We start from the raw sequence: 82,412 nt of genomic DNA on the forward strand, positions 1-82,412 counted from the left end.
CCGCGCCGGGCCCGGCGCCGGCGGGGACCGGTTGCTCCAGCACGGAGGCGACCAGGGACGGGGAGAGGTGGGCGGCGATCACGCGGCCGGAGGCGCCGACGCGCAGGGACTGGCCGACCTCCACGAGGTCGGCGACGCCGAGCCCGAGCGACTCGAAGTCGTAGCGGCCCGGAGCGCTGGCGGCGTAGGCCTTGCGCGGGCCGCCGTACGGCGAGAGGACCCACAGGAGGGCGAAGCCGTCCACGACGCGGCTCAGGCGGTCCAGCACGGGCCGGGCGGCGCTCGCGTCGGGGATGGTGGCCATCGCCTGCATGCCGATCCGGGCGGCACCGGGCCCCAGTCGGTAGCGGCCGGGCGGCACCTTCAGGAAGATCGAGGTGGCGATCCCGGATTGGAGTATCCGGTAGACGACGGCGATGTTCAGGCCCGTGGCGGCAGCGAGTTCGCTGGGGCCGTGATCGGTGCCCGGCAATGCCGTGAATGCCTGGACGACGAGCATGACCCGGTGCGCGTGCACTGTTCCGCCCGTGCGGGCGGCGGGTTCGTTGTCCGGCTGAGTTTGGGCAGGGTGAATTTCCTTCGGCGTGGTGCGGCTGAGCATGCTGTCCCTTGTCGCGCATGCCGCCCTTCCCCCGGCGGTGCGGTGGCGGGCGGTCGTCCCCATAGGCCTGCTGTCCGCGCGGCGTTGCCGGTCGAACGCGGCCCCCGACCCTCTAGACCCTCGTCACCCCCCGTCGGTCACGAATCGAACCAGTGATCGCAACCCTACATGCGCTACGCGGAACGGCCTCATGGTTTTACATCCCCCCATTTCAGGCGATGCCGCCCGGCATTGCGCGACGCGAAATGACGGCTACTCGTCACACGAAAAGGGCCGTGCGGGCAATGCGATATTCAGGGGTATTGCGCGGTGCGAAAAGCCTAAGAGATGACGGATATTGCGCCGCGCGAAAAGATTTGACAGGCATATCCCGCGCCCCATTGAATCCATTTCGGTTTCATCAGCAAAGCATTCGCGAGGATGCCGAGTTCACGGGGGAGTTCATGCTGCACATCCGCAGAGCCGCCACCGCCCTGACCCTGACCGCCGCCCTGGCGGGCTCCGGTCTGGTCGTCGCCGCCGGTACGGCCGAGGCCGCCGCGAAGGGCTGCTACGTCACGGCGAAGTCGGCCAACATCCGCTCGAAGGCGTCCACCAGCTCCACCTCCGTAGGCATGGCCTACAAGGGCAACAAGTGCAGCGAGAAGGACGTCGTCATCAAGGGCTCGTACTTCTGGTTCAAGGTCAAGATGACCAGCGGCAACGCCAAGGGCAAGACCGGCTGGATCAGGGACGACCTCCTTCACACCAGCGGCGACGACGTCCACACCTGCATCCCGGAGGACACCGCATGCCACGGCTGATCAGCCCGCGCGCCGGCGCAGTCGTCGCGGCCGCGACCGTCGCCCTCGCCGGAGGCCTCGCCGCCTCGCCCGCCTCCGCGGCCAGCTCCGGCCACGTGTACTCCAGCGGCAGCGGCGCCGAGGGCTGGTACTACTACGGCTCCGAGCGCGTCTACGCCTGCGACATCAAGACCGACGGGTACAAGGCCGTCACCCAGGTGTTCTCCAACGACGACCGACTTCTCGTCACCGTCACCGACACCTACAACAACGGCTCGTGCTCCTGGAAGAAGCCCACCCTGTTCGAGGGCACGCACAAGATCCGGGCCTGTGTGCAGAAGGGCAGCGCCAAGCCGACGAAGTGCGGCCCGAAGCGGTCCTGGTACGTCGACTGACGTCCTCCCGCCACTCCCAGAACACACCGCTGCCGGGCGGGTCCGCCAAGGGCCCGCCCGGCGCCGTTCACGCCCGAGGAGGAACGACGTGTCAGCACAACTCGCCGCGACCTGGGTCCGGATAGGCGACCAGTGGGTGCGGGCCGACCGCATCGTCGGCGTCCGGCTGGAGCCGGGCCCCGAGACCGCGCTCGGCGGCCGGTGGGCCCAGCCCCCGAGCCAACGACTCCTGGTGTGCACGACGCTGCCCACCGAGGAGGACAGCACCAAGGGCGCCTGGCAGGAAGCCGCCGTGTGCGCGCGAGAGCGCGGCGAGGTGGTCGCCGGGACGCTGCTGGACGCGATGAACACCGCCAAGGCGGCGGGGAGCCCGCGGTACGTGTACCCGGCCCGTACGACGGAGGGACTGGTCACGCACTGGCAGGCCACCACCACCTTGCCGCAGGGGCCCGCCCTCAGCGGCGAGCCCACCGCCGTGCCCGCCATCAGCGGCGGCGCACCCCTCCCGGCCGCCAGGTCCCTGCGCGGCGCCTGATCGAGGCTCACCGGCCCGGGCAACAGCAGTTCCTCACGCTGCCGTTGCTCGGGCCTCCGATGTTCCGCACCGTGACGACGGCCCCCGCCATCAGGGCCTTTGAGGGAACCGCAAGGCCCGCGGGTTATCTGGCCAGATAGACCACCAGACGAGGCCCGGCCGGAGTCCGGGGGTGAACCCGGGCTCCGGCCGGCGGGGTCAGCGCTGGGTGGGCTTGCGCGCCTGCGGCTGCTCGGCACCGCCGCGGCGAAGGTGCCCGGCCTGCTCGGCGCCGTTGCCGGAAGCGGACTTCTTCCCGCCGCTCCCCCGCTTCGTGGTGGTCGATCGGCCCCGGGCGGCGGCTGCGGACACGCCGCGCTTGGTCCCGGGCATCGGCCGGTTCAGGGCCTCCCCCATCCTGCGCATGGCGGGGATGTCCACCGGGTCCGCCACGCCGTTCGAGGACGGCGGAGTGCCGCCGCCCGGGCGTCGCGGACCCCGGTAGTCGCTGGCCGCGTCTCCCAGCCGCAGCAACGCCTCTGCGCTCGGCAGCTCCCCGCGCTTGTCCGTACCGCGGTCGTCGGCGGCGCGCAGCTTCTCGGCGCCCTTCTGTGCCCACTCGGCGACCTTCTCGCAGGCCTTGAGCGAGGCGCGGCGCAGGAAGTCGGCAACCCGGCTGTCGGCCATGAGCTTGCCGAAGTGCTCGCCCGCCCGCTCCTTCATGACGTGCATCAGGTGCCCGAAGGCGCCCTTCACGCTCTGGATGCGCTGCCACTCCGGCAGGTCCTGGAGCGCGGGCGCGTGCGCGTCCGCCGCCCTCAGCGCCGTGTTCACCGCGGCGGCCGACTGCTGCGGGTCGCGCTGCGCCTCCGGCTTCTCCGGCTCGGCGGGCGCAGGAACAGCCGCGGGCTCGGAGCCCTGCACCGCGGCGGCCGGCGCCGGGGCGGGTGCCGCCTCGGGCGCGGGCTGCGGCTCGCCGACGGCGTCGGCGAACAGCTCCTGCAACCGCGCGAGTTCGCCCTCCAGCGTGGCGAGCAGGTCCGCGCCCGTGCCCTGCTCTGCGGGCACGTGCTCGTCCCACGCCTCCTGGACGGCTGCGAAGTCGGCGACGACGTCGAGCGGGCGGTCCTCCTCGGGCCCGGAGTCCTCCGCCGGGCCGGTCCACAGGGGCAGCTCCGGCTCGGCGGCGGCGTCCGGGGCGGGCGCCTCCGGACTCTCGGGTGCTGCGGGACTGGCGGGGGTGGCCATCTCGGTGTCCTCCGGGGCGTCGGGAAGCGGGGCGGGCTGTTCGGCGGCCGTCACCTCGGCGGGCCGCTCCGGGCCGGGTGCGTCAGCGGGTGCGGGCAGGGCGAGCAGCTTCTCGTACGCGCGAGGGACGGCCAGGGCCAGCACCTGCTCCCGGCGGTCGCCCTCCCTGCCGAGGTAGGTCCACTGCCGGTGTGCCGAGCCCTCCCGCGTCACCATGTCGTCGGCGAGCGCCGCGAACACCGTCCTGAACTCCGCCAGGTCGTCGGCGGCGTGCGCCGTACGGATCAGATCCTCGTCCTGCTCGGTGACGGCGTCCACGAGCCAGGTGGCGACCCCTTCCACGGTGGGCGCCATGTCGTCGCGCAGGGTGTCGCGGACCGCGATGACGAGCACCGCGCGTACTTCGTCGGCGGCCCAGGCCGTCGCCAGCAGGCCGCCGGGCAGGTGCTCGGCGAGCCATGCCTCCGTCTCGCCGTCCGCGACCAGGTGCTCGGCACGCTCGGTCGGGCGGACCAGCATCGGCACGTCGATGGCGGCGGGCAGGTACTGCCCCGGCATGTCGGCGACGTGGGCGCCGGGCAGGACGAGGGTCTGCAAGACGTTGTCGGTCTCGACCCGGGCGATCACCTGTCCGTCGTCGCCGCCCCACATGGAGATGGAGACGAGCGGGCCGGTCACCGGCGCCGGGGCGGGCGCCGGTTCCGGGGTCTGCTGCGCGGTGTCCTCGCGGGCGGGTTCGGCCGGCGCGGGCGCGGCTTCTGCGGCCGCGGCCTCCTGCGCTTGGGCGGCGGCGCGGTCGGCCGTCATCGCGTCCAGGGTGGCCTGGAGGCGCCCCTGCATGCGCGTGGTCTCGCGCACCAGGTTCAGGAGCGGGAAGGCCAGGTGCTGACGCTCATCGAGGGCGGGGTCCGTCGGCAGCACGGCGCCCCAGGCGTTGACCGCGTCCTGGACGGCCGCGAGGTTCGCCGCCATCTGCCGCGAGCCGTGGTCGTCCACGTCGGCGGCACCGAGCCGTTCGAGCTGGGTGCTCAGGGCCTGGAAGTACGGGTTCTGCCCGTAGTTCTCGTTCGCCCGCGCGGCCGCCACGGTGACGGTGCGCAGGTGCTGCTCGGCGGCGGTGCGCAGTTCGACGCGCAGCACGTCCGCCCGCGACTGCGCCCCGCGGACGTTGACGGCGGACGGCGGCTCGCCGTACGGCTCCCCGGTGACGACCGCGAACATGACCGCGCCCTGGTGCGCGGCCTCCATCGGTGAACCGTTGAGTTCGCTGACGTCGGCGGGCATGCCGTCGACCGCCAGCCGAGCGAACCAGCGCCCGGAGGCGGACAGGCGTACGGCGGCGACCGTGGCCTCGCCGTACAGCAGCTCGCCCTCGCGGGCCCCGTCGCCCTCCACCGTGGTCAGCCGGAGCCGGTAGCGGGCGTCGGCGGCGAGCGGGATCGTCTCGGTGAAGCTCCGGGGGGCGGGCGGGTCTTCGACGTCCACGGCCGGACCGGCATCCTCGGCGGGTGTCTCCGCAGGAGGGTCTTCCGCGGGCGGGGCGAGGTCGGCGTCTGGTACGGCGTCCGTCGCGACGGCGGTGGGTTCCGGCTCGCCTGCCACTGCTTCCTCCTGCTCGGGCTGCTCGGGCTGCTCTGGTTCCTCGGGCGTCGCGCCGTCCGGCACGACCGTCCCGGCGGCGGTCTCCGCGGCCGGGGCTTCCTGCGGCTCGGGGTCGGGCGCGGGCGGCGCGGGCTCCTGCTGCACCGCCGGCGGCGTCACGGTCGTCGTGTCCGCCTGCGTTTCGCGCACCCGCTCGCGGGCCCACTCCAGCACGCCTTGCCACTGCTCGTGCCGCGTGGTCGTGTCCCCGGGGCCCGTCACGGCCAGGCGGTGGCCGTCGTAGCCGGGGAGGCCCTGCTGGTAGACCATCTCCACCGTGAAGTCGGTGTCGCCGATGCTCAAGTCCCACATGGGACCGTGCTCCAGCGGAGCCCGGTTGCGGCGGGCGCCGGTGGAGCGGGCGGTGATGGACTCGCCCTCGGGAACGCCGAGTTCCTTCAGGTCCTGGCCGTACGAGAAGTACACCCAGTCGTCGCTGTCGGTGGGGTGGGTCTCGGCGGTGCGGCCCAGCGCGGCCCGCTCGGTGAGTTCCTGGATGGAGCCGACGGAGACGCCGGTGCCCACGGACAGGCCGGACAGGTCCCGCGTCACGAAGCCGCGGTACCCGCTCTCGGTCTCCTTCGCGGTGCGGTAGCGCTGGCCGGTCGGCCGGTGGACGCTGGTCCACTCGTTCTCGGCGGTGCGCCGGTAGACGACGACGTCGTCCTCCGGGTGGGGGCGCGGCTGGATGCGCTCGCCGCCGCGCCGGGCCTCGGCGGTGTCGGCGAGGCTCCGGTACTGCTGGTAGGACAGGCCCAGGGTCAGCTCCACGCAGGGGCCGCACTCGGCGGCCATCTCCGCGTGGTCCGGGCCGAACCAGTGCTGCACCACGGTGTAGCGGTCGGTGTCGGTGGTGCCGCAGCGCTCGCACTCGCCGTGGTCGGCGTGCCCGTACACCCCGAGCCGCCCGTCGGCGCCCATCGCTCCCGGGGAGACGGCGGGCTCCGGCTCGCGGCGCCCGCGCCGACGGCCGGGCCGCTGTACGGGAGCGGGCTCGGGGGCCGCCTCGCCGAAGAGGTCGAGCTGTCCTTCCTCCTCCGCGTCGCCCGCCGTCTCCGTCTCCGCCTCCGGGACGTCGGCGGCCGGCGCGGGATCGGGCGCCGGGGTCTCGGGGGCGGCATCGCGCAGCCAGGCCTGCGCCGCCGCCTGCTGCACGCCGTCCGTGTCCCCGGGGTCCAGCGTTTCGGCGGCCGACCGTACGGCGGCCTCCGAGTCGATGTACGCCAGGCACTCGTCACGGGTGCCGTTGAAGATGGACTCGCTGAACGAGTACGAGCGGGTCTGGCGGTTGAGGTGGAAGCGGATCGTCTCCGGCTCGCCGGGTCGCATGCTCCCGTGCATCCAGTACCGGATGTCCGCCGCTCCGGTCAGCTCGACCCTGGCGAGTTGGGAGAGGTCGTCAGCCGCAGGCGCCGCGCCGTCCGTGTCCGTGTCGGGCGGTGTCTCCTGCGGGGCGGGCGCGTCGTCCCCGCCGAACAGGCCGAGTTGCTGCTCCGGGGCGGCGGGGTCGGGTGTCGGCTCCGGGTCCGTGGCGCCGGGCTGCGGGTCGGTGCCGGTGAAGAGGCCGTCGACCGCTTCCTGGAACAGCTCCTCTCGGGACTTCTCCTCGTCAGCGTCGGGCGCGGGGGCGGGGGCCGGTTCCTGCTCCGTCGCGCGAAGCTGCTCGTAGAGGGGGCCTGCCAGTTCGGCGTACAGGCCGTTGCGGTCGCCGACGGCTTCGTCGCCTCCGCGGAAGTAGACGCGGACCCAGTCGGGCATGTCGCCCGGCGGGACGTCCACCCACTCCTCGGTTGCCCAGTCGTCCACCCAGTCGGTCAGCCAGGAGGTGAAGTTGTCCAGGTCGTTGGCGCGGGCAGCCTGCGCGACCCGCGGGTCGGCCACCGCCGCGGCGGTGATGGCCTCCAGCGCGGCCCCGCGCAGGGCCGGGTCGGTCAGGGTGAGTCGGTCGCTGTCGGCGTCCGGCGCGGGCGCCGGCGGCGTCGCGGGCGGTTCCGGGGCGACCGGAGCGGGGTCGGCCGGACCCTGCTCCTCGGCGGCGGCCGCGGGGGCGGTCTCGGTCGAGGTGGACGCGGGTTCGTCCGCCTGCCCCTCGGCGCCCGGCTCCTGCTGAGCTGCGGCGGGCTCGGTCTCCTGCGCGACGGGGGCGGGGGCGTCCTCGGCGGCCGCGGCCTGTTCCGCGGTCAGGGCCGCGATGGTGGCCTGCGAGCGGGCGGCGAGGAGGTGGGCCGCCTCGTACACGCCCTGGAGGGGGTCGAGAAGGTCGTCGTCAACGACGACTTCCAGTTCCTGGCACCAGGCGGCCACGCCGTAGACCCGGCGGACGATCTCCTGCGGGCCGCCGGGGACGGGCTCGCGCAGCGCCAACCGGGCCCGGTGGTAGGCGATGTGCAGTTCGGCGATGGGGTTGTCCGGGGTGCCGAAGCCGTCGGGCCGGGCGTCGTTGTCCTGCTGGAGGTAGGCCCGGACGGTGGGGTGCTGACCCCACCGGGCGTAGGCGGCTTCCAGCGCCTGGACGTCCGCGAGGTCGTCCTGATCGGTGAAGGGTTCGGCGTTGAAGAACTGCGGCACGTCGTCCAGGTTCGGCGCCGTCACGGCCAGCTCCGGCAGCCGCGCGGGCTGCTGGGGAGGCTCCTGACGCTCCGCCCGGCTGGTGTGCACCGTGACGGTGCGCCCGGCGGCCGCGAGGACGCGCACCGCGTCGTCCACGCGCTGCCTGCGGGTGGGCTCCTTCCAGGTGCGGGGCAGGTACCAGCCGCCGACCTTGCGGGACTCCTTGAAGCCGCCGCCGGTCCACAGCGCCGCCTTCGCGGTGTCGTCCTCCGGGGTGATACCGAAGACGAGGGTGTCGGAGCGGTTGTGCAGAATCCAGACCGGGTCACGGCCCTGGTCATCGAGCGTCGGCCGGTGCACGCGGTCGCCGTAGACGACCGCGTGGTGGTTGGCCATGCGCTTGGCCACGGTGGCGCCGTCCTCGGTGCCCCGGACCACGTCGCCCTGGACGTCGCCGAGGTAGCGGTACTTGCTGTAGCTCCACTCCGCTCTGCCGACCTCCTCGCCCACCTCGGTGTAGAGGCGGACGATGCGGCCTTCCTCGGTGTAGTGGTAGCCCTCGGCGCCCGGGACCGGCGCGGCGTCCTCGGGGAGCTGCACGGACTCCTGCGGTGCGCTCTCCTCGGCGGGCGCGTCCTCGGCGGGCGCGGGGTCCGCGGTCGCGGCGGGCGCGGCCGGCGGGGCGTACCGGTCGCGTGCCTCGGCGAGCTGTTCGTCGGTCGGGGGCACGGTCTCGCGCAGCGCGTCGGCCAGGGCGTCCATCGCGGTGCCGATGGCCTGGTTGCGTTCGTCGCGCCGGAAGTGGATCTCGGCGGAGAGGTTCCCGTACCGCCACGCAGGCTTGTACGGGTCGCGGTTGGCGGTGTTGTGCGCCACCGCGGCGTCGATCCAGGCCGGGAGTTCCTCCCACCGGATCGTGGTGGTGACGTCGCCCTGCTCGATGGTGAGCCCGTCGGCGCGGGTGGACAGGTGGACGTCGCCGTCGCCGCGCAGGGCGGGCGGCAGCTCGCTGCTGGTGGAGGCGTAGAACGCGGTCGTCGGCGCCTGCTGCTGCTCGGCGATCCACTCGCGTACGCGGTCGGTGGGCATGACGCCGGGCACCGTGCTGACCGGCTGGCCGTCGACCGCGACGGCGCTGACGAGCCCGCGCACCTGGTCGTCGCTGAGGACCGCCATGATGGCCCACCCGGCGGACTGGTGGGTACGGGCGGGCTGCGGGCCGCCGATGTGGCCGACCATGACGCGGTCGCCGAAGGCGTCGACCAGGTCCTGCAAGGGCGCCTGCCCGGCGGCGGTGCCGGGCGGCGTCTCCGCCGGGGCCGGGTTCGCCGTGTCCCCGGCGGGTTCCTGCGGTGCTTCCGGGGCCGCCGGCGCGGGTTCCTGCGGCGCGGGTTCCTGCGGCCCGGGCTGCGGGGGCGCGGGCGGCGCGGCGGACTCCTCGGGCGCCGGAACCGGCTCCGGCTCGGGGGCCGGGGTGTCCTGCGGGGCGGGCGGCGCCTGGTCGGGTTCGGTGGCCCGGGCCTGCTGCCAGACGATCCAGGCGGCCTCACCGATGAGCATCTGCCGGGTGTCGGCCGATTCGGGCTCCAGCCAGTCCCGCAGCCACGCCGGTCGGTCCTCGGGGAGGTTGGCGCGCTCCAGGGCCCAGTCCTGCGCCCACTCGGCGACGGCCGCGCGGAAGCCGCTCGCACCGTAGTCGGCGCCGCCGTCCCGCGCCCGGGCGGTCAGGCCCTCGTCGGCGGCCGCAGCTTCGATCAGGGCACGTAGCGCCTCCTGGTACTGCCCCAGGTCGGCGAGGTCGGGGGTGCGCAGGTCGACGTCGGTGCGGTCGATGACGCGGGCGCCGCCGATGATCTGGCCCTCGCTGACGACGACGGCGGTGCCGCCGAGCATCCCGGCCATAGCGGTGGCGTCGTGCATCGCCATCTCCGCCTCGGTCATCTCGCGGCCGCCGTCGGCGGCCGCGGCACCGGGGTCGAACTGGGGGCCCGACCCGCTCTCGCGGCCGGAGGCGATGGCAGCGCCCGAGATCCGCTCCTCCAGGGCGGTCTTGCGCTCGCGCACGGCTTCCAGCTCGGCGTGCTTCTCGAAGGGGCGGCCGATGTGGGCGCGGGTGTCCTCCAGCGCCGCGCGCTGCTTGGCCGCCTTCTGCTCGATCGCGACCGGGGCGGTCACCGCCTCGTCGGCGGCCTCCCCGAGCGCCTTGACGATGCGCCAGGACTGGCCCTTGCCGAACCACGACAGGTTCAGGCGGACGTCGACCTGGTGGCCTCCGCCGACCAGGTGCGCCCACCCCTCGTAGGCCATCCCGCCGAACTGTTGGCGCCGGTGCCAGGTGAAGCCGACTTGCAGGCCGCGCCAGCGGTAGCCCGCGTCCAGGTCGAGGGTGGGCTTGGAGCCCTGCGCGGTCTGCGCGAGGACGCCGGCGACGTCGTCGGGGTCGATCAGGCGCCCGTCGGCGGTGCGCCATGTCTCGTCGTCCCCGGCGGCGGCCACCGCGTCGGCCATCGCGCGGATGCCGGGCAGGGTGCGCTCCGCGTCGCGGATCTGGTCGGCGAGGACTTCGACCTTGCGCTTCATGCGGGCCTGCGCCTGCCGGTGGCCGTCGGCCTCGTTGAGGAGCATGGTCAGCTCGCCGTTGACGTCGGCCAGCTCCAGCAGCATCGGGTTGCCGGTGGCGACGGCCTTGGCCTGCCCGAAGCCCGCCCCGATCGGGTCGATCTCCTGGATGACACGGCCGACCTTGCGGCCGGACATGATCTGCACGATCGGCCGCTGCTTGCGCTCCAGTTGCTGGAACATGTAGCTGTCGAAGCTGTTCAGCGCGATGTAGCGCAGGAACTCGACTTCCATGTCGAGGTCGATGAGCAGGTTGCCGGGGCGGTCGAGTCGGCCCTCGCGCTGCTCCCACTCGGCGGGCTTGTGCGGCGGGTCGGCGTGGTGCAGGGCGACGCCACGGCTCTGGACGTTGACGCCCGTGCCGCCCTTCTCCGAGGACATGAACAGGACGGACACCTTGCCCGCGCGGGCGTCGGTGAACAACTGCTCCTTGGCGAGGTCGCTGTTGTAGTCGTGGATGAAGCGGATGCGCTCGCGCGGGATGCCCGGCAGGCCGTCCTCCGGCAGGCCGTCGATCAGGCCCTTGCGGATCTTGCCGTAGACCTGGCTGCCGCGGTCCTTGCTCGGGGTGCCGAGGTCGCAGAAGACGAGCTGGAGGCCGCCGGAGACGTCATCCGGGTCGCCGGGGAGCTTGAGGTCCTTGGTGCGCTCGTGGATCTCCAGGACGTTCCTGATGATGGCCCCGGCCTTGCCCGGGCCGTCCGGCTCCATCCCGACCAGCTCAAGGTCCAGGGCGGCCTTCCGGCCGTCCGTGATGACGTTGAGCATGTTGTCCTCGAACGGCTTGACCTTGCCCTGCTGGATCAGGTCGATCCGGTCGGAGATCGAGCCGACGTACTGGACCAGGTTCGGGGTGGCGTCGATCTCCACGAACCGGTCGACGCGCTTGGGCCGCTTGATCTTGAACTCTTCGCGCGGCCGCAGCTCCGCGACCTCCGCGAACAGGGCCAGCGCCTCGTCGGCGTTGGTGTACTCCACCGGGCGCCGCTTGAGGCGGAAGCTGACGCCGTCGACCCCGACCTCCGGCCGGGACTCGAACTGGATGAAGTTCGCCGCCCAGGCGTCGGGGCTGCCGAGCCCCAGCTTCTCCAGCCGCTTGGGCATCGTGTAGTGCTTGAAGACGTACATCTCGCGCACCGAGTTCGAGATGAACGTGCCGCTGTAGAGGGCGGTGACGTTGTCCCGGCCGGTGCGCTCGCGGGTGACGATGAGCTTCAGGTCGAGGTCGGTGGCCCGCTTGGACGGCTTGCCCAGCGACATGCCCTCGGTCGTGGCCGGCAGGGCGAGGTTCTTGAACAGGTGCGCTTCATCGACCTGGAGGAAGTCGACGCCGAGGTTCTCGTACGTGACACCGGCGTCGGTGGCCTTCGAGCGCAGGTCGGATGCGCGGGCGTCGAACCGGTCGACCATCTTGGCGATCTCTTTGATCCGCCGCCGGTTGTTCTCGTCGTCTTCGATCGCGCTCAGCGCGACGCGGTACTCGTTGGCCAGCTCCTCCAGGTAGGTGGCCTCGGTGACCGGGTGGACCCCGAGGCGCCCGAAGGAGTTGTGCGTCATCACGATGGCGTCCCAGTCGCCGGTGGCGCACCGGGCCGCGAACAGCATGCGCGAGCGGGCGTCGGCGAGGTCCTTCTTGCCCGCCATGAGGATCTTGGCGTTCGGGAACAGCTTCTTGCCGTCCCGGGAGATCTGCTCCAGCAGGTGGTTCGGGACGACGATCATCGGCTTGTTGACCAGGCCGAGTTGCTTCAGCTTGGTCGCCGTCATGAACATCGTGGCCGTCTTGCCGGCGCCGACCGGGTACGGGCACAGCGAGCCCTCTTCCGCGCTGAGCACGCGCTGGACGAAGTCCCACTGGTGGTCGTACGGCGTGAACTCCGGGTCCATGCCGTCGACCGTCAGGTGCGATCCGTCGTGCTTGGGCAGGACCGTGCTGTTGAAGATGCGGTTGTAGTCGTCGGCCAGGCGGTCCGCCCGGTCGGGGTCCTCCCACACCCAGCTCGCGAAGCGGCGCATCAGCGCCGTCATCTTCGACTCCGCGAGCATCGTCTCCTTGTCGTTGCGCACCCGCCGCGATCCGCCGTCGGGCGTGCGGAAGGTGTCGTAGACCTTCGGGGCCTGCCCGTTCAGCGCGAGGTCGAGCAGCTCGAAGGCGTTGACGCGGGAGGTGCCCCACTCGCTGGTCGCGGCCTCCGGGATCGTCATCGGCATGTCGACGTTCCACGTCGCCGTCTTGGCCACGTGGAGGATGTCGACCTGGACGCCCAGCATCGCCTCGGCGAACGCGGTGACGTCCTCCACCGGAATCCACGGGGCGCCGAGCTTGGCCTTGATGTCCTCCGGCGGCAGCGGCTCGGGCTGCACCTCGCGCAGGGCGTCGACGTGCCGCTGGAGGTCGTCGCGGCCCTGGGAGAGCAGGAACTCGGCGCGCTCCAGCTTGTCCACGACCGGCCCGGACAGGTACGAGCCGCGGGTCAGCAGCTCGCCGTTGTCCGGGTCGGGGAAGACCAGCTCCCCGAGCGCGCCGGGCACCTGGTCCTCTTCGATCCCCAGGAGTCCCGCGATGGTGGGGACGTCGATCTTGTTCTTGAAGTTCAGGCAGAGCGACAGCGCCTCTTCCGGCGTCTCCGCCGACGTGGGCCGCTCGATGCGGCGGTTGACCCGCCGCAGCAGCAGCGGGGCCTTGTCCGCCTTCTGTGTCTCGTCGTCAAAGTCCTCCAGGGCCAGGACGGACACGAAGTCCGGGTCACGGCGGAACCCGCCGAGCCGCGGGTAGCGGCGGCTGACCGCCTTCTCCCCCGTCTCCTCGTCGACCTGCCCCTCGGCGAGGGTGAAGCGGTTGATCGGGCCGTGCACCCGGGCGTAGGCGTCGTAGAGCCGGTTCACCTCGGCGCGCAGCGGGTCGAGCTGCGCGTCGGGGGTGTCGTGGTCGGTCTCCGCCTCGATCAGCTTCAGCGTGGCGTCGCGCAGCGCGATGAGCTTGGGCAGTTCCTTGCCCGCGCGCTCGACCGCGACCAGCTCGCCGTCGACCACCTCGTGCGCCTTGCCGTCCACGAGGTGGAAGGAGCCCTCCTTGCGTCCGTCCTCGCGGACGGGGAAGGGCAGCGTGTCCTCGGTGAACGGCTGCGCGCCGACCGCGACCCGCCAGTCGCGGCCCTCGTTGCGGGCCGCCGCGGTGATGCCGTCGAAGGCGGTGCCGAGCGCGGCCGCGAGGTCCTGGTCCTCGGGCGCCTTCACGGCCAGGGTGTGCCCGTACTGCGCGGCGCGGCCCTGCTCGAACTCGCCGAGGACGTTCTCGGGGTGCTGGAGGAAGTAGTCGTTGGCGTACTGGCCGGGGACCGTCGGGATCTCGCTGACGTCCATCCAACTGTCGTCCACGGGGCCGTCGGTGTCGCGCCGGCGGACGATGAGGATGTCGGCGAGGACGCCGGTGCCGCCCTCGGCGAGGGCGCCGTTGGGCAGGCGGACGGCGCCCAGCAGGTCGGCGTGCTTGGCGATGGCGCGGCGGGCGGTGTCGTCCGCGGCGTCCATCGTGTAGCGGGAGGTCAGCAGGATCGCGACGCCGCCGGGCCGCAGGGCCTGCACCGAGCGCCAGATGAAGTAGTTGTGGATCGAGTCGGTGACCGCCTTCGGCGCGGTCTTGTCGTGGACCTGGAAGTTGCCGTACGGCACGTTGCCCAGGACGGCGTCCACGCTGTTCGACTGGAGCCCGGCGTCCTGGAGCCGGGCGTTGATGATGTCCGCGTCCGGGTGCAGCAGGGCGGCGATGCCCGCGGTCGTCGGGTCGCGCTCGACACCGAACCATTTCACCGGCATCCGGTCGGGGGTGTGGTTGATGAAGGTGCCCGCGCCGCAGCCGGGTTCGAGGATGCGGCCGCCCTGGAAGTTGAGATCGCGCAGGGCCGTCCAGCAGGCCTCGGCGATCCGGTCGGGGGTGTAGTAGGCGGTCGGCGTGCCCTGTTCGGCCTGCCGGTACTCGCGTGGCGAGAGCAGGCGTTGCAGCTCCTCGCCGATCTCCGCCCAGGTTCCCTCGCGGTTCTCCGCCAGGGCGGGGGCGAGCGGCCCCCAGCCGGGCCAGTGCCGCAGGGCGGCGAGGTCTTCCGGGGTGGGCGCGCTCTCGTCCTCGCGCAGCCGGAGCAGGGTCTCGATTGCCGTCAGGCTCGCGCGGGCCCGCCCGATCGGTCCGAGGCGGCCGCCGGGACCGGGCTCGGGGGCAGGGGCGACCGGGGTTTCGACGGGGTTGGACATGTCGTTCTCCAAGCTGCGGGCCCCGGCGCAGCCTCAGCGCCGACGGCCCGCGGGCGGTCGGGAGGGCAGCGAGCGCGTCAGGCCGACGCGGCGAAGGCCGACAGGCGCGTCTCGAACGCGTCGTCGTCGCTCTCGGGCAGCCGCTGCGGCCCGTCCTCCCGGCTCGGGGTCAGCCCGGGGTTCGTCAGCACCATGTCGACCCAGCGGGCGACCCGGGCGGGCGCGGGCACCAGGTCCTCGCCCATGAACCAGTCGCTCGTACCGGCCTCGGCGGGCAGGTGGAGCACCCAGCCGTACGCCTCGTCCCAGACGAGTTCGAGGTCGTCGTCCTCGTCCGCGTACGGGCCGGAGTCCGGCACCTCCAGCGTGACGACGGCCGTGCGGACCGCCGGCGGGCGGCCGGTCACCGCGTGTCCCGCGACGTTCAGGCCGACCTCTTCGATCTCGGCGACCACGGCCTGCACGTACGGCTGGTGATCGGTGCGGTTCGTCATGCGCGCTACTCCCCCGTTGTTCCAGCGGGCGGACGCTGGCCCGTCCCGCGCCGCCTGCACCGGGCACCACCCGGCCGGCGGCAGACGTACATGATCCCTACCTGACGACCATAACGACTCAGAAGCAACCGATTTAAGTTCCCACCCCGACACAAACCTCCCGTCCCACGGTCCACGGTTGGCCTCCGGGGTTATCTGGCTACATTTCCTTCATGGCGAGGGTGAGCATGAAGTTCCACGTGGCGTTGACCGAGGGCGCCCTGAAGGCGCTGAACGCACGGAGCAAGGACGAGCGGGACCGCGAGGAGGAGTGGGTCACCGCGCGCCGGAAGGAGCTGATCGTGCCCGGCATGTCGCGGCGCGCGGCCGCCGCCGTCCGCAGCGACATCCGGGCCCGGGTCGCGAGGATGCGACGCACCGGCGAGTTCGGCGGCACCCGGGACGACATCGTGACCCGCGCGGTCCGCGAGGAGCTGCGCGCCCGCGGCCTGGACCGCAAGTGGCCCAAGCCCCCCGACGGCCAGACCGAGTCACCGGGCCGCCCGTGGGGCACGCCGCCGAGCGCACCGATGGGCGACGGCGGCTACACCCACCGCATGTCCCTGAACCTGCCGTACGCCCTCGGCGACACCGTCCGCCGCGCCGCGTACTGGACCAGCAAGGAGGCCGTCGAGGCGCTCCAGGACTGGGCAGACCGGTGGGGCGACGGGATCGACGTGGCCCTACAGGAGGCGGAGCGGGACGGCATCCCCGCCGAACTCGCCCTCATGTCCGCCGCCGGGCGACCCTCCGCACCGCAGGCCGCACTGGAAATCCGCGACCAGCTCCGCGCCAAAGTCCTCACGACGGGCGATCTCCTCCGCGCGGCAATCGACCGAGCTGCGGGCAACGGCCAGCAGGAAATCCCCTGAGCGTTCCAATTGGAACGACTTCGTTCGACTTGAAATCGAACAATCCGTAAGGCGTTTACGGGCGTCACCCACCCCCGGACGACCGATGCTCGGCGAACGGTCCCGCCTCTGGCAATATGACCGCGTCCGAGTACCCACCAGGGGAAGCCCACGGAGGTCCAATGCCCCCCGCCCAAAATCCTGACGAGACAGAACACCGCGCCAAGGTCATCACCTTCTTCCAGCAGAAGGGTGGCGCGGGAAAGTCAACAGACGCCATCAACGTCGCCGCCGTGCTCGGGGAGAACAACCCCCCTGCCGACCCCGACGACCCTGACTGCCCATGCCCGGTCGTCGCCGCCGGCATCGACCTCCAAGGCTCACTGGAGAAGTGGGCTCGGAAGGTCCCGGAGAAGCGGCTGCCGTTCGACTACGTCGTCACCCGCGGCAAGTTGGGCGAGATCCCCAACCTGGTCAAAGACCCCTCAGTGCGCCGGATCGTGGTCGACACCCCCGGCTTCGCAGACATTGACCCAGAGGCCGACCTTGACGCCCTCGACCCGCTGGGCAAGGGGCCGGCGGCTGAGGCCATGCGCGAGATCCTTGATCTCACGGACCTTGCCCTCGTGCCCATCGTCCCGGTCGAGACGCTGACCCACGACCCCGCCGAATACACCGTCGAGCGCCTACTTCGCCCTCGCGGCATCAGGTTCCGCATGGTGATCAACAACTGGGACTCCGGCACGGACCGTACGAAAGCTGATCTCAAGGACATGCAGGAGTGGTGCAACAAGCGCGGCTACCCGTACATGTCCCAGGCCGTACGTCGGTACAAGCTGCACGCGAAGGCTCCCGAGCAGGGCCTTACAGTCATCCAGTACCCCGAGAGCGGTACAGCCCTCCGCGCCCGGGAGGACTTCTACAAGCTGGCCCTGGCCGTGGAAGGACTGATCTGATGGGACGCCAGCGCGGCGGATCGGCCACCGAACGCTTCGAGTTCAAGAGCGCCATCGACATGGCGCGGGCCCTACCAAACCTCTTCCGCCCCATCTCAGGGCAACCCACGACTCTCACCTCGGACGAACGGCAGTCGCTCGCGCAGTGCGAGGCGGCCGTCGACACACTGAAGTGGGCCTTCTGGCTGGCTGGCAAGGCGTTGCAGATCATCCGGGACAGTCGGCTGTACCGGGCGGAGCACGCCACCTTCGAGGACTACTGCTGGACTCGCTGGGGGATGAAGGCCAACTACGCAGGGAAGCTGATCCGCACGTGGCAGGTCGCGGAGGCCCTGTTCGATTTGGCGTCGAACGATTCCGTTCCAATTGGAACTCCTCGCCTGTCCCTGGAGCAGGCCAAGAAGGCCAACCAGGCCCAGGTCTGGGAGCTAGTCTCCGTTCGCGAGACGTGGGACGTGGAGCAGGCGGTCTTCGTGTACGCGACGGTGGCGGCTTCCGACGTCCCGGTCACCGCCGAGGTACTTCGGGGAGCGGTCGACGCCCTTCCGGAGGGCGAAGAGTTCGACAAGGAGGCCGCCAAGGCGGCCATCCAGTCCTTCCTGGACAACTGGGGTGACGAGAAGGACGAGGGAGAGGTTGACATCACCGCCCGCGCGGAGAAGGCGGTCTCCTTCCCCTGGGTGCGACGCCTGGCCCGGAGGGACAAGGTGGCCGCTGAGCGCTATCTCGATGCGCTCGAAGCAGAGATCCTGAAGTGCCGAGAGCAGCTCAGCGAATCCGCAAAGCCCAAGCGGGGATCAAGGAAGGCCCCCGAGGCGCAGGAGCAGCCCGCCGAGGAGAACCCAGAGTCCCCGGCGGGTGCCGAGAGCCCCGAACCTGCGGCTGCATAGCACCTCAAACGCAAAGAAGCGGGCCCCGTCCGAGGACGGGGCCCGCTTCGTGTTGTCAGCTCAGGTGCCGTGCGCAGGCCGCGGTGAACAGCTTGGTGAACGGGTCGTCGCTCGGGTCCTGGAGGAGTTCCCACCAGGCGAGGGCGACCAGGTCGGCGAGTTCGCTCGCGCGGGCGGCGCCGTCGACCGAGATCGGTGGGGCACCGGTGCCGCAGCGGGGGCCGCCGGCGGTGAGCCAGCCGGGCAGTCCCCCGTGTGGGAAGCAGGCGTTCAGCGCGGCGTACAGGTCTGCGGGCACCGCGCGGCCGGTCACCGGTCAGGCCGCCCGGGGGTGCCGGACGCGGGCGGTGGGCTGGACGAGGCGCCCCAGGAGGGGGAACCGCCGGGCCCGGGAGCGCCAGCGGGGCGGGTGGACGTGGCGCCAGGCGCTTCCGAAGATGCCGTCTTCGGCGGGGAGGCGCTGGCCGATCCCGCAGGAGCACTCCCACCCGTACGGGAGCGGGGCGGAGTCGTCACGGGTGGAGATGGCGACGACCTTGGTGTCGTCGTGGTTCCCGTGGAAAGTGCCGATCACCCAGCGCCCGGCGCGGCGGGCGGCGGTGACGGGGTCGAGGTCGGTCGTCATGCGGTTCTTCTCCTTGGGTGGTCAGGCGATGAGGGCGGCGAGCAGTGCGGCACCGAGGGCGACGAGCGATACGCCGGTGATGATCCCGGCGAGGCGCAGGCCCGCGTACTTGCGGCGGGCGATCTGCGAGAGGTGGATGACGTGGGCGACGCGGTCGTCCGGCGCCTGGAGATCCTTCACCAGGTCGTCGGGCGTGCACAGCGACCAGTAGAGGAAGCTGCCGCGGGCTGCGCCCGACAGGCGCGGGTGGACGACGACGAGCACGACGAGCATGGCGGCGATGAGGCCGACGGCGCCGGCGCCGACGAGGATGCCGACGGCGGGCGGTAAGTCGTGGCCCGGGACCACCGCGACGAGGGCGGCGAGGGGCAGGGAGAAGCTGGTCAGGAGGACGCCGGATTTGGCGTCCGTACGGGAGATCTCGGCGAGGACGGTGGCGTTGGCCGCGTCCAGGCGGGCGTCGAGGGTGCTGTCGGGCGTGGTCATCGAGTCCCTTACGTGGTTGCTGGTCCGGTCGGGCATGGAAGCGGCCGTGCCCCGGGTCGGGTGCACGGCCGCTTCCGTGTCGGTGGGCGTCGCTACGCCGCGGTGTCGGCGCCGATGTCGAACAGGCCGATCTGCGCCTCCATGAGTTCCTGGCCCCGCTGCTCGTTGGCGCGGGCTCGCTCGGCGGCGAGCGCGTCGCGCCAGCAGGGCCAGCACCAGGGCCGCAGCTCCGCCAGCGGCGTGGCGGCGTTCTGCACGTCGGTGGCGTGCGGGGTGTGCGGTGCGGCGAGGAGGGGCTTGTTCTTGCCGCTGCTGGTGGCGTTGCACTGCTCGCCGTCGCCGGTGTGGGTCTTGCCGCAGGCGCCGCGGCAGCCGCAGCGGCCGCCGTGCTGGTCGAGGACGGTGGTCAGGACGTTCCCGGGCTGCTTCACGATCGTTCCCCTCAGCGGTCGAAGCGGTTGGCCGTGCGGGCGATGACGCCGCGGGTGTGGGTGGTGACCTCGGTGTTGTCCTGGATCACCGTGCCCTCGTAGTGCTGGTGGATGGTGGGCGGGGCGGCCGCGACGACCGCCTTGGCGCTCTTGAAGACGCGGGAGAGGGCGCCGAGGAAGGCGACGGGGGCCACGCAGACGATGCCGACGACGACGGGGTTGACCTGTCCGACGGTCCACATCACGAGGGAGATGCCGCCGGAGATGGGCACGGAGGCGATCCCGGTGGCGAGCATGATGCCGCTGATGTCGGTCGCGCGCTGGCTCATGGGGGCCCGGCCGTCCTGCTGGACGGGCGGGGCGTAGCCGATGGCGGGCGGGGGCGTCGTGTCCTTGTAGCGGGTGGCGACCGGGGCGTTGTTGCTGTAGCCCTCGGCGATGAGGCGGATGGCTTCGGCCTCCGCTTCGGCTTCGGTGAGTGCGCGGCCGGCGGGGCGGTCGGGGTGGTTCACTGGGGTGGCTCCTTCGATGCGTTGGGGGAGCGGGCAGGGGACCGGCCGTTTCTGACGGAGTAGCCGGTCCCCTGCCGTTTCGAGGGTCAGGGCAGGCGGTAGACGCCCTTGCCGAGCGGGACGAGCAGGTTCTCGTTGGCGAGGGTGCTGACCTCGTTGTTCACGCTGCGGGTGGCGGGGCCGCCCTCGGAGCCGCAGCCGACGGCGGTGCGGATCTCCCGGAGCGCCAGGCCCTCGGGGTGGTCCTTGAGCGCGGCGAGAATCCGCTCGCGGATCGTCGGGGCCTTCGCCTTGGCGGCCGCCATCGGCGACGGCGCTTCGGGGAGTTCCTCGGCGTCCGGCTCCTTGCCCTTGCTGTCGCCCTCCAGGGGCCCCGTCGCGGGCTGCGAGCCGGGGTTGGGGGCGTCGCCGCCGAGCGGCCCCCGTGAGGGCCGTGACGGGCCGTCTGCGGCCTTCACGGTCTCCTTGGCGGCCGCGGTGCCCCGGTGGGCGTACGCGGCGCCGGCGGCGCGGGCTTCGCCCGGGGTGAGCGTCGGCATCGGGCGGCCGTCCATGAGTTCTTCGAGCTGGGGGTACAGGCCGTTGACCTTCTTCAGGACGAAGGTCCGGAAGAGGATTGCCTTGCCCTCCGTGATGAGCCACCCCATGCCGGGCGTCGGCACGCCCTCGGTGGCGGCGGTGCCCTCGAACAGCTCCTTCGCCCCGGCGCCCTCGTAGATCCGCTCCGGGATGGGGGAGACGTGCGCGCCGATCGGCGCGATGCCGTCCAGGCCCATGCCCTGGGTGGACGAGGAGGCGGTGCGCAGCAGGAAGACGTGGCCCTCCTTGCCCTTCTCGCGGATCTCGTGGTTGTCGCCGAGTTCCTTGAGGTGGAGGGACTGGACCGCGAGGTCGACGCCGATGCCGACCTTCTGGCCGGTCTTCTGGAGGTCGCCGATCATCCAGGCGGCTTCCTTGCGCACTTCCTGGTCCAGGCTGCTCAGGAGGCGGTTGATCTCGTCGCCGGTCCACTGGATCAGGCACCACTCGCCGTGGAAGTCGAAGTCACCGCGACCCCGGCTGTGGGCCTCGCGGTACTCCTTGACCGCGTGCAGCGCACGGAGCTGCTGCATCGTCTCGACCGGCCCCTTGGCCATCCAGTCGATGCGGCCCTCCATCTCCGGCATCGACATGCCGCCCTGGACGTCGGCCATCCAGGAGATGACGCCCGAGATGCGCTGTGCGGCACCGAGGATGCGCATCAGGCCCGACTTGCCCGCGCCGGTGGTCCCGGCGGTGATGCCGTGCTGCGCGCGGCCGGTGTCGAAGTTGAACAACTGGATGCGGGCGACCGTGCCGTCGTGGGCGACGCCGATCGAGATGCGTCCGCGGTCGTCCATCGTCAGGTCCTCGACCGTGGGGGACCGGACGTGAAGGAGCGGGTTGGCGCGGTAGATGTAGACGACCGCTTCGCGGGGGCCCGCGCCTTCCATGACGAGGCGGGAGATGTCGTCAATCCCGAGCGCGGAGCACAGGGCCTCGTGGTTGACCCGCAGCGTCTTGCCGCGCGGGGCGGCGATCCGCAGGCGGATCTGGTCCTCGCCGATGCTGTACGCGACGAGGTCGACGCCGGGTGCGGCGCCGTTGGTGCAGTTGACGTGTTCGGCCCAGATGCGTTCCAGGGAGGCGCCGGGGTCTTCGGCCTCCACCTCCAGGGCCTCGCGTGCGCGCCGGGCCTCGGCGAGGCGGGGCGCGACCTGGATGGCGAGGCGGCCCGGGCCGTATCCGTCGACCGCCGCGGTGCGGACCGCGTCGACAGGAACGTCGAAGACTCCAGCGATGGCCCGCTCGTCCAGGGTGCGCGGCACGGTGTGGCCGGCGGGGGCGAGGACGATCGCCTCGAAGTCCGGTCCGGCGGGGTCGTACTGGTTGATGTGCTCCAGGGTGGTGTCCCCGGTTGCCTGCGACTGGTTCCACAGGGCCCGCATGTGGTCGGCGAAGGTGACCGGCTCCGCGTCCACGACCTCCGGCTCCCCGGCGAGGACCGGCAGGTTGTCGACGGCCCGCGCGAGGCCCTTGGAGCGGGTCCACGGCGTCATGGGGATCATCACGGCCGTCCAGGCGGCGGCGCCCAGCATCGGCCACCCGTTGGGGTAGTCGAAGACGGGGGCCAGCAGGCCGCCGGTGTAGGCGGCGGTCCAGCCGAGTACGGGCAGGGACCGCAGCGAGGAGACGAGCCGTCGCGTCCAGTCGTCGGTGTCGCTGCGCTTCCACAGGACGACGCCGGTGAGGGCGCCGGTCGCCAGGGAGGCGCCGTGCGCCCACCACGGCACGTCCATCTGCGGGCCGACGGCGGCCCAGGTGCCGGCGGCGCCGTACACGGTGCGCTCCGCCCAGGCGAGGCGGCGGGCGGTCTTGCGGGTCAGCCCCCGCTCACCGGCGGCGGCATCGGCTTTCACGACGTCGGTCGTCGTCATCGTCATTTCCCCTCCGGGAGGAAAAGGGGGAGGGGCCCCGGGCGAATTCGCCCGGGGCCCCTCCCGTGGGGGCTTTCCGCCCCGGCACTTTCGCGGCCGGGCGGCTATTCGGTTACTTGACTTCGTTGAATCCGGGCTTGGGCTGCTGCACGCCCATCGACTGCACGGTCTCGTAGATCCCGCCGTATTCGCCCTGGTGGGCGTCCTTGAAGCCCTGCGCGTCCGTCTGCATCGCGTCGGCGGCGTTCACCAAGTCGCCCGACGCTTCGGCGACTTCGCGCAGCGAGGTGGCGCCTTCCATGATGAGGGCGGTGAATCGCGGCTCGACTTCCGCCGCGTCACACATCTCCGACATGTTGCTCGCCTTATCGGCGTTACGGCGAAAGAGCGCCTGGAGAGCCCAGATCTTCTCTTTCAGCAGCAGCGCCCGCGCGGCGAGCATGGTGACGGCCATTCCGAGGCTGAGGAAGCCCAGGTTGCTGTCGGGGATCGCCGGGAGGTTGTCGTCGCTGTCGGGGACCGCGGGGACGTAGCTCTCGCGGGGGACGATCTCCCCGGACACGACCTTCCCGGGTACGAGTTCTCCGGACAAGGTGACCTCCTAGTTCTCGTTGTGCACGCGGGCGGACGGGGTGCGAAGGCCCGCGTCCGCGGTCGCCTGGGTGAGCGGCCGGTACGCGTCGTCCATCTCGGTCTTCGCGGTCTCGCAGGTCTCGGCCGCGTGGAGCGACTTGACCGACATCTCCTCGGCCTTGCGGGAGAGGACCTCCATCGACTCGGAGAGCTTGCGCATCGCCCAGGCCGTGATGGTGCCGATGATGTTGTGCTTGGCGGCCAGCCGTTCGGCCACCTCGTCCAGCGCGTACATCAGCTCCTTGGCCTTGGCGGCGAGGAGGAGGCATTCGTCGTGGGCGGCGAAGGCCTCCGAGACCACCTCGTCCAGGAACTCGGTGACGTCATCGAGCGTCACCTCCGTCGCGTGCTCCGGGTTGATGCCGTTGTCCATCGCGGTCGTGACGGCCCCGGTCTTCACAGCGGGCGAGTTGCCCACGGGCGCCTCCTTCGTGGTGTTCGTGGTGGTGCTGCCGGTTCCGGCGGGGAGGCCGCGGGCCCCGGTGGTCAGGGGCTCGCGCGAGGAGGCCTGGTAGCCGGGCGGGTAGACCTGCTCGACCGTCCACTCCTCTTGCTGCTGCGGGTCGGTGTCCCGCATGGAGTCGTAGGCGCTGCGCCGTTCCCCGCGCGGCGGCGGGGTGTAGAAGTCCCAGCCGCTCCCGGCGGAGGGGCCGGTGTCCTCCGCCTTGGCCCGGGCCCGTTCGCCCGCGCGGCGGGCCCGCTCCTTGCGACTGGCCTTGCGCCGGTCGGCGGGGCCGGTGCCCGAGGCGGAGCCGCCGCGCTTCTTCTTCGACTTCGGCTTCACCCGGACCTTCTTCTTCCTGCCGGGCCCGGGGGCCTTCGTGCCGCCGCCGGGCTTGGGCTTCTTGGTCAGGTCGACCTTCGGCCCGGCGCCGGTCGCGGACCCGCCGGCGGGCTTCGGCTTCTTCGTGAGATCGACCTTGGGCGCGGCCCCCGGCTTCGGCTTCTTGGTCAGGTCGACCTTCGGCCCGGCCGGTGTGGTCCCGCCGCCCTTGCCTCCCTTCTTCGACTTCTTGCGCTTGACCGTGGTCAGCACGGGCGGGGAGAGGTTCTTCCGGCGCTTCTTCAACCGGCGCCGAGCCGTCTTCGCGACGGCCTGACCGAGCGTCGTACGGTCCGCGTCGGCGGCGGCCGCCGTCTCCTTCTTCTTCCGGCGGGCCTTGGCCCGGTCCTTGCGCGCCTTCTGCTTGGCCTCGAACCGGTCCTGCCGGACCTGCTCCCGGCGGGCCTGCTTGGCGTCGGCGCGGGCGTTGCGGACCCGGTCCTTGGTGTCCTGCCGAGCGTCCGCCGCGCGGGTCTTGCGGTCGCGGGCGGCGTCCCGGTCCTTCGCCCGGTTCTCCGTCCGGGCCGCCTGCCGGTCCGCGCGACGCTGGATCGCGGCACCCTGCCGGGTGGCGGCCCGCTCCTGGCGGCCGCGGGCCCGCTCCAGCGCCGGGCTGGACTTCTTCGAGCTGGGGGACTTGGCGCCGTTGAGCGACTTGGCCCCCGTCCCCGAGCTGCCGCCGTTCTTCCCGGACGAGCCGTTCTTGCCGGAGCCCGGGGTCTTCGAGCCGCCCTTGCCCTTGCCGCCGACCGAGCCGAGGCCGGTGGACGTCTTCGGCGAGGTCTTCTTGCCGCCCGGCGTCAGCCCGCTGCCGGAGCCGCCCTTGCCTCCGCGGCCGGGCCCGGTCCCGCCGGCGCCCTTGCCGCCGCCGGTCCCTCCGCCCTTGCCGCCGCCCCCCATGAGGGAGCCGCGGCCGCCGCCGAGCGACTTGCGGCCGAAGTCCTGGCTGGAGGGGATCGACTTGCCGCGCTTCTGCGCGGCCTTGTCGCCGATGCCCTGCATGGCGACCGAGTGCTTGGCGGCGGCCTCCTCGTTCGCGAGCCGGTGCTTGAGGCGGGCTTCGCGCAGCGGGGCCAGCTCCTCGGCACGCTCCTGGCGCCGCTGACGCCAGTCCGTCACCGCGGTCGCGGTGCCCCGGAGCGCGGCCAGCGCGATGGCCAGGGTCGCCGCGAGGCCGAGGGCGGCGACGCCCGGACCGTCCGCCTCGCCGTCGCCGTCGTCCCGGCGGGCGGGCGCCGTCCCCTCCGAGCGGAGAACGACGGTGCCCGCCGCGCCGGTCGCGGCGGGGGTCGGCGGGAGTGCCGGGGTGAGGTCGGCCAGGGAGTCGGCCACCGACCGGCGCCGCCGGGTGGGGACCATCCCGTCGCCGCCGCCCGCCGCATCCGGCTCGGGAGCCGGGGGCGGCGGGTCGGCGGGCGGGGCCGGGGGCACCGGGGGAGGGGCGCCCGGGATCGGGGGGAGCCCCGGCGGGGCCCCTCCCCGTGATCGGAATCGGACGACGTTGCCGCTCCGGTTGTCGTCCCGAGGGTCATCAGCCACGTGCTCTCCAGGGTTGACAGAGGGTGACCGGATGGGAGATCCTCGCGCGCCCGCGCGCCCATGCGCCCGCGCGCCCGCCTTGACCCCCCGAATCCGGTCCGCCCCCGGGTGATGATGATGGTGATGACGCTTACGCGTCGTGACTGCCGTCGTGGCGGCTGGTCCAGTTCTCCAGCGTCCGCGCGAGGTCGTTCCACAATTCCGGATCGTCCTTGCAGAGCGCGCGGGCCCGGTCCCACCAGGCGTCGGCCAGACCCGCCGGGCCTCGCTCGGCGACCTGCCGGGCCTGCCGCGCCTCCCAGTGGGCGGAGCGGCGGGCCCGGCGGACCTCGGAGATCGAGGGCACCTGCTGCACTGATCAGGCTCCCTTGCGGTCGAACAGGTCGTTCACGCCCCGGACGGTCCGGGTTCCGGACCCCTTGGCGGTGCTCTGACCTGCGGCTTCCTCGCTCGACTCCTCGTCGCTGTCGGGCCGGGTCGTCATCGCGGCGACCGTCTTGTTCAGCGACTTCGTGGCGAACGTGTTCACCTGTCCGCGCCGGTCGGCCTTGGCCTTCGCCTTGGCCGCCCGCTGGCCGGGCAGGGCCGCCACGGTGCGGACGTGGTCGGCGTACGCGGTGCGCAGGCCCTCCGAGGCCTGCGCCGCGTCCCGCGAGGACTTGACCAGGCGGTTCAGGTGCTTCTCGACCTTCCGGGCCCGGCGCCGGGCCGACCACCGGCCGTCGCCCTCCACGTGCTGGGAGAGCAGGACGGTCTGGAACAGGGCCCGGACCGCCTCGTAGTCGCCGTGGTCGGCGTTGTGCTCACGCTGCCGGTCCAGCGTCCAGGTGGTCAGGTGGTCCAGGTTGAGCAGCGGCCGGAACTCCGCCGGCACCCGGTTCAGGACCTCGTTGTTCATGTGCTCGATCTCGGGCACGGGGATTCTCCTCTCGGGGGGAAGGGGCCCGCCGACTCTCGGGGGCAGTGGCGGGCCCGGCCCGCGACGTACGCGCCGCGCGGGTCAGCGAGCGGCGAGGTGCTTCTCTCGGTCCGCGGGGCTCAGGAGCCCTGCTTCGTCCAGCAGCCGTACGGCCCGGTCGCGGCGGCAGTCGACGGCCGTACGGGCGGCGTTGACGGTGACGTAGCCGCCGCCGTCCGTGGGAAGGCCGCGCAGGATCTGAATCGCCTCTGCGTCCGTACGGCCGCCGCCCGTACGGGGGGCGGGCGTACGGGCCGTACGGGTCTTCTCCGTACGGGCCGCCGTACGGTCCGTACGGGGTGCGCCCGTACGGCCACCCGTACGGTCCGTACGGGGTGCGCCCGTACGGTCTGCCGTACGGTCCGTACGGCCGGGGTCCGTACGGCCCGGGTTCGGGTCGGCCGTACGGTCCGGGTCGGGGGTGGCCGTACGGTCCGGCTCGCTCCGTCCGGCGGACGGGTCGACCGCGGGCGCGGCGGGCGCCGTCCCCTTCTCCTCGTGGTCGTCCTCCAGGAGCCGGTGGACGCGCCAGACGATGGCGACGACGACGAGCACCGCGACGACGATGAGGCCGATGCTCGGGTGCTGCTTGCCGTCGACCACCGTCACGCCCGTGCCCGTCATGTCGGCCACGTGGTACGTGATGTTGGTGGCGGCCATCAGCCCGAGCGCGTACGGCACGTCCTTCCGCATGCGGAACGCGGTGACCGCGTAGACGTCCAGGCCCACCGGCATCGCCCACCCCAGGTCTCCGAACGGGGTGCTGCCAAGCCCGACCATCCGGGCGAAGGCCCACTCGCCGGAGGCGGTCAGGGCGATCACGGCCGCGAGGGCGATCCAGATGCTGCCCTGCTTGACGACCTCGCCCCGGTCCCGGGTCCTCTTGAGGCTGGCCGCGCGCTTCTCGGCGACGCGGCGGGCCTCACGGGCGGCGTCCAGCTCGCGGGCGGCTTCCGCGAGCTTGGCGTCCGCCTCCTTGCGCACCGCGCCGGCGGCGGCCCGGGCTTCCTTCTCCGCCTCCCTGCGCAGCTCCACGAACTCGGCGTCAAGCCGGGCCCGCTGAGCCTGCCGCTCCCGCTCGTGCTGCTCGCCGAGCTGCCGGAACTGGCTCTCGATGTCCGCACGGGCCGCGTCGATCTCCTCGCGGTATGCGGCGAGTTCGGCGTCGATCTCCGCGCGGCGTGCGCGCAGCTCCTCGTCCAGGTCGAGCCGGGCCGACCGGCGGGTCAGGTCCAGCTCCGAGTCGAGGGCGGCCCGTGCCGTGCGGATCTCCACCGCCTGGTCCTGCGCCTCACCGACGATGCGGGCGGCGTCGTCCAGGGCCGTGCGGTAGGCGGCCTCCGCCGAGGTGCGGCGCAGGTCCACCAGGGCGTTCGCCCTGTCCTCCGCCTCGGCGAGCACGACGCCCACCTGCTTCTCGGCGTCGGCGAGCAGGGCCTTGGCCTGTCCCTCGGCGGCCGCCATGACCTCCTCGGTCTCGGCGGCCGCGTCGGTGCGGGCCTGGTCGAGGATCGACTCCGCGTCGCTCCGGGCACCGGCGCGGATCGTGTCCGCGTCGACCTCGGCTCGGCGCAGCCGGGCCCCGACCTCCTCGGCGGCCTCCACCAGGACGCGCTTGGCGTCGGCGGCCGCCGTCCGGCGGATCTGCTCCACCTTGTCCTTGGCGGCCTGGACCAGCGCCGCCGCTTCCTGGGCCCCGGTCCACCGTGCGCCGTCGATCACGTCGGCGGCACGGTCACGGAGATCCGCGACCAGGGCCTCGCCGTCTTCCCGCGCCTCCGGCTTCGGCGGCGGGGCCGCCGCCTTGGCCGGGCGGCGCGGCGTCGTCGTCTTCCGGGTGTTGCGGGTGGCGGTTGGCTTACGGGCCCCCACACCGACCTCCTCTCATGCAGGTGGCCGCCTCCCGGCGGCCACCTCGGCGTTCGGTCCGTCAGCCCCGCACGAGGCGGGCGGCGCGGCGGCCAACCGAGTTGGCCGCGGTCGAGATCCACTCGAAGACACCGCTGACGCGCTCGACCAGCGCGTAGTCACCGGCCTGCCTGCACGCGGACTCGCTGTCCGAGCACCGGTCGTCCAGTCGGTCCATGACCAGGGTCAGCCGGTCGGAGACCTGGTTCTTCGCGGCCCACAGCAGCTCGCCGAGGGCGTAGACCGGCATCGCCGCGCCGGTCCACATCAGCAGCGCCAGCCGCAGGCGGAGCCGGGCCAGCGGGCCCGGGGCGTTCGCGGCGACGAGCAGGTCCAGCAGGTGCTCGAAGTCGTCGGAGGACCAGCCGTCCATCGGGCCGTGCTGGTCGCGGAAGTTCTTCACGGCCGTCTTCTTCGGCCGCGTGAGCAGGTTGATCGTCACCGTCGTCCTCCGCTCTTGGCCACGGCCTTGGCCTGGCCGTGTCGCTGCAAGTCGGCCTGTGCCTTCCGGCGGGCTTCCTCCGCCTTACGGACCGCCTCGGCGGTCTCGGCGGCGCTCACAGCAGGTCGGAGGGGTCGGCGATGGCCGTGCCGGTCAGCACGGCCAGCTCCTCGGGGGTCACCCACTCCTGCGGGATCAGGACCCGCAGGGTGACCGTCCCCTGGCACATCGAGCCGGTGACGACGAGCTGACCGTCGGGCAGCGAGCCCGGGCGGGTGTCGTCGATCTCCTCCAGCAGCGCCGGCAGGACGGTCACCGCCTCCTTGGTGACGGTGATCGTGGCGACGATGCGCGAGGGCGCCACCTGGAAGGCGACGCTCACGCCGAGGCGGGCCAGCTTCTGGACCGACTCGAAGAGGGGGAAGGCCTCCTGCACGGCCTCCTGCACGTCCTCGGCGATCCCGGTGGACGACAGGGGCAGGTCAGCGGGCATGATGGTCATGCGGATCAGCTCCTAGCTGGTAGATCCGTGGACCCCCGACACATCAGGCGCTGCAATCGCCGTGTCGGGGGTCGCGCCGTACGGGGGACGACGCGGTAGGCGAGCGGGGACTCGAACCCCTGTCTCCGGAGAGCCCGAACCAGTCGGGCACGCCCCTCATGACCTGTGCCTTTGGATGCCGCCGGGCGCCCTCCGTAAAGAGGAAGCCCGGCGGAATCCGGCCCAATTACTCATCTTTGGCACGCTGTTGAGTTCTCAAGGAACGGACGCTCCCGCACCGGCCTTTCGTCATTCGACGCTGGTTCCGAACCGCCATGCGGCATAGCAGTGCGCATCATTCACGCAACACAGATCATTTGGCCGTTCTGCATTGACCAGACAATGCGTTGCGAGGACGACTCTGACACTCACCGGACGCCACGTCAAGCACATCAACCAGTCCGCACGCATTGACTGGACAATGCCTAGGACAGGGCTGTACACATGACGGCATGAAGCCCACGCCCGTCTACCAGCAGATCGCTGATGATCTCCGCCGCCAGATTTCTGACGGCACGTTCCCGCCCGGCTCCCAGATGCCCACTGAGGCTGAACTGCTTGAGAAGTACGGTGAGCTGCACGGAGTCCGCTCCCGGCAGACCATCCGTCAGGGCTTGGGCGTGCTCGTGCACGAGGGCCTGATCGAGGCTCGTCGCCCGAAGGGCTACTTCGTCATCCAGCGCAAGCGGCTCGTCTACCGTCCGCAGGCGGAGCTGAGGCAGAAGCCGCCCGAGGTCGACATCTTCACGAACCTGATCCAGGAGGAGGACGGCCGGACGCCGTCCCAGGACATCGAGGTCTCGATCGTGGACCCCACTCCCGCGATCCGTGAGCGGCTGGGCCTTGAGCCGGGCGAGCTGGCGGCCGCCCGCCGGCGAGTGCGCAAGCTCGATGACGTCCCGTACAACCTCAACGACTCGTACGTGCGCCTCTCACTCGTCCAGGGGACCGACTTCATGCACCCCGGCGACGTTGCGCGGGGTACGAACGCGGTGTTGGACGAGCTGGGCCACGAGTTGGTCTACGGCCTCCATGAGATGTACCTCCGGATGCCCATGCCGGACGAGGTGCAGCGACTTCAGCTTGGCGCGGGCGTCCCCGTCGCCGAGCACCTGTCGACCACCTTCGACAGCGACGGGAACCCGGTTCAGGTCACGGTGAACCTCATCCCCGGCGACCGTCACGTGATCGTCTTCGAGACCCACCGCGAGGCTGAGGCGAACTCGCCGCGCATCCCCTGGGGGAAGCCGTGATCATCGCCCCTGCCGAGGAAGCCGACCTCCCCCGGCTGATCAAGTTCCGCACGGACGCCTCGGCGTGGTTGCGGACTCGGGGCACCGACCAGTGGGCCAAACCCTTCCCGGCCGACCACATCCTTGGCTCGATCCGTCGTGGCGAGGTCTTCATGATCCGCGAGGAGCCACACTCGGACGCCGCAGCCACCATCACGCTGGACCGGGACGCCGATGCTCGCTTGTGGACCCCGAACGAGATCGCGGAACCCGCCCTGTACGTGCACAAGCTGGCCGTTGACCGCGCCTATGCCGGTACCGGACTCGGCAGCGCGCTCCTGGACTGGGCGGGCGAGCAGGCAGTCCGACAGGGAGTCAAGTGGCTCCGTCTGGACGCTTGGACCACGAACCTGCGGCTCCAGGCCTACTACCTCGAACACGGCTTCACGCATGTGCGGACCGCTGACGATCCGGAGGTGGTTTCGGGCTGGGCAGCACAGCGGCCCGCCGGGTTCCGCTCCCACCTCGGGACGACACACCGGCTGACGTCCCCTTCGGCATCATCGCCGAGCGGAAGAGGGCATGATGGCACCGCATCCGAGTAACCGCGTCCGCGCGGCGAAGCCCACGGAATCGAGGCTCCAGAACATGACGCGCACCACGGCCGCACCTACCGCCCCGCAGACGGGCGGAGCAGCGGCCCGTCCGCTGCCGCCCCGCTCCGACACGCCGAAAACGCGTTCACTGGAGGTCAGGGCGCGAGGCAAGATCGTTGGATGCCGCGTACACCTTTGCCGTCGCGTCGCCGGTTCATCCGCCGGCGCGGCCGCCCGCCCCTCCGGGCCCGCGCCCTGATACGCCGATGGCCGCCCTGCCTGCCAGCAGAACGGCCATCTAGATCGACTCCCGCCTCCACAGCTTGAGTCGTACGGTCGGCGATGACGCCGGGGCCTGAGCCCTGCCAGGGGCCCGAGGTCACCAATCCCAGGATAGAACGCCCAGCGGTGTGCACGCAGCAGCGTGCCCCAGGTCACCGTCTCTTTTCCGTCACTTGCCGGTCTGCGACTCCCCAAACCCCCAGGGGAGACCCAAGACGATGTTCGAGATCCATCCAGCGACACGCAGCGTCGCGGCGCCGACCCTCTCGGTCGCGCCCGCTGCGGTCTTCGCCACCGAGGCGGTGGCACCGTGAAGCGACCGAAGAAGGCTCTGGCCGCCGCTGCCGCCGTCCCGGACGGCGACGAGCTGTTCGAGTTCTCCGGCACGATCACCGACTACTGGTCGTACACGCAGGTCCGTGACTACCTGATGTTGATGCCGGGGATGACGCACACCGCGTACCGGCTCTACAGCTTGCTGCGGTCGATGATCGCCGAGGCGTCCCGTAGGCGGGACGAGTCGTGGAACGGCGGCATGCGGCGTATGACGATCGACCAGCTCTGCTGGCTGCTGCCCGGCCCGAAGGACAAGCCCACCAGCGTCTCGACCATGTACGAGGTCCTGGGGACGCTGGAGGAACTCAACCTCGTTGTGCCGAAGGACACGCTGGAGCTGGAGGGCATCAGCCAGCTCAAGGGCAAGGCGCGGGCCGCCAAGGGCATCTCCCGCGGCTTCATCGTCAACGACTTGCCCCCCGACGCCGAACACACCGGGTGGCGCAACGCGTGGGACAAGCTCGACGCCTACCGGCCGGACTGGCGGGAGAACCCGCCGGCGCCGCCCACCCACCTCACCGAGAGCACCACCCTGCCGAACGGCCAGACCCTGGCCCGGGTGCGGCTGGTCGACGCCGACGGTGAGCCGTTCCAGAAAACTGGAACGCCGCAGGTCGGAGCCCCTGAGACCCCTTCATTCCAGAAAACTGGATCGCCCTTCCAGAAAACTGGAACACCAGCCCAGTTTTCTGGAACGGATCTTCCCCTGACCAGCGAAAACGATCACCCTCTAAGAAGCTCTCTCGAAGAAGCCTCTCTCTCTGGTGACCCGGGTGCCCCATCGGACCCCGCCGTCACGGTCGAGGCCTGGACGGAACGAGGAGAGGAGACTTCGGCTTCGCCGGAGAACGACACCGCCCCCTCGGCTGCTGCCGAGGAGCCGGATGCCCACGACGACGTGCGGGTGGCGGAGGCCTGGATCGAGTCTCGGCAGAAGCACGGGCACGGTGTCCCGGCCCGCGGCCGGGTCGCGATGGTCCGCGACGCTGCGGCCCTCCTGGCTGACGGCATCGACGTCGAGCACCTGGTCGCCGCGGCCGCCGACATGGGCAGCCGGGAGAACTGGTACTCGCTGCCGCGTCACCTGGAGAAGTTCGTTCCGCCGAAGACCGGGGTGCCCGGCCAGCGCCCGGCCCTGCCCGACTGGTGCGGCAAGTGCAACGACGGCATCCCGCCCGCCCAGCCCGGACAGCGGATGCGCGAGGCGGACGACGGCAGCCTGATCCGGTGCGAGTGCCACCCCAGCCACCCCAGCCACGCCAAGAAGCCGGTGCTGGCCTAGACCCTCCGCAGCGCGGCGGCGGCAGGGGAGCCCGTGGAAAGGCCCCTGCCGCCGCTGGAATCACCCAGTTCAAGAAGGGATTCACCCATGAGCGTACCCACCCAGCACGGCGGCACCGAGGACGGCGGCTCGCTGTTCGATGAGGCGCCGGACACCACTTCCTTCGAGCGCGTTCCGCCGAACGACCTGGAGGCGGAGCAGTGCGTCCTCGGCGGCATGCAGTTGTCGAAGGACGCGATCGGCGACGCGCACGCGACCGGGATCAGCAACCCGGCGTTCTACCGCCCGGCGCACGGCACGATCTACGACGCGATCATGGAGATGTACGGCAAGGGCCAGCCGGTCGACCCGATCACGCTCGCCGCGCACCTGGCGAAGTCCGGCGACCTGGAGCGGATCGGCGGCGCGGCCTACCTGCACACCCTGGTGCAGACGGTGCCGACGGCGGCGAACGCCGAGTATTACGCGGAGATCGTGGTCGAGCGGTACAAGCTCCGTCGGCTGATCGAGGCGGGCACCCGCATCGTGCAGATGGGCTACGCCGGTGAGGGCGACGTCGCCGACATCGTGAACGCGGCCCAGGGCGAGATGCAGGAGGCCGCGCAGCTCGGCGCCGGCGGCGGGCTGGAGCGAGTCGCCGAGATTGACGACATGCTGGAGGAGTACCTCGTCAGCATGGACGCGCCGCCGCCCGCGCGCCTGCCCCTGCCGTACCGGGACCTCCAGGCGATGCTCCCGATGGAGCCCGGCGACCTGGTCGTCATCGCGGCCCGCCCGGCGATCGGCAAGAGTGTGGTGCTGCTCGACATCGCTCGGCACGTCGCGATCGAGCACGGCAGCCAGGTGCTGATGTCGTCTATGGAGATGAGCCACTCCCAGTTGATGGAGCGGATCATCGCGGCCGAGGCGCGCGTCCCGCTGAACCGGGTCAAGGACCGCGAGTACCAGGGCGACGACCGGAAGCGCATCCACGATGCTGCGCTGCGGATCAACGGATCGCCGCTGGTCGTGGACGACGGCCCCGCGGCGACCATCATCCGGCTCCGCTCCCGGCTGCGTTGGCTCCAGGCGCAGAACAGGCTCCCGCGCGTCCTGGTGGTGGACTACCTCCAGATCATGAAGGCCTCCGGGAAGAACGGCCAGAACCGTACCGGCGAGGTGGACGAGATCAGCCGCGGCCTCAAGGAGCTGGCCGGCGAGTTCCGGATCATCGTGATCACGGCGGCCCAGCTCAACAGGGAGGTCGAGAAGCGCGAGGACAAGAAGCCGATGATGGCCGACCTGCGCGAGTCCGGCGCGATCGAGGCGGAGGCCAACGCGGTGATCCTGCTGCACCGGCCCGACGCGTACGACAAGGAGCACGAGCGGGCGGGGGAGATGGACTTGATCGTCGGCAAGAACCGGCAGGGGCCGACGGGCACCGTCACCGTGGCCTTCCAGGGGCACTACGCCCGCGCCCGTGACCTCGGTACAGGCTTCTGACCTGCGGAAAGGAGAATCCGTCATGATCGTCACCGACGTACGGAACAGGTTCGTCACCGCGTCTTGGACCCAGCGTATCGCTGATCGCTGGAACTCGGCATACCCCGCGATGCGGACCATCCTGGACACCGTGATCACGGCCCAGCGCGCCGCCGAGCGGCCCACGGTCGACGTGGCCCGGCTGGAGCGGGTCCGGCGCGAGATGGGGCAGCAGGACCGGGGCACCTTCAAGGCCTGCACTCGCAGCCCGGGCGGGTTCAGCATCTTCGACGCGTTCAGCCAGGTGCGCGAGGTCGTGAACGTGACGTCGATCGGTCACGCGGACGCCGGCGCGATCCTGCGTCTGTGCGCCGAGCTGGCCGACGCCGTCGCCGAGTCGGCGGTCGCCCGCGGGGCGGAGCGGGCGCCGGTTCCCAGGCAGCCGGTCGACGGCGGCCGCCCGGAGCGGGCACACTCGGAGCAGACCGAAGGGGGCACGCGATGACCGCACAGCCGATCCACCCGCACGAACCGGAGCGGGTGCCGCGCAACGCTGAGGGCATCGCGGCCGCGCTGGACGGCGGCCGCCGCATGGAGTTCTACCGCGAGCTGCTGGCCGCCGCACCCGAGGAGGCGGAGGGCGTCCTGCGCCGCTGGTGGTGCGAGGCCATGCTCGACACCGACCCCGAAGGCGACCGGCTGGTCGCCGCCGCGATCGACGGCACGCTGCCGATCACCACGGTGGCCGACGCCGTTCGCCGCCGCCGTGAGGCGGGCCTGCCCGTTGAGTGAGCCGTACGGCGAGGAGCCGGAGGGCCTGCCCTGCGTGCTGTCCGAGGAGGTCACCGAACTCCTCATGGACAAGAACCTGTCCGGCGCGGTGTTCGGCGCGATCGTGGCCGCCACCGTCGTGATCAACGAGACGCGGGGCGAGGTGCCGGGCAGCACCGCGTCGGCGAAGTGGCCGCAGCAGCGGCGCATGCCCCTCGGCGCGGACGGCTCGCTCGGCATCGCCGAGTACGTCATCGTCGCCGACGCCGACCCGCCGCACATCGTCCTCACCCGCGTGCAGCTCTACTGACCCGACCGCCCGACCCGGGGCCCGGCGAGACACCCGTCCGCCGGGCCCTTCGGCGTTCACGGCGGCGCCGGCGGGGGCGGTGCTCGAGGAACGCCGCTCCGCGCCGTGCCTCGTGCACCCGGCGGTCGCCCGGCTACCGGGCCGCATCACCTCTTAAGAGGTGAGTTCGTGGCGGAGGTGGCGGCGCGGGTGCGGGCACAAGCACGCGGGGGCTCCGCCCCCACACCCCTGGGCCCTCCACAGAGGGGAGGGGGCGCCGTTTTGATCTTGCGGCGCGTGGGTGGTGCTGGGTGGGTGGGGTCGGGGGGTTCCCTCCGCGACGGGGCACCCGGAGGGGACCACAGCCCGCACCGAGCTGCAAGGGCCAAGCCGCCTGCGGCGGTCGCGCGAGCGCGAGCCCTTGCACCCCGGCACGGCCCGCGGTCAGCGGAGCTTGCCCCGCCGCGGAGGGAACCCCCCGACCGGCTCGTCGTACGGCGTCCGCCGGGGGGAATTCCGGGTCCGATCCGGCGCCGGAAAACCCGCCGAAAAAGCCTTCTGACCTGCGCTTTTATGCGTGTCGAGAGTTGACCTACACCCCAAAACTTGAGAGTATTAGTTACGTCGAAAGGGGGCGGGAATCCCCTTCCGGCACCGGCCTCCGGGCCACACCGAAAACGCTCAACGAACCGAAGGAATCGCCGTGTTCGACTTCTCCACGCTCGACCGCCTCGCCCTGGACGGCACCAACGTCGTGCTCCGTCCCGTCTTCGACCCCCGGCTCTACACCTTTTCCGTCCAGCTCTGGGAGGACGGCCAGCCCGGCGGCATCCACGGCCTGGTCGAGCACTTCCGCTACGCCGACCAGCCGGTCGAGACGATCGACGCCTTCCTCGCCGAGAACGGCGTGCGCGCCACCACGGGCGAGGAGGCCGCGCTCCTGTACGCCGGACTCGTCCAGGCCAAGGGCGGCCCCGACTGGGCCCTCCTGCTGCTGTCCATCGGCGCCGACGAGGACGACGCGCAGGAGTGCGACGAGTGCAGTGCGGTGATCGCCAGCGACGCCCCCAGCGCCGTTCACGAGTCGCACGAGCCCTCCTGCTCGCTCCACCCCGACAACGCTCACCAGTCCTGAGTCACCCCGCGTGCGGGCGGGGGCGGGAATCCCCGCCCGCACGCGGGTCGGACACCGAACCACCTCAACCAGGGAGCACGACCATGAGCACCACCTTGCAGACCCGCATCGGAGAGCCGGACATCGAGTGCCGCTACCCGGTGATCATCGGGCAGGACCGCGTCATCGGGCAGGCGTACCGCTGGCACCGTGACTGGCTGGTCATCACCAGCGAGGGCGAGCACAACCTCCGCCGCCCGCCCACCGGCCCCGACGCCAAGCGCGCGAGCGGCATCGACATGGCCGCCGCCTACCTCGCCGAGGAGTACGCCGCCGGTCGCATCACCGCCGTCGCGCTGGAGCAGCTCCGCGCCGAGGCCCCGAAGCCGCTGCACGGCCCGGTGCCTCTGCTGCACCCCCGGATGCCCGCCAGCGCACGCAACATCGCGGGCGCCACCATCGCGTTCGCCGGGCTCACCGAGCACCACTGGCGGGCCGTCCTTCACGGGTTCCCGGGGTCGGACAACCCCTGGTACCTGCACTGCGAGCTGTGCGGCTGGTCCGGCGTCCGCTACTGGAGCCACCACCGCGGGCGCAACGGCCAGCCGCCGAGCATCTACCGCCACGACGGCGGGTGCATCGGCGCCGAGAAGGTCCGCGCCCTGATCCCCGCCTACCAGAAGTAGGCCCGCCGACCGCCGGGCCCGGATCTCCCCGGGCCCGGCGCCACCGGCCACACCAGACCACCCGGGCGCCGGCGGGGCGGGAATCCCGCCGCCGCCCGGGTCGCACCGAAGAACCTCAACCCCCCTGGAGGGAACTCGACATGACCACCTTCGAGCCGACCGAGCAGGCCCGCGCCGCCGCCGCCCGCGCCACCGCCCTCGCGGGCATCGCCCGCCGCCGCACCCTGTTCTCCTCCGCCTGGAACGGCCGCGCGCTGCACGTGCTCGCCGACCTGCTCGACACCGCCGCCCTCTCCTTCTACGAGGACACCCCGGCCGCCGACGGCATCCCGACCGACGCCGTCCTCATCCTGGCCGCCGCCGAGGTCGTGGCCTTCGAGACCCCGGGCACCGGCTTCCCGGTCGGGCTCGCGCAGTACGTCACCCACGCCGTGACCCGCCACCCGCTCGTGATCCCCGACCCCGACGGCGGCGACCGCACCGCCGACGACACCCGGCTCGCGGCCGCGCTGGAGGCCCTGCACGGCCACCTCGCCGCGGCCGCCACCGAGGAAGTCGCCCTGGCCCTGCTGGAGGCGGTGTTCGCACTGCACGACAAGCGCGCCGACCTCGCCCAGCTCGCCCGCGGCTGACCCCGACCGGCATCACGCCCCCGCCCGGGCCCACCTCCCCACGGTGGGCCCGGGCGGGGCCCCTGAACTGCGGTTTCACCAGGGGGCCGGAGTTGACTCCCACCCCAAAACTTGAGAGTATTAGTTACGTCGGACGGGGCGGGAATCCCGACCGGCACCGGCCCCCGGGCCACACCGAGAACACTCAACGAACCGAAGGGCACGACCCCATGACGACCAGCACGCCGCGACTCGACAGCCTCACGGCCGGCGGGACGGACCACCACTTCGACGGCATCCGCCTCGCCGACGGGAACATGCTCACCCTCAACGTCCGCCCCGGCGCCGAGACGGCGGAGGTCTTCCTCCTGCCGGGCCTGACCGCCCCCGACACGGAGGCGTGGGAGAACGAGGACGACTGGGAGGTCTGGCTGACCGGCGGCGAGTTCGGCGACGGCTCGCTGTACGGGGACGTGCCGGTCGAGGCCGTGCGCGACCTGATCGCGGAGCACGGCGGCGAGCACGAGAACCAGGAGCCCCCGCAGGAGAGCCCCGCCGGGACGGACGAGGACGACACGGCCGAGGCCATCGCCACCCGCGCCCTTGACGAGTGGGGCATCACCGCCCACCGCGACGACGACGCCGGGAACACGTGGCTGGCCATCGGGCACGACCAGACCCGCGCAGGCTTCCCGCGCATGCTCGCCGAGCCGTACGTCGTGCTCTACCTCTACACCGACTCCGACGGCGAGGACGAGGAGATCACCGTCACCCGGGCCCCCGCCGACGGCGACGTCTGGGACGTAGTCCGGGGCGACGGGACCGGCGCCGAGTGCGCGGTGATGACCCGCCCGGCCGACCAGCTCGCCGCGTGCGTCGAGGCCATCGCCGACTGGCTCACCATGCCCCAGATCACGCCGGACCCGGTGATCCGGCTCGCAGAGCTGAACGGCACCTTCGCGTTCGGCTACGGCGCCGACGACGTCCGGTCGGTCTTCGGGCGCATCGCGGACGAGGGCGGCCCGCGCCTGGTCTGCGTGTGGGAGTACGCCGACGACTTCGGATACGGCGGCAACTCCGTGTTCTACGTCGAGGACCAGGACGGCGGCCTCTTCGAGGTCAGCCCCGACGTCCGCCGGTGGCTGACCGGCCAGCAGCAGGAGCCCGGCCCGCTGAACACCTGGACGGGGCCGCGCGCCTACGAGCCCTGGGAGTTCCCCATCAGCGACGACTTCCACAACTACGCCCGGGCCGACCGGCCCGAGTGACCGGCACCAGTCCGGCGGGGGAGCGGGGCGGGAATCCCGCTCCCCCGCCGGGGCCCGGCACCACCACACCGAAACCCCTCAGCGAGGAGACCACCGTGACGAAGAAGCCGTTCACCCCGCCGTGCGCCGCCAGGTGCGCCGCCGCCCAGATGGAGCTGTTCGCCGCGCCGGCCGCCGCGCCGGCCGCGCCCGCGCAGTCCGCCGAGTTCGACTTCGACGCCCACGACGTCGTGATCGTCGGAGACAGCGGCGGCAAGGACAGCGGCGCCACGGTGCACGAGGTCTGCACCCGCGCCGACAAGGCGGGCCAGCTCCACAAGGTCCGCGTCCTGCACTGCGACCTCGGCACCACCGAGCGCGGCCACCTGGTCGAGTGGCCCGGCGCGCTCGAAGTCGCCCGCGCGCACGCCGAGCAGTACGGCGTCCCCTTCGCCGTCCGCCGCAGCAGGCTGTGGGGCTCGCTGTGGCAGCGGATTCGCTCCCACGGCAACTGGCCTGGCCACTTCGCGCGCTACTGCACGAGCGACACCAAGACCGCGGTCGGCCGCGACTACGTGGACGAGGTCGGCGCCGAGCTGCGGCTCGGGCGCCCGGTCCGCGCCGGGTACGCGATGGGCATGCGCGCCGAGGAGTCCCGGGCCCGCGCCAAGAAGCCGGTCCTGGAGCGCAACCGCATGAGCGGCAAGGGCACGCTGCGCGTCGTGACGACGTGGCTCCCGGTCCACCAGCTCAGCACCGAACAGGTCTGGGAGGTCCACCGGGAGAACGGCATCGAGCGCCACGAAGCCTACGAGCAGGGCATGCGGCGCCTGAGCTGCCGGGCCTGCCCGCTCGCGCACACCGACGACCTGGTCCGCAGCGCGCAGCTCAACCCGGAGCTGTTCGAGGAGTACGCCGAGGCCGAGGCCGACATGGGGCACCAGTTCAAGAAGTCGATCAGCCTGCGCGAGATCATCGAGCGCGCCCGGAGCTGACCGACCTGGAGCCGGACAGCGAGCGGCCCGGCGGGGCGCAAAAGCGTGGGAATCCCGCCGGGCCGTGCGGTCCGGCCACCGAGGGCCCTCAACAGGCCCAAAACCGAACGTCACCATCGTATCTACGACCGACACCACCAGGAGCACACCCGTGAAGACGATCGAGGGCCGCACGTGGGCGAGCCGCGAGGACCTGATCGAGCACAGCGGCTACAGCCGGGACACGCTGTCGAAGCTGTGGCGCGACCGAGGGGCGAATGGCCACCCGGAGGCCCGGGACGTCGGCGGCGTCATGCACTGGGACGTCCAGGTGTGGGACGCGTGGTTCGCCCAGCACTGCGAGCGCCCCCGCGACCTGTCCGGCGTCGACCGCAGCGGCGACCCGGACGAGCCGCTCCCGCCGGCGGGGCAGGCGCGCGTCCTCGGCGTCGACCCGGCCCGGATCACCCAGTACGGCAAGACGCCGCCGCCGGAGTGGCCGGACCCGGTCCACACCGAGCAACTGGCCACCCGCACCCGGGAGTACCGCACCCGGGCCCAGCTCTGGAAGTGGGTGGACGACCCGGTCAGCGGGTTCGGCACCAAGGGCGGGCGCCCCTCCGGCCCCGGCACCAAGACCGGCCAGGAGAAGGCGGCCGCCCGCGTCCGCCTCGCCGCCGAGGCGCTGGCCGCGATGCCCGACCGAAAGGCCGGCGAGGTGGCCGCCGCCCTCGCCGAGCGCCACGGCCAGTCCGTCGACACCTGGAAGCGCGTCATCACCCAGGCCCGCAAGCAGGCCCAGCAGTAGGCACCGCCGCCTGACACCGGCCAGTGCGTCCCGCGACCCGCGGGGCGCGCTGGCCGTCGTCGTACCCCGCCGCCGATCCGCCCGAAGCGTGATCCCACCTCTTAAGAGGTGAGTTTGTGGTGCGGCCGGTCGGCGCCCGCCGGTCCGGACAGCGGGGGCTCCGCCCCCACACCCCCAGGCCCTCTCTCGGAGGGGGAGGGGGAGCGCGGTGAACTGCGGGCCCGTGGGTGGTGATCGGTGGTGGGGTCGGGGGACTCCCTCCTCGGACGGGCACCCCGAGGGGGCCACAGCCCGCGCCGGGCCGCCAGGCCAAGCCGCCTTCGGCGGTCGCGCGAGCGCGAGCCCGGCACCCCGACACGGCCCGCGGCGGCTTGCGCCTGCCCGACCGAGGAGGGAGCCCCCCGACCGGCCCGTCGTACGGCGTCCGCCGGGGGAGGGGTCGGCGCCGCCTGAAACACCTTCAAAAACGCCTCTGACCTGCGGGTTTGTAGTGCGTCGGGGGTTGACTCCCACCTCAAAACTTGAGAGTATTAGTTACGTCGGAAGGGGGCGGGAATCCCCTCCCGGCACCGGCCCCCGGGCCACACCGAGAACCCTCAACGACACCAAGGACGTGGCCACATGGGGACCACCCACGCCTCCGCCGGCGGGATGCTGCACCTCCTCCGCCCCGCGACCACCAGCACGGACTTCACCGCCGACGCCGCCGCGCAGGAAGCCGACGACGCCGCCGCCCTCGCCGCAGCCGCCGGACACCCCGCACTGATCGAGTGCCAGACGACCGCCGCCCTGCTCACCGAGTACGCCGCCCTGAACCCCACCGAGCAGGCCGAGGAGTGGGCGTTCAACGCGGTCGAGCGCATCGCCGAGTGCGCGTACGCCGTGACCGAGCAGTACGAGGAGCGCGTCGAGGAACTCGCCCGCGAGGCCCGCGGCGAGCGCGCCGCCGTCACGCTGGGACGGATCGAGTCCCAGGGCCCGGTCACCGCCGACCGGCTCGCCGCCCTGGACGACGAGACCCGCCGACTCCTGGAGTGGTACGCGGCGCCGTTCCCGATCGAGTGGCTGTTCGCGCCGGAGCGCGACACCTTCGGCCGCATCCTCCGCAAGCGCGTGGTCGTCCTCTTCCACGGACCCGGTGGCCTCTCGCTCGGTCTGCGCGACATCCTCGGCGCGGACGTCGACATCATCGGGATTGACCTGGACGGCGGCGCCGTCGCCACCGCCGTCGCCGCCGGACTGCGCGTCATCCACGCGGACGTCACCGCGCTGGACCCGGAGAACCCGGCGCTCCAGTTCGTCAGCATCATCGCCCTCACCCCGCCCTGCCAAGCCTTCACCCCGAGCGGACTCGGCAAGGGCCGCTACACCGCCGCCATCGACATCATCTGCCGCGTCATCTGGGAGGCGGGCGCGGCCGCCGGGTTCCTCCCCTGGGAGCACTCGGAGACCGGCTACGCGCCCCGCTCCGGCGACACCTGGGACGAGGTCCGCGCCCCGCTCGCCGAGCTGGAGGACCCGCGCGCCGGACTGATGGCGGAGGTCATCATCTGGCCGCTCGGGATGCTCGCCCGCACCGGCGACAACCTCCTGGAGTGCGTCATGGTCGAGCAGTCCAGCGCACTGCCCCGCCAGATCGAGGAGGCCCTGTTCGGCGAGCTGACGCAGGCCGGTTGGCACACCACGGAGGCATGGACGCTGGACGCCGTCGACTACGGCGCCTCCCACCGTAAGCGCCGGTTCATGACCGCCCACCGCGGCGCCGAGACCCCGTTCGTGGACGTCGTCCCGGCCGCCCCGATCCCGGCCCCGACCTTCGCCGAGGTCGTCGGATGGCCCACCGGCCGGACCTACCTGACGCGCGGCCACCGCCCCGTCGACCCCGCCACCGGACGGGCCAAGGGCGGCGGCTCGCGCAGCGCCGACCTCCCGTCGACCTGCGTCACCGCGACCGCGTACGGGTGGGCCGACTCCGAGACCGGCGAGACCATCAGCCAGTCCGACATCGGCCGCCTGGTCGGCTTCCCCGCCAACTACCCCTGGACCCACGTCGGGCGCGGCCGCGGCGTGCGCAACGTCGCCCAGCAGGCGGCAGACGCGGTCTGCCCGATGGTGTCCGCCGCGATCTTCGGCCGCATCCTCGGAGACACCGACTGGGAGACCAAGGTCCGCGCCTACGTGCACGAGCTGTACGGCATCGACACCGGCACGACGGCCGCCGAGCCCGAGCAGTTGAACCTCTTCGGCGAGGACCCCGCGCCGACTGCGAAGGCCGCGTAGGGGAGCGCGCCTCCACCCACACCAAAGCCCCGGTGGGCCGCTGAACATCAGCGGCCCACCGGGGCTTTCTGGTCCCCTTCGGGTACCTGAACCGGAGACCGGTGTTCCCAGGTGCTCACGCACCGGTACCGTCCTGAGTGCGACGTCAGAACGGAGTCCATCATGACGCACGAAGCTGAAAATGGCCCGCCCCTCACCTTCGGCCAACGGGTCCGACGCGAACGCGAGCGCAAGGGCCAGACCCGACCGGTGCTCGCCGGTCTGGTCGGCCGCAGCACGGAATGGGTCAAGGCCATCGAGAGCAACCGACTCGGCATGCCACGCCTGCCGCTACTCCTGCGCCTCGCGGAGGCGCTCGGCGTGGACGACCTCGCCGCCCTCACCGGCGACGAACGACTCGCGGCCGCCACCTACACCAAGGCCGCCCACCCTTCACTGCTACGCGTGAAGGAGTCCCTGACGACGTACCACCTGCTCGCCCGGGACGAGGAACCCACGCCGGCGGCGGCGCTCGCCACCCGCGTACAGAACGTGTGGCAGGCGTGGCACGGATTCGGCGACCACCGCAGCCGCGTCGCCAACGTCCTGCCCGCCCTCCTGGCCGACCTCCAGCACGCGGCCCGCACCCACGAGGGCGCCGACCGGCGCCGGTCCCAGGTGCTGCTCGCACAGGGCTACCACCTCGCCCAGCTCTACCTGAGCTTCCAGCCCGCCCCCGAGCTGGTGATGCTCACCGGCGACCGGTCGATGACGATGGCTCAGGACGCCGACAGCCCCCGCGCCATCGCGGCCTCCGCCTGGTACCTCAACCACGTCTTCCGAGACGCCGGAGAGCGCCACGAGGCACGCGTCGACCTCGCGATGAAGTCGATCCGGCTGCTCGACCCGGAACGCGGGGCGGAAGACATCGCGCTCGGCGGACTGCTGCACCTCGCCGCAGCCCTGTCCTTCGCCAAGGTCGGCCAGAAAGGCAACGCCGAACGCCACTGGGACCGCGCCGACGCCGCCGCCAAGCGACTCGGCGACGAGTACGTGCACCCGTGGCTGATGTTCGGCCGGGGCATGGTCGACGCGTACGCGATCACCATGAACAACGACCTCGTACGGTCCGGCGCCGCGGTCGACGCGGCCACGCACATCGACCTCGGCTCGATGCAGAGCGCCACCCGCCGCAGCTTCCACATCATCGAGACCGCCCGCGCGTACAGCCTCGCGGGCGAGTCGGTGGCGGTCGTGCACCTGCTGAAGAAGGCGTACGAGACGAGCCCGGAGACGGCGTGCTTCAACCTGTTCGCGCGGGGCACCGCGGCGGAGCTGGCGGAGAGCGGCAGCGCGATCATCCGTGACGACGCTCGCGGACTCGCGCGTCAACTCGGCGTGGCCGCCTAGGGGTACAACCTGTACCCCTCCACGAGGGGGTAGCGACTGTACCTGTCGCTACCCCCTCCGGCTTTTACGGTCGTATCTCGACCATCCGCTACCCCCCGAGGTCTGGCGATGCCTCATATGTCCAGCACACCGCGCGGGTCGGGATATCCCGGCTACAGCGAGACGATGAACCGCACCCCGGAGACCGCCGCGAAGGCGCGCGGCTTAGCCCGGATCGCTCTGCGCGTGTGGCAGATGGACGACGCCGGGGACAGCGCCGCCCTGCTGCTGACCGAGCTGTTCGCGAACGCCGTCCGGCATGCCCGCGGCACGTCCGTGCGCGTCATCATCGACCGGCCCGAACAGGACCGGGTCTACCTCGCCGTGGTCGACCTCGCACCGCACCGACTCCCCGAGATGCGCGAAGCCGGACCGGACGACGACAACGGCCGCGGCCTCGCCCTGGTCGAGGAGCTGTCGGACCGTTGGGGGTGCGACCTGATGGGCCGTGAACAGCGTCCGTGGGGCAAACGAGTCTGGGCAGAAATGAAGGTGACCCGATGACAGAGACCGAGACCATGCCGTCGGTCGGCGACGAGGTGAAGGAAGGCCAGAAGCGGGCCATCGTGACCGACATCCGCGGCGGAGTCGTCTGGCTCCGCGCACCGAGTGGCGGCGGACCGGAGTGGCCGGCGGAGGAGCCGCACAAGCTCACCGTGCTCCGCACCCGCAAGGAGATGATCCAGGCGGGCGACCTGTGACCGGCCGCCGATCCGGCGGGTTCTGACCCGCCCCCCGAACCCCGCTGTCCGCGCCACCCCCGTCGCGGACAGCGGCCGGAAGCAGTGCCCCGGAACTCCACCCGTGAGGAGTCCGGGGCACTGCTGTGTGTTCCAGATTCCTGGAACGCTCCACCCTCCCGGCAGCACCCGCGCGACGGCCCGCGCCCACCGCCGGAGCCGAGGGCGCCGACCCTTTTTCCTCCCCTCCCCGTCAAGGCCTTCCCCAGGTCGGGGGACGGAGTGTCAAGGTGGAGCGCCCGCACCGCAGGCGCGTCGGGAGGAACGAGCGACGCGGCGAGGAGCGGACGTACGACCTTGATGCGGAGGAGCCCGGCCGGACACTGGAAAGGCCGGGGAGGGAAGCGTGCACAACGAGAAGGGGCCCCGCTGCGCGGGGCCCCTTCTCTGCCTTCGTCGGTGGTCAGCCGGAGGTGTTTCCGGCACCGGCGGCCGCGGACTCAGCGGCGCCTTCCTGACCGGGGATCGCAGCCGCTGGCGGTGCCGCCGAAGGCTCCGGTGCGGACGCCCCGGACGTTCCACTCGGGGCGTCCTTCTTCGGCGCCCGCCGGGTGCGCGTGCGGCCCTTCGGTCGCTTCTCCGGTTCTTCGGCGCCGATCGCCTTCAGCTCCTCCGTGGTCCAGCCCGCCGCCTCGGCGGCGACGAAGGCCTCGGCGTACGGCGTGTCCGTCTCCTTCAACTGACGCTGGAGTTCCTCGCGCTGCCCCAGGATCTCCGCCAGCGGCTTGAAGGCCTCCTCGCGGGCCGCCTGGACTTCCTTCATTCGCTGCATGATGTCGTGTGCGCTCGCCATGCCGTGATCGTACTGGTACCGCCCGGACGGCGGCCGCGGGGGCGGGCCCATCACCGCAGGCCGTAGGGGCTTTTGACGGATGGCCATGTGCACCGTGTGCGCTTCCGGATGGCCTCAGCCACCGGAAGCGAGTTAGTGCAAACTGGGCCCAGTTTGCGTGATCCCCGGCTTTCGGCCCACTACTGTGGGCGGCCGGTGATCTTTGGTCCGAGGACGGACCGGGGGGGTTGGGAAGGGGGCTGGTGTGGCAGAGCCACCAGCAGCGGACGGCCGGCGCCGTACCGCCGATCGCAGCGCGCGCTACCGCGACCGCGAGCCCGACGAACGTCGCGACAACCGCCTCAAGGTCTCCTACACCGACAGCGAACTGACGATCGTCCGCGAGGCGGCCGCGCGTGACAACCAAGCCCTCGCCGCATGGGTCGGCGACGCCGCCCTGAAGGTGGCCAAGGAGAAGGTCGTGCCGGTCTCGGTCGACGCCCGCGACCTAGTCGCCGAACTCATCCAGTCCCGCAACCAGGCGTCCCGCATCGGCAATAACGTGAACCAGATCGCGAAGGCCTTGAACGCCGACGGCACGGTGACCAATGCCCAGCTCGCCGCCACCCTGGACGCGATCGTCAAGGTGGTGCAGCGCATGGACGAGGCGACGCTCCAGGTGATGCGCGAACGGCGGCCGCGGTCGTGATGCCGAAGAAGGCCCGGGACGGCACAGACACGAAGGGTCTGCTGGACTACCTGTACGGCCCGGGCAAGCGCGACGAGCACACCAACCCTCACATGGTCGCCTCCTGGGACGACCCCTTTGTCGAGGACCCGGCGCGCTCGCCGGACATGACGATCTCCGACTTGGCGCTCATCCTGGACGCCCCGGTGTACGCCCTGCTCGGCAAGCGGCCGGACAAGCACGTGTACCACGTCGCGGTGCGCAACGCGCCCGAGGATCGGCTCCTGTCGGACGAGGAATGGGCGCGGGTCGCCCGCGAGATGATGCACGCCTCCGGCATCGCCAAGCACGGCGACGACCAGGCCTGTCGGTGGGTCGCGATCCGTCACGCCGACGACCACATCCACATCGTCGCGACGAAGGCGAGGCAGGACGGTCGGCAGCCGAGGCTGCGCCAGGACATCCCGCACATGCACGCGGCCGCGAGGGAGTTCGAGGTCGAGTTCGGGCTACGTCGGTTGAAGCACGGCGACAAGACCGCGCGGAAGTGGGCGAAGACCGGCGAGCAGGAGAAGGCGGTCCGGCGCGGACTGTCGGAGCCGGTCCGGGAGACGCTCCAGCGGACGGTCCGCCAGGCCGCGGCCGCCGCCACGAGCGAGGACGACTTCTTCGCCCGGCTCACCGCGGCCGGGGTCCGGGTGAACAAGCGGGTGGCACCGGACGGGAACATCACCGGGTACTCCGTCGCGATGCCGGGCGACCGCGATGGTGGACAGCGCGCAGTCTTCTTTCCGGGTGCCCGGCTCGCCTCGGACTTGTCCCTGCCGCGCGTCCGGGAACGCTGGACGACACCGGTCTCCGTGCCGACAGTCGCGCCGGCGGAGATGTGGCAGGAGGCAGAGCGCCGCGTGCGCGCGGCCGCCGACCAGCTCGGCGCGGGCGGGCTGCGCGAGGGCGCCGGGGACGTGGCCGCACTCGGCGACCTCATCGTCATCGCGGCGGTCATCTCGCCGCGCATGGTGCGCGACCGGTTGAAGGACGCGGCGTACGAGTTCGAGCGCGCGTCGCGCGTCCCGGGTGACCGTGCGCTGGAGGGTCAGGCGCGCAGCCTGTACCGGGAGTCGACACAGTTGCTGTCGCAGTCGGCGGCGGCCGCCGGGCGCAGTGACACGGTCGCCGCGCTCGGGTTCCTGCTCGCCCTGGTGATGGCGATCGAGGCCTCCCGCAAGTGGCACCAGGCGCAGGAGCACCGGGCCCAGGCGGAAGCCTCCGGCCGGGCCGGTCGACTGCTGCGGGAGGCGGTCGAGGTGACCGCCGGCGCGAGCGCGGCGCGCGAGTACCGACCCCGCCCGAAGCGCGCGACCACCCGGACCCCGGGGGCCCGCCGGACACCGGCGGTCTCGGGCGAGAGGCCGATGGCGGGCGTGCTCCAGGAGGCGGTGCCCGTACACGCGCGTGCGATCCTCGCGGACCCGGCGTGGCCCGCGCTGCGCACGCGGCTGGCCGCGGTCGAGAAGGCGGGCGAGGACCCGGTCGACGTCCTCGCCACGGTCGCCGCCAAGCGGGAGTTGACCTCAGCGGACTCGGTCGCCGAAGTGCTTACATGGCGTCTGGACGGGTGGAGTCGTCAGCGCGGTGCGACGACGACGGCCACCGGCAAGAGCCCGTCGCCGACGTCCACGGGCGGCACCGGCCGCACCAGTGGGCCGCGCAAGACGGGGGCGCCCGGACCGACACGTCGGCCGCCGGGTGACGAGCAGCGCAAGGGCCCGCGACGGGCCCGGTAACGAGGGGAGCGAACATGTCGATGCCGACACCGGAGGAACGCCCCGGGGAGGCGTTCACGGAGGCCGCCGCCGAGGCGGTGCAGACCTCCGTGATGGCGTTCCGTCTGGTGATGGCCATCGCGGACGCGGTGCGCCGTCAGCAGCAGAAGAAGGCCGGGAAGGAGGACGAACTCCCGGATGCCGAGAAGGCGGCGGCGGAGGCCTCGGAGGAGGTCAAGAAGTTCCTGCCGGACGACATCGCCACGGCGTTGTTGGAGGGCGCGGACTGGCCCCAGCTCGCCCAGCAGCTCATGGCACTCAAGGCCGCCGGGGTCGACCTGGAGACGATGCTCCCGCGCGTCGGCGAGATCACCGTGGACGTACGGGACCAGGTCGCGGCGAACGCAGAGAAGGTCAAGCGCGAGGGCACCGAGGAGTGGGCGAAGGCGCTGCGCGAGACGCTGCCGGCGGGACCGGTGCGCGAGGCGATCCTGTCCTCCCCGGCGTGGCCGGAGATGGCGCGGACGATGGCGACGATGAACGAGCGCGGAGTCGACGTGCGGGCTCTGCTCGCGGCCGCGCACGAGGAGGGCGTCGGCGTCGACCAGGCGGTCGCCAAGGTGCTCGCGGCGGCGGAGGCGCCGACCACGAGCCGGGACGCGAAGCTGTCGTACGGGCCGCTGACGACCGGGCTCGACATCCCCAAGGATCTCGACCTGGGGGACCGGGAGCGGGCCCTTCGGCAACTCTCGATCGCGCCGTCGGAGAACGCGAAGTTCACGCGCATGGTGCGCGAGGCCCTGCCCGGGGCGGAGCGGGAGGCGGACCTCCTGGTGACCTCGCGTCAGTGGCCGCTGGTCGCCGCGCGAATGGCGGACATGGAGAGCAAGGGGCAGCCGGTCGCGGAGCACCTGGCCCGCCTGTCGAAGGACCCCTCGTGGCAGGAGGGTCCGCAGACGCAGATGGGGCGGCGCCTGGTCCAGGCCGCCAACGATGCGCTGCGCAAGCCGGTCGGCGCGGCGGGGCCGAAGGTGAGCACGGCGGCCGCGCGGTCGACGTCGCCGAGCGTGGGCCCTACTAAGCCGGCCGCGAAGGGCACGGCCGCGGCGACGGCCACGCCCGGCGTGGCCGCGCACCGGGAGGCCGGGCCCGCGCCGAAGAGTGGCAAGACCCGGTAGAGCACGGCCGGACGCACGTGTGCCGCAGACCGATCGTCGGTCTGCGGCACACGTCGTTTCGGGGTCAGGGGCGGGTGGCGCCGTAGTAGTCCCGCTCGGGCATCGCGGACGTCAGGGGAGCGAGTTCGACGTCACGGCCGGTGCGCGGCGCCTGCACCACGTTGCCGTCGCCCGCGTAGATCGCGACGTGATAGATCGAGCCGCTTCCGCCGTGCGACCAGAACAGCAGATCGCCCTCCTTGAGGTCAGACCTGGAGACGGGCCGGTCGGACGTGGCGCCGTACTGCGCGGACGCCGTCCGCGGCAGTTTCAGCTTGGGCGCGAAGGCGTACTGCGTCAGGCCGGAGCAGTCGAAGCCGGTGGTGCTGGAGGCCACGCAGTCGCCGTTCAAGTAGCCGTTGGTGCCGTCGCAGAAGCCCTTCGACGGGCCGGAGGGTCCGCCGCCGCCCCAGGCGTACGGGGTGCCGATCCGGCCGACCGCCTTGCGCAGTGCGTCGGCTCCCGAGCCGTGCCCGGAGACCTGGATGAGGCTCGGTCCCTGGAAGCGCGGCATGGTGGACAAGATGATCTGGACGTAGTTGAAGGTCTCGCCCTTGGCGAACCTCTTCGGTGGCACTCCCTTGTACTGCTGGACGCGGTACCACCCGGCGTTGTACCCGGCCAGTGCGAGGGCGCGGACGTCGCCCGGGTAGCCGGAGGACTTCGCCTGCTTCAGCAGGGAGCACATCATCCGGCCCTGCGCCATGACGGCGTCGCCGACGTCCCAGAGACTGGCCTCCCCGTTGCCGTCGTCGTCGCGCGCCCACGTCGCGTACGTCGAGGGGAGGAACTGCGCCGGGCCCTGTGCGCCGGCCTCGCTGGTGGCCTCCTCCTTGGAGGTCTTGAACTTCGACTCCTGCCAGAGCTGCGCGGCCAGGAGAGCCGGGGTCATCTCCTGCTGCTTGCAGGCTTCGTCCGCCTTGAGAATCCACTTGCTGAACTCGGCGGGGACGCCCTTCAGGCCGCCGCTGGCACTGGTCGACTCGGCGGCCGATGCGTCGTCGTCGCCGATGACCACACCCACCACCGCGAGGAGCGCCAGGACGACCAGTCCTATGACCGCGGCGACGGCCCCCATGAGCACCTTCACGTGCTATCCCCCCGTGCGTGTTCTCGCTTCGCTGTCGTGCCGGTTGTGTGACTTTCTGCCGTACTAGATCACGAGTTGTTTGGCATGTGCGCCTCCATTCGCCGGGGCCGGACCGGCTACGGAAGCACGGCTCACGTAGGGTCGGGGATCAGGTTTCAGGTAGGGCGAGTTCGCACAGCGAAATGACGCCCTCTTCATTTCGCACGGCGAAATGAAGGCGTCCGCGCGGAACCGTTGGCGACTCGGGGGTGTGGCTGTGGGTGTGTGTGTTGACGCTGTGACTCCGGCCGGAGTGACCAGCCGGAACGTGTTCCCCGTCTCGAAACAGCCGCCGCTTTGCAGGCAAATCCCCGGCCGCCGCGCGCTGTTGTAGAGCGACACCTCTGCCTGACCTCCGGCTCTCGCGAAAACACCACCCAGGTTTGTCGGGGGTTCACGCTAGCCTCAGTGATCCCAAGAACCCAATATCGTGACTTAAACGAAGGCATACAGGGGGGAGTTGCGGCATGACCACCCAATCGGTGACATCAACCCCGGGCACTGGTGCGCCGGTTGCCCTCCGGTACGCGCTGATGCCGATCGACATGGGTGTCGGCATTGCAGTGGCGACGGTGGCGAAGATGCTCGACAACGACGCCGGCGGCGCCCGGGCCCGAGTCCTGGCGTACGGGGAGCACATCCCGTACGGCGCCTCCCCGGTGCTCGTGGCGGACACGACGCTGTACGGCACGCACATGGTCGAGCAGACCCTCCAGCGCTGGGGCTCGCTGCCCCGGCCGTGGCTGGTGTGGGTGGCCGACAGCCCGGCCCGCCCCGTGCAGGACGCCCGCTTCCTGGTCCGCGCCCTGGAGGGGCGGCTGGCCGGGGTGGCGAGGTTGCCGTACCTGCCCGTTCTCCGGGCCGTTAAGGGTCCTGACGAGGCCCTGGAGTACAAGGACGTTCGGTCCGCAGCCGAGAAGCTGCGGCGCTCGATCGAAGGGAAGTGAGCAGATGGCTATGGAGCGGGTCGCCGCGTTCATCCTGGCGGCGGACGACGACAAGAAGAAGGGCGGCGGCAGCCTCATCCCCGGGGCCAAGCCGACGAAGATCCCGGGCATGGAAGGGCCGGTCTCCGAGATCTTCGGCTACGGCCTGTGGCTGCTGGTCTTGGCCGGGGTCGGCGGTGTGGCCTTCGGCGTCTACAAGCTGGCCGTGTCGGACAAGAGCCGCAACGGCGGCGGGTCCGAGCCCTTCAAGTGGATGGGCGGGGGGCTGGCCGCGGTCATCTTGTCCGGATCGCTGATCGCCATCCTCAACGGCATCGCAGGCTGAGGCGGGGGACATGGGACGCACCAGGGGGACGTGGAACACCAAGGGCACCTGGCTGGCCGGCGCCGCGCTCGCGGCCGTGCTCGCCCTGACGGGCTACGCGGTGTTCAGCGGCGGCGACGACGGCGGCGACACCCCGGCCAAGGGCCCGAGCGCGAGCGCGAGCGGGTCCGCCTCGCCCGGCCCGACGTACGCGCCGCCGGAGGACTGGACGGAGCCGGACCAGTGGTCGGCACTTCCGCGGGGGAAGCGCACCGACGACCGGGGCAGTCAGGTCGGCTTCCCGAAGACGACCGAGGGCGCGGTGTCGATGATGGTCGCCGCCAACGCGACCGACATCGAGGGCGAGAAGACCAACACCGACGAGCAGCTCCGCATCTACCACTCGTACATCGGCCAGGCCGACCAGTCGTCGGAGAACGCCGAGCAGATCGAGCTGCAAGCCCAGCAGAGCGACAAGGCTCTGGCCAAGCAGATGGGCGTGAGCCCCGGCCAGTCGCTGCCCGCGGGCGCGTACGTCCGCAACACCGTGGTCGGATACAAGATCATCCAGAAGTCCGACACCGAGGTCAGCGCGTGGTTGCTGACCAGGGTGGTGCAGAAGAACGGCGAGATGGAGAAGGAGAAGGGCTCCTACACCCGGACGCTGGCTGGCGCGCAGTGGGAGGGCGGCGACTGGAAGCTCACCGGGGACGCCACCGCCCGCGCGCAGAAGGACGTCCAGGGCCAGACGCAGCCGCGGATCGTCGCGCCGGGCGACGCCGACTTCAACAGCGCCGGATGGACGGCCATCCGGGAGGCGTCGTGATGCGCCGAGGCGTCATGGGGCGCCGGTTCGCCGCGGTGCTGCTAGCCCTCGCCGCGGTGTTCGGGGTGTCCGTCGTCTCGGCGCCGCAGCCCGCGCGGGCCGACGGCATCATCAGCAACACGATCGAGGGGGCATGCCGGGTCACCACCGGCCCGGTGCTCGGGACGATCCTGCACACCGGCGGCAAGCTCACCGGTATCGGCGGGCTGACCGGCTCGGACATGTGCGACGCGGTCGGTGAAGCGGGCGAGAAGGCCATCAAGGATGCCTGGAAGAACGTCTGGGACTCGGTCCTCGGCGACATCATCAAGTCCGCCCAGGACGTCACCAAGTGGATCATCAAGAAGACGCTGACCCTGGCGCTGCTCGGCCCGTCGGTCGACCTGAAGGGCACGGGCCTGTGGGACGGCAAAGCCACCTTGGCGGGCATGCTCGTGTGGCTCGGGCTGGTGATCGCCGCGTTCGGGGTGATGTGGAACCTCGCCAAGATGGCGATCACCGGGAAGGCGCAGCACGCCGGGGTGGCGATGAAGGGATGGGTGGAGAACATCGTCCTGTCCGCCCTCGGCGTCAGCTTGTTCGCGTTCCTGCTGACGCTCGGGGACGCACTGAGCGCCGGACTGGTGAAGGCCACCTTCGATGACGACGGGCAGGCCTACGAGCGGATCATCGCGGTTCTGCTGCCCAACGCGATCTCGAACCCCATCACCCTGCTGTGCATCGTCGGCGTGCTGCTGCTGATCGGCTTCATCCAGATGGTGATGATCTTCCTGCGGCAGAGCGCCATCCCGATCATCTGCCTACTGATCCCCGTGGCCGGCGGCGGCCGGACCGGCGGCGAGGCCACCCGGAAGTGGGCGCCCAGCCTGATCACCTCCGGCATGGTCATCGTGGCCTACAAGCCCACGGTCGCCGTGATCATCTGCACCGGGTTCGCGGAGTTCGGCCACTCGAAGACCCTCGCGGAATGGCTGCGCGGCTGCGCCACGCTGGTCCTCGCGGTGCTCGCCCCGGGCCCGCTCACGAAGATCTTCGCGCCCTTCGGGGCGGCGGTCGGCGCGGGCATGAGCGCAGGGGGCGCCAGCGGCGCCCTCGGCGCGGCCGCGGGCTACTTCGCCGGGAAGGCCGGAGGCGACGGCGATGGTGGCGACGGAGGCGGTGACGGCGACGGCGGCACGAACGCGGTCGAGCACGCGAAGTACGTCGAGCAGAGCATGGGCAGCCAAGGCCAGGGCCAAGGCGGCGACGGCGAGGACGGCGGCCAGGGCGGCGACGCCCAGACGCAGGCCGCCCGGAACGAGACCGGACGCGTACCCGGACAGGGCGGCGAAGTCGACGGCGTTCCGGGCGTCGGCACGCCGGGCACCACCGAGGCCGTGCAGGGCACGGCGGGCACCGCCGGCACCAGCACCGCGGCGGGCGCGCTCGGTCCGGTCGGCGTCGGCATCCAGGTCCTGGACGGCGTCAACGACGCGGTCCAGGGGGCGAGCGGTCAGATGGGCGGAGAGAACCAGTGAGCACCCACGAGGTGCCCAAGACCTTGATGGTCGAGGGCTTCCGGGCCCGTCGCAGCTTCGGCTTCGGCGGGCTGTCGCGGAACGCGACGATCTTCGCGGCGGTCATCCTGGTGGCGGACGGCCTGATCGCCACCCAGGCCCCGCTGTCCCTGCTGGTCACTCTCCCGGTGACCGGCGCGGTCTTCGGGCTGGCCGCCGCGCGACGCCACGGCATGTCCGCGCTGAACTACTACTGGGCCAAGGTCGCCTGGAAGCGGGCGGCGAAGTTCGACGCCACCTCCTACCGGCGCCTGCTGCTGCCGCACCCCTACGCCCTGGACCTTCCCGGCGTCGGTGCCAGCTCCACCCTGATCAAGGCGCACGACCCGACCAGCGGGCGGCCCGTCGGCGTCGTCCACGACCGGGGAACCGGCCGCATGACCATCACCACCCTGCTCGCCCCGGGCGGCAGCCTCATGGCGCCCACCGGGGCCGTGCAGAGCAGCCTGCGCACCTGGTCGTCCGTGCTGGACGCGATGAGCACCGACGAGCAGATCAAGGCCGCGTCCGTCACCATCCAGATCACCCCGGGAGCGGGGGAGGCCCTCGGCGACAACGTCGCCGAGCGCAAGGACCCGAACGCGCCGCAGCTCGCCAAGAACGTCATTGACGAGCTGGTCCGCACCACCCCGCACGCCACCGCGAGCGTCGCTCCGTGGATGAGCGTCACGGTGGACCCGAACGCCTCCGTGAACGCGCCGGCGGACCTCGCCGAACAGGTCGCCGAGGCGCTGCGGGTGGTCGACTCGCTCGACCTGTCCGGCACGGGCACGGACATCGAGCGCCGGGCGACCGACGTTGACCTCCGCCGGATCGTGCGCAGCGCGTACGACCCGGACGTGTTCAACGCGCGGGACTCGGAGTTCGCTGATCTGTCGTGGGCGGAGTGCGGGCCGCAGGCCGCCGACGACGGCTGGGAGGAGTACGCGCACGACGGCGGCGTCAGCATCAGTTGGGTGCTGCGCGAGATGCCCAAGCGCCCCCTGCCGTACAGCGTCCTGCTGCCCCTGCTGGCCCCGGGGCGCTACCAGCGCCGCATCACCCTGCTGTACCGCGTGCTCGATCCGCACGAGGGCGAAGCGGTGCTGGAGCGGGAGATCAGCAACGCCCACGACCGGGCGCGGGCGACCGCCGAGGTCAAGGGCCGCGCGAAGTACAGCCAGAAGGCCGACCTCCAGCGCGCGGAACGGGCCGCCGCGCAGGTGGCCGGCGGCGTCCAGGTGGTCGACTGGACCCTCATGGTCACCGCCACCGCCCGCAAGGCCTCCGACCTGCCCGCCGCGCGCCAGGAGCTGGCCCGCGCGGTGAAGGCGACCCGCGGCATCCGGATGCGGAGCGCGTTCGGCGCACAGGCCGCGGTGTTCGCGGCCGGACTGCCGATCGGCTACTCCCCGCTGGTGAAGGACTGACGACGATGGGCAAGACCAAGTCCGTTCCGGTGACCACCCCCAAGCGTGTGGTCAAGGTGATCGAGCAGGCCCCGACCCGCGAGGAGCGGCGGGCGGAGAAGAAGCTGCGGGGCCGCTTCGCCCCGAGGCTGGGCTGGGGCGGCCGGTTCAGTGGCCGCGTGCCGGTCGAGGACACCGGCACCATCTACACCGGTCCGACCAGCCAGGCGGGCGGCATCTACCCCTTCCTCCTCGGCAGCGGTCTCCCGCCGCGCGGGGTGCCGGTCGGCCGGGATGTGCTCACCGGCGAGTTGGTGTGCATCGACCCGTCGGGCTGGACCGGCAAGCTCACGACCAATCCCGGCGTCTGGGTCATGTCCCAGCCGGGCGCGGGTAAGTCGGCGCTGGTCAAGCGCGTGTGCATGGTCTACTCGGCGCTCGGGTTCATGACGTGCGTACCCGGGGACGTCAAGGGCGAGTACAGCGACATGGTCCGCGAACTCGGCGGGTCGGTGGTCCGGATCGGCGACGGCATCGGCCGTCTCAACCCCTTGGACTCCGGGCCGCTCAAGGGGCGTGCGCAGTCGCTGCCGGTGAAGCAGCGCGACGCCCTGTTGGACGTCCTCAACGGGCGCCGGTTGGAGACGCTGGTCGCCCTGCTGTCGACCAAGCACGGACTCGGCAAAGCCCCGAACGCGATCGAGCGCTCAGCGTTGGACACGGCCGTCCACGTCGCTTCCGCTGCCCAGTCGTCGGGGAGCGACCCGGTGGTCGGCGACGTCGTGCAGGTGCTGCGGGACGCGCCCGAGGCGCTGCGAACCAAGCTCTCCGCCGAGGACGACCGGTACCGGGACCTGACGAGGGAAGTCGTCGCCGGGCTGGACAACTTGATCGGGGGCCCGTTGAAGGGTCTCTTCGACGGGCCGACGACCACCCCCCTGGACATCTCGGCGCCCGCCGTGTCCGTGGACATCTCCGCCCTGCGGGCCCGCGGAAATGACGTGGTCAGCGCGGGCATGATCGCCACGTGGGCGTACACCTACTCCGCGATCGACTCCGCCCGCAGCATCGGCCTCATGGACCGTTCCCTCGTCCTGCCGATGGACGAGATGTGGCGGGCCCTGCGCAGCGGCCCGGGCCTGGTGGACGCGATGGACGCCATCAGCCGTCTGAACAGGACCACGAACGATGTGACGATCTACGTCACGCACTCGTTGCTGGACGTCGAGGCGCTGCCGACGGAGACCGACCGTGCCAAGGCGCGCGGGTTGATGGACCGGTGCGACACCTGGGTGATCGGCGCGTCCTCTGAGGAGGAGCTGACCCGGGTCACCGGCAAGCGCAGCCTCACCGAGCAGGAGCGCATGATGATCGGCTCATGGTCGTCGGCGACGTCGACCGGGCTCGATGTCGACCCCAGCTACGACGATGCCGACGGCCTCAACGTGCCCCTGGAGGAAGAGGGCGCACGGCACCCGGGCCGCGGCAAATACCTGATCAAGGTGGGCACCCGGCCCGGGATCGCGGCCTCGCTGGAGCTGACCGCGACCGAACAGCGGCTCTACCGCACGGACACCAACCGGCGCAGGAGGACGAGCGTGGGAGGCGACAGCCGATGATGACGGACAACGACCGGGCGTGGGCCGGCGGCGCGATCCTGGTCGGCGGCGCGGTAGCGCTGTCCGCGACGACGTGGGCCGGGGCCGCGGCCGGCGCGCTGGCGACCGGCGAGGACGTGGCACCCGCCTCCCCACTGACCGTCTACCGGATGGTGAGCGACTGGTCGACGGTGTGGCCACAGTCGCAGACCGCTTCCATCGTCGGCGCCACCGTCGCCGACCTCGCGGTCGTGGTCTTCCTCGTGTGGGGGATGCGCTGGGCATTCCGCTGGTTCAGGAACCCGTCCAGCCTGGCGACGCTGCACCAGGTGCGCGAGCTGACGCCCAAGCACGCGGCCCGTACCGCGACCCGGTTGAGGGCCTCGTTGAAGGGCGTGAAGCCGAAGGAGGTTCCGGCCCGCGACCGGGGCGTGCTCCTCGGCGACCACATGCCGTCCGGGGTCGAGCTGCGCGGGTCCGACGAGGACACCTACGTCGCCATCATGGCGCCCCGCGCGGGCAAGTCCACCTCCCTCGCCATCCCGGTGGCGGAGGAGGCGCCCGGCGCCCTGCTGATGACCAGCAACAAGGCGGACGTCTACGCCGCGACGAAGGGAAGCCGGGCGAAGGCCGGGACCACCTTCCTGTTCGACACCCAGGGCGTCGCGCAGGCTGAGCGGGAGGTGTGGGTCGACCTGGTCGCGCAGGCCGAGACGCTGGAGGGAGCCGAGCGTCTGGCCAGCCATTTCGTCAACCAGATCACGAGCGAGCAAGCCGATCCTTTCTGGTCTCAGGCGGCCGGAGACCTCCTCACCGGCCTCTACCGGGCCGCGTGGTGGGAGGGCGCCACCGTCCGCGAGGTCATGAGGTGGCTGTCCGACCCGAAGGAGAAGGCGCCGCTCCGCGTCCTGTACGCGAACGAGCCGGTGCTCGCGGAACAGGTCGATTCCTCCATCAATATTGCCGAAGAGACCCAAAGCGGGATCTATCAGAACGCGCGTACGGCCATGTCCGCGCTGCGCGACGAGAAGGTGCTCGCGTGGGTCACCCCGGACAAGCACCGGGTCCGCTTCGACCCCGAGACCTTCGCCACCAGCACGGACACGCTCTACCTGCTGAGCAAGAAGGGCGGCCCGTCGAGCGCCCTGGTCGCGGCGGTCGCCGACGCGGTGTTCACCGCCGGCACCGAGGCGGGCGAGCGCCACGGCGGCCGACTGCCCGAGCCGATGCGCGCCGTGCTCGATGAGGCCGCGAACATTTGCAAGATCGCGGACTTGCCCGACCTCTACAGCCACCTGGGGTCTCGCGGCATCACGCCGTTCGTCATCCTCCAGAGTTACCGCCAGGGCGTACGGGCATGGGGCGAGGTCGGCATGGACTCGATGTGGAGCGCGGCCACGAAGAAGGTGATCGGCGTCGGGATCGACGACGCCAAGTTCGCACAGGACATCAGCAGCCTGACGGGCGCGCACTACGTCGAGCGCGGCAGCTACTCCAAGAGCAAGGACGGCGGAAGTCGGAGCTGGAGCGAGCAGCGCGAGCAGGTACTCGACCCCGCCGAGATCCGCGCCATGCGCAAGGGCACGGCCCTGCTGATGTCGACCGGCATGCCGGTCGCGCAGATCGGCCTGCGCCCCTGGTACGCGGAGCGGGCAATGGCGCACATCGGCCCGCAGATGGCCGCCGAGGAGGCCGCCATCACCAAGCGCGCCGTGGGCGCCTACGAGCTGCGGAAGGCGACGCGCAGTGGCCGATGAACCCGACGACGTCCCGGAGCTGGACGTGCCGGTGGGCATGTTCGAGGACATCGAAGACCTCAAGGCCCGGGTCGCGAGCCTGACGGACCTGGTCAAGAAGCTGACCGGGGGAGCGGAGGGGGAGCCGGGCGAGGCCTCCGCCGACGAGGCGGAGTCGGCCGGCGGGGAGGCCGCCGCCGAGGAGGGCGACGGGGAAGAGGAGGAGTGGCAGTACCCGCCGTTCATCCTGCTGCTCGACCCGCCGGAGTACGACGACGAGCTGCGGGCGCTGGTCGAGTGGGTCGAGGGGGTGCTGGTGCCCGGCTACCTCGGGGAGCCGTCGGCCGATGCCCGGTGGTGTCACCTGTGGTGGGAGCATCCCGTGGCCATCGCCCGCCTGCACGCGGTGTGGCTCGCCTGGCAGGAGCTGACGGACCCGGCGTCCTGCGGGTACACCGGGCCGTCGGTCTGGCACCGCGACCACATGGACCCCGCGCTCCGCGAACTGCGGTCGTCCACCGGCCCGTTCGGCGGCTGCACCAAGGGGGAGCACCAGATCGAGCACCGCATGCCCGGTCTCGTCCCCAGCGCCTGGACGCACGGCGAGGACTGAGCGGGCGGCCGCCCTCGCGCTACTCGCTGAGCGGCGCGAGGGCGGTGTAGCAGGAGGCGCACACCGGAAGGGCGTCGGTGATGTCGGCCGGGCTGCTGTGCCGCTCGGTCCCGGGCGTGACCACGCGCAGCAGGCGGCCCGGCTCCGCGGCCGCCGAGCACGTGCCCTCGCCGGAGTGGTAGAAGCGGCACACGCAGCGGCAGCCGCCGGGCCGGTGCTGCTGCCAGGTGAACAGCCAGACCATCGTCAGGTACAGCACCGGGTACCGGGTCTTGTCCGCCATGCCGGAACCGTAGCCGCTCGCCTGCGGGCCTACCGGCCGCCGATCGACCGGATCACCGTCGCCGCGTCCCGGTCGCCGTGCAGGGACACGTCCGTCGCGAGGATCGCCAGCTTTCCGGCCATCCCCATCAGCATGCTCGGCAGGATGCACTCCGGGTCGGAGCCCGCCGCGACGATTCGGGCGAAGGACCGCTCCAGCTCGCCGGAGAACTCCGCCTCCAGGGCGGCGCCTTGCTCCTCGGGAGTCCGCGGCTCGGGAACCGTGAGGTGTTCCATGCTGCGGTCGGCCATGAGGCAGGCCAGGTGGGTGCACTCCTCATCGAGGGCGGCCATGTCGACGTACACGTGGGGCTCCTTCGCCGTAGTTCAGACCTCCTGCATACCGGACGCCACCGTCAGCCCGTCCCGGGCGGGCCCGAGTTGGGAGAACGCGCCGCCAACTCACCCCAGAAACTCACCTCTTAAGAGGTGAGTTTCCGCTAAGGTGGACCCATGCCCACCACCGAAGCCGTCGCCGTCATCCCCGAGCCCGCGCCTGCCCCGTCCCTGGAGGTCGTGCCCGACCTGCCCGCCGAGGTCACGGTCGCCAAGATCGCCGCCGGGGTCACCTCCGCCCTGGTCGAGGCATGGGACGCGATCCGCGCCCGCCACCCGGACGTCCCCGAGGCCGTCATCAGCATGGCCACCGGCGGCCGCGCGAGCGCGGTCGAGCTGGCCCACTTCGCGCCCCGCCGGTGGCGGCTGCGCGAGGGGGACGACGTCCACCACGAGGTGTTCGTCACCGCCGAGTCGCTCGCCGACGGCGCGGCCAAGGTCTTCGGGTACCTCCTGCACGAGGCCACCCATGCCGCGAACGAGAACCGCGGCGTCAAGGACTGCTCGGCGAGCCAGTACCACAACAAGGAGTTCCGGAAGACGGCCGAGGCGATGGGCCTGGTCCAGCGGCCCGACGTCGGCGAGAAGTGGAAGAAGAAGTACGGGTTCGCCGGTACGGAGCTGGGGGACGAGGCGGCGACGACGTACGCCAAGGAGATCGCCGCGCTCGACAAGGCGATGCACGCCACCCGGACCCCCGACCTCTTCGCCACCCGCAGCGGCGGCGGGGGCAGCACGGGCGGCGGGGCCGCCGACGACATGGACGCCGACGACGCCGGCGGCGACGAGGCGCCGACCGGGACGAAGGAGAAGGAGGACCGCAACTACGTCAAGGCGGTCTGCCAGTGCGAGCCGCCCGCGGTCATCCGGGTCTCCCCGAAGACGCTGGAGCGCCGCAACATCATGTGCGGCGACTGCATGGAGAACTTCGCGGCGGAGGAGTCCGCCTGAGACAGGTGGTCTATCTGGCCAGATAACCCGCGGGCCCCGGCGGTCCCCTTCGAGGGGGAGCCGGGGCCCGCGTCGTCGTACGGCTTGCCGCCGTGGTGCACCAGGTGCAGCACCTACGGCCAGGGGGTCAGGTGAAGTGCCGGGAGGCCGCCGCGACGAACGTGTCCGCCGCGGTGACGGCGCCCTCGCGCAGCACGTCGAGCGAGTCCTTGTCGGTCGCGCCGCGCAGCGCGAGCACGGCCCGCGTCGCCTCCTCGGCGGACACGGCGAGCGAGGGGACGAGGATCGAGACCAGCACCTTGGGCGCCTCGATGGCCGACCGGGTGGCGTGCGAGGCGGCCCGCGCCTCGCCGAAGGCCTCCGCACTCGCCCCGTCGAGCCGCAGGCCCTCGCGCACGGTCATGGTGCGCCGGTGCCCGGCGACCGCCGCGGCGAACTCCTTGACGGCTTCCAGCGCCTGGTCGCGCCGGTGGTCGTCCCGGGCCTCGGCGCGGGCGGAGCGGGCCAGACGATGCTGGATCACCCCGCTCACGACCGCGCCGAGCAGCGCGCTGACGACCGCGATCACAATGTTCAGCACGAGCCCTCCCCGGCGGTCAGCATGCGGCCGGCGGCGCGCAGGATGTCGGCGTGGTCGAAGGCCAGTTCCACGTCGTCCAGGGCGCCCAGCTCCACCCACCGCACGTCCGCCGCGTCGTCGTCGGCCACCGCGACGGTGCCGGAGGGCACCCGGACGAGGTAGGCGTCCGTGCTGTACTTCCCGCGCGGGTCACGGCCGGGGGCGTTGTAGGTGCCGATCAGGACCAGGTCGGCGGCGTCGACCAGTACACCCGTCTCCTCGTCCAGCTCCCTGGCGGCGGCGACCCGCGAGTCCTCGCCCTCATCCAGGTGCCCGCCGGGCAGGGCCCAGCGGCCGGTGAACGGCTCCCAGCGACGCTGGATGAGCAGCACCCGGCCGTCCTGGTCGACCGCCACCACGTCGGCCGTGAAGCGCCACTCGCCCTCGTCGTCGGCGGGCGGCTGCGCCACCACGGTGTCGCGGCGGGCGTCCCACCCGGTGCAGTGCGTGGTCTCCCGGCCGTCCTGCTCGAAGCGGACCGTGATGTCCCACACCGGCCAGACGCCGAGCGGGCGCGGTCCGCGCTCGATCGCGAGGACCTCGTACGTGCTCGCGGCGTCGCCGTGGTTGTACCGGCCGCCGACGACGCGGGGGCCGACCTGGGTGGCGATCCACTCCGGGTAGGTCATCTCGAAGCCCTCCTCGCGGCCGCCCAGCAGCTCGGCGGGCATCGCGTTGTCGCACTCGTTGCAGTTGCTGCGGGCGGAGGGGTTGACGGTGCCGCAGGCCGCGCACGTCCACGACGGGCGGCCGCAGTCGTGGCAGGCGTCGTACGTGCGCGGGTTGTCGGCCCCGCAGGTGCAGCCCCACGCGGTGCGCGAGCGCTTCGCGGCGGCGAGGTCGGTCTCGTACGTGCTCAATGGATCTCCTTCTCGTCGGGGCCGGGGAAGTCCCGGTCCGGGGTGGTGTTCTATCTGGCCAGATAAATCGCGCTACACGGCCCGCAGGCGGCGCGGGGTGCGGGCCGGGGGAGGGTTGCCCGGGTCGGGCCAGTCGTCGGCGGACAGGCCGTACGTGGGCGGCTCCCAGCTCGCCGGGGCGTAGTGCCGGTAGACGTCCTCCCACGGCGCCTTGAAGTACGCCGGCAGCAGGCCGCCGCGGTTCGGGATCGGCGCGGGCGCGGCCGCGTTCTGCTCGCGGACCTGCTCGGCGACGCGCTCGGCGTGGTCGACGTGCCGCTTGCAGAACCAGCGCGGGATCGTCCAGCCGGTCCGCGGGTCCAGCTCCAGCACCTTGTGGTGGGAGTCGGCGCCGCAGATCCTGCGCTCGTTGCGGACGTCGACCGGCGGGACGTAGCCCGGGCCGACGTGCACGACCGGTTCGGGCAGCGGCCGCAGCGGCACCGCCGCCGTCTCGTCCTCGGTGGTGGCGGGGCGGCGCGGCCGGTAGACGTACGGTCGCAGGCGCGGGGCCTCGCAGCCCGGAGCCTGCCCGGGGCCCCAGTCGGCCGCCGCGCGGGGCGGCTCGTAGCGGGGCGCGTCGTCGGCGACCAGGGCGTCGAAGCGGGGGTGGCCCGTTGTCGTGCTCCGGCCCAGGGCGCGGGCGGCGGTGTTCAGCACCCGCCCGGGCTCGCCGGGGGCGACGAAGAGGGCGTACGCCACGGCGAGCAGCAGCTCCCGCGCCGGCGGGGCGGCCCGCCGGTCGCCGTAGATCCGGTGGACGGTCTCCGCGTACGTCTCCGCCCGGTCCAGGCGCGGGGCGTCGGCGGCCGCGCTCATCCGAAGACCTCCACCAGGCGGAGCGTCACCGCGGGCTCGTGCAGCCGCTGCTTCTTCAGGTAGTAGTTCCAGGTCCGGGTGTCGCAGCGCTGCGGGATGCCGTCGCCCGGGTCGAAGTCGACCGTGCCGCCGAAGTCGAGGTAGACGTCCTGGGTGAGGACGGCGGCCAGTTCGGCGGCGTCGTACATCGGCTCCAGGCCCTGGAAGACCCGCTGTCGGTCGACCCGGACCCGGGTCGAGGCGGTACGCACCTCCAGGGCGAGCGGGGAGAGCGCGGCCCACTCCAGCAGCACGTCGCCGTGGCACGGCTCGCCGGGCTCGCACGGGCAGGCCAGGTCCATGCCGCGCAGCTCCGGCAGCCGGGTGAGGATCTTCTCCCGGCGCCGGTCGCTCTCGTCGGAGGTCCAGTTGGACCGGCTGCCGCGCAGCCACGGGCGGAACTCGGCGACGGCCGTCTGTCGAGCCTCCGGCTCCTGGTAGCCGATGTCCACGAGCTGCGCGACGGTGAACGGGTTGCCGAAGTCGGACGTGCGGTCCACGATCATGCACCGCTCGGGCTTGCGCCAGCCCTTGGTGCGCTGACGCTGGATACGGGTGCAGGTACGCATCGGATGCGGTCCTTTCGCTGGTCAGAGGCGGGATGGGTCGGTCAGTGCGTCGGCCGCGCGTGGATCGGGATGTGGATCTCCCCACCGCCGCAGTCGAAGTCGGCCCACTCGTGCTCGGGGGCGAGCGCCCAGCCGTTGTCCGTCGCGGCGCGCACCGTCTCCCGGACCGCCTCGGTCCTGCTGGCGTAGTCGCCGAGCGCCACGGACGCGAGCGGCAGGGCGAAGTCGGAGGTGTAGGTGTCCACCGAGGCCAGCCACTGGCCGCCGCTCTGGAGGAGCAGGAGGTGGGTGGCCACCAGACCGGCGCGGGCGGCGAGTTCGAGGTAGCGGGCCTGGTCGGTCTGCATGACCAGCCCCTCGTACTCCGGGAAGAAGTCGGCGAGGTCGTCGCGCGCCTCCTCGTCGCCTTCCTGCGCCTTGCGCAGTACGGCGACGGCGTCCGCGATCCGCTCGGGGGCGATGATGTCGTTGGACACGGTGGCTCCTGTCGGGGCGGGTTCGATGTGGTGAACGGCGGTGAAGCCCTCGCTGAGTAGCTGATCAGCGGTGGGAAGCTGAGCGTGCATTTCTCGCAGCACGTCCAAGGGAACGGTGCGCTCCCGTGCCGCATTGCGGGCCTCGCAGACCTCCACCGGAGTGTCGAAGAGGACGGCGACGGCGGGGCGGTCGAACGCGTCGGCGCGGGCGAGGAGATCGGCCCGCGCGGCGGACGTGATGCTGGTGGAGTCGCACACCGTGGTGAGACCTCGGCGGAGCCTCCCCTCCAGCACCAGCGCGCGGATCGCGAGCGCTTCCTCGCTGGCACCCTGGTCGGCCTCGGAGTCGGTGAGCCAGCCGCGGTAGGCGTCCAGCGACACCCGCCACGTCGCGGGGAACCACCGGGCCACGGCCGTCGACTTCCCACTTGCGGGAGGACCGACCGCGACGACGAGCGTCCCCGGCTCCAGGACGAACGGCGCACCGAACGGGCCCGTGGGCTCCTCGTCGTCCTCGTCGGGGCCGTCCTGCGAGGCCAGTTCGGCGGTCGCCTCCAGGTCGAGGTGGCCGGTGCCGTGGTAGACGAACACGGCGCCGGCGGCGTCGGTCTCGGTGTACGAGGGCAGCGCGTCGTCGTGGTCCTCGTTGCCGGTGCCGTACGTACGGCACCCGCACTCGGGGTCGGGGCAGCGCCAGATGTCCTCACCGTCGACCGTCGCCGGGACGGTCGTGGTCGAGCACTCCGGGCACGGCGGGGTGCTGGTCGTCGTCATCCCTGCCCCCCGGTCATCCGCTCCACGGCGGCGGTCAGCTCGCCGCGCTCGGCGGCCTCCTCTGCCTCGGTCAGCCGCCGCAGGGCGTCCGCGACGGTGACCTTCGGGTCGACGCGGGCGGCCTCCGTGAGCGGCTGGTTCAGCGCCTCGTAGCCGGTGGTGTAGCCCTCGTGGTAGCGGCACAGCCGGTCGAGTTCACCGCAGGCCGGGCAGTTCTCCCAGTCGGCGGCGTCGTACGGCTCGATCTCCATCGGCACGTCGCCGGTGGCGGGCAGCTCCAGCGCGGCGTGCGGCCGGGCCACACCGAGAACGCGCAGCGACCAGTCCTCGGGCAGCGCGCGCACCTGCATGGCGAGCGCGGCGGCCACGGCGGGCTGATGCTCGGTGAGGTGCTGCCACAGCGTGTCCGCCGTGGTCAGCGCGTCGGGCGATAACGTCATGTCCATTCCTCTCGCGGGGAGTTGATCAGAAGGAGCGGTGCATCCAAGCGGGGAAGACGGCGGCGCAGGGGCGGCAGCGGAGCCGTCCCAGCACCAGGCGCCACCCGGCGGCGGCCGCCCAGACGAAGTTGATGTCCGTCATCCCGCAGCCGGTGCACTCGGGCTGTACCGGACGGCTCACCGGACGATTCCGCGCCGTCCGAGGACGTAGCCGAGGGCGCCGCTGGCGGCGACCTGGACGGCGACCAGGACCGCGCCCCCGGCGAGGAGGCGGGTCATGCTCAGGTCGTCGGCGCCGGGGAACCAGACGGCGGCCGCCGCGGCGATGCCGAGCAGTCCGGCCGGCAGGACGGCGAACAGGATCAGGCGCGGGGTCATCATGTGGTGCCGCCTCTCGGGGAGTTGAGGTTGGGGTGGATGGCGTCGAGCGCGGCCCGCTCGCTGGTCCAGGGCCCGCGTTCGGTGTCCCGGCTCGGGTCGGTCGGCACGGCCCACCACTGGCGCGGCGCGCGGCGTACGACCCGGAACCGCCGGCCGGACCACCAGCGGTCGCGGGGGAGGCCCATCCAGGCGTCCCGCCCGCGGGCCCACTCCTCGGTGCCGACGGCCTGCGCGATCTGCTCCAGCAGGTCACGGCGCCGGATGTGCGCGAAGATCAGGCCGCCGCCGGTCCCGGCTTGCAGGTGCTTCGCCCAGAGCGCGTGAGCGCTGCCGTGCAGGTGGTCCGTGTACGGCTCCGCCGACCACAGCGGGCTCCGCGACCGGTGGGCGTGGCGCACGACGAGGACGACGCCGTCCAGGTCGACGTACTGCGTCTCCCGGTACCGCGTGCTGCGCGGGGCCTGCCCGGTCATCGGGTCGGTGTAGCTCAGGCGGATGTAGGCGCCCTTCACGCCTGCCCCTGCTCGGGCTCGGGCAGCGGCACCCAGGTGCCGGTCAGCCGGTCCAGGGCCACCCACGTGCCGTCCGCGCGCCGGTCGGCGTAGGCGTTGGTCTGCTGGCTGCGCTCGGTCCAGACGGTGACGCCGCCGGGGACACCGAGGTCGTCCAGGAACTTCCGGGCCTCCCGGAAGGTGGTGGAGCGCTGCTCGCGTCCGGCGACCCGGATGACCTCCCCGTCCGGCTTGGTCCGGGTGGTGCTCTCGGTGGCGTAGAAGACCCGCTTGGCGCGGCGCGGGATGCGGGTGGTCACGGTCAGCTCCTCGGGGTGTGGTCGGCGTCGAGGGCGGTGTCGAGGTGGGAGGCGTTGCCCTGCTCGTCCGCCTCGTACGGCTTGAGGCAGACGTGGCACTCCATCACTCCGTCGTCGTCCTGGTCGTCGTCGGCCGGGAGCGAACCGCCGTCCAGGTCAACGAGGTTGTAGCCCTTGAGCATCGACGGGTCGAGCGTCCGGGACGACGAGGTCTTGCCCGCGCCGCCGGGGTACATCCCCACCGCCCGGGCCGCCTGCTGCGTGTAGGCGAGGCGGGCGAAGGCCGCACGGAAGACCGGGACGAGGTCCCGGCTCATCATGTACGCCTCAGCCTTCTGCCAGGACGGGTGATCGGGGTCGTCCACCCGCTCGATCGGGGCCGGGGTGCCCTCCGGCCACCAGCCCTCGCGCACCCCGCGCGGGATGGCACGGGCCAGGGCGACGGTGGGGCCGTTGAGCTTGCCGACCGCCGCGCGCAGCGTCTCCGCCTCGGCGCGGCCGTCTCCGTCGACCACGACAAGCCGGGCGAAGGTGCGGGCACCGGAGGGCAGCGAGCGGAGGTAGCGCTCGGCGCGCTCCTCCGTCCACCCCTGTTCGATCGTGCTGATGGACAGGTTCGCGCCCTGCTGTGCGGCGAGCTGGAGCACCTCCCGGGCGAATTCCTCGCTTGCTCCCTTAATGATGATCTCCATGCGAGCCTTCCGACAGATTCTTGCCCGGTTCTCCGGGTTCTGATGGGTGAGTCTGCCCCTCCGACCCCCTCCCTGTCTACACCCCGGAGAATCAGACCAGAAATCTAGACACGATCGGGTGATGTGGTGGACCGGGGCGTCTCGGCTCGGATAACGTGCCATATCCGAGGCGATAAACCGGACATGACGACAGGTCAGCGAACGGTCCGCCGAGACGAGAGGAATCGAACGGACGTGCCCCAGATCGACACCCCGACCGACACGGTCCCGGCCGCCACCCTCTACGAGTGGCAGCGCCGCGCACAGCGGCACCTCGCCGACCTCATCGAGCACGGTGCGAAGAACGGTCTGCCCCCGCTGGGGTGGTCGCTCGCCACGAACGGCAACCTCATCGGCGCGGCCGACAGCCTGAGCTACACCCCCGAGCAGCAGCGCGCGGCCGTCAAGCAGTGGGCCGACCACGTCGGCGTGCCGGTGGACACCGACCACGTCAACGGCCGCGAGGAGCTGTACGCCGGGTGGAAGGACGACGACCGCCGCACCCGCGGCTGCTTCCGCGCCACCATCTTCGTGCACCGCGAGGGCGCGTGATGCCGACCTTCCTCATCGTCACCGCCGTGGTGGCCGCCGCGTTCATGGCCCGGTTCTACGTGGCCGTGCTGCGGGTGCACGCCGGACGGGCGAAGAACGTGGCCGAGGGCATGCTGCCCCAGCGCCTCGTCACCCGCCGTCTGATCCGCCAGATCCACCGGGAGAACGGCCGATGACCGTCCCCGTCGAGACGCCGGCGCCGCAGGCAACTCCCGTCGGGCCGGGGCAGCTTGCCCTGTTCCGGGTGCGGTCCCGCCCGAGCATCACCATCGACTACGCCCGCCCCGACGGCGGCCCGCTCACCGACGCCGACTTCGAGCACCTCGCCCGGATCGCCCGGGCCGCAACCACACGAAAGGGTGACTGAGCCCATGCCGCTGAACGTGCCCGTCACTATCACCCTGCCGCCGATAGACCGGTCGTACACGGTGCACACCGACCGCCAGCGCTGGAGCGCCGAGCAGCTCGCCGCCGAGCCCGACGGCCGCGCCGCGCAGGAGGCAGCGGTCCGCGAAGGCGTCCGCAAGGCCGCCTCCACCTGCGCCTACGCACAGCTCACCGAGCCGGACATCGACACCGCCGCGCACCCGGACGGGTCGGTGACGATGACCGGCCGCGTGCTGTGCGACGAGAGCGACTGCCACAGCGCCGCCCAGCGTCACCACTTCGACGCCGCCGAGTCGATCGAGGCCAAGGCCGCCGCCGACTGGGTCGCCCAGAAGGAACTGGACCTCGCGCCCGGGGAACTCGCCGTCCACCAGGAGCGCGTTCGTACGGGCTACTACGACAAGCGGGACCAGCGGCGTGCGTCGCTCGGGTTCGTGCTGGTCGGGGTCCTCTGCGTGGCCGCCGGCGGAGGCATGGGCCAGTACGACTACACCAAGCCCAAGGGCACCTCCCCCGGCACCAACATCAACGTGTGGATCTGGACGAACGTCGACTCCCTCTGCAACCACCTGGCGTTCCCCGCACTCGTCGCCGGAACGCTGCTCATCATGTTCGGCGTCTGCCGTCTCGCCATCACCAACGCCACCGCCCACTAGATCGAGAGGCCACACTCATGCCGCTGTCCGTACCGCTGCTCCTCGTACCGGGAGAGCCGGACCGCCACTACACCGTCCACACCCAGCGCGCCCGCTGGGACGACGCCAAGCTCGCCGAGCACGGCAACCGGGGCGTCTCCGCACTGATGGAGGCCGCCCGCGAGGGCCTGCGGTTCGTCTCCGAGTGCGTCGCCGCCGAGCTGGCCGACGCCGACGTCGCGGTGATCCAGCACCCCGACGGAGCCGAGGCCGTGGCCCGTGTCCTCTGCGACTCCGACATCTGCGCCGCCGTCGCCGAGCAGTACCACCGGGACGCCGACGAGGACGCCGAGGCCGAGGCAGCCCGCGCGTGGGCCGCCACCCAGCTCCAGGACCAGACCGTGGAACTCCTCAAGCTCCGCGCCGAGTTGGAGAAGGGCACCCCCGGCAAGACGATCGCGTCGGCGAAGGACATGCTCGCCGCGGTGCTGGCCGTCCAGCAGGAGCGCACCGGCGGCTCCACCGACCGCGTCGTGCTGATGCTGGACGAGGCCGCCTACCTCGCGCGGGAGAGCGGCCTGCTCCCCGACGGCACCCCGGAGGGCGCCCGCGAGGAGATCGCCCGGCTGATCCGGCAGGGCCGCAAGCCGTACCCGAGCGAGACCGGCGACGGGGCCTTCGTGGGCGAGATGGGCCGGGGCACGACCCGGTTCGTCCCCCACCGCCTCACCGACATCGACAGCTCCTCCGACTCCGTGACCTGGGTGGGCCCGGCGCGCGGGGCCGTGCCGATGCTCCCGGTCAACGAGGCGCTGGACTACCTGGGGCGGCAGAACGCCACCGAGCTGACGCCCGAGCACCTGGTGCGCGAGACCGTGGAGGTGGCCCGCACCGTCGCCGCCGGCGGGGCCCCGAAGGCGGCCGTGATGCGGCTCGGCGAGCTGTCCCGCGAGGTCGCGCGCCGCTGCGACGCGGAGCCGAGCCCGGCGTGCCCCGCCGACTGCGAGCCGGAGGACGACCCCGGGCTCGCCATGCTGCACCGCGTCGGCTACCGGCCCCGCGCCGTGAGCGTCGGCGAGGTCCGCGCCGCACGGCGCGGCGCCGGTCGGGACTGGTCGTGGCGCACGCTCCCCGACATCCTGCCGGACGACGACGGCGACACCCTGGTCCTGGTTTACTGCGAGCCCACGCCGGGCCTCGCGCTGCTGGAGCACATCCGCACCGGCATCGAGCAGGCCGTGCAGAACGACACCACCCTCCTGCTGCGCTGGCTCACTGCGGACGGGAAGTGACGGCCCGATGAGCAGTTCCGACGCCATCGCCGCCCACCTGGAGTGGCAGCCGTTCGCCCACGGGCCGGACTGCGCCAAGCCCGTCTGGGAGGTCGACCAGCAGACCGAGTCCGACGCGCTGCGCTCCCGCCGGGAAGGCCCTGAGCACGCGTGCCCCAACGAGGAGTGCGGCCACCGCGACCACTACGACCGGATCACCGTGCGGGTGCTGTGCCGCTCGTGCGGCAGGGTCCACCTGGTCAGCGGCGAGGAGCACCGCACCCGGACGACCACCACGGTGCGCACCGGGTACGGGCAGCCGCCCAGGCGGGTGGCCGGGCTGTGGCTCTACCCGGGTCCGCCGCTGCTCAACCTGCGGGACTACACCACGCCCGGCGCCTACCTCTGCTCCCGCCAGAAGGTCGACCGGCTGTCCGAGAAGGACATCGTCGGCGTCGTCACCGAGGGCCGGGGCAAGCGCGGCGGCACGGTGTGGCACGCGGCCATCGGGCCCGAGTTCTACCCGCCCGCCCGTGGCCTGTCGGGCTACGCGACGTGGGCGAAGAACAGCGGCGAGAAGCCGTTCGCGTCCTTCACCGCGGGGGCGAAGTGGGTGGCGGCGGAGCTGGACGCGGCCGCCGCCGAAGAGGAGGCACAGGCCCAGTGAGCGGCAACCAGGACGCGGCGATCGACGCCGTCAAGCAGCAGCTCCCGTCGGCGGCGCAGGCGTTCGCCACGTGGCCGGCGGCGCTGCCGACGGGACCGTTCGCCCTCTACGGCGACATCGCCCTGTACCAGAGCGGCGGGTTCGAGGACCCGCGCCTCGTGCTCTACACCGGGGTCAGCCGCCTGCCGACGCTGACCGTGGGCTGGTGCCTGTTCGGCGCCTCCCGCAACGTCCAGCCCGGCAAGGACAAGGACACGCTGCCGAGCGGCGCCCGGGAAACCCTGAACGACACCACCGTGGTGCGCGCCTTGCAGCTCCTCGCCGTCGACCACCCGGAGACCGACGAGGCCGCGGTCGAGGCGCTCGCGGTGCCCGGGGTGACCGGCTCCCTGGCGGCCCTCGCGTCCGCCGTCCACCAGGCCCACGAAGGCCGGGCCGTCCCGCTCGGCTGCGAGGTCGGCACCTACGTCTACGCACACCACCGCGGGCCCGTCCGTGTGGGCACCGTCACCGCCGACGTGGTGCTGATCGGCAGCCCCATCTGGATCGCCAGGACCGAGACGAAGGAGGACCAGGACCAGTGAGCACCACGGACCGGATCGACGGCACGGCCGTCGTCACAGCGTTCTACGAGGACCGGATCACCGAGGCGGAGAAGGAGGTCGAGGCGGCCCGGGCCGCGCTCGCCGCCGCCGAGGCCAAGGTCGAGCAGCGGCAGGGCGAGCGGGACGCGTTCGTCCGGGACGGCTCGCTGCACCCGGCCACCTACAACTCGGACACCGGGCGGCCGGAGTGGGAGTTGTGCCTGTGGGCGCAGACCCGCAGCGCCCGCGTCTCCTTCAAGGACCTGACGCCCGCCGGTGACGCCACCTTCCGGCGACTGCGGGACGAGGAGAAGGCGCTCCACCAGTGGCTGCGCGAGCACGGCCGCACCGTCCCCGCACCGTTCGGAGAGAAGGCATGACCGACCAGCACACCACCCCGCAGGCCGCCGAGACCCGCCGTCCCGGCGATGTTCCGGCCGGCACGCCGCTCACCTCCCTCGCACAGCAGCGCGCCGAGGCCGGTGAGCGCCTGCGGACCGAGCACGACCGCGACCAGGACGCCGTCGTCGGCGACGCCCTGACGCAGCTCGCCGTGGGCGAGGCGATCCGGCGGGCCGTGCGCAGCGAACGCGGCGGCATGGTCGCGCAGGCGCTGCGACTCGGGGCGACGTGGGACCAGGTCGCGGCCGCGCTCGACACCACGGTGTTGGCGGCCGTTGACGACCTGCGGCTGTGGGCGGAAGGGCAGCGCACCCTCTACCACCAGCACCTCGCGGACGGCGCGGACATCCTGGTCGGTCTGGACGAGGAGGCGTACGACGAGGTGACGCGCTGGGTCGCGTTCGGCCTCGGGTGGGCCGCCGTCGAGAACCGCGACGCCCGTACGGAGCGGGCGGCCCTGCTGCGGGCGGCGGTCGCCGCGGCGCCGATGGTGGACACCGTGGGCGAGCTGCGGGCCCTGCTGGAGCAGCTCCCCGACGAGATGCCGCTGTCCCTGGACCACCACACCCGGGCACTGCCCGGCGAGCAGAACGAAGTGCACACCATCCACCCCCGGCTGGTCGCCACCGTGTCCGGGCTCGCCACCGAGGCGGAGACCTCCCAGCCAGGGCTGATGCTCACCCAGGTGTTCGTGCCGTTCCCGGCCGAGGACGAGGAGCAGGCCGCCGTCGCCACCCGTGACGATCTGCCCGCGTACGACGACCTTCCCCGCGCCGCCCACCACCTGGAGCGCGGAGAGCTGCGCGCCGGACTCAAGGCCAGCGCCGTGGTGCTGGAGGAGATCGCGCACCTGGTGGGCGAGGTCGCGGCGGACTGCACCGAGCACGACGAGGACGGCTCCCAGCTCCGGGTCGAGGCCAAGCGGATCACCCACACCGCCGAGCGGGTCGGCAAGCTCGCCGAGACGGTGGAGGAGGTCGCCGAGTGACAACCGCGACGGACCGCTACTTCCGCGGCATCACGGTGGCAGTGCCCGAGGCCCCCTACTACCGCACTCGCACCGATGTGGTGCTGACCGGCCCCGATGACATCCGCGCCGACCTGTATCAGGGTGCTCAGAACCACGCAGAGGCGGAGTTCGGCCTGCGGTTCGACCGCTACTCCACGACGTGGTTCGATCTCTCTCCCAACGTTCTCGTTCACTTGGACGAGCCGCCCCTTCCGGTCTTCTGGACCTTGGCCGTGGCGTGGCGCGACCACTCCGGCGAGCGGCAGTACAGCAGTTGGGGTAGCTCGTTGGCGCTCCCGCACGACACCCGCTTGGGTCTGCTCGACTCGGTTCGGCAGACGGCTGTGAAGGAACACGGGGTTCCCGAGGACCACGGGGTGCTCTCCTTCAGTTGTGGACCTGCTCGACTGGGTGAGGCCCGATGACGACTGCCGAGGAGTGCGGGGCCGCGCTGGAGCCGGTGGAGGTGGTCGACGCCGAGCTGGTCGAGGACGACGACGCCCCCGGCGCCGGCGCGGTCGCCGTGCGCGACCCGGTGGCCGCCGTCCTCCAGGCCCTGGACACGGACGCCAAGCAGCACCTGGAGGACATCCGGCCGAAGAAGACCAAGGACGGCTACAAGCGGGACTGGGAGATCTGGGGCGAGTTCCACGACTGGCTCGCGGAACAGAAGGGCACCCGCCTGCCGCTCAGCACCATCACGGTCGGCACCTTCGTCGGCTTCGTCGTCTACCTGGACCAGGTGGTCGAGGCGCCGCCGAACACGATCGAGCGCAGGATCACCGGCGTCACCTCGGAGGCCCGCAAGCGCGGCTTCACCGTGCCGAAGGAGGCCACCGAGGCGGCCCGGCGTGCGTTGAAGCCGCTCCGGCTGGACAAGGAGCGCCAGAAGCGCGGCCGCGGCAAGGCCGCCTCGCTCAGCCCGGCTGACCTGCGGGCGATGGCGGAGGCCCCGCGCGAGCGCACGCCGGAGCCGACGGCGCGGCGCCGCAGGGTCTACCGGGTGCCGGAGTTGGCCCGGCTGCGGGACCAGGCGCTCAACGCCATCAAGGTGGCCGTCGCCGGGCGCAACGAGGAGATGTCCGAGCTTGACGACCCGGACATCGTGGTCGTGGACGAGGGGCTGATGGTCAGCGTGCCCTCGGTCAAGGGCCGCCCGGCGCGCAAGGACCCCGTCACGTACGGGGAGAACCGCAGCACGTGCCCGGTGCGCTGCTGGCAGGCGTACCGGCTCGCCAAGCTCGCCGCCGGCGCGGACCCCGACGGCCCGGCGTTCCTGCCGGTCGACCAGTGGGGCCACCAGGGCTCTCAGCGCCTGTCGCCGGACGGTGTCGGTCGCGCCCTCGCCCGCTCCGCGAGGTACGCGGGCCTGACCGGGCGCCGGATCACCGGTCACTCCGCCCGGCGCACGCTGGTCACCCTCGGCATCAAGAACCGCAAGCGCGTCGACAAGCTCCGCCGCCAGGGCGGTTGGTCCGCCAACAGCCCGGTGTTCTGGGAGTACGTGGACGAGGGGGAGGCGTTCGAGGACGCCCCAACGGAGGGAATTGGGCTGTGAAGAGGGAACTCGGCGGCACCTTGTACGAGGGGACGCCTCCAGTGGCCGCCGTGCCGACCGGCCTGCCGATGACCGACGGCACCGTGCTCGCCGCGCTGGTCCTGGTCGTGGAGCCCGATGTGGACGAGGCGGAGGTGAAGGACTTCGTCACCCGCTACCGCATGGCGCCCCGGGGGCAGGTCGCCCGGGCCGCCGACTCGCAGGCCCGCTGGACTCAGGAGGAAGACGGACGGGTGACGATCCAGCTCCTGTGCGAGGAGAGCGCCGCGCGCATCGTCATCCCCGCGGACCCGCGCATCCACCTGTGGACGAACATGGCCCGGCACGGCGGCGGCAGCATCTCCCTGATCGTCTCGCCCGGCCTGGCCGACACCGACCTGACGACCATCGGCCGTCACCTCGGGCCGTACGGCGGCCGGTACTGGCACCTCAGCGTCGGCTGCATCCCGCTCTGACGCCCGATCACACCAGCCCGGACGGCACAGGCCGCGGTGCCGTCCGGCGCGCACCCAGCGCAACCCCTCTCTCCCTGCCCGCGCCGGTCGGTGCCGCGGGGAGCGGGGGTCTGGGGGCCGGCGAAGGCCCCCAGCGGCCACCGGCTCCAGCCCGTACGCATCTGTTCTTACGTGAGGAGATCCCTTGCTCCCCGGCGTCTTCGTCGCCACCCAGGCGACCGCGAACAAGTGGCGGCACCTGACCGCCGTCGCCCGCACCTTCCAGCGCAACCCCGCTCTGGAGGCGGACCGGTACGCCCGCACCATCCAGCAGACCGCGACTGGCGGCGACGCCATCAAGGGCGGCCGGGGCTACGAGGTCGCCCTGTTCGGCGCCCAACAGCTCATGCAGTTCGAGGAGGAGCACGGCCGCTACATCGAGGAGGCCGCGCCCGCCCTCGCCGAGCTGGTCGAGGACGACCGGGACGTGTGGGCCGCGCTGGAGGACCTGACCCGCCACGATTGGAATGCCTTCGAGCGCAGGGTCAGGCAGTTCGAGCGCGCCGGCGGGATGACCCTGGCGACGCTGCTCAGCGCGCTCAGCGGCGCCGCCGCGGTGCTCGACCCCGACGGCACGCTCACCACCTTCACCCTGGACGGCACCGAGGCGCCCCCGTGGTCGCCCCGGCCCCGGCAGGTCGCCGAGTGGCGGCGCCAGCTCGTGGCCCGGCTGGAGGCGCCCGAGACGGCGGAGGGCACGGCCCGGGAGCTGACGGAGGAGCAACTGGCCGCCATCTTCCCGGCCGAGGCGTTCCCGGGCCTGGACCACGGGGGCCGGGCCCGGCTGCTGTGCGAGCAGGAGCGGGACCGGCTGCGGGGTGCGCGCATGTACTACGCGGACGCCGACACCACGGCGGTCGCCACCCGCAAGGCCGCCCGGCCCCGGAAGTCCCCGCTGGACGCCCAGCGCGTTCCGTCCCCGACCGGGTTCCTCGTGTTCGACCAGCCCGTCGACTACGCCCCGGGCATGGCGCCGCTGGTCGCCGCGTCCTGGAGCGTCTGGCAGCCGCCCGGCCGCAGCGAGGACGCCCCGACGACGTGGTCGGTGACCCTGTACGCGCACGCGGCCGCCACGCCGCCGCTCGGGCCGGTCGGGTTCGAGCGGATGACCGCCGGGGACGTGTTCGCCGCGAGGGACAAGGCACAGGACGAGGCCGACTTCGCTTCCCGGGCGATCGTGGCCTGCTGGGACCTGATCACCCAGGAGCGGGTGGGCAAGGGCGTGGTCGACGTCGCCGAGGAGAAGCGCAAGCCGGTCAAGGTCCGCGCGGACCGGCGCCGGGGGATCACCGACGACGGCACGGTGCGGCTGGTGACCATCCGCGGCCGCCAGGAGTCGGTGCCGCGCCCGCGCCGGGAGACGGACGGGACGGGCCCGACCCGCCGCTACGACCGGGGCCGGTGGTGGGTGCACGAGCACACCCGCGATCACTGCATGAACCCCGCCGCGCACCGCGACGGCGGGTGCACCCACCAGGACATCACCGTCCTGGACTATCCCAAGGGCCCGGAGGATCGGCCGTTCCTGGACACGGTGTACGTGGTCAAGGCCGACTGACCGGGCCCCGCTCACGACGAAGGCCTCCGGGAACGTGTCCCGGAGGCCTTCGTCGTACGGCGGGCGGGCCGCCGGTCAGCGGCAGCCGTAGGAGTCGAGGAGTGCGCGCGAGGAGGCGTCCGCCGGGGTCAGGGGGCGGGTGCGGCTCTTGTCGAAGTGCAGCCGGAGCACCTTCGTCGGGGTGGCCCGCGTCGAGCCCTCCACCGTGCCGGGCCACACTTCCATCGGGCGGTCGTCGTTGCCCACGGTCATCGTGATGGCCGACGCCCACCGTTCCCCGTACGGCGTCCCGGACAGGCACGCGCCGGAGCCGCCGAGTTCGTCGGTGTAGCGCTGCCAGGCGGACTTCCAGACCTGCGAGGCGACGGCGTTGGTGCCCCAGACCATCGTGGCCCCGATCACCAGCGCGGCCACCGTGGTGCGGATCGTCAGCCGCCGGCGGTCGAAGCCCATCAGCCGGAACACCCACCAGCCGCCGACCAGGCCCAGCATCCCGGCGGCCACGACCAGGAGCACGGTCCAGGGCCGCCGGTCGAGCAGCGTGCCCGCCTTCGCGAGGACGACGAGGGCCGCCGCCGCGGCGGCGGTCGCGCAGACCGACGCCAGCAGCGGCAGCGCGCTGCCCTGTGTTGCGCTCCGGTCCACCGTCGGGTGCGTCATCGTCTTCCCCCTGCTCGCCGTGCTGGTCGACAGGCAGGATTCCACAGGCGGCCGACCGCCGGGGACGGCTTCCGGGGCCCGTCACTCTTGGGATACTGGCGGGCATGTCCGGCATCACCGACCGTCCGAGTCCCGCCCCCACCGCGCAGGACACCGCCTTCGCCGAGCGCCTCGCCGCACTCGCCGGAGAGGCCCTGTCCAAGCCGACCACGGAGGTGGCCGAACAGCTCCGGGCCCAAAGCGTGCACGTCGCCCTGCTCGAACGGCAGGCGCCCGTCGTCGCGGAGCTGCTGAGCATGTGCCGGGCGGCGGCCGAACGCTGGCAGGCGGGCGGATACGGGCACTTCAGCGTCGCGCGGAACCTGCCCGCCGCGCCCCCGGCCATCGCCAGCCTGCTCCAGTCCGCGATCGACGGCGAGGACGACTCCCAGCTTCATGAGCTGATCGCACGCGCCTGTGCGGCCTCCGTCGAGAACGCGCAGAAGCTGATCGCGATCGGCGCCGGGGTGCACGCGCTGCTCGAAGCCGGGCCCCGCCGCTTCCCCGCGATGGCCACCACCGAGCCGATCGACCCCCGGCGCCTGCCCGACCTGCGGGCCCGGCTGATCAGCGCACAGCAGGGCAAGCCCGCCGTCAACCGGCTCGCCCTCGCCCTGTTCGAGAACACCGGCACCCTCGTGCCGTACCTGAACTCCGCCGACGACGCGGCCCGGGTGCTGCTCGCGCAGGAGAACGACCGGCTCGCCAAGGCCCGGCTGTACCACGTGGACGAGGAGATGACCGAGGCCGCCATCCGCAAGGCGGAGCGCGGCCGCAAGGGTCCGCTGGCCCCGCACCGGGTGCCCGCCCGGCGCGGCTTCATCGCCTTCGGCAAGCCCCTCGTGCGCACCGTCCCGCAGGGCGAGGAACAGCCGGCGGACATCGTCGCAGTGTCCTGGGGGCCGTGGGCCGCCGACTTCGCGCACGCGCCCGGGCATCTGCGGCCGACCCCGGTCGCGGGGCCCCGTCAGCCGTTCTGGCGCTGGTTCGGGCCCGACGGCGTGCGGCACATCGAGGCCTTCGACGGCCGGGAGAAGCCGACGTGGTGGCTCACCTTCTGGTCTCGCCCGACCCATGCCGTCCCCGGCACGCCGCCGCTGCTCGCCGACAACGAGACCACGACCGGCGCCACCGAGACCCCGGGCCCGATGCAGATCGGCACCACCGACGAGGTCGCTCACGTCGTCTACGCGTGCTGGGACTTCATCACCCAGGAGCAGGTCACCAAGCGGCCGATCACCCAGCAGCGCGTCCAGCCGCGCAAGCCCACCGACCTCCGGCGTGACCGGCGCAAGGGCGTCGAGGACGACTCCGCCGTCCACCTCGTCACGCTGCGGGGCCGCCGCCCGGCGCCCGCCGAGTCGACCCCGGCGGCGCCGGCGCCGAGCGGGCGGACGCTGGACTACCGGCAGGTGATCGCGGAGTACGACCGCTCGCACTGCATGAACCCACGCGTGCACCGGGACGACCCCGAGCGAGAGCGCCACCACCACGAGGAGATCACCGTGATCGAGCACGTGCGCGGCCCGGACGGCGCACCGCTGCGCCCGACGCGGGAGTCGCGCACCGTACGCCAGCTCACGGCGGAAACGGCGGCGGCCGCCGAGCCGGAGTAGGTCGGCGGCCGCGGGCGGTCGGGCCGGTCGACAGCCGATACCGTGGCGCCGTGAACTGGAACGATGAGATCGACGGCGGCATGCAGGACGCCTTCCCGATGATGTCCGCCGTCCACGCCGTCCAGGCCTGCGCGGCGCAGGCCCGCGAGCTGGCCCAGGGGGTGAGCGGGCGCGGCGGAGCCGACCTGGTCGGCGTGGGGCCGGACTCGTTCCGGCTGCTGCTCGAACGCGAGCTGGTCGACGTCCACGGCGACGCCGACGCCTGGCTGAGGCACCAGGGGATCACCGTGCTGTGGTTCGCCGGTGGCTCGCGCGGCGCGGCGGCGGATGAAGCCGGGACGCGCACCGAGACGCTGGAGCCGGGAACGGGCCTGATGCTGTGGGTGGCCGCCGACCAGTAGAGACAGGTCGGCGGCCACGGGGAGCCGGGCGGCGCGCGGTCAGCCCGCGCGGGTCGGCAGCTTGGCGAGCGGGGACTGGTGCCCCTTCTTCGTCGCACGCACGGCGTCCCAGTCGATCCGGGACGAGCGCAGCACCCGGTCGAGGTCGGCCTGCCGGTACAGCTTGACGACGATGCCCTTGTACCAGGTGGACACGGTGGTCTCCGAGTGGGTCAGCAGGCCCGCGCGCAGAAGGTGGTCGAAGTCCGCGGGGCGCAGCCCGAGGACGGCCGCCGCGTCGTCCCTGGTGTACGTGCGGCCGGCGGCGGAGGCCCGGGCGACCTTGCGGCGGTCGGTGAAGCGCTCCAGGGTCAGCCCGCAGTACAGGGTGTGCCCCTTGAACTCCCCGCGGCGCGGGAGGTGGTCGCGCCGGGCGAGTTCGGCGGCGGTGCCCGGGTGGACGGTCAGGCCGGTGAACTTCTCCGCGAGGTACTTCTCCGCGCGGTCCGCCCCGACGTCGGGCACGGTGCCGACCGCCGCGCGCACCGCGTCGAGGCGGCCCACGACGTCGTTGAAGACGTCGGCCGACCAGCGGCCGCCGAGGTCGGCGGCGGGGATCAGCTCCAGCCGCAGGGCCCGCTCGAACTGCCACTCCGAGAAGCCGAGCCGGTCGCCGAACTGGCGCGGCCCGTAGTCGCGAAGGGCCTTGAGGGTGGTGGTCACGTACGTCTCTCCTTCGTCGTGAGGGGTCAGAACCGCAGCGCGGATTCCGGCAGGTCGTCGGGCGGGGGCTTGCCCCAGGGGTCGAACGGCGGCTCGTCCGAGTACAGGTGGGCGGGCGGGCGCCACAGCCGCAGCAGGGCCTCGGCGACGCTGTCGCCCTCGCCCTGGCCGATCTCGCCGCCGTCCGGCTCCTTGGCACGCGCGATGTAGCGCTCGGGGATCGGCTCCTGGTCCACCTCCCCGTCCTCGTACGTCGAGCCGGGGTGGCCGTAGTCGTACTCCAGGGTGATCGTGCCGCCGGACCGCAGATGGGCGTCGACGTCGATGCGCTCACCGTCAGGCGGGAGGTCGACCAGAGTGAGGGCGGCGACCAGGGCGACGACCGGACGCCGGTGCCGGGTGAGGATCTGTGGCGCCCCGTCGGGGAAGCGGGTGGCGGCCAGCACCACGTCCGCGAGCCGGGGCCGGGCGGAGGTGAGCGGCCACACCGGGCACCGGCCGGGGTCAGCGACCTTGTCCAGGGGGGCGAGGGCGGCCCACGTCGGGTAGCCCAGGCTCGCCGTGGTGTCCATCGCGATCAGGGTGACGGTGCCGTCCTCGGCGGCCGCCACCAGCTTCCCCCAGCGGGTACGGGCATCCTCCACGCCGACCGCCGCACCCCACTGCTCGACCAGTTCCTTGTACCGGGGAGGCACCCGCGCGGGCACGCCCGTGGGTCCTGCGGGCTTCGTCTCTTCCATGCCAAAACTGTAAGGCGCCTTACGGGATTTACGTAAGGCGCCTTACGGGAATGGCCGGAACGGGTGCACTGGCCAGAAGTGACGGTCAACCCTCGGACCAGTCGATGCCGTGCACGTACAAGGTGGCCTCCGCCAACTCCTCCGGCGTCGCCGGAGGAGGCGGCTCCCGGCGCGGCCGGGGAGGAGGGGGCGGTGGCAGCAGTCCGGCCTGGTGCTCCAGCGCGGCACGCAGGGCGTCCACCGTCGCGCCGGCGCCTGCCTTCCAGCCGAGAGCGGTTGTGCGGGTCAGGCCTTCCGGCGGCCGCGCGGCCTGCTCCACGAGTTCCAGCGCCCGCGCGAGTGCCGACACCTCCACCATCGAGACCAGGGTCGCCGGACCCTCGTACACCATCGTCTGACCGCACGGATTCCAGCTCAGTTCCAGCCGTCGCCGCGCGTACCGTCCCCGGGCCCGGAGTCCTTGCGTCCACTTCTGATCGTTCGTCACGGCCCGACCGTAGGGGCGACGCCGGGAACGACGGGTTCGACACGCACCCCGTCACTCACCCGTGGACTCACCCCAGAAACTCACCTCTTAAGAGGTGAGTTGATCCGGTGGGAAACCCTCCGCGTACGGGGGCGGGCGGGGCTACTCTGGCCGCAGGGTGCGGCGCTTCCCCCGTGGCGCCGCACCCTGACACGACCGAGGGCCGCCCCTCGCACCCGTTGCCGGTGCGAGGGGCGGCCCCATGTCGTGGTCGGTGCTGGAGGTCTACCCGGCTAACGGGTAGGGCTCGCTCTCGCCGGAGGCGAGCAGGGTGAGCCGGTCGGCGGCCGCGGTGGTCGCGGCGACGGGCAACGCCAGGTCCTCGGGCATCAGCGAGGACGGCTTGAGCACGGAGACCGCGCCGTAGACGGCGTCACCCCACATCACCGGGGCGGCGACCGCGCTCCAGCCGGTGACCTCCTCGCGGGAGACGGCGTGACCCGCCTCGCGGATCTGGATCAGGGACGCGGCGTACGCCGCGGTGTCGTGCACCGCGCCGGGCCCGGCGCCGGCGGGGACCGGTTGCTCCAGCACGGAGGCGACCAGGGACGGGGAGAGGTGGGCGGCGATCACGCGGCCGGAGGCG

85 protein-coding genes and 1 pseudogene are annotated in these 82,412 nt (G+C 72.2%); 50 read left to right on the plus strand and 36 right to left on the minus strand.

Annotated elements, in window-relative coordinates:
* Nucleotides 1-601 (minus strand): annotated as a pseudogene (locus ACFYZY_RS26445) (IclR family transcriptional regulator); the annotation flags it as partial.
* A 443-nt stretch (nt 602-1,044) separates the two neighbouring features.
* Here ACFYZY_RS26445 and ACFYZY_RS26450 point away from each other — a divergent pair.
* The 3 genes from ACFYZY_RS26450 to ACFYZY_RS26460 all read left to right on the plus strand — a co-directional run bounded on the left by ACFYZY_RS26450 (nt 1,045) and on the right by ACFYZY_RS26460 (nt 2,313).
* Entirely contained in the window at nt 1,045-1,404 is a 360-nt protein-coding gene (locus ACFYZY_RS26450; protein ID WP_388698749.1) for an SH3 domain-containing protein, read from the plus strand.
* Entirely contained in the window at nt 1,392-1,778 is a 387-nt protein-coding gene (locus ACFYZY_RS26455) for a hypothetical protein (RefSeq protein WP_388698752.1), read from the plus strand. The genes ACFYZY_RS26450 and ACFYZY_RS26455 overlap by 13 nt, the downstream gene beginning before the upstream one ends.
* 88 nt (nt 1,779-1,866) lie before the next feature.
* Complete coding sequence (locus tag ACFYZY_RS26460; protein WP_388698755.1) at nt 1,867-2,313, plus strand: hypothetical protein; 447 nt, start codon at nt 1,867-1,869, stop codon at nt 2,311-2,313.
* A gap of 198 nt (nt 2,314-2,511) precedes the next feature.
* Here the strand turns inward: ACFYZY_RS26460 and ACFYZY_RS26465 are convergent, their stop codons facing one another.
* On the minus strand, nt 2,512-14,598 hold the full coding sequence (locus ACFYZY_RS26465) for a DEAD/DEAH box helicase family protein (RefSeq protein ID WP_388698757.1): 12,087 nt from the start codon (nt 14,596-14,598) through the stop codon (nt 2,512-2,514).
* Nucleotides 14,599-14,675: 77 nt separating this feature from the next.
* A complete protein-coding gene (locus tag ACFYZY_RS26470; protein ID WP_388698759.1) occupies nt 14,676-15,092 on the minus strand; it encodes a DUF6292 family protein in 417 nt (138 codons plus the stop codon).
* 212 nt (nt 15,093-15,304) lie between these two features.
* On the opposite strand from ACFYZY_RS26470, the gene ACFYZY_RS26475 reads away from it, so the two are divergent.
* The 3 genes from ACFYZY_RS26475 (at nt 15,305) to ACFYZY_RS26485 (ending at nt 17,828) form a co-directional block, all read left to right on the plus strand.
* Nucleotides 15,305-16,003, plus strand: a complete 699-nt coding sequence (locus ACFYZY_RS26475; RefSeq protein ID WP_388698761.1) for a hypothetical protein — start codon at nt 15,305-15,307, stop codon at nt 16,001-16,003.
* A 161-nt stretch (nt 16,004-16,164) separates the two neighbouring features.
* Nucleotides 16,165-16,938 (plus strand): ParA family protein, encoded by a 774-nt coding sequence (locus ACFYZY_RS26480; protein ID WP_388698763.1) that lies wholly within the window; start codon nt 16,165-16,167, stop codon nt 16,936-16,938.
* Nucleotides 16,938-17,828, plus strand: a complete 891-nt coding sequence (locus tag ACFYZY_RS26485) for a hypothetical protein (protein WP_388698766.1) — start codon at nt 16,938-16,940, stop codon at nt 17,826-17,828. Before ACFYZY_RS26480 ends, ACFYZY_RS26485 begins: the two co-directional genes overlap by 1 nt.
* Before the next feature lie 55 nt (nt 17,829-17,883).
* Here ACFYZY_RS26485 and ACFYZY_RS26490 read toward each other — a convergent pair whose 3' ends face one another.
* From ACFYZY_RS26490 to ACFYZY_RS26550, 13 genes are all read right to left on the minus strand, one after another.
* Nucleotides 17,884-18,126, minus strand: coding sequence for a hypothetical protein (locus ACFYZY_RS26490; protein ID WP_388698769.1), 243 nt, complete (start codon nt 18,124-18,126; stop codon nt 17,884-17,886).
* An 18-nt stretch (nt 18,127-18,144) separates the two neighbouring features.
* Nucleotides 18,145-18,453 carry a hypothetical protein gene (locus tag ACFYZY_RS26495; protein ID WP_388698772.1) on the minus strand — a complete coding sequence of 103 codons (309 nt, stop codon included), beginning with the start codon at nt 18,451-18,453 and terminating at the stop codon, nt 18,145-18,147.
* Between the two features lie 21 nt (nt 18,454-18,474).
* Nucleotides 18,475-18,939: a Pycsar system effector family protein gene (locus ACFYZY_RS26500; RefSeq protein WP_388698774.1), complete on the minus strand. Its 465-nt coding sequence runs from the start codon at nt 18,937-18,939 to the stop codon at nt 18,475-18,477.
* A gap of 92 nt (nt 18,940-19,031) precedes the next feature.
* Nucleotides 19,032-19,370 carry a hypothetical protein gene (locus ACFYZY_RS26505; protein WP_388698776.1) on the minus strand — a complete coding sequence of 113 codons (339 nt, stop codon included), beginning with the start codon at nt 19,368-19,370 and terminating at the stop codon, nt 19,032-19,034.
* 11 nt (nt 19,371-19,381) lie between these two features.
* The gene (locus ACFYZY_RS26510) at nt 19,382-19,882 is read right to left on the minus strand and encodes a hypothetical protein (RefSeq protein WP_388698778.1); all 501 of its coding nucleotides are present in this window, start codon (nt 19,880-19,882) and stop codon (nt 19,382-19,384) included.
* 86 nt (nt 19,883-19,968) lie between these two features.
* Entirely contained in the window at nt 19,969-22,338 is a 2,370-nt protein-coding gene (locus tag ACFYZY_RS26515; protein ID WP_388698781.1) for a hypothetical protein, read from the minus strand.
* A 112-nt stretch (nt 22,339-22,450) separates the two neighbouring features.
* Nucleotides 22,451-22,900 carry a conjugal transfer protein TraB gene (locus ACFYZY_RS26520; protein WP_388698784.1) on the minus strand — a complete coding sequence of 150 codons (450 nt, stop codon included), beginning with the start codon at nt 22,898-22,900 and terminating at the stop codon, nt 22,451-22,453.
* A 39-nt stretch (nt 22,901-22,939) separates the two neighbouring features.
* Nucleotides 22,940-25,126, minus strand: a complete 2,187-nt coding sequence (locus ACFYZY_RS26525; RefSeq protein WP_388698786.1) for a hypothetical protein — start codon at nt 25,124-25,126, stop codon at nt 22,940-22,942.
* 337 nt (nt 25,127-25,463) lie between these two features.
* Nucleotides 25,464-25,688 carry a hypothetical protein gene (locus ACFYZY_RS26530; RefSeq protein ID WP_388698788.1) on the minus strand — a complete coding sequence of 75 codons (225 nt, stop codon included), beginning with the start codon at nt 25,686-25,688 and terminating at the stop codon, nt 25,464-25,466.
* A 3-nt stretch (nt 25,689-25,691) separates the two neighbouring features.
* Nucleotides 25,692-26,249, minus strand: a complete 558-nt coding sequence (locus ACFYZY_RS26535; RefSeq protein WP_388698791.1) for a hypothetical protein — start codon at nt 26,247-26,249, stop codon at nt 25,692-25,694.
* Nucleotides 26,250-26,333: 84 nt separating this feature from the next.
* Nucleotides 26,334-28,163: a hypothetical protein gene (locus ACFYZY_RS26540; protein ID WP_388698794.1), complete on the minus strand. Its 1,830-nt coding sequence runs from the start codon at nt 28,161-28,163 to the stop codon at nt 26,334-26,336.
* A 58-nt stretch (nt 28,164-28,221) separates the two neighbouring features.
* Nucleotides 28,222-28,641 carry a hypothetical protein gene (locus tag ACFYZY_RS26545; RefSeq protein WP_388698796.1) on the minus strand — a complete coding sequence of 140 codons (420 nt, stop codon included), beginning with the start codon at nt 28,639-28,641 and terminating at the stop codon, nt 28,222-28,224.
* 115 nt (nt 28,642-28,756) lie between these two features.
* Nucleotides 28,757-29,143: a hypothetical protein gene (locus ACFYZY_RS26550; protein WP_388698799.1), complete on the minus strand. Its 387-nt coding sequence runs from the start codon at nt 29,141-29,143 to the stop codon at nt 28,757-28,759.
* Between the two features lie 491 nt (nt 29,144-29,634).
* On the opposite strand from ACFYZY_RS26550, the gene ACFYZY_RS26555 reads away from it, so the two are divergent.
* From ACFYZY_RS26555 to ACFYZY_RS26635, 17 genes are all read left to right on the plus strand, one after another.
* Complete coding sequence (locus tag ACFYZY_RS26555) at nt 29,635-30,435, plus strand: GntR family transcriptional regulator (RefSeq protein WP_388698801.1); 801 nt, start codon at nt 29,635-29,637, stop codon at nt 30,433-30,435.
* Entirely contained in the window at nt 30,432-31,019 is a 588-nt protein-coding gene (locus ACFYZY_RS26560) for a GNAT family N-acetyltransferase (protein WP_388698804.1), read from the plus strand. Before ACFYZY_RS26555 ends, ACFYZY_RS26560 begins: the two co-directional genes overlap by 4 nt.
* Nucleotides 31,020-31,602: 583 nt before the next feature.
* The gene (locus tag ACFYZY_RS26565; RefSeq protein ID WP_388698808.1) at nt 31,603-32,910 is read left to right on the plus strand and encodes a hypothetical protein; all 1,308 of its coding nucleotides are present in this window, start codon (nt 31,603-31,605) and stop codon (nt 32,908-32,910) included.
* Nucleotides 32,911-32,997: 87 nt separating this feature from the next.
* Nucleotides 32,998-34,392, plus strand: coding sequence for a replicative DNA helicase (gene dnaB, locus ACFYZY_RS26570; RefSeq protein ID WP_388698811.1), 1,395 nt, complete (start codon nt 32,998-33,000; stop codon nt 34,390-34,392).
* Between the two features lie 22 nt (nt 34,393-34,414).
* On the plus strand, nt 34,415-34,876 hold the full coding sequence (locus ACFYZY_RS26575) for a hypothetical protein (protein ID WP_388698814.1): 462 nt from the start codon (nt 34,415-34,417) through the stop codon (nt 34,874-34,876).
* Nucleotides 34,873-35,163 carry a hypothetical protein gene (locus ACFYZY_RS26580; protein ID WP_388698817.1) on the plus strand — a complete coding sequence of 97 codons (291 nt, stop codon included), beginning with the start codon at nt 34,873-34,875 and terminating at the stop codon, nt 35,161-35,163. The genes ACFYZY_RS26575 and ACFYZY_RS26580 overlap by 4 nt, the downstream gene beginning before the upstream one ends.
* Nucleotides 35,156-35,452, plus strand: a complete 297-nt coding sequence (locus tag ACFYZY_RS26585) for a hypothetical protein (protein WP_388698820.1) — start codon at nt 35,156-35,158, stop codon at nt 35,450-35,452. The genes ACFYZY_RS26580 and ACFYZY_RS26585 overlap by 8 nt, the downstream gene beginning before the upstream one ends.
* A 682-nt stretch (nt 35,453-36,134) precedes the next feature.
* Complete coding sequence (locus tag ACFYZY_RS26590) at nt 36,135-36,566, plus strand: hypothetical protein (protein ID WP_388698822.1); 432 nt, start codon at nt 36,135-36,137, stop codon at nt 36,564-36,566.
* Between the two features lie 83 nt (nt 36,567-36,649).
* Entirely contained in the window at nt 36,650-37,231 is a 582-nt protein-coding gene (locus tag ACFYZY_RS26595; RefSeq protein WP_388698824.1) for a hypothetical protein, read from the plus strand.
* A gap of 140 nt (nt 37,232-37,371) precedes the next feature.
* The gene (locus ACFYZY_RS26600) at nt 37,372-37,863 is read left to right on the plus strand and encodes a hypothetical protein (RefSeq protein ID WP_388698827.1); all 492 of its coding nucleotides are present in this window, start codon (nt 37,372-37,374) and stop codon (nt 37,861-37,863) included.
* A gap of 209 nt (nt 37,864-38,072) precedes the next feature.
* On the plus strand, nt 38,073-39,110 hold the full coding sequence (locus ACFYZY_RS26605; protein ID WP_388698830.1) for a hypothetical protein: 1,038 nt from the start codon (nt 38,073-38,075) through the stop codon (nt 39,108-39,110).
* A 95-nt stretch (nt 39,111-39,205) separates the two neighbouring features.
* Nucleotides 39,206-40,084 carry a phosphoadenosine phosphosulfate reductase family protein gene (locus ACFYZY_RS26610; RefSeq protein WP_388698832.1) on the plus strand — a complete coding sequence of 293 codons (879 nt, stop codon included), beginning with the start codon at nt 39,206-39,208 and terminating at the stop codon, nt 40,082-40,084.
* Nucleotides 40,085-40,235: 151 nt separating this feature from the next.
* Nucleotides 40,236-40,871, plus strand: coding sequence for a hypothetical protein (locus ACFYZY_RS26615; protein WP_388698836.1), 636 nt, complete (start codon nt 40,236-40,238; stop codon nt 40,869-40,871).
* Nucleotides 40,872-41,492: 621 nt separating this feature from the next.
* The gene (locus ACFYZY_RS26620; protein ID WP_388698839.1) at nt 41,493-43,151 is read left to right on the plus strand and encodes a hypothetical protein; all 1,659 of its coding nucleotides are present in this window, start codon (nt 41,493-41,495) and stop codon (nt 43,149-43,151) included.
* Nucleotides 43,152-43,313: 162 nt separating this feature from the next.
* Nucleotides 43,314-44,540, plus strand: a complete 1,227-nt coding sequence (locus tag ACFYZY_RS26625; protein WP_388698841.1) for a multiprotein-bridging factor 1 family protein — start codon at nt 43,314-43,316, stop codon at nt 44,538-44,540.
* Between the two features lie 165 nt (nt 44,541-44,705).
* Nucleotides 44,706-45,083, plus strand: coding sequence for an ATP-binding protein (locus tag ACFYZY_RS26630; RefSeq protein WP_388698844.1), 378 nt, complete (start codon nt 44,706-44,708; stop codon nt 45,081-45,083).
* On the plus strand, nt 45,080-45,280 hold the full coding sequence (locus ACFYZY_RS26635; RefSeq protein WP_388698846.1) for a hypothetical protein: 201 nt from the start codon (nt 45,080-45,082) through the stop codon (nt 45,278-45,280). The genes ACFYZY_RS26630 and ACFYZY_RS26635 overlap by 4 nt, the downstream gene beginning before the upstream one ends.
* 442 nt (nt 45,281-45,722) lie before the next feature.
* On the opposite strand, the gene ACFYZY_RS26640 is transcribed toward ACFYZY_RS26635, so the two are convergent.
* Nucleotides 45,723-46,112, minus strand: coding sequence for a hypothetical protein (locus tag ACFYZY_RS26640; protein ID WP_388698849.1), 390 nt, complete (start codon nt 46,110-46,112; stop codon nt 45,723-45,725).
* Nucleotides 46,113-46,356: 244 nt separating this feature from the next.
* On the opposite strand from ACFYZY_RS26640, the gene ACFYZY_RS26645 reads away from it, so the two are divergent.
* Genes ACFYZY_RS26645 through ACFYZY_RS26655 form a run of 3 tightly spaced genes read left to right on the plus strand, consistent with a single transcriptional unit; the run spans nt 46,357 to nt 49,723 of the window.
* Nucleotides 46,357-46,800: a MobC family plasmid mobilization relaxosome protein gene (locus ACFYZY_RS26645; protein WP_388698851.1), complete on the plus strand. Its 444-nt coding sequence runs from the start codon at nt 46,357-46,359 to the stop codon at nt 46,798-46,800.
* A complete protein-coding gene (locus ACFYZY_RS26650; RefSeq protein ID WP_388698854.1) occupies nt 46,800-48,566 on the plus strand; it encodes a relaxase/mobilization nuclease domain-containing protein in 1,767 nt (588 codons plus the stop codon). The genes ACFYZY_RS26645 and ACFYZY_RS26650 overlap by 1 nt, the downstream gene beginning before the upstream one ends.
* A gap of 14 nt (nt 48,567-48,580) precedes the next feature.
* Nucleotides 48,581-49,723: a hypothetical protein gene (locus ACFYZY_RS26655; protein WP_388698857.1), complete on the plus strand. Its 1,143-nt coding sequence runs from the start codon at nt 48,581-48,583 to the stop codon at nt 49,721-49,723.
* A 64-nt stretch (nt 49,724-49,787) separates the two neighbouring features.
* Here ACFYZY_RS26655 and ACFYZY_RS26660 read toward each other — a convergent pair whose 3' ends face one another.
* Entirely contained in the window at nt 49,788-50,852 is a 1,065-nt protein-coding gene (locus ACFYZY_RS26660) for an NlpC/P60 family protein (protein WP_388698859.1), read from the minus strand.
* A gap of 572 nt (nt 50,853-51,424) precedes the next feature.
* On the opposite strand from ACFYZY_RS26660, the gene ACFYZY_RS26665 reads away from it, so the two are divergent.
* The 8 genes from ACFYZY_RS26665 to ACFYZY_RS26700 are packed head-to-tail and all read left to right on the plus strand — an operon-like array spanning nt 51,425 to nt 59,859.
* Nucleotides 51,425-51,838 (plus strand): hypothetical protein, encoded by a 414-nt coding sequence (locus ACFYZY_RS26665; protein ID WP_388698861.1) that lies wholly within the window; start codon nt 51,425-51,427, stop codon nt 51,836-51,838.
* 4 nt (nt 51,839-51,842) lie between these two features.
* Nucleotides 51,843-52,163, plus strand: a complete 321-nt coding sequence (locus tag ACFYZY_RS26670) for a hypothetical protein (protein ID WP_234010801.1) — start codon at nt 51,843-51,845, stop codon at nt 52,161-52,163.
* Between the two features lie 10 nt (nt 52,164-52,173).
* Nucleotides 52,174-52,968, plus strand: coding sequence for a hypothetical protein (locus tag ACFYZY_RS26675; protein ID WP_388698864.1), 795 nt, complete (start codon nt 52,174-52,176; stop codon nt 52,966-52,968).
* Entirely contained in the window at nt 52,968-54,485 is a 1,518-nt protein-coding gene (locus tag ACFYZY_RS26680) for a hypothetical protein (protein ID WP_388698866.1), read from the plus strand. The genes ACFYZY_RS26675 and ACFYZY_RS26680 overlap by 1 nt, the downstream gene beginning before the upstream one ends.
* Nucleotides 54,482-55,933, plus strand: coding sequence for an SCO6880 family protein (locus ACFYZY_RS26685; RefSeq protein WP_388698868.1), 1,452 nt, complete (start codon nt 54,482-54,484; stop codon nt 55,931-55,933). The genes ACFYZY_RS26680 and ACFYZY_RS26685 overlap by 4 nt, the downstream gene beginning before the upstream one ends.
* A 5-nt stretch (nt 55,934-55,938) precedes the next feature.
* On the plus strand, nt 55,939-57,531 hold the full coding sequence (locus ACFYZY_RS26690; RefSeq protein ID WP_388698870.1) for an ATP-binding protein: 1,593 nt from the start codon (nt 55,939-55,941) through the stop codon (nt 57,529-57,531).
* Nucleotides 57,528-59,267, plus strand: coding sequence for a type IV secretory system conjugative DNA transfer family protein (locus ACFYZY_RS26695; RefSeq protein ID WP_388698873.1), 1,740 nt, complete (start codon nt 57,528-57,530; stop codon nt 59,265-59,267). Before ACFYZY_RS26690 ends, ACFYZY_RS26695 begins: the two co-directional genes overlap by 4 nt.
* Nucleotides 59,257-59,859 (plus strand): DUF4913 domain-containing protein, encoded by a 603-nt coding sequence (locus tag ACFYZY_RS26700; protein ID WP_388698875.1) that lies wholly within the window; start codon nt 59,257-59,259, stop codon nt 59,857-59,859. The genes ACFYZY_RS26695 and ACFYZY_RS26700 overlap by 11 nt, the downstream gene beginning before the upstream one ends.
* 19 nt (nt 59,860-59,878) lie before the next feature.
* Here the strand turns inward: ACFYZY_RS26700 and ACFYZY_RS26705 are convergent, their stop codons facing one another.
* Together ACFYZY_RS26705 and ACFYZY_RS26710 are read right to left on the minus strand one after the other, a co-directional pair.
* A complete protein-coding gene (locus ACFYZY_RS26705; RefSeq protein ID WP_388698877.1) occupies nt 59,879-60,142 on the minus strand; it encodes a DUF6372 family protein in 264 nt (87 codons plus the stop codon).
* A gap of 29 nt (nt 60,143-60,171) precedes the next feature.
* Nucleotides 60,172-60,486 carry a hypothetical protein gene (locus ACFYZY_RS26710; protein WP_388698879.1) on the minus strand — a complete coding sequence of 105 codons (315 nt, stop codon included), beginning with the start codon at nt 60,484-60,486 and terminating at the stop codon, nt 60,172-60,174.
* Between the two features lie 147 nt (nt 60,487-60,633).
* Between ACFYZY_RS26710 and ACFYZY_RS26715 the strand changes: the two genes are divergently transcribed.
* On the plus strand, nt 60,634-61,467 hold the full coding sequence (locus ACFYZY_RS26715; RefSeq protein WP_388698882.1) for a hypothetical protein: 834 nt from the start codon (nt 60,634-60,636) through the stop codon (nt 61,465-61,467).
* A gap of 127 nt (nt 61,468-61,594) precedes the next feature.
* Here ACFYZY_RS26715 and ACFYZY_RS26720 read toward each other — a convergent pair whose 3' ends face one another.
* The 11 genes from ACFYZY_RS26720 to ACFYZY_RS26770 form a co-directional block, all read right to left on the minus strand.
* Nucleotides 61,595-62,047 carry a protein kilB gene (locus ACFYZY_RS26720; protein WP_388698885.1) on the minus strand — a complete coding sequence of 151 codons (453 nt, stop codon included), beginning with the start codon at nt 62,045-62,047 and terminating at the stop codon, nt 61,595-61,597.
* Nucleotides 62,041-62,946, minus strand: a complete 906-nt coding sequence (locus ACFYZY_RS26725; RefSeq protein ID WP_388698887.1) for an NUDIX domain-containing protein — start codon at nt 62,944-62,946, stop codon at nt 62,041-62,043. The genes ACFYZY_RS26720 and ACFYZY_RS26725 overlap by 7 nt, the downstream gene beginning before the upstream one ends.
* A gap of 72 nt (nt 62,947-63,018) precedes the next feature.
* On the minus strand, nt 63,019-63,804 hold the full coding sequence (locus ACFYZY_RS26730) for a hypothetical protein (RefSeq protein WP_388698890.1): 786 nt from the start codon (nt 63,802-63,804) through the stop codon (nt 63,019-63,021).
* Nucleotides 63,801-64,412, minus strand: a complete 612-nt coding sequence (locus tag ACFYZY_RS26735) for a DUF4326 domain-containing protein (protein WP_388698893.1) — start codon at nt 64,410-64,412, stop codon at nt 63,801-63,803. Before ACFYZY_RS26735 ends, ACFYZY_RS26730 begins: the two co-directional genes overlap by 4 nt.
* Before the next feature lie 41 nt (nt 64,413-64,453).
* Entirely contained in the window at nt 64,454-65,662 is a 1,209-nt protein-coding gene (locus ACFYZY_RS26740) for an AAA family ATPase (protein WP_388698896.1), read from the minus strand.
* Nucleotides 65,659-66,102 carry a hypothetical protein gene (locus tag ACFYZY_RS26745; RefSeq protein ID WP_388698898.1) on the minus strand — a complete coding sequence of 148 codons (444 nt, stop codon included), beginning with the start codon at nt 66,100-66,102 and terminating at the stop codon, nt 65,659-65,661. Before ACFYZY_RS26745 ends, ACFYZY_RS26740 begins: the two co-directional genes overlap by 4 nt.
* 25 nt (nt 66,103-66,127) lie before the next feature.
* Complete coding sequence (locus ACFYZY_RS26750) at nt 66,128-66,283, minus strand: hypothetical protein (RefSeq protein ID WP_388698900.1); 156 nt, start codon at nt 66,281-66,283, stop codon at nt 66,128-66,130.
* Nucleotides 66,280-66,483, minus strand: a complete 204-nt coding sequence (locus ACFYZY_RS26755; RefSeq protein WP_388698904.1) for a hypothetical protein — start codon at nt 66,481-66,483, stop codon at nt 66,280-66,282. Before ACFYZY_RS26755 ends, ACFYZY_RS26750 begins: the two co-directional genes overlap by 4 nt.
* Nucleotides 66,480-66,995, minus strand: a complete 516-nt coding sequence (locus ACFYZY_RS26760; RefSeq protein WP_388698907.1) for a hypothetical protein — start codon at nt 66,993-66,995, stop codon at nt 66,480-66,482. The genes ACFYZY_RS26755 and ACFYZY_RS26760 overlap by 4 nt, the downstream gene beginning before the upstream one ends.
* Complete coding sequence (locus ACFYZY_RS26765) at nt 66,992-67,294, minus strand: hypothetical protein (protein WP_388698910.1); 303 nt, start codon at nt 67,292-67,294, stop codon at nt 66,992-66,994. The genes ACFYZY_RS26760 and ACFYZY_RS26765 overlap by 4 nt, the downstream gene beginning before the upstream one ends.
* A 2-nt stretch (nt 67,295-67,296) precedes the next feature.
* Entirely contained in the window at nt 67,297-67,986 is a 690-nt protein-coding gene (locus ACFYZY_RS26770) for a hypothetical protein (protein ID WP_388698913.1), read from the minus strand.
* 234 nt (nt 67,987-68,220) lie between these two features.
* Here ACFYZY_RS26770 and ACFYZY_RS26775 point away from each other — a divergent pair, with 234 nt between their 5' ends.
* The 13 genes from ACFYZY_RS26775 (at nt 68,221) to ACFYZY_RS26835 (ending at nt 77,142) form a co-directional block, all read left to right on the plus strand.
* On the plus strand, nt 68,221-68,577 hold the full coding sequence (locus ACFYZY_RS26775) for a hypothetical protein (RefSeq protein WP_388698916.1): 357 nt from the start codon (nt 68,221-68,223) through the stop codon (nt 68,575-68,577).
* Nucleotides 68,577-68,753: a hypothetical protein gene (locus ACFYZY_RS26780; RefSeq protein WP_388698918.1), complete on the plus strand. Its 177-nt coding sequence runs from the start codon at nt 68,577-68,579 to the stop codon at nt 68,751-68,753. The genes ACFYZY_RS26775 and ACFYZY_RS26780 overlap by 1 nt, the downstream gene beginning before the upstream one ends.
* On the plus strand, nt 68,750-68,944 hold the full coding sequence (locus ACFYZY_RS26785; RefSeq protein WP_388698921.1) for a hypothetical protein: 195 nt from the start codon (nt 68,750-68,752) through the stop codon (nt 68,942-68,944). Before ACFYZY_RS26780 ends, ACFYZY_RS26785 begins: the two co-directional genes overlap by 4 nt.
* Before the next feature lie 4 nt (nt 68,945-68,948).
* A complete protein-coding gene (locus ACFYZY_RS26790; RefSeq protein WP_388698923.1) occupies nt 68,949-69,620 on the plus strand; it encodes a hypothetical protein in 672 nt (223 codons plus the stop codon).
* Nucleotides 69,621-69,637: 17 nt separating this feature from the next.
* On the plus strand, nt 69,638-70,891 hold the full coding sequence (locus ACFYZY_RS26795) for a hypothetical protein (protein ID WP_388698926.1): 1,254 nt from the start codon (nt 69,638-69,640) through the stop codon (nt 70,889-70,891).
* Nucleotides 70,892-70,898: 7 nt separating this feature from the next.
* Entirely contained in the window at nt 70,899-71,537 is a 639-nt protein-coding gene (locus ACFYZY_RS26800) for a hypothetical protein (protein WP_388698929.1), read from the plus strand.
* Nucleotides 71,534-72,121 carry a hypothetical protein gene (locus ACFYZY_RS26805; protein WP_388698932.1) on the plus strand — a complete coding sequence of 196 codons (588 nt, stop codon included), beginning with the start codon at nt 71,534-71,536 and terminating at the stop codon, nt 72,119-72,121. Before ACFYZY_RS26800 ends, ACFYZY_RS26805 begins: the two co-directional genes overlap by 4 nt.
* The gene (locus ACFYZY_RS26810) at nt 72,118-72,501 is read left to right on the plus strand and encodes a hypothetical protein (protein ID WP_388698934.1); all 384 of its coding nucleotides are present in this window, start codon (nt 72,118-72,120) and stop codon (nt 72,499-72,501) included. The genes ACFYZY_RS26805 and ACFYZY_RS26810 overlap by 4 nt, the downstream gene beginning before the upstream one ends.
* Nucleotides 72,498-73,511, plus strand: a complete 1,014-nt coding sequence (locus ACFYZY_RS26815) for a hypothetical protein (RefSeq protein WP_388698937.1) — start codon at nt 72,498-72,500, stop codon at nt 73,509-73,511. Before ACFYZY_RS26810 ends, ACFYZY_RS26815 begins: the two co-directional genes overlap by 4 nt.
* On the plus strand, nt 73,508-73,957 hold the full coding sequence (locus ACFYZY_RS26820) for a hypothetical protein (protein WP_388698939.1): 450 nt from the start codon (nt 73,508-73,510) through the stop codon (nt 73,955-73,957). The genes ACFYZY_RS26815 and ACFYZY_RS26820 overlap by 4 nt, the downstream gene beginning before the upstream one ends.
* Nucleotides 73,954-75,090, plus strand: a complete 1,137-nt coding sequence (locus ACFYZY_RS26825; RefSeq protein ID WP_388698942.1) for a hypothetical protein — start codon at nt 73,954-73,956, stop codon at nt 75,088-75,090. Before ACFYZY_RS26820 ends, ACFYZY_RS26825 begins: the two co-directional genes overlap by 4 nt.
* The gene (locus ACFYZY_RS26830; protein WP_388698945.1) at nt 75,087-75,545 is read left to right on the plus strand and encodes a hypothetical protein; all 459 of its coding nucleotides are present in this window, start codon (nt 75,087-75,089) and stop codon (nt 75,543-75,545) included. Before ACFYZY_RS26825 ends, ACFYZY_RS26830 begins: the two co-directional genes overlap by 4 nt.
* A 184-nt stretch (nt 75,546-75,729) precedes the next feature.
* Nucleotides 75,730-77,142 carry a hypothetical protein gene (locus ACFYZY_RS26835; RefSeq protein WP_388698947.1) on the plus strand — a complete coding sequence of 471 codons (1,413 nt, stop codon included), beginning with the start codon at nt 75,730-75,732 and terminating at the stop codon, nt 77,140-77,142.
* Nucleotides 77,143-77,217: 75 nt separating this feature from the next.
* Here ACFYZY_RS26835 and ACFYZY_RS26840 read toward each other — a convergent pair whose 3' ends face one another.
* Nucleotides 77,218-77,802 carry a hypothetical protein gene (locus tag ACFYZY_RS26840; protein WP_388698950.1) on the minus strand — a complete coding sequence of 195 codons (585 nt, stop codon included), beginning with the start codon at nt 77,800-77,802 and terminating at the stop codon, nt 77,218-77,220.
* A 104-nt stretch (nt 77,803-77,906) separates the two neighbouring features.
* Here ACFYZY_RS26840 and ACFYZY_RS26845 point away from each other — a divergent pair, with 104 nt between their 5' ends.
* Nucleotides 77,907-79,457: a hypothetical protein gene (locus ACFYZY_RS26845; protein ID WP_388698953.1), complete on the plus strand. Its 1,551-nt coding sequence runs from the start codon at nt 77,907-77,909 to the stop codon at nt 79,455-79,457.
* Nucleotides 79,458-79,507: 50 nt separating this feature from the next.
* Nucleotides 79,508-79,858, plus strand: a complete 351-nt coding sequence (locus ACFYZY_RS26850; protein ID WP_388698956.1) for a hypothetical protein — start codon at nt 79,508-79,510, stop codon at nt 79,856-79,858.
* Nucleotides 79,859-79,897: 39 nt separating this feature from the next.
* Here ACFYZY_RS26850 and ACFYZY_RS26855 read toward each other — a convergent pair whose 3' ends face one another.
* The 4 genes from ACFYZY_RS26855 to ACFYZY_RS26870 form a co-directional block, all read right to left on the minus strand.
* Entirely contained in the window at nt 79,898-80,560 is a 663-nt protein-coding gene (locus tag ACFYZY_RS26855) for a hypothetical protein (protein WP_388698959.1), read from the minus strand.
* A gap of 26 nt (nt 80,561-80,586) precedes the next feature.
* Complete coding sequence (locus tag ACFYZY_RS26860; protein WP_388698963.1) at nt 80,587-81,300, minus strand: hypothetical protein; 714 nt, start codon at nt 81,298-81,300, stop codon at nt 80,587-80,589.
* A gap of 85 nt (nt 81,301-81,385) precedes the next feature.
* Nucleotides 81,386-81,787 (minus strand): hypothetical protein, encoded by a 402-nt coding sequence (locus ACFYZY_RS26865; protein WP_388698965.1) that lies wholly within the window; start codon nt 81,785-81,787, stop codon nt 81,386-81,388.
* Nucleotides 81,788-82,051: 264 nt separating this feature from the next.
* Nucleotides 82,052-82,412 (minus strand): IclR family transcriptional regulator C-terminal domain-containing protein (locus ACFYZY_RS26870; RefSeq protein ID WP_388698968.1); only part of this gene is annotated, 361 nt, incomplete at its 5' end.

Origin of the sequence: Streptomyces sp. NPDC001744, from assembly GCF_042892575.1 — a bacterium.
GTDB lineage: Bacteria > Actinomycetota > Actinomycetes > Streptomycetales > Streptomycetaceae > Streptomyces.

Excerpts from the sequence above, each read along its gene's own strand:
- ACFYZY_RS26450 (WP_388698749.1), top strand. The coding sequence starts at position 1,045 with ATGCTGCACATCCGCAGAGCCGCCACCGCCCTGACCCTGACCGCCGCC.
- ACFYZY_RS26455 (WP_388698752.1), top strand. The coding sequence starts at position 1,392 with ATGCCACGGCTGATCAGCCCGCGCGCCGGCGCAGTCGTCGCGGCCGCG.
- ACFYZY_RS26465 (WP_388698757.1), bottom strand. The coding sequence starts at position 14,598 with ATGTCCAACCCCGTCGAAACCCCGGTCGCCCCTGCCCCCGAGCCCGGT.
- ACFYZY_RS26470 (WP_388698759.1), bottom strand. The coding sequence starts at position 15,092 with ATGACGAACCGCACCGATCACCAGCCGTACGTGCAGGCCGTGGTCGCC.
- ACFYZY_RS26475 (WP_388698761.1), top strand. The coding sequence starts at position 15,305 with ATGGCGAGGGTGAGCATGAAGTTCCACGTGGCGTTGACCGAGGGCGCC.
- ACFYZY_RS26480 (WP_388698763.1), top strand. The coding sequence starts at position 16,165 with ATGCCCCCCGCCCAAAATCCTGACGAGACAGAACACCGCGCCAAGGTC.
- ACFYZY_RS26485 (WP_388698766.1), top strand. The coding sequence starts at position 16,938 with ATGGGACGCCAGCGCGGCGGATCGGCCACCGAACGCTTCGAGTTCAAG.
- ACFYZY_RS26495 (WP_388698772.1), bottom strand. The coding sequence starts at position 18,453 with ATGACGACCGACCTCGACCCCGTCACCGCCGCCCGCCGCGCCGGGCGC.
- ACFYZY_RS26500 (WP_388698774.1), bottom strand. The coding sequence starts at position 18,939 with ATGACCACGCCCGACAGCACCCTCGACGCCCGCCTGGACGCGGCCAAC.
- ACFYZY_RS26515 (WP_388698781.1), bottom strand. The coding sequence starts at position 22,338 with ATGACGACGACCGACGTCGTGAAAGCCGATGCCGCCGCCGGTGAGCGG.
- ACFYZY_RS26550 (WP_388698799.1), bottom strand. The coding sequence starts at position 29,143 with ATGACCATCATGCCCGCTGACCTGCCCCTGTCGTCCACCGGGATCGCC.
- ACFYZY_RS26555 (WP_388698801.1), top strand. The coding sequence starts at position 29,635 with ATGAAGCCCACGCCCGTCTACCAGCAGATCGCTGATGATCTCCGCCGC.
- dnaB (WP_388698811.1), top strand. The coding sequence starts at position 32,998 with ATGAGCGTACCCACCCAGCACGGCGGCACCGAGGACGGCGGCTCGCTG.
- ACFYZY_RS26575 (WP_388698814.1), top strand. The coding sequence starts at position 34,415 with ATGATCGTCACCGACGTACGGAACAGGTTCGTCACCGCGTCTTGGACC.
- ACFYZY_RS26580 (WP_388698817.1), top strand. The coding sequence starts at position 34,873 with ATGACCGCACAGCCGATCCACCCGCACGAACCGGAGCGGGTGCCGCGC.
- ACFYZY_RS26595 (WP_388698824.1), top strand. The coding sequence starts at position 36,650 with ATGAGCACCACCTTGCAGACCCGCATCGGAGAGCCGGACATCGAGTGC.
- ACFYZY_RS26600 (WP_388698827.1), top strand. The coding sequence starts at position 37,372 with ATGACCACCTTCGAGCCGACCGAGCAGGCCCGCGCCGCCGCCGCCCGC.
- ACFYZY_RS26605 (WP_388698830.1), top strand. The coding sequence starts at position 38,073 with ATGACGACCAGCACGCCGCGACTCGACAGCCTCACGGCCGGCGGGACG.
- ACFYZY_RS26620 (WP_388698839.1), top strand. The coding sequence starts at position 41,493 with ATGGGGACCACCCACGCCTCCGCCGGCGGGATGCTGCACCTCCTCCGC.
- ACFYZY_RS26625 (WP_388698841.1), top strand. The coding sequence starts at position 43,314 with ATGACGCACGAAGCTGAAAATGGCCCGCCCCTCACCTTCGGCCAACGG.
- ACFYZY_RS26630 (WP_388698844.1), top strand. The coding sequence starts at position 44,706 with ATGAACCGCACCCCGGAGACCGCCGCGAAGGCGCGCGGCTTAGCCCGG.
- ACFYZY_RS26635 (WP_388698846.1), top strand. The coding sequence starts at position 45,080 with ATGACAGAGACCGAGACCATGCCGTCGGTCGGCGACGAGGTGAAGGAA.
- ACFYZY_RS26640 (WP_388698849.1), bottom strand. The coding sequence starts at position 46,112 with ATGGCGAGCGCACACGACATCATGCAGCGAATGAAGGAAGTCCAGGCG.
- ACFYZY_RS26650 (WP_388698854.1), top strand. The coding sequence starts at position 46,800 with ATGCCGAAGAAGGCCCGGGACGGCACAGACACGAAGGGTCTGCTGGAC.
- ACFYZY_RS26655 (WP_388698857.1), top strand. The coding sequence starts at position 48,581 with ATGTCGATGCCGACACCGGAGGAACGCCCCGGGGAGGCGTTCACGGAG.
- ACFYZY_RS26665 (WP_388698861.1), top strand. The coding sequence starts at position 51,425 with ATGCCGATCGACATGGGTGTCGGCATTGCAGTGGCGACGGTGGCGAAG.
- ACFYZY_RS26670 (WP_234010801.1), top strand. The coding sequence starts at position 51,843 with ATGGCTATGGAGCGGGTCGCCGCGTTCATCCTGGCGGCGGACGACGAC.
- ACFYZY_RS26675 (WP_388698864.1), top strand. The coding sequence starts at position 52,174 with ATGGGACGCACCAGGGGGACGTGGAACACCAAGGGCACCTGGCTGGCC.
- ACFYZY_RS26680 (WP_388698866.1), top strand. The coding sequence starts at position 52,968 with ATGCGCCGAGGCGTCATGGGGCGCCGGTTCGCCGCGGTGCTGCTAGCC.
- ACFYZY_RS26690 (WP_388698870.1), top strand. The coding sequence starts at position 55,939 with ATGGGCAAGACCAAGTCCGTTCCGGTGACCACCCCCAAGCGTGTGGTC.
- ACFYZY_RS26695 (WP_388698873.1), top strand. The coding sequence starts at position 57,528 with ATGATGACGGACAACGACCGGGCGTGGGCCGGCGGCGCGATCCTGGTC.
- ACFYZY_RS26705 (WP_388698877.1), bottom strand. The coding sequence starts at position 60,142 with ATGGCGGACAAGACCCGGTACCCGGTGCTGTACCTGACGATGGTCTGG.
- ACFYZY_RS26715 (WP_388698882.1), top strand. The coding sequence starts at position 60,634 with ATGCCCACCACCGAAGCCGTCGCCGTCATCCCCGAGCCCGCGCCTGCC.
- ACFYZY_RS26730 (WP_388698890.1), bottom strand. The coding sequence starts at position 63,804 with ATGAGCGCGGCCGCCGACGCCCCGCGCCTGGACCGGGCGGAGACGTAC.
- ACFYZY_RS26735 (WP_388698893.1), bottom strand. The coding sequence starts at position 64,412 with ATGCGTACCTGCACCCGTATCCAGCGTCAGCGCACCAAGGGCTGGCGC.
- ACFYZY_RS26740 (WP_388698896.1), bottom strand. The coding sequence starts at position 65,662 with ATGACGACGACCAGCACCCCGCCGTGCCCGGAGTGCTCGACCACGACC.
- ACFYZY_RS26745 (WP_388698898.1), bottom strand. The coding sequence starts at position 66,102 with ATGACGTTATCGCCCGACGCGCTGACCACGGCGGACACGCTGTGGCAG.
- ACFYZY_RS26755 (WP_388698904.1), bottom strand. The coding sequence starts at position 66,483 with ATGATGACCCCGCGCCTGATCCTGTTCGCCGTCCTGCCGGCCGGACTG.
- ACFYZY_RS26770 (WP_388698913.1), bottom strand. The coding sequence starts at position 67,986 with ATGGAGATCATCATTAAGGGAGCAAGCGAGGAATTCGCCCGGGAGGTG.
- ACFYZY_RS26780 (WP_388698918.1), top strand. The coding sequence starts at position 68,577 with ATGCCGACCTTCCTCATCGTCACCGCCGTGGTGGCCGCCGCGTTCATG.
- ACFYZY_RS26785 (WP_388698921.1), top strand. The coding sequence starts at position 68,750 with ATGACCGTCCCCGTCGAGACGCCGGCGCCGCAGGCAACTCCCGTCGGG.
- ACFYZY_RS26790 (WP_388698923.1), top strand. The coding sequence starts at position 68,949 with ATGCCGCTGAACGTGCCCGTCACTATCACCCTGCCGCCGATAGACCGG.
- ACFYZY_RS26795 (WP_388698926.1), top strand. The coding sequence starts at position 69,638 with ATGCCGCTGTCCGTACCGCTGCTCCTCGTACCGGGAGAGCCGGACCGC.
- ACFYZY_RS26800 (WP_388698929.1), top strand. The coding sequence starts at position 70,899 with ATGAGCAGTTCCGACGCCATCGCCGCCCACCTGGAGTGGCAGCCGTTC.
- ACFYZY_RS26815 (WP_388698937.1), top strand. The coding sequence starts at position 72,498 with ATGACCGACCAGCACACCACCCCGCAGGCCGCCGAGACCCGCCGTCCC.
- ACFYZY_RS26825 (WP_388698942.1), top strand. The coding sequence starts at position 73,954 with ATGACGACTGCCGAGGAGTGCGGGGCCGCGCTGGAGCCGGTGGAGGTG.
- ACFYZY_RS26840 (WP_388698950.1), bottom strand. The coding sequence starts at position 77,802 with ATGACGCACCCGACGGTGGACCGGAGCGCAACACAGGGCAGCGCGCTG.
- ACFYZY_RS26845 (WP_388698953.1), top strand. The coding sequence starts at position 77,907 with ATGTCCGGCATCACCGACCGTCCGAGTCCCGCCCCCACCGCGCAGGAC.
- ACFYZY_RS26860 (WP_388698963.1), bottom strand. The coding sequence starts at position 81,300 with ATGGAAGAGACGAAGCCCGCAGGACCCACGGGCGTGCCCGCGCGGGTG.